The organism is Terrabacter sp. NPDC080008 (assembly GCF_040702505.1).
Classification (GTDB): domain Bacteria; phylum Actinomycetota; class Actinomycetes; order Actinomycetales; family Dermatophilaceae; genus Terrabacter.
The window spans coordinates 55,214-169,219 of record NZ_JBFBLC010000001.1; the positions used below are offsets into that span (position 1 = coordinate 55,214).

A 114,006-nucleotide genomic window follows, 5' to 3' on the forward strand; every position below is an offset into this window, starting at 1 on the left:
CCATGACGACCATCCCGCAGACCGCGATCGGCCGACTGGCCTCGGTCTCCTTCGACTGCCCTGACCCGGCGGTGCTTGCCGACTTCTACGGATCGGTGCTCGGGCTCGCTCGCGCATACGAGAGCCCGGACGGCGGGGTGATCTCGCTCTCGGACGGCCGGTTCGCCGTCACGATGATGCGCACGACTGACCACGTCGCCCCCACCTGGCCGGACTCGCGCCAGCAGCAGCAGGTGCACCTCGACATCCTCGTCGACGACCTCGACGTCGCAGTGGCGCGGACGGTGGCCCTGGGGGCGACCGAGGCCGCACACCAGCCCGCACCGGCCGCCTGGCGCGTGTTGCTGGATCCGGCCGGGCACCCGTTCTGCCTGACCACGGTGACAGGCGACTGACCTCAGCGCCCCGTACCCAGCCCGCCCCCGGCAGGCCCCGACCGTCGGACCGTCCGGACGCCATCCGGCAGCGCGAGGCGACCTTAAGCGCCTCGATCGCCCGCATGCTGCGTCGCAGCCCAAGGGTCAGGGCTGCTGCCGCGGCCCAAGCCGCGTGAGGGTGCTGCCGTAATGCCTTGCCGGTCAGAAGGGCGGTGGCTCGTCGTCCAGCTCGGGCGCCGACGAATGGGCAGTCGGCGCGTCGGAGCCCGGGTCGGCCAGTGCCTCGCGCCAGTCCTTGGGGTAGGTGATGTAGTCGCGACCGGCCGGGGTGGTCCAGCTGATCCCTTGGTCGGCCACCGGCTGCACCTTCCAGATGCCGGCGGTCTTACCGTTGTGGCAGCCGCGGCTCAGCGAGTCGCCGTTGGTGGTGCGGGTCGGGCCGAGCGGCCACGGGACCAGGTGGTCCCAGTCGCAGCGGTCGGCGGGAACCTGGCATCCCGGCGCCCGGCACACCCCGTCGACGGCCCTCACGTGCTCGACCATCTCGCGGGTCGGCGTGTACCGGTCTGTCGAGAGCTCGAGAGCGCGGCCGGAGTCGACATCGACTGCGAGGCGCTGCCATACCGAGCCCGGGGCGGTCATGATCGCGCGGGCGTGGGCGGCCGTGACCCAGCCATGCCCGGGCAGCTCGCAGGCGGCATCCGACAAGCCCACTGCCACCTCGAAGGGCACGACGATGCGCACGACGGCGGGTGGCGCGCCGGACAGGCGCCGGGCGTCGGGATGCGCCATGGAGCCGCGGCTCGTCGACGCTTCGCCGTGGGGACCAGCAGCTGTGGCAGCGCGAGCGGGCGGGTCGCCCCTCCCGCCACCTGACCGCCCGGAACGTGCCGCGTCGGTCATGGGCTGTGCGGGAGAGAACGAATCACTCGCTCCAGCACCTGCCCCAGACGCTCCGCCTCCGTTGAGGCCACCGTCGAACGGGCTGCGAGAGGACGGGCGGCACGCTCCCCCATCCGCACGAGACAGGCCGTCGTCGTACAGGTCGGGAGAGGAGGGGCCGCTCGCGCCCGCGCCCGCACCAGACGCACTGTCGTCGAATGGGCCCGGAGTGGACGGACCACGAGCCTCCGCGCCCGCACCAGTGGCCCCGCCGCCGTAGAGGCCGGAGGCGAACGAACCAGGAGAGCACGAATCACTCGCCCCCGCGCCCGCACCAGACGGGCCGCTGCCGAGCGGGCCGGCAGAGCACGGACCACCCGCTGCCGCGCCCGCGCCAGAGGCGCAGCCGTCGGGGACGGGTCCAGAGGGTCCACTGCCGGAGCAATGACAGCGTCCCGCCCCATCCCCGCATGCACCGAAGAAGGCGGCGCCAGCGCCTGACGACGCACCGGAGTCACAGGCAGCACCCGGGAGCACCCCGAAGAGCGCGAGCTGGCACAGGAAGTCGCTGCGGAGCTGGTCAAGACTGCGCTCGTCACCGGCGGCGCGGGCGGACCGGGCGAGGGCGTCGACGCGGTCGAGGACGCCCACCACCTGCTCGGCCGGGGCCACGACGGTGAAGGTGCCCATGCCGTCATCGATGATGCGGCCGTGGACACTCCGACGCCTGGTGGCGGCTCGGCGACGCTCCTCCTGGGAGCGACCGTCGGCAGAGCGGACGCATCGCTGGAGCCGGGAGGCGAAGAGGCGCTGGGAGGCGACGGAACCGTCCGGGGCGGGCGCCAGCACCGTGGACTCCAGGTCGGGGATGACGTCGTCGTCGAGGTTGCGGGTCTCGGCGACGATGCGCAGCGCGCGGTAGAGGCTGACACCACCGCTGCGAAGTCGCTCGCGAAGCACTCGATGACGCCGGAGCCCGGTGGCGAGCTCGAGGCGCCGACTGACCTCAGCGGCACCGACACCGGTGGCCCAGCTGATCTCGTGCGCGGTCACCTGGTCGGCACTGAGTGGAACGGGCGAGCGCGGCGCGGTGCGCTCGAGGTGCTGCTCCTCGATGGTGTGGAGGGCCGCATACGCGTCGATCAGCCGTCCCTCGAGCTGCGCCTTCTGAACCTCCAGCCGCTCGATCTGCGACACCACCCGCTCTGCCGCGTCGCTCAGCGACCGTGGGTCGTCATCCTGGGCGGCCTGGGCGGCCTGGGCGGCCTCGGCGCTCCGGGCCCTCGCCTGCGCCTGGGCCCGCGCTGATTGCAGGATCCACAGGACCCGCTCCCGTGCCCGGTCGCTGGAACCGCCGTCGGGTTCTGGACGCCCGGTGTCGAGGAATGGCACGAACTCACTCCTCCCACCCGGGCTACCTACCCTCAATTAGAACACATGTTCGAACGATTGAGAAGGTTTCCACGTCCCAAAGTGCTCAGGCTCTGGTTCGAGCAGCGAGCCACTGCATCTCCGCTGCAGCATGGTCGCGCCACCAGCCGTCCTCGTGGCCGCCGGGCTCGAAGTGCGTCTCGACGCCCGGGACCTGCCCTGCCAGCGCCCGGTTCGCCCGGATGAAGGGGTCGGACTCCCCGCAGTCCAGTCGCACCGGGATGCCGGCCAGCAGCTTCACCCGTCCGAACACCGAGTGGCGCTCGAAGTCGGCGCGGCCGTCGAAGGCCACAGCCGGAGTCTCTCCAGCCGTCTTCCACAGTGCTGCGCTCGCGGCGACCACCCCGTCCACCCGCGCAGCTCCCAGCTCGCCGGCGAGCAGGAGCGCCCCGAAGCCACCCATCGACCAGCCGAGCAGGCCGACGCGCGAGCCCGCGGGCAGTCCGCACCGGCTCAACACGAGCGGGATGAGCTCGTCGCGGACCATCGCGCCACTGTCGGCGCCGTCGCGTCGGGCGTGCCAGTAGGTGTTGCCGCCGTCGACCGAGGCGAGGGCCAGACCCGTCGCGGCGACCGCGTCGCCGTAGCCGAGGTCGAAGGCGGAGTCAGCATCGCCACCGAACCCGTGCAGGGCCACCACGAGGCCCCGGGGCGACCTGCCCTCCGGGACGGCAAGGCGCCAGCGCGGGCGACTGCCGTCTGGACGAGGCCCGAGCACTCCGTCATCGAGGACCGCGCCGTCCGGTCCACGGCTGCAGCCGGAGGCGCCCACCCCCGCAACCGCGAGCGCGCCGAGCGCAACGGCAGCGCGCAGCACCGACCGACGAGACGTCCTGCCGGCAGGAGACATGCACCGGAGCGTACGGTCAGCTCATGGCGAACAGCCGTCACCGGCGACCGCGGCGGGGCATGTCCGCGCTTGTCCGCCCCGGCGCTCCAGCCGCCCCCTGTCGCCGCAGTCGCTCCCAGCCGCTCCCGTAGTCGCCCCGGACGCTCCCGCAGTCGCTCCCAGCCGCGGGGTTGGTCGCTCCCAGCCGCCCCCTACCGTTCCGCGCAGCGGCTCAGTCCACGAGGTCGACCCTGCGCCGGGGCTTTCGCCGCGTCAGCAGGACGCCTGCGATGCACAGGCCTCCTCCGACATAGGTCAGCGCCGGCGGCACCTCCGACAACAGGGCCCACGCGATGAGCGTCGCGATGAACGGGACGAGGAAGGTCGTCAGCGTCAGGGTGCCGGCATCGCTGCGGGCGAGGACGTACGCCCACGTGGAGAAGGCGATCGCGGTCGGGAAGATGCCGAGGTAGGCGATCCACCCGAGAGTCGCAGCATCGGACTGGCGCACCACCGTGACCAGCTCGCCGGTCCACGGCAGGCACACGACGGCGCCGATGATGCAGGCCAGCCACGTCACCTCCGGCCCGGGCAGCCTCCCCAGGAGCGGCTTCTGCGCGAGGACGCCCACGGCATACGTCACCGCGGCGAGGATGGCGAGCCACACCCCGACCACGTCCCCGGACCCACCAGAGGACGACCCGCGGGCGATGACGACGACCCCGGCGAAACCGACCGCCATGCCGATGAGCAGCCAACGCGTCATCCTCTCGCCGAGGAAGACGGTCGCGAGCAGCGCGACGATGATCGGTCCGACCTGGACGACGAGCGCCGACGTGCCGGCGTCGATGCGGCGCTCAGCCGCGTTGAGGGCGAGGTTGTAGACGCCGAACCAGCCCACGCCGCACAGCAGCAGGAGCGGCCAGTCACGCCTGGCTGGCCACGTGCGCGGACGCCGGAAGACAAGGACGCCCAGGGCGATCGAGGCGACGAGGAGCCTCCCGAGCGAGAGCGCTCCCGGCGGCACGTCGTGGCCGAGGTGCCGGATGGCCACGAACGCCGACGCCCAGAGCAGCAGCGTCACAGCAACGGCGGCGAGGACGAGCAGCTGCGTCCGCCGAGGGGAGTCCGTCGACGAGCTGCGGGAGTGGTCGGTCACCCGGTGACCGTAGTCCCCGCTCCCGACAGTCGCTCGACGGGGCGGGTGCCTGCCGAGACCACCTTGGCGAACGGCAACGCCATAAGCTAACGTTTTCCTCATGCAAATCCGTGCTTATGCATCGATCGCCGCAGAGGCCTGTCCTCCGCTCGGGAGCCGTTCGGCGTCCTGAGCCGCGAGGCGGACGTCCGAGGGTCCCGAGCGCCCCGCCCCCGCCACCCGATCGAGAAAGGCACGACCCATGTCCCGCGGCGCCCCGCGCACCTCAGTCCACCTCGCCGACACTGCCCGACGACTCGCTCGGCAACGAGCTGTCTGGCAGGGCCTCGTCGACTTCGACCCCGTGACCCGCTACTACGCCCGGCTGCTCGCCGACCACGACCACGAGGCCTGGCTGCTGACCTGGCTGCCCGGTCAGGGCACCCCGTGGCACGACCACGGCGGCAGCGCAGGATCCTTCGTCGTCCTGCAGGGCATCCTCACCGAGGAGGTCGCCGGCTACCGGGATGCCGACCTCCTGGGGGACGTCCGGCGCACGGCCGGCCCCGGGGTCCTGCTCAGTCCGGGCGACCAGCGCACCTTCGGCACCCGTCACCTGCACCGGGTCACCAATGCCGGCTCCGACCCGGCCGTGAGCCTGCACGTCTATGCCCCGAGACTGACTGCCATGACGAACTACCGTGCCGTCGACGGGCTGCTCGAGGTCGACGAGCGCGCCGAGGCGGGGGTCGACTGGTGACCCGGCCCCGCCCGCGCACCATCGACGAGGTGCTCGCCGAGGCACGCAGCCGCCTCCACCGCCTCACTCCCGAGCAGGCGCAGGCGGCGCACGAGTCCGGGGCCCTGGTCGTCGACATCCGCCCCGAGGCCCAGCGCAAGGCCGAGGGAGAGCTCGCCATCGCGACGCCCATCGAGCGCAACGTCCTCGAGTGGCGCCTCGACCCGTCGAGCGACGCGGCCCTGCCGATCGCCGGCCACGACCTCGAGGTCGTCGTGCTCTGCCAGGAGGGCTACACCTCGAGCCTCGCGGCCGCGGCCCTGAAGGAGCTCGGCATCCACCGCGCCACGGACGTCATCGGCGGGTATGCCGCGTGGCGCGCCTGGCGGGACGGGCGCACCTAGGCGCCTCCACGGCATACGACATACGGCGCGGCAGCGCTGCTCAGTGGCCCGAGCCGGTCTTCATCTTGGCCCGCTCGGACTCGTGCGCGCCGCCCTTGGCATCGAGGGTCTTGCACGCCTCCTCGATGTCGCGGGCCAGGGTGTCGACGTGCTCGCGGCTCATCGTCTCCTTGACGAGCGCCCGCATGATCGTGACGTCCTGCGCGTCGGGCGGCAGCGTGTACGCCGGCACCATCCAGCCGCGCTCGGCCGAGAGCTGCCAGGCGACGTCGAACTCGTTGTAGTCCTGCACGCCCGTGAGCCGGAACGCGACGAGCGGGAGCTGCTCCTCGTCGCGGCCGATGAGCTCGAAGCGCCCCATCTTCTCGAGCAGGTCACCGAGCATCCGGGCGTTCTCCTCCATGTTGCGCATGATGTAGGTGTAGCCCTGCCGGCCGAACCGCACGAAGTTGTAGTACTGCGCGAGCACCATCGACGAGCCCGTGGAGAAGTTGAGGGTGAAGGTCGCGTCGGTCTTGCCGAGGTAGTTCTCCTCGAACACCAGGTCGGGCGCGAGGTCGCTCTTCTCCCGGAAGACGAGCCAGCCGATCCCCGGGTAGACGAGGCCGAACTTGTGGCCCGAGACGTTGATGGAGCGCACCTGCTCGAGCCGGAAGTCCCACGGCGAGTCGGGGTAGAGGAACGGCCACACGAAACCGCCGCTCGCGCCGTCGATGTGCAGCGGCACGTCGAGGCCGCGCTCCTGCTTGATCCGCAGGAGCAGGTCGTTGATCCCGACGATGTCGTCCTTGTGGCCGGTGAAGGTCGTGCCGAGGACGGCAGCCACCCCGATCGTGTTCTCGTCGATGTGCGCCTCGACGTCCTCGGGGCCGATCGTGTACTTGCCGGGTTGCAGCGGCACGATGCGCGGCTCGACGTCGAAGTAGCGGCAGAACTTCTCCCACACGACGTGCACGTCGCCGCCGAAGACGAGGTTCGGGCTCTCGACCGAGCCCCCCTCCTGCTGTCGGCGGGTCCGCCAGTTCCACTTCAGCGACAGGGCGCCCAGCATGATCGCCTCCGACGAGCCCTGGGTGCGCGCCCCCGTGGTCGGGCCCGGTGCGTGGAAGAGGTCGGCGAGCATCCGGATGCAGCGCTGCTCGATCTCGGCCGTGCGCGGGTACTCCGCGTGGTCGATGAAGTTGCGGTGCAGGTTGGTCGCGATGATCCGCTGCGCCTCCGGCTCCATCCACGTGGTGACGAAGGTCGCGAGGTTGCGCGCCGGATCACCCTCGATCGCGAGGTCCTCGGCCACGAGCCGCATCGCGTCGACGGCGCTCATCCCCGTCGTCGGGAACTCCCGGCTCGGCACCTCCTGGGTGATGAAACGGTTGCCGTAGAGCGCGGCGGCGGCGTCGAGCTCGTGGGGTGTGGTCGGTGTGGCCATGCTTCTTCTTCTCCTTGCTGGGTGCTGCTGATGGGCTGCGGGGCTCTCCGGGCTGCCGGTCACGGAGGTGCGGTGCTGCGGGCGGGCCGGAGGGCCCGGCGCCAGGCCGGCAGCATGAGGGCGGCGCCGACGAGGAAGCACGCGGCGCCGAAGAAGGTCCCCGCCACGGCGAGGCGAGCGTTCAGCGCGGCGTCGGTGCTCGGAGAGACGTAGCTGGCGAGCGCCGAGGCCATGAAGAGGATCGAGCCGACCATGTTGACCCAGGCGATCCGCCAGGGGAGCGAGCGCGGCTCCCAGGTCAGGAAGCGTGCGGACACGGCGAGGACGGCATACGTGCTCGACGCCAGGAAAAGCACGGAGCCGTAGAGGTCGGGGCGCCACACGTAGCGGTTCGACTCGGCGGCCGTCGCGTTGTGCGTCAGGGCGGCGACGGTGCTGACGTTGAAGCACAGGGTCCCCGGGAACTGCAGCGCCGCGGCGAGCCAGTTGCGGTCGTGCGGGGCCCAGTCGACCAGCCGGACAGGTGCGCGCCGGTGCTGGCTCTCCTCGTCCACGGTGGTCATGGCGGGGGTCTGGGCCTGCAGCAGCTGCCCGAAGGAGGCACTCGTGAAGAAGACCGACCCGATGACGTAGGTGACACCGTCGACCGGGCCGCCCACCGCGTCGAGGTAGGCGGGCACCGAGCCGAGCACGAAGCAGGCGGACCCGACCATGAAGAGCCAGGCGACGGCTGCGTTGAGCCGCTCGGGTCGCGCCTTCACGTGCGCCTCCTCCCTGGGGACCGCCTGTCCCCACTCTCGGCCGGGGGCCGGTGGCCGCGACTCGCCCTATCCGGGTGACTGCCGGCGCCTCGCCGGCTCGGGGCTGTGCGCGAGCCGGGTCGCGTGCGGCGTCGGGAGCACGGCCGTGACGACGAAGGAGACGACGACCGCCACCACCACCTGCGGTATGCCGGGAAGCCCGTCCGCGCCCATGAGCAGCGTCGCGAGCAGCACCGACGTGAGCGGCAGCCGCAGCATGGCGCAGCACATGGCGCCGATCCCGGTCCCGATGGCGGGGGCGAGCTGCATGCCGGGAAGGCTGCTGAGCGCGATGCCCAGCACGGCGCCGACGAACATGGAGGGGAAGACCGGGCCTCCGCGGAAGGCCGCCAGGGACAGGCCGTAGGCGAGCGCCTTGAGGACGCCGAGGAGCACGAGCACGCCGAGGGAGTAGGTGGCCGCGTTGGCGACGAGACCCGGCAGGGCGCTCTGCCCGGAGAAGAGCACCTCGGGGAACCCCCGCCCGGTGGCGAGCTGGTAGACCGTGGCGCACAGCCCGACCAGCAGGCCCAGGCCCACCGTCACCGGCACCCGGGAGCGGTGCACCATCGGCCGCAGGCCGAGCCCCACCCAGCGGACCCCCCACCCGAGGAGGGCAGCGACAGCCCCGATCGGCACCGCCCAGAGCAGCGACGCGACCGTGGGCGACACGCCGGGGGGCACCGAGGTCAGCGCGAGCGAGAACGTGCCCAGGCCGGTCCAGGCGTCCAGCCCGACGAAGACGAGGGCGCCGATGCCGGAGGCGAGCAGGCCCGGGAGGGCCACGAGGCTGAGGGTCGCACCCGCGATGCCGGCCGCCTCCATGATGAGGAAGGCGCCGAGCAGCGGCGAGCCGAGGAGCGTGCTGATGGCGGCGAAGCTGCCGGCGGACGCCATCATCGTGGCGGCCATGGGCGGCGCGTCGCGCTTCGCGAGCCTCACGGTCAGGGCCCCGAGACCGCCACCGATCGCGATGAGCGGGGCCTCGGGTCCCAGGACGGCTCCGAGCCCCAGAGTGGCGAGCGCGGCCAGCACGATGCCGGGGAGGTCACGACCGGCCGCCGGGCCTCCGGCCGCGTTGAAGCCGAGCGCCGGCGAGTGGCCGGCGTTGCCGGGCAGGTAGCGGATCGTGAGGCCCACGAGCAGACCGCAGAGCATCAGCCAGGGCACCGGCCACCAGGCGGGCGCGCTGCCGCCGAAGAGGTCGGAGGGCAGCGTGGTGAAGAGGTACGCCTGCAGCTTGGCCACGAGCGCGAGGAAGCCGTAGGCGATGGCGGACACCGGGATACCGAGCAGCGCGGCCAGCACCAGGGCGGACAGGTAGGGCCTCGAGCGCACGGTCTGCGCGACGTCGGGCGGGGCCGCGGCCCCGGTCGGAGCGACTGGGTCGGTCACCTCGGTGCCTCCTCAGGAGGGCGAGGGCATTCGCGCTCCGAGCGGAGATGCTTGCCTGCCCAACGTAGCCGCGAGCCCCGGGGTCCCGCGGGCGGATCCGCGAGGGCGTACGCCTTGTCGTGAATGTCGCCGGGAGGCTCCCGGAATGTCTGCCGAGACCGACGGGTATGCCGTCGGCGCACCGTCTCGAGCCGCGTCCCGGCCGCCGCGTCCGCTCCCACTTCTCCTACGGTCGGGCTGTGACCTCGTTGCTGCCCGGCTTCCTCACCATGGCCTCGCTCATCGTGGCGATCGGCGCGCAGAACGCCTACGTGCTGCGCACCGGCCTCGCGCGTCACCACGTCGGGCTGGTCGTCGCGGTGTGCGCGCTGAGCGACGCGGTCCTCATGCTCGCCGGGGTGCTCGGCGTCGGTGGTCTCGTCACGGCCCACCCGGGACTGCTGACGGTCGTGCGGTGGGTCGGGGCGGCATACCTCGTCGGTTTCGGCGTGCTCAGCCTGCGCAACGCCCGCCACCCGAAGGCCCTCGACACGGGCGGGACCACGCCGTCGCGCAGCGGCGTGCTCGCGACCGTCCTGGCGCTCACCTGGCTCAACCCGCACGTCTACCTCGACACGGTGCTGCTCATCGGGTCGCTCGCCAACCAGCACGGGCCCGAGGGGCGCTGGTGGTTCGCCGCGGGCGCCGCGGTGGCAAGCCTTGCGTGGTTCACGGCGCTCGGGTACGGAGCCCGTCTGCTCGCGCCGCTCTTCGCGCGGCCCGCGACGTGGCGGGTCCTCGACGTCGCGATCGCGTTGGTCATGTTCACTATCGCCGCCACGCTCCTTCTCGGCTGAAACCCCCTCGGCGACCACGCCGGAGACCTAGCCTCGAGCGCGTGGAGACAGGGGAGGTCGCCGGCGTCGCCGACGAGAAACGGATGAGGCTTCGGTATGCCGGCACGTGCCGCCTGTGCGGCACCGACCTCCCACAGGGGACACGGGCCGTCTATGAGCGCGCGAGCCGGACGGTCCGTTGCCTCGAGTGCCCGACTGGGGATGCACCGGTGAGCGAGCAGCCTTGTGCGGCTGCCGAACCCGCGCCTGTGGAGGACGACCGGAACCCTGGGACGGCGGGCGCGTCGGCACGGCGGGAGTTCGAGCGGCGTCGCGATGCGCGGGAGCAACGGGTGCGGGAGCGGTTCCCGCGCATCGGCGTCTTCCTCCTGGCCGTCACCGACGAGCCGCAGAGCACCCGCGCCTGGGACACCGGGGCCGCGGGCGAGCAGGTCGTCGGCGCGCGGCTCGACTCCCTCGTCGGCGACGGACTCGCGGTGCTGCACGACCGGCGGATCCCGCGCACGCGCGCCAACATCGACCACCTCGTCGTGTGCCACCAGGGCGTCTTCGTCGTCGACGCGAAGAAGTACAAGGGCCGCCCGGCCCTGCGCGTCGAGGGCGGGCTCTTCCGCCCCCGGACCGAGACCCTCGTGGTCGGGGGACGCACCTGCACAGGGCTGGTCGACGGCGTGCTCAAGCAGGTCGACCTCGTCCGTGCCGCGCTCGACGACCCGCACGTCCCGGTCGTCGGCGTCCTCTGCTTCGTCGACGCCGAGTGGCCGCTCTTCGGTGGCGCCTTCCAGACCCGAGGGGTGCACGTGCTCTGGCCCAGACGCCTGGGCCAGCTGGTGGCCGGGACGGGCACCAGCACGGGTGACACGACTGCCGTCGACGTGCCGTCGGTCCACGCCCGGCTGGCGAAGGCCTTCCCGCCCGCCTGACGCCGGCACCACGCGGCTACCTCAGACGCGCCACCCGGCATACGCCCTCGGATCTGAGGTAGCGCGCGGGACGGGATAGGGAAGTCGTCCGATGTGGGGGCCTACCTCAGCCGCCGAGTCTGGAGATGTCCAGAACGGCACCAGCAGAGGAAAGACCATGAACACCCAGTACGTCGACTCCCGCACCATCCGGTTCGAGATCGAGGCCCGCTACCCGCAGCCCCGCCGCGCCCGCAGGGACTCCTCGCTCGAGGTCGTCCGCCGCACGATGGCACGGCACTTCCGCGAGGAGAACAACCCGGTCCGCGACCGGTGACGACGGCGACCCGCGCCGTCTCCGCAACGGCGCTCCCGCTGTCGGCGGAGTACGCGATGATGCCGCGTATGCCGCTGCGCACCGGCCCGCTGATCGGGCGGGACACCGACCTGACCCGGCTCGCCGACGCCGTCGGGCTGCACCCCGCCGCGGGTGCGCGGCCCGGTGGCGTCGTCGTGCTGTCCGGCGACGCGGGCATCGGCAAGTCACGCATCGTCGGCCGCCTGGTCGCCGACGCGAGCGACGCCGGCTGGTTCACCGCGGTCGGCCACTGCGTGGGCCAGGCCGGCAGCAACCTCGCCTACCTGCCCTTCGTCGAGCTCGCCGGCGTCGCCGACGCCGAGCGCCCCGACGTCGTGGAGCGCGTGGTGGCCGCGCACCCCAGCCTCTCCCACCTGTTGCCCGGCCGGGCCGACACGGCCGGGGCTGCGGCAGCAGCCCGCACCACCGACCCCGGCCAGGTGGCCGAGGCCGTCCACGCGCTCCTCACCGCGCTCGGCGAGGAGCAGCCCACGCTCGTCGTCGTCGAGGACGTGCACTGGGCCGACCACTCCTCACGGGACCTCATCACCCTCCTGTTGACGCGCGGATTCCCCACGGCCGTGGGCCTGCTCGTCACCTACCGCTCCGACGACCTCCACCGCCGCCACCCCCTGCACGAGACACTCGCCGTGTGGGCGCGCATCGCGGGGCTCGAGCACGTCGAGCTCGCCCCGCTCCCCGACGACGCGGTGCGCGAGCTCGTCGCTGCCCTCGGCGGCACAGCCCCTCACGGCACGTCGCTGGACGCGGACACCGCCCTCGAGATCGCCCGGCGGGCGGAGGGCAACCCGTTCTTCGTCGAGGAGCTCGTCGCGAGCGCCGCCGCCGGCCAGTCGCTGACGGGCGGCCTGGGCCGGGTGCTCCGGGCCCGGGTCGAGCAGCTCGACGACACCGCCCAGCGCGTGCTCCACGCCGTCGCCCTCAAGGGCGGCCAGCAGATCGGCCACGAACTGCTCTCACGCGTCGTCGACCTGCCCGACGAGCAGCTCGAGAACGCCGTCGCCGCGGCCGTCGAGCACCACGTCCTCGAGGCCTGCTGGCCGCCCGCCTACACCTTCCGCCACGCCCTGCTCGGCGAGGCCGTCGCCGACGGGCTGCTCCCCGGGGAGCGGCTGCGCCTCCACCGGGCGTATGCCGCCGTGCTGGCCGAGCACCCCGCCCTCGCCCCCGCCTCGGAGCTAGCCCGCCACGCCGCCGCCGTGGGGGACCTGCCGACCGCGATCCGCGCGAGCCGGACGGCCGCCGAGGCCGCCATGGCGGTCGGCGGCCCGCAGGAGGCCCTCCTGCTGCTCGAGCGGGCCCTGTCGTGGCTCGCCGAGGACGACCCCGAACGCGACGAGGTCACCCTGCTCGCCTCCCGCGCCGCGATGGTCGCCGGCGAGCCGATCCGCGCCGTCGACCTGCTGCGCGACCGGCTCGACCATCCCGGCGCCGCCCAGCAGCCGTGGGCCCGCGCCGACCTGCTCGCGACCCTCGTCATCCGCTCGCGGGTGCTCGACCTGCCCGTCGACTCGATCGCGCTCACCGACGAGGCGCTCTCGCTGCTCGGCGAGGAGGCCGACGAGCGCCGCGTCCGGGTGCTCGTCGCCCGGGTGCAGGCCCTCGTCGACACCGGCTCGTTCGTCGAGGCCGCGGTGGTCGGCAACGAGGCCTCACTGCTCGCCGAACGCCTCGGCCTCACCGCCACCCTGGCCGAGCTGCGCACCATCCTGGCCCGCGTCCTCGAGGCCCAGCAGGACCTCGACTCGGTCGATGCGCACCTGAAGGCGGTCGTGCGCGACCTGGCGCCCGACGACCCGCTGCTGCTGAGGGCCCTGCACCAGCGGGCGTCGCTCGCGCACCGCCGCGGCAACCTGCCGGCCTCGCTCGCCCTCTACGACGAGGGGGCCGCCGTCGCGCGCCGCCTGCACCGCGAATGGGCACCGTGGGGCCAGGAGTGCCGCCTGCTCGGCGGCCTCACGGCATACGAGCTCGGCGACTGGGACGGGTCGCTGCGCCGTCTCGACCTCACCGGCCGACCGGCGCCCCAGCCCGGGCGCGCGATCTTCACGGCCGCGGCCCTCTCCGTCCACGTCGGGCGCGGCGAGCAAGTCGAGCGCACCGTCCTCGACGAGCTGCGGCAGTGGTGGCCCGTCGACAGCCTGTGCGTCGTCCAGACCGTCATGCCGGCCGTCGACCTGCTCGGCCACGCCGGTGACCTCGAGGGCGTGATCGACCTCGTCGAGGACGCCGTGCGCATCCTGGACGCCGCCTGGGGCGACTACCACGCGGTGGCGCGGCTCGCGGCTGTCGTCGCCGGCCAGGCCACGACGCTCGCGCCCCGGGCGGAGCCGCGCCGGCGCGACCGCGCCCTGGCCCTCGTCGACGAGCTCGCCGACCGAGCCCGCGGCATCGGCCGGCCGCGGCCGGCCCTGGAGAAGGCGAGCCAGCCGATGTTCGAGCGGTCCGCGCCGGGGCCGCTCGAGGAGACCAGCACGGAGACGTGGGCCTGGATCGCCCGCCTCGAGGCGGAGCTGCTGCGGCTGCAGCGGGTGGCGGGCCGGGACGACCCGCCACCGGTGGCCGATCTCGTGGACGCCTGGCGCGCGAGCGTCGCGGCGTTCGAGCGCTACGGCCACGTCTTCGAAATCGCGCGGTCCCGCGCGGGGCTGGCGGTGAGCCTGCGGACTGCCGGCGACGACGCGGCCGCGCGGCAGGAGGCGGGTCGCGCCCGCGAGGTCGCCGAGCGGCTCGGAGCCCGGCCGCTGCTCGACGAGCTCGACGCCTTCGACGGCGTGCGCCGCGGCAGGGGCGGCCCCGACGTCCCCGCCCCCGGATCCCCGGCCGCTGCTGCCCCGGGCGAGCTGACGCCTCGCGAGCTCGAGGTGCTCGCCCTGCTCGCCGAGGGGCTCACCAACGGCCAGATCGGCAGGCAGCTCTACATCAGCACCAAGACGGTCAGCGTCCACGTGTCCAACCTGCTCGCCAAGCTCGGCGCCTCTGGACGCACCGAGGCCGCGGCGATCGCCCGCCGCCGAGGACTGGCGTGACCTTGACCTCGCTGCGCCGGAAGCGATCCCGCGACGAACGCCGAGGAGCACGATGATCGGGTGACCTCCGGCGTACTGGCGCCCACCGCCTCGACGGCGACAACACGCGCCGCCGCCGGCCGACCCGCACCCGAGGTCCTCGACTCCCTGGTCGTCGACCTGACCGTGGGCCTGACCCAGGACGAGGTGCGACGCCGCCGGGAGGCCCACGGCCCGAACGCCGTCGCCACGCACCAGGCCCGCGTGTGGCCGGTGCTGTGGCACCAGCTCAACTCCCCCCTGCTCGGGCTGCTGCTCGTGGCGGCGACCGCCTCCTACTTCGTCGGCGAGCGCAGCGACGCGGTCATCATCGGGGTCATCGTGCTCGTGTCGGTGGGTCTCGGCTTCGTCAACGAGTACCGCGCCGAGAAGACCGCCGCGTCGCTGCACTCGCAGGTCAGCCACGAGGCCGTGGTGCTGCGCGACGGCGCCTTCACCCGGGTGCCCGTGACGACGCTCGTGCCCGGCGACGTCGTCGAGCTGGGCCGCGGCGACGTCGTGCCTGCTGACCTGCGCCTCATCTCGGTCGTGGGGCTCGAGTGCGACGAGTCGGTCCTCACCGGCGAGTCGCAGCCGGTCGACAAGGACACCGAGCCCGTCGCGCCGGACGCCGCCCTCGCCGACCTCTCCGGGTGTGCCCTGATGGGCACGATCGTGCACGCCGGCCACGGCATGGGCGTCGTCGTGGCCACCGGGCCGCGCACCGAGTTCGGCGCCATCGCGGCCGGACTGCACACGCACCAGCTCGACACCGAGTTCCAGGTGGGGCTGCGGCGGTTCTCGATGCTGCTCGTCGAGGTGGCCGGCGTGCTGACCGGCTCCGTCTTCGTGATCAACGTGCTGATGCACAAGCCGTTCCTCGACTCGCTGCTCTTCTCCCTGGCCATCGCCGTCGGCATCACCCCACAGCTGCTGCCCGCCGTCGTGTCGACCAGCCTGGCCGCGGGCTCACGGCAGCTGAGCCGGCGCAAGGTCCTCGTCAAGCGGCTCGTCTGCATCGAGGACCTCGGCGACATCGACCTGCTCTTCACCGACAAGACCGGCACCCTGACCGCCGGCCGGATCGACTACGCGCGTGCCGTGCCGGTCTCCGGCCAACGCTCCGACGACGTCGTGCACTGGGGCCTGCTGTGCACCGAGCGGGTGACGAGCGGGGCGGAGACCGTGCTCGCCAACCCGCTCGACCAGGCGCTGTGGGAGTCGCCGGCGACCCGAGCCGTACGCGTCTCGCTCGCCGACGAGACCGTGCTCGGCGTGCTGCCCTTCGACCACGACCGTCGCATGGTCTCGGTCGTCGTCCGCGAGCCCGGCGGAGCCCTGCGGCTCGTCACCAAGGGGGCACCCGAGACGGTGCTGGGACGGTGTGTCGACATCCGGCCCGAGACCCAGGCCGCCCTTGCCGCAGAGTTCGCCGCGGGCAACCGCGTCGTTGCCGTGGCCAGTCGCCCCGTCACGGTGGAGCGGGACCCAACGGCGGCGGACGAGCACGACCTCCGCCTGCACGGCCTGCTCGTCTTCCTCGACCCGCCCAAGCCCGACGCGGAGCAGGCGCTGGGCCGGCTCTCCGCGCTCGGCGTCCAGGTCAAGGTGGTCACCGGAGACAACGCGGTCGTGGCCGCCAAGGTCTGCGACGACCTCGGGCTGCCCGGCCACGCCGTCCTGACGGGCAGCGACCTCGACGCCATCGACGACGAGCACCTCATCGACGCCGTCACCGCGACGACGGTCTTCGCGCGCGTCAGCCCGGAGCACAAGGCCCGGATCGTGCGTGCGCACCGGCACGGCGGCGGCGGTGTCGCCTTCCTCGGCGACGGGGTCAACGACGCGCTGGCGCTGCACGCGGCCGACGTCGGGATCTCCGTCGACTCCGGCACCGACGTCGCCAAGGACGCCGCCGACGTGATCCTGCTCGAGAAGAGCCTCGACGTGCTCGCCGACGGGGTCGTCGAGGGCCGCCGCATCTTCGCCAACACGCTCAAGTACGTGCTGATGGGCACGTCGAGCAACTTCGGCAACATGGCCTCGGCTGCCGGCGCCTCGCTCGTGCTGCCCTTCCTGCCGATGCTGCCCTCGCAGATCCTGCTGGGCAACCTGCTCTACGACACCGGGCAACTGACCATCCCCACCGACGAGGTGGACCGCGAGCAGCTGCTGCGGCCCTCCCACTGGGACATCGCCTTCATCCGTCGCTTCATGCTCGTCTTCGGGCCGCTCAGCTCGGTCTTCGACTTCATCACCCTTCGGGGTCATGCTGTGGGGCTTCCATGCCGGGCCCGAGCTCTTCCGGTCCGGCTGGTTCGTCGAGTCGCTCGCCACGCAGACGCTCGTCGTCTTCGCCATCCGTACGCGCAAGGTGCCCTTCTTCCGCAGCCGGCCGAGCCTGCCGCTGGCCCTCGCCGCGATCGGCGTCGTCGTCGTGGCCGCCCTCATCCCGGCCACCCCGCTGGCCGCGCCGCTCGGCTTCGCCCCGCTGCCCGGCGACTTCTTCGCGGCGCTCGTCGTCATGGTCGTGGCCTACCTCGGGCTCGTCGAGCTCGGGAAGCTGTGGTTCTACCGACCGGCCGCGCCAGCACGCGCCGGCGTCCCGACGAGCCTCACCAGGCGCTTCCTGCGCCGGCGGGCCGCCCGCTTCAGCGTCGGGCGGCAACGCCCGCGAGGACCTCGGCCCCCGGACGCGACCGGCGCAGCCCGGGTGTGAGGGCCACCGAGACGAGCACCGAGGCGACGGCCATCACGCCCATCGCCTGCGCCGCAGCGGCGGGCCCCACCCCGAGGGCGCCGGCGACCGTGCCACCGAGCAGGGCGCCCACCGCCTGCCCGACCATCAGGCCGGTGCCCTGGAGGCCGAACACCTGACCGCGCGCCGCACCGTCGGTGTGGGTGACGAGCCGTTCCTGCAGGGGCAGGCTCGCCGAGTAGCCCGCCGAGGCCACGAAGGCCAGCGCCGCGGCATACGGCAGCGACGGGACGGCGAAGAAGCCCAGGTAGGGCACGGCGAGCAGCAGGCGCAGCGGGCCGATGAGCCGGTCGCGCACCGCAACGGGGAGGAAGCGCCCGACGACGACGTCACCGACGAGCATCCCGGCCGCGGTCACGGCGAAGAGGTAGCCGGCCCGCTCGCCGGCGAACGGCACGAAGAGGGCCTCGCAGCCGACGATGAGGCCGTTGGGCACCCACAGCGTCAGGTAGATCGGCCGGAGGACGCGCGACCCGAGCAGCGCCCGGTTGACCTCGCGGGTGCGGCGGACGACGGACGCACCGGAGTGCCGCGGCGGGTGGTCGGACAGGCCGAGCCGCAGGAGCAGCACCGCGACGAGCAGGGCGGCGGCCGAGCCGAGGAAGAGCTGCGTGGTGGTGAACCGGATCAGCAGCAGGCCGCCGACGCCGTAGCCGACGATCTGCATGCCGCCGACGGCGATGTTCATCGTGGCCCGGCCGAGGATGAAGCCGTCGGGCGGCAGGATGTCCGAGACCAGGGCGATCATGCTGCCGCCCAAGGCCGACGTGACGAGCGGGCCGACCGCCAGCAGCACGAAGCGCCAGCCCCAGGCGAGTCCGGGCAGCGCCTGCAGCAGGTCGGTGACGAGGGTCGTCGTCGCGACCACCACCAGGGCGGTGCGCGGCCGCACCAGGTCCGAGCCCGAGCCGAAGAGCGTCTGCCCGACGATGCGCATCAGCGGCGCCCCGAACATCGCGAGCGCCGTCAGCACCGGGGACCCGGTGGCCGTGAAGGTGATCGTCCCGAGCGCGAGGGACGCGACGGCATACGACCCGATGTTGAGGCACTGCACCAGGAAGAGGACCCGGAACTCGGGGACGGCGAAGAGCTGGCGGTAGGTCGTCACGCTGCTCACCCTGACCGTCGGCGGCCGGCGACGCTAATGTTTCGGGCGGAGGCGAAACATGGGGACCTGGCAGATCTCGGCGGACCTGCTCGCGCGCAGCCGCTTCGTCGTCTCGCCGCGCATCGAGGCCGCCGGAGCCCTCAACGACCTCGTGCGCCCGTCCGACCCGGAGGGCCGCGCCCTCGCCGCGGCGCACGGCGAGGCCTTCCGGGCGATGCTCGAGGCCCACCCGGTGCGGCGCGCGGTGCTCGACCACAGCTGGCGGAAGGGCTGGATCTCCGACTGGCTGTCGCTGCCGCCCGCCGCGGGCGGACGCGGCTTCGCGGAGGAGCTGGACGACGTGCGCGCGCTCGGGGACGACCTCGTGCGCGAGCAGCTCGCCGAGAGCTCGGCCACCGGGCGCCTCCCCGACGTGCTTCAGGGCGACGGCGTGGCCGAGCAGGCCGCGCAGCTGCTCGACTGGGTGTGGACGCACGTGCTGGCGACCGACTGGGCGCGGCGCGAGCGCATCCTGCGCGCCGACGTCGTGTCGCGCACCTCCCGGCTCGCCACGCACGGGTGGGCAGCCGTGCTGCGCGACCTCGGCCGCGACCGCGAGTGGGTCGGCGCGGGCCACCTGCGCATCAATCACTACGACCTGCCCTCCCGCGTGCTGCCCGACGACGCCGACCTGCTCTTCGTGCCCGTCAACCACCGGGCCCACTGGGTGGGCTGGCTGCTCCCGAGCCGGTATGCCGTCTACTACCCCGTCGCAGGAGCGCTGGCGCCCGTGGCGGGTGAGACCTCCGACGGGCTCGAGCGCCTCGTCGGCCGGGCCCGGGCCTGCCTCCTCATCGCCCTCGAGAGCCCTTGCAGCACAACGGGTCTCGTCGCCAGCACCGGCATGCCGCTGGGCTCGGTGGGCGACCACCTGAAGGTCCTGCTCGCAGCCGGCGTGGTGCTGCGGCGCCGGTCGGGACGGGAGGTGCTCTACTGGCGCACCGCCGCGGGAGACGCCCTCGTCGCGTCCGGCACGGCTCCGTCGCCACGGTGAGCTGAGTCGTGGGCGGGGAGTTCTCCCCATGTACGGCAAGGGAACCCGCCCCTAGCGTCGGCGCTGCCGGCGCGCCCGCGCCCGCGCACCGACCAACTCACGATCTGGGGTCGACTTGTGTGAGCTGCACGAAACCGAGAGTCCCGCCGTCGCCCGCCGCACCCTGCTCCGCGGCGCCGGCGGCCTGGTGGTCGGCGGTGGCATCCTCGCGGCGACGGCGACGGCGACGGCGACGGCGGCATAGGCCGCCACCTCGCAGAACGGCTGGCCGGCCGGCTCGTCGTCGGCGATCCCGCTCGGCAGCCTGGCAGTCGGGGCCGCGACGTTCCCGGCGGGAGTGCGGCGCGGGGACGTGCACGTGGTCCTCGGCTACGTCGGCCGCCGCTTCGACCGCGAGGTGGAGGCGCTCGTCAAGGGCTGGTGCTGGGGCCACAGCTACCGCGCGATCTCCGGCAGCACGTCGCTGTCGAACCACTCGAGCGGCACCGCCATCGACCTCAACGCCCCTCGTCACCCCCTCGGCAAGGCAGGCACGTTCACGGCCACACAGCGCTCCCACATCCGCTCGATCCTCGATGCCTGCGACGGGGTGGTCCGCTGGGGCGGTGACTACTCCGGCCGCAAGGACGAGATGCACTTCGAGATCAACGTGCGCCCCGGCGACGCCCGGCTCGCGGCCCTGGCCGCGCGCCTCGGCGGGAGCGGCGGGAGCGACGGGAGCGGCGGGGGCGGCACCCCGGCGCCCGCGACCGTCACCTGGACGACGGTGCGGCGCGGCGCCAGCGGCTTCCGCGTCACGGCGGTCCAGCACCTGCTGCGCCAGCGGGGCCAGAGCCTCACGGTCGACGGTGCGTTCGGTCCGACGACCCAGAGTCGCGTCCAGTCCTTCCAGCGGTCCCGGGGGCTCACCGCGGACGGCGTCGTCGGGCCGAAGACGTGGTCGGCGCTCGTCGTGTCGGTCAGGCGGGGCTCCACCGGGCAGGCCGTCGTGGCCACCCAGAAGCTGTTGACGCTCCACGGCTACCGGCTCACCGCCGACGGCGTCCTCGGCGCGGCCACTGCCTCGAAGGTGCAGGCCTTCCAGCAGTCACGCACGCTCAGCGCGGACGGCATCGTCGGGGTCCGCACCTGGGCGAAGCTCACCGCCTGACGGCGAGGGACCTCCGCGCGGGTACGTCCGTCCTGTTCCGTTCCACTGATGCAAAGGAGCTCGGCGCATGGCAGAAGACTGGGCAGCAGACGTCCGCAAGTACTCCCCCGACGCCGACGATGCCGCGATCAAGGGCATCGTCCGCCACTGCGGCATCGCGCTGCAGAAGCGCGACTCGGCGCTCGTGTCGTTCAGCGACAAGAGCGAGCTCGACCGCGTGCGTGACGGTTTCATGAAGAAGAAGCTCGGGCTCACCGAGTCCGACGCCGAGCTGGACGCCTCGCTGGCCGAGGTGGGACAGAAGCTGAAGGACGACCGGACCAAGAACCGCGTCACCGTCTACTACCTGCTGGCGGAGAAGTACGGCAAGCTCGACCTCTTCCGCTGACCGACGACCCGACGACGTCCACGTCACTGACCCGGAACCCGGGTCAGTGACGTGGCGTCTTCCGCCCCTGCCGGCCACGGCTGCAGCCAGACCGATCTCGCACTGAGGTAGGGCGCCGCGAGCGCGACGAGAGCCGGGTCGGCGTCGCCGGCGAGGACCTCGGAGGCGACGCGCCGCACGGCTCCCGCCAGGAAGTCGGCGAGCTGCACCCGCGGGTCGGCGTGCGACTCCACGAAACGCAGGCCCGTGAAGGCCCCTGAGGCGCCCGTGCCGCTGGCGGTGACAGCGGTGCGGACCGCTGCCTCGGTCAGCGCCCCCTGGACGTCGTGCACGACGAGGAACGGCCGACCGACGGATCCCCAGTGGCGCAGCGTCTCCGCGAGCGCCGGCACGATGGGGTCGAGCGCGCCGCGGCCCCGCGCGACGAGCCGCAGCAGCCCCTCGGGGTCGAGCGGCACGGACCAGCCGGCGACCGGGCTCGCGCCGTCCAGCTGGCCGCCGACCTCCCGAAGGAGGCGCGTCAGGACCGACGCGCCTGCTGTCGCCTCCTCGAGGGACCGGGCCCGGACCACGTCGTTGAAGGTGCCGAGGACCGCCAGCCAGGCCGCGCGCCCGAGGACGCGGACCGCACGGCGGTGCAGCTCGCGCGCGGCCCCGTCCACGCCTCCGCCTGCTGTGTCCCCGTCTGCTGTGTCCCCGTCTGCCGTGTCACCGAGCAGCCAGAGCATCCGCCCCGTCAGGTGCAGCGCCTTGTCGGTCAGGTGGACGTGCGAGTGCCCGAGCAGCGGCCCTCCGTCGCCGAGCAGCCACTCAAGGACCCGCTGGTTCTGCGGGCGCAGCACGACCCCGGCCTTCACCTCCGTCGCCGGCGACCGCGCCTCGACGCGGACCCGGGCGATCGTCTCCTCGGCCACCGCCGTGCTCACCGCGACGCTCGCGTGCGCGAAGGTGTCGGTGCTGCCCCCGACCAGCCGCTCACCCTCGGAACCCGACTCGTCGCACGCCACCACGAGCCCCGGGGCGGCGGGCACAGGGTTGGCGGACGGCATACGACCATCCTTTCGGCGACGCGCCCTCCCGCAACCGACTTTGCGCCCCAAGGGCACGGTTCGGTCACGGGCGTGGCTGACCGGGAGCGGGTGGGTACGTAGCGTCGGTTCGGGCCCGGACGTTCCCGGGCCACCTGAGCAGACGTGAGGAGCCCGCCCATGACCACCCCCGGCCGCACCACTCCTGCCGAGTGGCGCGCGCGCCTTCAGGGGACCCTCGAGGCCTTCGACGAGACGGGCGGTCACCGCGTGCTCGGCGAGGTCCTCGACGAGCTCGGCGTCGAGGACGCGCTGACGCTGGTCGTGCTGCCCTACCTGCACGACGTCGGCGAGCGCTGGTCCAGCGGCGCCATCGGGGTCGGCCAGGAGCACTTCGCCAGCAACGTCATCCGGCTTCGGCTCTCGGTGCTCATGGGCACCGACGAGCCCGCCGGCGGCCCCCTGGCCGTCCTCGCGTGCATGCCCGGCGAGCGCCACGAGTTCGGCCTGATGGCCACGACCATCGCCCTCGGGCGCCTCGGCTGGCGCACCTGCTACCTCGGCGCCAGCACCCCGACGGCCGAGCTCGTGCACTCCTGCCGCACCCTCGAGCCCGACGTCGTCATCCTCTCCGCCCACCGGACCACGGCCTTCGCGGCGCAGGCCCCGGCGCTGCGGCGCATGGCCGAGACGACCCCCGTCCTGCTGGCCGCGCGCGGGGCGACGGAGGAGGTCGCCGGGCTGTGCCACGCCTCCGTCCTCTCGGGCGACCCCTGCGAGGCGGCCCGCTCGGTCCACGCCGAGCTCGGCCGCACGGGTGGCCCGTTCGACGACCTGGACGACCTGGACGACCTGGACGACCTGGACGACCTCGACGAGCCGACCGCCGTCTGACGCAGATGAGCTGGGACGGACACCTGCCGGCGAGCCGGGAGTACCGCCGCATCCTCGTGGGGCTCGGCGCCGCCGGCGTCGTGACCTTCGCGCAGCTCTACTCCCCGCAGGGCCTGCTGCCCACCCTCGCCCGCGGGCTGCACGTCAGCCCGGCCGACGCCGCGCTCTCCGTCTCCCTCGCCACCCTCGGCGTGGCACTCGCGGTGCTGCCGTGGTCGTGGGTCGCCGACCGGGTGGGGCGCCTGCGCGCCATGCAGGTCGCGATCGTCGCCTCCACCGTGCTCGGCGTCCTCGTCGCCCTCTCGCCGAACCTCGGGGTGCTGCTCGGGCTGCGGCTCGTCGAGGGCATGGCGCTCGGCGGCATCCCGGCCCTGGCCGTGACCTACCTTCACGACGAGGTGCACGAGGGGTCCACCGCCGCGGCGGCCGCGGCCTACATCTCGGGCACGACGATCGGCGGCGCGGCCGGGCGCCTCATCGCCGGGCCGCTCGCGGGACTCGTCGGCTGGCGGCCCGCGCTGCTCACGGTCGCCGGCGTCTGCGCCCTCGCGTCGGTCGTCTTCCTGCGCCTGATGCCGCGTCCTCGGGGCTACCGACCCACGAGCGCGGCGAGCGCGCGGACCGTCGCGGACGGCATACGCACCAGCCTGCGCGACCCGGCACTGCTGGCGCTCTACGCCCAGGGCGCCCTGCTCATGGGCGGCTTCGTCGCCGTCTACAACTACCTCGCCTTCCGGCTCGAGGGGACCGAGTTCGCGCTGCCCCCGACGGTCGGGTCGCTGATCTTCGCCGCGTATGCCGCCGGGACCGTCAGCTCGCGCCTGACCGGCCAGTGGGTGCCGCGCTTCGGCCGGCGGCGGGTGCTGCTGGCCGGGACGCTGACCATGGTCGTCGGGGCATTGGTCACGCTGGCCGGCTCGCTGGCGCTCGTCGTCGTGGGGCTGCTCGTGCTCACGGCCGGCTTCTTCGCCGCACACGCCACCGCGTCGGCCTGGGTGGGTGCGCGCGCCACGACGGGACGGGCGCAGGCGACGGCGCTCTACAACGTGGCGTACTACAGCGGCTCGGCCCTCGTCGGCTGGGTGCTCGGGTATGCGTTCTCCGGCCCGGGGTGGGCCGCGGTCGTCGGCGCGGTGGTGGCGCTCGCCGTCGTCGCGCTCGGGCTCGCGCTCGTCGTCCTGCCCGGTGGGCGACCGGATCCGACCCCGGCCCCGGCCTCGGACTCGGACTCGGACCCGAACCCGGCATCGCTGACCGAACGCAGCGTTCGGTCGCGAAAGCTGCGTTAGAACGCTGAGTTCGGCACCGAACGCAGCGTTCGGTGCGCCGAAACGGACCTACGTCCGGGGTCGTGTGGGACGTCGTCGTGGGCGGCGTCGGTCATGATGAGCGGGTCATGACGCGATGGACCCCAGCCCAGGTGGCCGGCCTGGCCCCCGATGCCTCCTCGCTGGCCGCTGCCCGGAGGCTGGCACGGCCGGGCCCGTGGTCCGACACCGGCTCGACCGAGACGCTGCTGTGGGGCAAGTGCCAGGGCTCGGGCAAGACCCCCTATCAGGTCAGCATCGACCTGACGGGGCCGGCGTTCCGGTGCACGTGCCCGAGCCGGAAGTTCCCGTGCAAGCACGGCCTGGCGCTGCTGATGCTGTGGGTCGAGGGATCCGGATCGGTGGCCGATGCCGCCGAGGCGGCTGGTTTCGCCCGGGAGTGGGCGGCCGAGCGGTCGGCGCGCGCGGAGGCGAGGGCAGCCGGCGACGCGGCCCGCTCGACGCGTACCCCAGACCCCGCCGCGGCGGCCAGGCGGCTCGAGGAGCGACTCGCCCTCATGGACGGCGGGATGGACGACTTCGCCCGCTGGCTCACCGACCTCGTCCGTAGCGGCACGGCGTCCGCGCGGCAGCAGTCCTATGCGTGGTGGGACGGCACGGCGGCGCGGCTCGTCGACGCCCAGCTGCCCGGACTGGCCGACGACGTGCGCTCGGTCGGCGGGTCCGTGGCCGGCGGCGCCGACTGGGCCGAACGACTGCTCGTCGCGCTCGGGCGGTGGTGGACGGCGACGCGCGCCTGGGCCCGGCGAGACGCCCTGTCGCAGGCCCAGGTCGGCGACCTGCGGGCCTACCTCGGCTGGGCCACGAGCAGCGAGTCGGTCCGGCGCGCCGACGCGGTCACCGACCGTTGGCTCGTCCTCGGCGCCCACCGCAGCGACGACGGGCGGTTGCAGCAGCAGCGCACGTGGCTGCGCGGCGTCGCCACCGGCGAGACGGTGCAGGTCCTCGACTTCGCCGCCGGCGGGCAGGTGCTGCCCGTCGCTCGCGCCGTCGGGTCGGCGCTCGATGCGACGCTGGCCCGCTACCCCGGCGCCGCGGTGCGGCGGGCGCTCTTCGTCGACGAGCCCTTCGTCGCCGAGGACCGCGTGCGTATGCCGTCCGGCTCGACCCTCGAGGACGCGCAGTCCGCGGCCGCTGCGGCGTGGGGGCTCAACCCCTGGGCGCGGCGGGTGCCGGTCGTCCTGGCCGACGCGCGGGCCGGCGTGGACCACGTGGTCGACGCGGACGGCGCCAGCGTGCGCCTCACCGACGACGCCGCGGTGTGGCCGCTGCTCGCGCTGACCGGTGGCCGTCCGGCGCGACTCTTCGGTGAACTCGAGGAGTCACGTCTGCGTCCGCTGTCGGTGGTCGTCGACGACGAGGTGATGGCGCTGTGACCGCTGCACACCCGGTCACCGGGCCGGGCCCCGGCGCCCGTGCCGGCGACGTCGACAGCTGGTGGCGCGAGGTAGGCAACGCCGCTCTCGTGGGCACCGCCCGACGGCCGGTCCCGCCGCTGCCCGACCTCGGACCGGCGGGGGTGCGAGCCCACGCGGAGGCCACGCCCCGCGAGGAGCTGCTGCTCGACGCGGCGGCGCTCGGCAGTGCGGCACTGCGAGCCGGCCGTCGTCTCGACCGCGCCGAGGCGTCCCAGGCCGCCCTCGAGGACCGCAGTCCGGTCGCGCCGCGGCGGGCCGTCCAGCTGCTCGAGCTCGTCATGACCCAGCCGCCCGCCGGGGCGGCCCAGCGCACCGGCCTGCTCGTCCACTGGCTCCGCGCAGCCGACGACGCCGGCTGCCGTGTGCCGCACGCCCTGCTGCCGACGCTGCTCGAGCTCGCCACGGGCATACGCGAGCTGCGCCGGCCCGTGGCCGGCGTCGTCGACGAGCGCGGCCGGTGGCTGGCCGGGCTGCGTCCCGACTGGTCGTGGGTGGCGGAAGCGGCCGCAGGGGCCGAGGCCCGCACGGCCTCACGCAGCACCGAGGCGGTCCCCGGTCACGGGGAGTGGGCGCGTCTGCCGTCCGCCGACCGCGTCACCGTGCTGGCCGCCGTACGGGCACACCACCCCGGCGAGGGCCGGGAGCTGGTGGCCTCGACGTGGGCGACCGACTCGGCGCGCGACCGCCGCGCGCACCTCGAGGTGCTGCGCATCGGCCTCGGACCCGAGGACGAGCCGCTCCTCGAGTCGGCCCTCGACGACCGCGCCGGCACGGTGCGGGAGGTGGCGACCGAGCTCCTCGACGCCCTGCCCACCTCCGCCCGAGCCGCGCGCATGGCCGAGCGGCTGCGGCCCCTCGTGCGCCGCACCGGGATGCTCGGTCGGGGCCTCGAGGTCCTGCTGCCCGACGAGCCCGACGCCGCCGGCGTGCGCGACGGCCTCGGCAAGCCGCCGCCGCGCCGGTCCGCGCGCGGCTGGTGGCTCGAGCAGCTCTGCGCGGGCGCACCGCTCGAGATCTGGCCGGAACTCACCGGCGCGGACCCGCCTGCGACGGTCAAGCGGCTCACCGACGCGCAGACGGCGGACGCACTGGCCGGCATACGGCGTGCGGCTGCAGTGAGGCGCGACCCGGAGTGGGCGGCGGCCCTGCTCGAGCGGGGCTGGGACCCTACGCTCGTGCCCGCCCTGCCCCGTGAGCGCCGCGAGCGGGTCGTGCTGACCCGCGTCGATGCGACCAACCAGCGGCCGCACGAGATCGCTGCCGTCGTCGGAGCCGTCGACCCGCCGTGGTCGCCGGACTTCAGCGTCGCGCTCGTCTCGCGGCTGCGTGCCTCGAAGTTCGGTTCGGCGATGGTGGTCGCGACGATGCCGCAGCTGCTCGCCGGGCTGCACCCTGCGGCGCTCGACCCCCTCGAGCGCTGGCTCGCCTCCACCGGCGCCGACCAGACGCTGACCACCAACCTGCGCAACCTGCTCCAGTTCCACTCCGTCAAGCGATCGATCACCGAGGCCTTCAGATGAGCGAATCCACCACTGCCACCACGGTTCTGCGGGCTCACGCCGAGGACGCGTATGCCGCCGAGCTCGGCGCGCTCGAGGCCACCGACGACCGTCCCCGGCCTCCCCGGTGGCGACTGTCGCCGTGGGCCGTGACGACCTACCTGCTCGGTGGCACGCTCGAGGACGGCACCGAGATCACGCCGAAGTACCTCGGGTCGCGCCGGCTCGTGGAGGTCGCGGTCGCCTCGCTCGCCACCGACCGGGCCCTGCTTCTGCTCGGGGTGCCGGGCACGGCGAAGACCTGGGTGAGCGAGCACCTCGCCGCGGCCATCAGCGGCTCGTCGACCCTCGTCGTCCAGGGCACGGCCGGCACCCCGGAGGAGTCGCTGCGCTACGGCTGGAACTACGCCCGCCTGCTCGCCGAGGGACCGACCCGCGCCGCACTCGTGCCGAGCCCCGTCATGCGGGCGATGGAGACGGGCACGCTGGTTCGCGTGGAGGAGCTGACCCGCATCCCCGCCGACGTGCAGGACGCGCTCATCACGATCCTCTCCGAGAAGCACCTGCCGATCCCGGAGCTCGACTCGGAGGTTCAGGCGCAGCAGGGGTTCAACGTCATCGCCACGGCCAACAACCGCGACAAGGGCGTCAACGACCTGTCATCGGCCCTCAAGCGCCGGTTCAACACCGTCGTGCTGCCGCTCCCCGACTCGCTCGAGCAGGAGGTCGAGATCGTCCGCTCCCGCGTCGACTCGCTCGGCAAGTCGCTCGAGCTGCCCCCGGGTCTCGAGTCGCTGGCCGAGATCGAGCGCGTCGTCACGATCTTCCGCGAGCTGCGCTCGGGTGTCACGGCCGACCAGCGCACGACGGTGAAGTCGCCGTCGTCGACGCTCTCGACGGCCGAGGCGATCTCCGTCATGACGAACGGGCTGTCGCTGGCCGCCCACTTCGGCGACGGCGTGGTCCGGGCCGACGACGTCGCTGCGGGCCTGGTCGGTGCGATCGTCAAGGAGCCGGTGCAGGACCGGATCGTGTGGCAGGAGTACCTCGAGACTGTCGTCAAGGACCGCTCGGAGTGGACCGACCTCTACCGCGCGTGCCGCGAGCTGGGCTGACATGACGTCGGCGCAGGCGCAGGTCGAGGTCCTCGGGGTCCGCCACCACGGTCCGGGCTCGGCGCGATCCGTGGAGCGCGCCCTCGAGGAGCTGCTGCCCGACGTCGTCGTCATCGAGGGACCGCCCGAGCTCGACGCGCTCGTCCCCCTCGCCGCCGACCCCGACCTCGTGCCACCCGTGGCCGGGCTCGTCTACGTCGTCGACGAGCCGCGACGAGCAGCCTTCTACCCCTTCGCGTCCTTCTCCCCCGAGTGGGTCGCGCTGCGGTGGGCCCTCGCCCACGGCGTCGAGGTCCGCTTCGCCGACCTGCCGGCCGCCCACTCCCTCGCCGGCGCGGACTCAGACGATGCGCCGCGGCGTCCGAGGGAGCGGGTCGACCCTCTGACCGCGCTTGCCCGGGCCGCCGGCTACGACGACCCGGAGCGCTGGTGGGAGGACGCCGTCGAGCACCGTCGCACCTCCTCCCTCACGCACTTCGCGCAGCTGCGCGAGGCGATGGAGGGCGTCCGCGGCACCCTCGAGGGCGACGAAGACGAACGACGGGAAGCCTTCATGCGCAGGGTCATCCGCGCCGAGATGCGCGCCGGCCGCGAGCGCATCGCGGTCGTCTGCGGGGCCTACCACGCGCCCGTGCTCGACCCGGCGTCCTTCCCACCGGCGAGCCACGACAACGCCCTCCTGAGCAGGCTGCCCAAGGTCAAGGTCGCCGCCACGTGGGCACCGTGGAGCTCGGAGCGGCTGTCGTATGCCAGTGGCTACGGCGCCGGGGTCCGTTCGCCGGGGTGGTACCACCACCTCTTCGTCACCCCGGACGACGAGGTCGTGCCGTCGTGGTTCGTCCGGGTCGCGCGCACCCTGCGCGGCGAGAACCTCGAGACGTCGACCGCCGCGGTCGTGGAGGCGACGCGCCTGGCCGGGGCGCTCGCGACCGTCCGGGGACGGCCGTCGGTGGGGCTCGCCGAGCTGACCGACGCGGCCCGGGCCGTCCTGACCGAGGGGTCCGACCAGCCGCTGCGGCTCATCGACCGGGCCCTCGTCATCGGGGACGAGCTGGGCCGCGTCCCCGACTCGACGCCGATGGTGCCGCTCGCGAGCGACCTCGCCAGGCAGCAGAAGTCGTTGCGGCTCAAGCCCTCCGCCTCCTCCACGGTCGTGCAGCTCGACCTGCGCCGCGAGTCCCAGCTCGCGCGCTCGGTGCTGCTGCACCGGCTCCGCGTGCTCGACGTGCCGTGGGGCACCCCGGTCGAGACGGGCCGCACGCTCGGCACCTTCAAGGAGGCCTGGGAGCTCGAGTGGACCCCCGAGCTGGCGGTAGCCGTCATCGAGGCCAGCCTGTACGGCACGACCGTCGGCAGCGCGGCCGAGTCCCGCATCACGGAGCAGGCGCGCGATGCGCCCGACCTCGGTGCCCTGGGCCGGCTCATCGAGGAGTGCCTGCTCGCCGACCTGCCCGAGGGGCTGCGGGCGGTCGTGGCGGCCTTGGCCGAGCGCACGGCCCGGCAGCACGACACACGCGCCCTCCTCGAGACGGTCGAGCCCCTCGCCCGCACCTGCCGTTACGGCGACGTGCGCGGGTTGGACGTCGCGGACGTCAGCCACGTGCTCCAGACCGTCGTCGTGCGTGCCTCGGTCGGGCTGCGGGCCGCCTGCTCGAGCCTCGACGACGACAGCGCGGCCGCCATGCGTGCGGCCGTAGAGGCGGCGCACCGCGGTATCGCCCTCGTCGACCGCGACGATCTCCGCAGCCCGTGGACCGAGGCGCTCGTGACCGTCGGCCGCGACGAGGCGATCCACGGGTCCGTCGCCGGACGGGTCAACCGGCTGCTGCTCGACGGCGCGCTGCTCACCCCCGAGGAAGCGGCCGCTCGCCTGAGCCGTCGGCTGTCTCCCGGCACGCCCGCCCCGGCGGCTGCGGCCTGGGTCGACGGGTTCCTGACCGGCGAGGCCCTGCTGCTCGTTCACGGCGACGACCTGCTGTCCATCCTCGACGAGTGGCTGGCCGACGCCTCCGAGGAGACGTTCGAGGACCTCCTTCCGCTCGTGCGCCGCACCTTCTCGCGCTACCAGCCGGCGGAGCGTCGCCTCATCGGGACGCACCTGCGCGACCTCGCGAGCGGACGGCCCTCCACAGCGACGCCCACTCAGTCGATCGACCTGGACCGCGCCGCGCCCGCCGTCGCAGCGGTCGCGCGCCTGCTGGGACTGGAGGTGGCGTCGTGACGGAGCCGACGGCATACGACGGCATCGACCCCGAGTCCGCCCCGGAGCCGGCGCTCGAGACGGCGCCCGAGCGCCAGCAGCGGCGGGACCGGCTGACCCGCTGGCGGCTCGTCCTCGGCGGCGAGCAGTCCGACGGCATCGGCGACCTCGCAGACCTCGACGCCGACGACCTCAAGCGCGACGAGGCGCTGCGCGAGCTCTATGACGGCGAGCGCCGCAGCGGCCTCGGCGCCTCCGCCCCGCGCGTGGCGCGGTGGCTCGGCGACATCCGCGGCTACTTCCCGTCGTCGGTGGTGCAGGTCATGCAGCACGACGCGATGGACCGCCTCGGCCTCACCCAGCTGCTGCTCGAGCCGGAGCTCATGGAGGCGGTGCAACCGGACGTGGGTCTCGTCGCGACCCTCGTCGGCCTGAACCGCGTGATCCCCGAGCGGTCGCGCGCGACGGCACGGGCCGTGGTCCGGACGGTCACCGACGAGCTCGAGGAGCGAGTCCGGAGCGAGACCGTGCAGGCCGTCACCGGCGCGCTCAACCGGGCCGCCCGGACGCGCCGGCCCAAGGCGGCCGACATCGACTGGCAGCGCACCATCGCCGCGAACCTCAAGCACTACCAGCCCGAGCACCGCACGGTGGTGCCCGAGCGGCTCGTCGGCTACGCCCGCCGCGCGCACCGGGTGGAGCGGCGGATCATCCTGTGCATCGACCAGTCCGGCTCGATGGCCGAGTCCGTCGTCTACTCCAGCGTCTTCGGGGCGGTGCTCGCCTCGCTCCGGTCGGTCGACACGCGGCTCGTGGTCTTCGACACCTCGGTCGTGGACCTCACCGACGAGCTGGACGACCCGGTCGACCTGCTCTTCGGGGTGCAGCTCGGCGGCGGCACCGACATCAACTCGGCACTCGCCTACTGCGAGAGCCTCATCGAGCAGCCCGGCGAGACGATCCTCGTGCTCATCAGCGACCTCTACGAGGGCGGCATCGCCGAGGAGATGGTGCGCCGTGCCTCGTCCATCGTCGCGTCCGGCGCGACGATGGTCGCACTGCTCGCGCTGAGCGACTCCGGCCGGCCCAGCTTCGACTCCGACCACGCGGCCGCGCTCGCGGCCGTCGGTGTGCCGGCCTTCGCGTGCACCCCCGACCGCTTCCCCGACCTGATGGCGACCGCGATCGAGAAGCGCGACATCACCGCCTGGGCCGCCGCGAACGACATCGTCACGACACACGAGAGCGAGCCCGCCGGGTGAGCCCGGCACCCGCGAAAGTCGGGCGCCTCCGATCACGACGCGACGGCATACTCGCGCCATGCGACTGCACCCCGGGGGGACCGAGGCCGGGCCATGGCGGCACGTCGACGACGCCGAGCTGGCCTCCCTGCTGACCGAGCTGCTCGGGGACGGCCGCGGGGTGCTGCTCGTCGACGGGCGGTCCGGCAGCGGCAAGACCATCTTCGCCGAGCGTGCAGCGCGCCTGCTCGACGGCGCCGTCGTGCACAGCGAGGACCTGTCCTGGAACCACGACGCCGTCGCGTGGGACGACCTCGCGCTGAAGTACGTCCTCGGCCCATGGCGTCGCGGCGAGGGCGTCAGCTTCCGTCCACCTGCGTGGGTCAGGCACCGGCGCGACGGTGCCGTGTCGGTGCCAGAGGGCGTGCGCGTCCTCGTCCTCGAGGGGGTCGGTGCGGGACGCGAGTCTTTGGCTCCGCACGCCGACGCAGTCGTGTGGGTGCAGTCGGACCGGGTGGAGGCGCGCGAGCGTGGCCTGCGGCGGGATGTCGAGCTGGGTCGCACGACGGAGGAGGCGGAGCGCTTCTGGGACGACTGGATGGGGGCGGAGGAGCCGTTCCTGGCGGCCGAGCGCCCGTGGGAGCGAGCCAGCCTCGTCGTCCGCACCCTCGAGGCCGACCGCAGCCCGGGACGCACGACCGCGGCACCGGGCGCCGCGGTCAGAAGGTGAACTCCTCCGGGGCACCCTCACCCGTGCGGCCGTCGACGGCCTCACGCAGGATGTCCGCGTGACCCGTGTGGCGGGCGTACTCCTCGATCATGTCGAGGAGCATCGCCCGCACCGACGGCGTGCGCCCGTTCGGCCAGGTGAATGAAGCCAAGCCGTCCAGACCCCGCTCCTCGATGACGGCCCCGACGACGCGTCGTGACCGCTCGACGGCGTCGCGCCACAGCGCGTAGACGTCGTCGGGTGCTTCCGTGGCGCCGGTGCGCCAGTCCCAGTCAGGGTCGGTGTCGAAGTCGACCGCGTCCCAGGGCGATCCGTAGTCCTGGCCCGCGAGCTTGACCGCGAGCCAGTCCGCCTCGACGAGTGCCACGTGCTTGACGAGGCCGCCGAGCGTCATCGAGCTCGCCGCGGTGGTGGCGCGCAGGCCGTCGCCACCGAGGCCGGCGGTCTTCCAGGCGAAGGTCCGACGGTTGCGCTCGAGGACCCGCAGCAGGTCCTCCGCCTCTGGACTCGTCGGGGAGGGGGCGGATGCGCTCTCGAGGTCGCTCATGGCGGGAGCGTAGCCATCCGGCACGTGCCCACTCGGGGGAAACGTGGGGCAACCCCGGGCACTGACTCGGAATGCGATCTGTCAGGACCTGGCGGGCCTGACGAAGCAGGAGCGGCAGCGCGCCTCGTAGCTGAAGGTGCCGTCGTCGGGCAGCGCCTCCGAGCCACCGAGGTGCTCGAGGAACGGCTCACCGGAGCGGAGCACCTGCGTGTGCGTCGCGCTGAAGTCGCGGCACCGGTCGCAGACCGCCCGGCGGTAGGCGACGGTGTCGGGACCGAGCTCGAGCAGGGCGCGCACCGTGGCGAACAGCTCGCCGCGGTGGTCGAGGTCGATCCCGGCCACCACGACGCGGGTGCCACGGGCGAGGAGCTGCTCGATGACGGCGACGTCGCTCGCACCGAACATGTGCACCTCGTCGACCGCCACCACCTCGAGCGGCTCGGCGAGCGCCTCCCGCAACGTCGCGACCTTCGTCGTCACGAGCTCCCCACCGCTGCGTGAGGTGACACCGGTGTCGCGCACGTGCCGCTCGGACTGGTAGACGCGGTGGCGCACCCGGGTGAACTGCAGCGGCGACAGCATCGAGATCAGCGACAGGCTCTTGCCCGACTTCATCGGCCCGAGCACGACGTCGAGCGACACCCCGGGCACGGTGCGGACGGGCTGGCTCACGGCGTCGATCGTGGTCACGGGCGAGAACGCTATCTGCCGCCCACGACAGCCCGGACCAGGGGCTGGACCACGGTGTTCCGGTCAGGGACCCTCGCCGTCGACGCCCCGGATCGCGGACTGGCTGCAGTCGTCGAGGACGCCCGAGGCCGACAGCTGCCCGGCCAGCGCCGAGCCGTGCCCGCCCGCACGTGCCGAGGCCCCGATGAGCCAGCACAGGGTCGGGTCGGTGCTCGGCGTCGGCACCACGGCGTCCGCCTGGGAGATGTCCGACCGCAGCATCTCGAGCTGGTCGTCCTGGTGCTGCACGAACCAGGCCCACATGACGAGGTTGAGGACGATGAGCAACGCGACCAGGCCGGTAGCCGCCGGCCGGCGCATCGCGCGCTCCGCTGCAGCGAGCGGGGACTCCGGACCCGTGTCGGCGTACTGCGCCGGCGCCGGAGCCCGGTGGTCCACCCGAGGCCGCTGGCCACCGTTCGACTCCTCGTCCATGGCGACTCCCCTGTCGTCCGGCGCCACTGCGCGCCGGTGCGCCGACCGTACTGAACCGGCAAAGGGTTCGCGCGCGGAACGCGCCGACGCCTAGCGTGACCGGGTGCCGATGCATGCCGACGAGGTCCGTGCCACACCCGAGCTGGTGCGCCGGCTCGTCGCCGAGCAGTGCCCGCAGTGGGCGGCCCTGCCTGTGGCCGTGCTGCCCGGCGACGTCGAGGGCACCGACAACGTGCTCTTCCGGCTCGGCGAGGAGCTCGTCGTCCGTATGCCGAAGGTCGGGTGGGCTGCCGGCCAGGCCGAGTCCGACGCCCGGTGGCTTCCCCGCCTCGCTCCGCACCTGCCGGCGATGGTCCCGGTGCCCGCCCATGTCGGGGAGGCGTCAACCGATTACCCGTGGCGCTGGTCGGTCGTGCCGTGGGTCGAGGGCACGACGCCTCCCCGGATGGGCTCCGACGACGTGTCCCTGGCCCGCGACCTCGCGGCGTTCACGCTCGCCCTGCAGTCGCTCGACCCGGACGGTGGTCCCACGAAGCCCCCGGGATCCCGGGGCACGCCGCTGCGCCACGTCGACCCCGACGTCCGCGAAGCGCTCGAGGACCTGCGCGCCCATGACGACGGCCTGGACCTCGACGCCGCCGGGCGGGCCTGGGAGGCCTGCCTGGCCGCACCGGAGTGGGACCGCGCCCCGGTGTGGATCCACGGCGACCTGCAGCCGGGCAACCTCGTCGTCGGCCATCGCGCAGGCCACGACCCGGGCCGCCTCACGGGCGTCATCGACTGGGGCGCCATCGGCGTCGGGGACCCGGCTCCCGACCTCGCACCGGCTCTCTGGACCTTCACGGGCAGGGCGCGGGAGGTCTACCGCGAGGCCGTCGCGCCCGACGACGCGACGTGGCTGCGCGCCTGCGGCTGGGCACTCGCGCCGTCGCTCACCGGCATCGGCTACTACCGGCACACCTTCCCCCGGATGGCCGAGCACGGCCGCCGGATGGTGCGCGCCGTCGTGGCAGAGCTGGCCTGACGCGCCTCACGTGAGTGCTTCGGGAGTGGTGTGGGCCCGACGTGGGGGTGACGTGGGCCCGCTGTGGCTGGGACCGCGCCCGCGGCCGGCCGACGCTGGACGGGACCACCATTCCTCGTCGAAAGGCACCACCGTGAGCACCACGACCTACAGCACCACACCGACCACCGACCGACCCTGGGTCCACGAGATGGTCATCGTCCACCGAGCCTTCCGGCGCGAGACGCGCCTGCTGCCCGCACTCGTCCGCGAGGTCGCCGACGGCGACGTGGAGCGGGCCGCGACCCTCGCGAAGGTGCTGCGCCTCGTCCTCTCCGGCCTCGAGATGCACCACACCGGTGAGGACGCCGTCCTCTGGCCGGCCCTGCTCGAACGAGCCGCGCCGTCCACCGGTCTCGTCGAGACGATGCAGGCTCAGCACCACGTGATCGAGGACCACCTCGAGCGCGTCGCGCACCTGCTGCCGGCCTGGCAGTCGGCACCGACCCGTGCGCGCAGCGTCGAGCTGGCCGACGTCCTCGACCGGTTCGCCGTCGACCTCGCCGAGCACCTCGACCTCGAGGAGCGCGAGATCCTGCCGCTGTGCCTTCGCTACGTCACCGTCGCCGAGTGGGACAGCCTCGGGCAGCACGGGACGGAGGCGATGACCCGCGCGCAGCTGCCGCTGCTCTTCGGGGCGATCCTCGAGGAGTGCTCGCCCGAGGAGCGTCGGGCGATGCTCGGCAAGCTCCCCCTGCCGGCCCGCGTCTTCGTGCGCACCGTCGGGGCGAGGCAGTACCGACGCCTCGTCACCCTCGTCCGCGAGGGCTGAGGCGTGTCCCGCCCGGGGCTGCGAGGTCGGCGACGACCTCGGCGGCGAAGCCGGCCACCTCCTCCTGCGTCGCCGTCCGTCCGGCGTCCCACGCGGCGGTGAACTCGTCCGAGCCCAGCTGCGCCCGCGCGACGTCGAGCCCGGCGTTCGCGCTGGCGCGCGACGGCGGGTAGTGGGGGTCCACCGCGGTCGTGTCACCGAGCGTCGCCGCTGCGCCGAAGAGGTATGCCGCGGCCGCCGGGCGACCCGACCGCGCGACCACCCCGGCGAGCTCGGGAACCGCGTAGCCGAGCGTCCAGCCGAGCCGCAGCGGGAACGACACGGCGAGGGACTCGCCGAGCAGGGCCGCGGCCGTGGCGTCGTCGCCGGCGACCTGGCGCGCCGTGGCGAGGGTGTTGAGCGAGGTGGCCAGGCCGAACTCGTTGCCCAGCGCCCTCGCCTCCGTGACGGCATCCTCGAGCAGTCGGCTCGCAGCCTCGGCGTCGCCCCCGAGCAGGAGCGCCTGTCCGCGCCCCACCTGCACGTGCAGCCTCGCCCAGGACCGCGGGTCGGGCCCGCCGGCCTCGCCGGCGCCCAGCACCTCCGCCCTGGCCTCGGCCACGGCCAGGAGCCGCTCCCCGGCCGCGAGGTCGCCGGCGAACAGCGCACCGAGCCCGCCGAGCAGGGCGGCCTCCACGACGAGGTGGGTGTCTCCGGCCCGGTCCGACAGCCGGATCGCCGGGTCACTGAGTAGGCGCAGGCCTCGGACATCGCCGACGACGAGCATCAGGCCCATCCGGCCGACCGCCGCCCACGCCACGGCCGTCGCAGTGCCGGTGCCGTGCACGCGCTGGAGCCACTCGTGCCCCTCGCGCACCCGCCCGCGGATGGCGAAGTAGGGCCACAGGCCTCCGACGAGGTCGGCGGCGTCAGACACCCGACCGAGCTCGAGGAGCCGGAGCAGGCCCGACCTCAGGTTGCCCCGCTCGGCCTCGACGCGGTCGAGCACCGGTCCGATGCCGGCCGACCACAGTCGCCGGTGCGCGTCCAGCGCCAGCTCACGGGCGCGTGCGGCGTGGGCGTCGGCGGCCGGGAGCGCCAGGCCCGCACTGTGCGCATGCGTGATCGCGTACTGCCGCACCGGCTCGAGGAGCCGGAAGCGGGGCACGCCGTCGGGCGAGGGCACCGGCAGCACGAGCGCCTGCTCGACGAGAGCGGCGACGCGGGGCAGCACGTCGTCGGCGTCGCCGGTGAGCGACGGCTCCACCGGCGGTAGCTCCCCCGGCGGCACCGCATGCTCGACCGCGCGCTCCACGGCTGCGAGCCAGTCGAGCGAGAAGCCGCCGGAGAAGACGGCCGCCCGTAGGAAGAGGTCGCGCTGGCGGGGCTCGAGCAGGCCGACGCTGCCGTCGAGCACGGCCGCGATGCTGCGCTGCCGATTGGGCAGGTCTCGCGGGCCCGCCACGCCCACGTCGGCGGCGCCCGCCTGCAGCCGTGACAGCAGCGCCTGGGGCGGCAGGACGCGCGCCGCGGCCGCGGCCAGCTCGATCGCGAGTGGGAGCCCGTCGAGGCGTCGCGCGATGGCAGCCAGGGTCGCGGCCGAGGCTGCGCCGGCATGCACCTGACCTCCCGCCGCCAAGGCGCGGTCGAGGAACATCGCGACGGCGGGCGACGCGGCAACAGCGGTCATGGCATCGGACCCGTCGTCGGGGTCACCGTCAAGCGCCCCGTCGAGCCCACGGTCGAGGCAACCGTCGGTGGGAGGCAGCGCCAGCGGCGCCACCGGCACCTCGTGCTCGGCGCGCACCCGCAGCGGTGCGCGGCTCGTGGCGAGCACCGTGAGCCCCGGCGCGTGTGCGAGGAGCTCGGCCAGGCGCGGCCCGCAGGCGACCACCTGCTCGAGGTTGTCGAGGACGAGCAGCACCTGGCGATCAGCGAGGTGGGCCGCGATCCGCTCGACGACGTGCACGGTCCCGGTCGGTTCCTCGACCACGCCCAGCGCCGCAGCGACCTGGGGCAGGACCTCGTCCGGCTCGCGGACGGCCGAGAGGTCGAGCAGGCGTAGGCCGGCGGGGAAGGCGTCGCGGGCGCGCGCCGAGATCTCCTGCGCGAGGCGCGTCTTGCCGACGCCGCCCGGCCCGGTCAGGGTCACGAGCCGGGCGCGGTGCGTGGTCAGCAGGTCCGCGAGACGCGCGAGGTCCTCGTCGCGGCCGAAAAGCGGCGCCAGCCCCGACGCCGCCAGCCCGGACTCCGCCACCCCTGACGCGGCGGAACCTCCACCCGTTGGGTCTGAACGGCCCTCGAGCCCGCGCTCCGGCTCCGGCTCGTCGGTGCCGGGTGACCCACCTCGGCGCGGGGGCACGGAGGCGACGAGCGCCGCCCGCTCCGCGTCGGCCAGGAGGAGCGCGTCGGCCAGGGCCCGGACGGTGTGCGGGTGCGGACGCTGCCGCTCGCCGCGCTCGAGGGCACCGATGGCCTTGACGCTGAGGCCGGAGAGCGCCCCCAGCTCCTCCTGCGTCAGTGACCTCGCCTCGCGCAGGGCGCGGAGCCGCGCACCGAAGGCGCCGACGGACGAGGTCCCCACCACGAGCCGACGGTAGCGTGCTGGCCGGCCTCCCAAGGCTGAACCGCTGGCCTGTCTACTCGCCGGTCACCTCGGCGGCGTGGAAGGCTGCGGGTGACACCACCCCTCGTCGACAGGAGCCCCGATGATCTCTCGCATCGCCATCGTGAACCGCGGCGAGGCCGCCATGCGGCTCATCCACGCGGTGCGGGACCTCAACGCGGCGGCAGGACCGGACGGTCACCGCATCGAGACGATCGCCCTGCACACCGAGGGTGAGCGGCGGGCGATGTTCGTCCGGGAGTCCGACCACGCATACGACCTCGGGCCGGCATCGGCACGTCCCTACCTCGACTACGCCGTCCTCGAGCGCGCGCTGCTCGAGACGGGCGCCGACGCGGCGTGGGTCGGCTGGGGCTTCGTCGCCGAGCACCCGGCGTTCGCCGAGCTGTGCGACCGCATCGGCGTCACCTTCATCGGCCCGAGCGCCGAGGCGATGACCAAGCTCGGCGACAAGATCGGCAGCAAGCTGATCGCCGAGGAGGTCGGCGTCCCGGTCGCACCGTGGAGCCGCGGCGGCGTCGACACGCTCGAGGACGCCAAGGCCGCAGCCGCGCGCATCGGCTACCCCTTGATGCTCAAGGCGACCGCCGGCGGTGGCGGCCGCGGCATCCGCCGGGTCGACTCCGACGCCGACCTCACCGACGCCTACGAGCGCACCCGCGACGAGGCGCTGCGGGCCTTCGGCTCCGGCGTCGTCTTCCTCGAGAAGCTCGTCACCGGCGCCCGCCACATCGAGGTGCAGGTCATCGCCGACACCCACGGCACCGCTTGGGCCGTCGGCGTGCGCGACTGCTCGGTGCAGCGCCGCAACCAGAAGGTCATCGAGGAGTCCTCCTCCCCGGTCCTGACCACCGAGCAGGCTGACGAGGTGCGCGCCAGCGCCGAGCGGCTCGCCGTGGCGGTCGGCTACGCCGGCGCCGGCACGGTCGAGTTCCTCTACCACCCGGGCGAGAGGTTCTTCGCCTTCCTCGAGGTCAACACCCGCCTGCAGGTGGAGCACCCGATCACCGAGGCGGTCACCGACACCGACCTCGTCAAGCTGCAGATCTACGTCGCCAACGGTGGCCGGCTCGACGACCTGCCGCAGGGCCGCCCCACCCAGCGCGGCCACGCCGTCGAGGCCCGCCTCAACGCCGAGGACCCCGACCGCGACTTCGCCCCGAGCCCCGGCCGCATCAGCCTGCTCGACTTCCCCGCCGGCCCCGGCATTCGGGTGGACACCGGTGTGGGAGAAGGCGACTCGATCCCCGCGGACTTCGACTCGATGATCGCCAAGATCATCGCCTACGGCCGCGACCGCGACGAGGCCCTTGCCCGACTGCGCCGCGCCATGTCCGAGACGACCGTCGTCATCGACGGCGGCGCCACCAACAAGAGCTTCATCCTCGAGCTGCTCGACCAGCCGGAGGTCATCGACGGCTCGGCCGACACGGGCTGGATCGACCGCGTGCGCGCCGAGGGGCGCCTCGTCACGCACCGCCACTCCGGCATCGCCCTGGTCGCCGCCGGCATCGAGGCCTACGAGGACGCCGAGGCGATCGAGCGCGTCCGCCTGCTCGAGTCCGCCCGCGGCGGCCGCCCGCAGGTCCAGCACGCGGTCGGCCGCGCCATCGACCTCAAGCTGCGCGGGACGGCACACAAGGTCATGGTGCTGCGCACCGCCTCGCACCGCTACCGCGTCTCCATCGCCAACGGTGGCGCCGAGCACGTCGTCGACGCCACGCTCGACCGGATCGACGAGTATGCCGGCCGCATCGTCGTAGAGGGACGCGCGCACCGCCTCGTCACCGCCACCCACGGCCCCGTGCACCTCGTCGAGGTCGACGGCGTCACGCACCGCGTCACCCGCGACGAGGGCGGCGTCGTGCGCTCCCCCGCGCCCGCGCTCGTCGTCGCCACGCCGCTGCAGCCCGGCGACGAGGTCGCCGCCGGTGCGCCGGTGCTCGTCCTCGAGTCGATGAAGATGGAGACGGTGCTGCCGGCGCCGTTCAACGCCCGCGTCCGTGAGCTGCTCGTCTCGGTCGGCAGCCAGGTCGAGACGGGCGCGCCGCTCGTGCGGCTCGAGCCGACCGGTGACGAGGCGGAGGTGGCCGAGACCGGCGGTACCGACATCGACCTCGACCTTCCCGACTCGAGCGCCGGGCAGGCCAGCGCGCGCGAGCGCGTCGACCGCGGCATCGAGGACCTCTCCGCGAGCGTCCTCGGCTTCGACGTCGAGCCCAACGGCGACAGCCGCACGCTCGGCGACTACCTCGCGGCCCGTGAGGACCTGGCCGCCACGGGGACGCTCCCGCTGCCCGAGGAGATCGCCCTGCTCGAGCTCGTGACCGACGTCGCGGAGCTGAGCCGCAACCGGCCGGCTGCCGAGGAGAGGCACACCGAGCTGCGCGTCCACAGCCCGCGCGAGCACTTCCACTCCTACCTGCAGAGCCTCGACGTCGAACGCGCCGGCCTCCCGGCGGACTTCCGCGACAAGCTCGCCCGCGTCCTGCGCCACTACGGCGTGCCCGACTTCGAGCGCACCCCCGACCTCGAGGAGGCGGTCTTCCGCATCTTCCTCGCGCAGCAGCGGTCGGCCCCCGAGGTCCACCTGGCCGCCTCGATCCTGCAGCGCTGGCTCGGCGAGCCGATCCCCGAGCCGCCGCTCGACGTCGCCGTCCGCGAGGCCCTCGACCGCCTCGTCGTGGCGACCCAGCTGCGCTTCCCGGTCATCGGCGACCTGGCCCGCAGCGTCCGCTTCCGCTGGTTCGACCAGCCGCTCGTCGACGAGGAGCGCGCGAGCGTCCTCTCCGGAGTCCGCGACAAGCTGGCCGTCCTTGCCGCAGAGCCGGACTCGCCGGACCACACGGCCCGCATCGACGAGCTGGCGGCGATCCCCGAGCAGATCGTGCGCTTCCTCGCCGAGCGGCTGCACGACGGCGGCAGCTCTGCCCTCCCCGAGCACGAGCCGATGCTCGAGGTGCTCATCAAGCGGCACTACCGCGAGCACGAGCTGCACGGCCTGCACACCTTCACCGAGGGCGGCCGGCCCTTCGCCACCGCCGAGTACACCCTCGACGACCGCCCGACGCACCTCACGTCGACCATCGGTGGCGTCGACGAGCTCGCGCCCGACAGTGCCCTCGACGCCGCGATCTCCAACGACGTGTGGGCGCGTCCGGAGGGCCACCAGTCGGTCGTCGACCTCTACCTGCGCTGGGCCGACGAGCCGGAGTCGCCCGACGAGGCCAGCAACCAGCTGGCCGAGCGCCTCCAGCGCCTGCCCTTCGCCCAGGACGTACGCCGCGTGGCCGTCGCCGTGAGCGCCGGGCACGGGCGTGCCGTCGACTACTTCACCTTCCGTCCCGTCGAGGGCCGGCTCGTGGAGGACCGCCTCGTCCGCGGCGTGCACCCGATGGTGGGGCGCCGCCTCAACCTGTGGCGCCTCACCGCCTTCGACGTGACACGGCTCGACGCCCCCGAGGACGTGCTGCTCTACGAGTGCGTCGCCAAGGACAACCCCGACGACCGCCGCCTCGTGGCGCTGGCCCAGGTGCGCCAGATCGTCGTCGTCCGCGACGAGTCCGGCCAGGTGACCGGGCTGCCGCACGTCGAGCGCGCCATCACCAACTGCCTCGAGGCGATCCGCCGAGTCCGCACGAGCCGCGGCGCCAAGGGTTCGCGCCTCGACATGAACCACGTGTGGGTGCAGATCTGGCCGACCATCGACGCCGACCCCGGGCAGCTGACGGCGCTGCAGTCGAAGATCGCCCCCGTGACGGCCGGAGCCGGCATCGAGGAGGTCCTCATCCAGGCGACCGTCGCCGGCGCCCCCGGAGAGGCGCCGCAGCCGATGGCGGGCCGCTTCTACTTCCAGCCCGGGTCCGGCGTCACCGGCACCCTCGGGGCACCGGCCACCGAGCCGCTCAAGCCGCTCGACGACTACGCCTCCAAGGTGGTCCGCGCCCGCCGCCGCGGCCTCGTCTACCCCTACGAGCTGCAGTCGATGATCGCCGGTGACGGTGGGACGGTCGTCGAGCACGACCTCGACGACACCGGCGCCCTCGTCCCGGTCGATCGCCCGGTCGGCCTCAACAAGGCCGGGATCATCGTGGCCGTCGTCAGCTCCCCGACCGTCCGCCACCCCGAGGGTGTGACCCGCGTCGTGCTCTCCGGCGACCCGCTCCGCTCGCTCGGCTCGGTCGCCGAGGCCGAGTGCGCGCGCATCATCGCCGCCATCGACCTCGCCGAGTCGATGCGGGTCCCGGTCGAGTGGTACTCCCTCTCCGCCGGCGCCCGCATCTCGATGGACTCCGGCACCGAGAACATGGACTGGGTGGCCCGCGCGCTCAAGCGGATCATCGAGTTCACCCAGGCGGGCGGCGAGATCAACATCGTCGTCGCCGGCATCAACGTCGGCGCCCAGCCCTACTGGAACGCCGAGGCGACGATGCTCATGCACACCAAGGGCATCCTCGTCATGACGCCGGACAGCGCCATGGTCCTCACCGGCAAGCAGTCGCTCGACTTCTCCGGTGGCGTCAGCGCCGAGGACAACTTCGGCATCGGCGGCTACGACCGCGTCATGGGTCCCAACGGCCAGGCGCAGTACTGGGCCAAGGACCTCGCCGGCGCCCGCGACATCCTCATGGCGCACTACGACCACGCCTACGTCAGCCCGGGCGAGTCCGGGCCGCGGCGCGTGTCGACGACCGACCCGGTCGACCGCGACGTCACCCCCTACCCGCACGACCTGCCCGAGTCCGGCTTCACGACGGTCGGCGACATCTTCAGCCCGGCGACCAACCCGGACCGCAAGAAGCCCTTCGACATCCGCACCGTGATGCGCGCGGTCTCCGACCAGGACCACGAGCCGCTCGAGCGCTGGGCCGGCATGGCCGACGCCGAGACGGCCGTCGTCCAGGACGCGCACCTCGGCGGGATCCCCGTGTGCCTCATCGGGATCGAGTCGAAGTCGGTGCCGCGCCGGGGCTTCCCGCCCACCGACGGCCCCGACACCTACACGGCCGGCACGCTCTTCCCCCGGTCGAGCAAGAAGGTGGCGCGCGCCATCAACGCCGCCAGCGGCAACCGACCCGTCGTGGTGCTGGCCAACCTGTCGGGCTTCGACGGCTCACCGGAGTCGATGCGCAGCCTGCAGCTCGAGTACGGCGCCGAGATCGGCCGGGCCATCGTCAACTTCGACGGCCCGATCGTCTTCACCGTCGTCTCCCGCTACCACGGCGGCGCGTTCGTCGTCTTCTCCAAGACGCTCAACCCGCGCATGACCGTGCTGGCCATCGAAGGCTCGTTCGCGTCGGTGCTCGGTGGCGCCCCGGCGGCGGCTGTCGTCTTCGCCCGCGACGTCGACGCCCGCACCGCCTCCGACCCCCGCATCACCGAGCTCGAGGCACGCCTCACCGCAGCCTCCGGTGTCGAGCGCGCCCGCCTCGCAACGGAGCTCGCCGATCTCCGAACGTCGGTGCGTGCCGAGAAGCTCGGCCAGGTCGCCTCGGAGTTCGACACCGTGCACAGCATCCACCGCGCCGTCTCGGTCGGCTCGGTCGACGCCGTCATCGACCCGCACGAAATGCGCCCGCGCATCATCGCCGCCCTCGAGGAGGGCCTGACCTCCGACTGAGCCCACACGAGAGGGCGTATGCCGCCGGGCCGGGCCCGCGGCATACGCCCCCTGGGTGGTGGATATGGGTGGTGGATCAGGGTGGTGGCTCAGGGGATGGTCGTCGGGCTCGGGAAGCTCGGGGTGGCCCCGGGCGGAACCGGGGTTCCGGTCCGGCTGTGCGGGGTGGCACCGGTCCGGGCCGTGCCTGGCGTCGGTGACGAGTCCTCGGTGCCCGCGCCGTCCGGCTGCCCGCTCTCGGTCTCACGTGGCTCCGCACTCGAGTCGCCACCCCGCGTGCCCGTCGGCTCCCCGGCCTTGGAGTTCCCCGGCTTGCCCGGCTTGGCCGACTTGTCGGTCCGCTTGCCGGTGCCCTTGCCGGAGGGCTTGCCGACGCCGTGCCGGCCCTTGTCGCCGGACGCTCCCGGTGTGGCGACGTCGGCGCAGAAGGCCGCGAGCCGGTCGGCGCCGCCGGCTGCCTTGACGAGGTTCTGGTAGGCGACCGAGTGCTCGGCCCCGGCCGACTGGTTGCCGTGCTTCGTCCTGGCCTTCCAGGCCGTGCACAGCCCGTGCTTCGCCGGCCCGTTCGCATCGGGGCCCTGCGCCGTCGCCGACGGGTGTGGCGTGGTGCCGGGGGTGGTCGCGCCGACCGCCGCCGGGCGCGCCTGCCCCGGGCCGGGGATGCCGTGGGCCGCCGGCGGGCTGCCCGCCACGTGGGTCGACACGAGCACCACCGTGGTGACTCCGGCGAGCCCGGCCGCCACTCCACCGAGGGTGGCGCCCAGCTTGGCGCCCAGGGCTGTCGCGATCATCGTCCGCCTCCTCGCTGCCGTCCGCCGCTCGACGACGTGGGCGCGGAACGCGGCGAGAGGGGGTCCCGCCCCGTCGAGCTCCCGCCGAGTCGGTGCGGCCCGTAGCGCCGCGACCACCGGGGCGAGGGAGGGGTCGCGCATCGGGTCGCTCCCCGGCTCGCCCCGGTGGGTGCGACGAGTGGACCCGAGGGCGGCGTGACCGCGTCCTCGGCTGCTCTCGTCCCGCCGGTTCGTTCCCATGTCATCCCCGAAGCGCTGCAGCTCCGGCAGGCGTTACACCGCCGGCGACGAAGCGGGCGTATGCCGCCGGCGGACCCGGCGGCATACGCCCTCGTTCGCTGCCCTTCGTCGGCAGACGTCCGGGCACCCGGTGGGGTCAGTGACGACCGGTGCCGTGCGAGCCGCCGTGCGAGCCGCCGTGCGAGCCGTGCGAACCCCCGTGCGAGTCGTGCGACCCGCCGTGCGACGTGCCGTGCGACGTGTGGGTGGGCACGGCCGTGGGCCTGCCCGCCGGGGCGGTCTGCGGCCGCCCGGTCTGTGCGGTCGACGGCTTGTGACCGGCCGAGGAGGGCTTGCCGGTCGCGTGGTGGGCGGAGCCGCCCGGAGCCGGCACCGTCGCGCAGTACGCCGCGACCTTGTCGGCCCCTCCCGCGGCCTTGGCGAGGTTGGTGAAGGCGATGGAGTCCAAGGCCTTGCCGTGTCCGGTGCCGTGGCTCGTCAGGTGCTTCCATGCGGTGCAGAGGCCGTGGGCGGCGGGACCGGTCGCATCGGGACCGACGGCGGTCGCGGTCGCGTCAGGGGTCTCGGGCGCACCAGGAGTGTCGGTGGCGTCGGGGGTCTCGGTCTCGGTGGCCGTCTCGGTGGCGTCCGGAGTCTCGGAGGCGTCGGGGGTCTCCGTCTCGGTGGCCGTCTCGGTCGGGTCCGCGGTCTCGGTCTCGGTCTCGGTCGGGTCCGCGGTCTCCGTCTCGGTCGGGTCTGCTGCGTCACGGCTGGCCGACGTGGTCGGGATCGCGGTGGCGTGCGTGCTCGACAGCGGGACGTCCGTTGCTTCGTAGACGACCGTGGCGGTGCCGCCGAGTCCTACGGCGATGCCGGCGATGGTGGCGCCGAGCTTGGCGCCTGCGAGGGTCATGATCATGGATGGTCTCCGTCGGGGTGCTGATGATGGATCGGACGTGACCTGAGCCGTGCGCAGGGCCACCAACGTCGGCGCGATCCCGTCCAGCTCCGAAGCGGTCGGCGGCGCTGTCAGCGCCGTCAGGAGCGGGGCGATCTCGGCCTGGTCGGCCGGCGACGGCTCTGCCGGTTGTCTGCTCATGTCACCTCCCTAAGCGTCCGAAATGTCCGTTGCGTTACACCCGTCCCACCGACCATTGCCGCCAGCGTCTTGAGGCCGCGATGGCCGGCGACGCGGACCGCACCCGGAGAGCGCCCGACCAGGCCGGCCACCTCCTCGACGGAGAGCTCCGCGACCACGCGAAGCAGCACCACCTCGGCCTGCAGTGGCGGCAGGCGCCGCACCAGCGCGATCGCCTCGGCCGTGGTGAGCAGCTGCTCGACCTCCTCGGCACAGTCGGGCACCACCGGGGCGACCCAGGTCGTGCCGCGCCGGGCGAAACGCGACTCGCGCGCGCGCTTGCGCGCCGCGTCGATGGCACGACGACGGGCGGTGGTGAAGACCCATGCCCGCCAGGCCATCTCGTCGCCCGTGAACGTGCGAAGCCCTTTGACGACGACCAGCCACGTCTCGGCGGCCACCTCCTCAGGCGCCTGCTCTCCCAGGGCGAGGTAGCGCAACAGCGCCGGGTTGAGGTCGCGCCACAGGCGCGCGAACGCCGCCTCGTTGCCGTCGCGCGCGTCGGCCAGGAGCGTCTCGAACTCCTGGCCGATCACGGCTCCAGTGTGGGCTCGGGATCGGCGTCGTGTCCGGGTTTCGGCCGGATGTCAGGTTGGTCGGGAGGATGCCCCCGAGGTCGGCGCCTCGGGAACGGGCGCCGGGACCCGTAGGGAGGCGGCTCCGCCGAGGTCGAGCCAGATCTCGTCGCGGGTCCGGACCACTCGGAGCAGCACGTCGTCGCAGCCGGGGCAGCGTCCGACGAGGCCCGGTTGCGGACCGTAGACCCGGAGCCGGGCCACCTCGTTGGCGGCCCCGCAACCGCGGCAGCGCACGACGGCCGTCATGAGGTCGAGGGCAAAGAGCTCCGAGAGCGGGCCGGCCATCAGGTTGCCGTCCCAGTCGGCCGGCCGGCCAGAGCCCGTCGGGACCTGCGGCTGATGAGTCATGGCTGCCTCCTCACGGGCCGCTGGGCCCGAATCTCTCCGTGCGGATGCGGTCGGGTGCGTGGCCCAGGTCGACGAGCAGGTTCGCGGCGGCTTCGACGAAGCCGGTCGGTCCGCAGACGTAGCAGGTGGGCTCCTCGACGAGCGGCACCGGGGACCTGTCGGCGCCCTCCCCGGACGGCGCGCCCAGGTCCTCGGCGCCCAGCCGGCCGGCCGGGCGATCCTCACCCTCGGGGGCCTTGCGGGTGTGCACGAGCCGCACGTCGATCCCGGGCACAGCGGCGAGCGCCGTGAGCCGCTCACGGTAGAGCACGTCCTCGGCGCTCCGGACCGAGTAGACGAGCCGGAAGGGCGGGCCACCGACCGCCGCCCGGGCGCGCAGCATCGCCATCAGCGGGACGACCCCGGAGCCCCCGGCGACCAGGAGCACCGGCTCGGGTTGCGCCGGCCGCCAGACGAACCAGCCGCCCACCGGGCCGCGCAGCCGGACGGTGTCCCCGACCGCGAGGCCGTCGGCGAGGAAGGGCGAGACCTCCCCGTCGGGCACGCGCTGGACGGTCAGCTCGATCCGGTCGCCGTCCTGCGGTGCGGCGAGGGAGTAGCTGCGGGTCGCGGTGTAGCCGTCCGCGGCAGTGAGCCGGACGTCCACGTGCTGTCCCGGGAGGTGGCCGGGCCAGCCGTCGACCCCGAGGACGAGGGTCACGGCCGACAGACTCTCAGGGCGGCGGGCGACGAGCGTGGCCTCGCGCCAGGCGCGCCGGGCGCTCAGTCCCCCTGGTACCGCTGCTCGCGCCATGGGTCGCCGTAGTCGTGGTAGCCGAGCGCCTCCCAGAAGCCGGGCGAGTCCTCGAGCATGAGCTCGATGCCGCGGACCCATTTCGCGGACTTCCAGAAGTAGAGGTGGGGGACGAGTAGCCTTGCGGGCCCCCCGTGCTCGGCGGGAAGGTCGTCGCCGTCGTAGCCGAAGGCCACCCACGCCTGCCCGTCGAGCAGGTCCTGGAGCGGCAGGTTGGTCGTGTAGCCGCCGTAGCTGTGCACCATCGCGAAGTCGGCGCCCGTCTCGACGTCGGCAAGGAGGGTGTCGAGGGAAACCCCGCGCCACTCGGTGTCGAGCTTGGACCAGCTCGTCACGCAGTGGATGTCGGTGGTCACCGACTCGGCAGGCAGCGCCATGAGCTCCTCCCACGACCAGGTGTGGCGGGTGCCGTCCTCGGTGGCGACCCACAGCTCGTACTCGTCGTGGTCGATGAGCGGGGTCGGCCCTGCCGACAGGACCGGGAAGTCACCGGTGAGGTACTGCCCGGGCGGCAGCCGCTCGTCACTGCTCCTGCGCCGGCCCTCGAAACCTCGCGTGACGAAGTCCATGACGAGTCACTGTACGGCTCCCGCGCTCAGGGGGCCATGACGGCAAAGGCGAGGGCGGCGGTCGAGGCGGCCCACACGGTCAGGCCGGTGAGGTTCGTGCGGGGGCGGAGCGTCAGCGCGGCGACGTACTCGCGCAGGAACGCGCCGGGCAGGAAGTCCCACGCCGTCGGGGCGCCGGTGACATCGGCGTCGATGCCGAGCCGCCGGCTGAGCAGGGCGGCGCGGCCGACGTGGAAGTTGCTCGTCACGACGCGCAGGTGCCGGTCGGCGACCCCCCGGGCCCGCAGGATCTCCCGCGAGAGCAGGAGGTTCTCGTCGGTCGTGGTGGCGCGGTCCTCCGTGGCGACGCACTCCGGCGGCACGCCGTGCGCAACGAGGTATGCCGTCATGGCCAGTCCCTCGGACATCGGCTCGTCCTCGCCCTGGCCGCCGGTCGGGACGAGGAGCGGGTCGTGCCCGCGCCCGCGCTCCTCGCGCCAGGCGGCGGCGCCGGCGTCGAGCCGGTGGGCGAGCAGGCGTGGCACGGTGCCGTCGACGAGTCCGGAGCCGAGCACCACCACGGCGGCGGGCGATTCGCGTGGGCACCGGCGCAGGTAGGTGAGGCAGTAGAGCCCGTACGCGAGCAGCGCCAGGCCCGCATAGCCCGGGAGCAGCAGCACGACGACCGCCACCACCGCCGGCAGGCCCGAACCCGAGAGGTAGAGCGGGATGCCGGCCGCGGTTGCCGCGAGCACGGCGAGCCCCACCACGAGCGAGACCAGGGCCACCCGGCTGCGCTCGGCAGGCCGGAGCACGCGGCTGCCGTAGCCGACGAGCAGCAGCCCGAGCAGCACCGCCCCGAGCCAGGGCAGCAGGAGGAGCGGCACGAGTCGGTCGTCGGGGACGCCCGTCCAGTTCTCGACCGCTAACCCGAGACCGGCCACGGCCGCCCAGAGCGCCCCGAGGAGGTGGACCCCGACCCGCCACCGTCTGGGCTCGACCCGACCGGCCCTCAGGTGGAGGACGAGGAACGCCGCGGCGAGGACGAGTGCGGCGAGCGGGAGCATGCGACGAGCATGCCCTGCCGGCTCGAACGCCACGAAACCGGCTGGTGGTCCTCGGCGTCGGGGTGTCGAATCGATGCATGGATGCCGACCAGATCCGCAGCGCGTTCCTCGACCACCTGGCCGCCCGTGGCCACACGGTGGTGCCGCGCGCCTCCCTGGTCCCCGAGGACGACCCGACCACCCTCTTCACCGGCAGCGGGATGCAGCCGCTGCTCCCCTACCTGCTCGGCGAGGACCACCCGGACGGGCGGCGGCTCGTCGACAGCCAGACCTGCCTGCGCGTGCAGGACATCGAGGAGGTCGGCGACAACCGGCACACCACCTTCTTCGAGATGCTCGGCAGCTGGAGCCTCGGCGACTACTTCAAGGACGAGCAGCTGCCGCAGTTCTGGGCGTTCCTCACCGAGACGGTCGGCCTGGACCCCGCCCGGCTCTACGTGTCGTGCTTCGTCGGGGACGAGGCACACGGCATACCCAAGGACGAGGAGTCGGCGCGGATCTGGACGCAGCTGTTCGCGCAGTCGGGGATCGACGCCGACCAGGTCGAGGTGGGCAGCGAGGAGCGCGCGTCCCGGGTCGGCACCGGCGGTGCGCGGATCGCCTTCTACGGCGAGAAGAACTGGTGGTGCCGCGAGGGCACCGGCGACCGTATGCCGGTCGGCGAGCCGGGCGGGCCCGACACCGAGGTCTTCTACCTCTTCCCGCACGTCGAGCACGACCCGGCGTACGGCGTGCACTGCCACCAGAACTGCGACTGCGGCCGGTTCATCGAGCTCGGCAACTCGGTCTTCATGGAGTACCGCCGCACCGAGACCGGCTTCGAGCCGCTGCCGCGACGCAACGTCGACTACGGCGGGGGCCTGGAGCGGATCGCGGCCGCGGCGCTCGACACCTCCGACGTCTTCCGGATCAGCCTGCTGTGGCCCGTGGTCGAGCGGCTGCAGGAGCTGTCGGGACGCACGTACGAGCAGGAGCGGCTCGCGATGCGTGTGATCGCCGACCACCTGCGCGGCGCGACGTTCCTGGCCGTGGACGGGGTGCGGCCGAGCAACAAGGCGCAGGGCTACGTGCTGCGGCGGCTGGTCCGGCGCGCGGTGCGCTTCGCCCTGGACCTCGGCATCGAGGAGAGCTTCTTCCCGCACGTCGTGCCGACCGTCGCGAGCATGTACGGGCGGGCCTACCCCGAGGTGGCGGCAGCCGCGGACCAGGTCGTCGCGGTGCTCTCGCGGGAGGAGGACGTCTTCCGCCGGACGCTGCGCCGCGGCCTCCAGCGGCTGGAGAGCCACCGGGGCACGGTGGTGACCGGCGCCGACCTCTTCGTGCTCTACGACACCTACGGCTTCCCGGTCGAGCTCTCCACGGAGGTGGCGGTCGGGGACGGGATCGCGGTCAGCCCCGAGTGGCGGCGAGAGTTCGACGACCACATGGCGGCACAACGGGCGCGGTCGAGGTCTGCGATCTCGCCTCGGGCGACGGGCCCCGTCCCGTAGTCTGAGGCCGGGAGGGCCGGAATCGACTGCCACACCAAACCCTCCCTCACGGCTTGGCAGTCGGGTGGGGACCGGCCCTTCCGCCAGCCCGCTCAGGCTCAGCGCCGCGTTGAGTGTTGCGGCCGTCCGGCCAGGAGCCACAGCAGCCCGCCGGCCACGCTGCCGAAGACCAGCACCACGAGCCACACAGGCCGGGTGAAGCCGCGCATGTCGCGCTCGTCGGTGCGCGCGAAGTCGTAGAGGCAGTACGCCCAGAAGGCAAGGAACACCCCGATGGTGACCAGCATGGATGTCGGCGGGGTCCGCATGGCTCCATGATCCCTCCGGTGCACGCAGGAGGCGCCCCGGCAGTCGCCGGGGCGCCTTCTTCTCGAGCGTGTTCAGTCGGTCGGTCAGTCCGTCAGCCGGTCAGGGCTGCTCGTCGATCGTGCCCTGGAGGCAGCCGCCGCCCGTCTTGGCGAAGTCGATGTTGCTGAACTCCTCCTGGGTCAGGTAGTGACGCCCGTTGATGACCTGGTTCCAGAGCTGCCCGGGGGTGCCCTGCATCGTGCCGTACGTGTAGGCGCACTCGTCGCCGTTCTCGAAGCCGGCCGCGTCGTACCAGCCGGTGCTCACGTCGGGGTCGGTCGCGGCCTCCATGATCTCGTGGCTGGTGGGGCTGACCTCGGTGTCGGCGTCGGGGTTGCCGTTGGGCGTCTCGATCACCTTGTGGCCGCGGGCCTCGCTGCCGCACGTGTAGTGCGTGCCGGAGTGGTAGACCGGGAAGGGCATGTTCGCGTAGACCATGCCGTTCGAGTCCTGGCTGTGGTACGCGCAGAAGGCCGCCGTCGGCTGGTTGTTGATCGTGCACGCGTTCGTCGCGCCGTCCGTCGTCGACCCCGGAGCGAAGCAGGACTCGACATGCTTGGGCAGGAACGTCACATAGATGTGGCCGTAGTCCCGCGGCAGGTGCCGGGTCGTCACGATCTGCTCGGTCTCGGCGATCACCTGCGCGTCGTCGATGCAGGCGTCGTAGCCGGAGCCGTCGGCGTAGATCCCGCTCGCGTCGGTGCTCGCGACCTGGCAGCCGTCGGCCGGGAGCGCGTGGGTGTCGATCACCGGCTGGCGCACGTCGACTGCATAACGCGCCTTGCCGTTGCTGCCGAAGTACTCGTTCAGTGTCGAGAAGACGTTCGTGCGCGCGCCGCTGGCCTCGGCCACGTCCTTGAGGTAGCGGTCGATGATGCCGCCGTACGCGATGTCCATGGTGTGCCCACGGGGCGTCCAGAAGATCGGGGTGACGACGAGGGGGCCGGTCGACCGGGTCGCCATCACCGGGCCACCGTGGTAGATCAGCGGCGGCTGGCCCACGGCGGGGTCGCTGGCCACGTTGACCATGCTCGAGTGGCCTGCCGCGCAGCCGGTGCTCGCCGACACCGCGTGGTCGATGCCGCCGATGCGGCCGACCTTCGAGGCGCCGGCGCTGGCGCAGCCGCTCGGTGCGGACGTCGGCGCGTGCGCCGAGGCGCTCGTCGCCGTCAGGCTGAGGCTGGTCAGCAGGCCGGCAGCGCTGACGGCCAGCACCGCCACGAAGCGGCGGCGCAGTGGTAGAGCTCTTCTCACGTTCTTGATCCCCTTAGGACACAGGTGCGCTCGGCTCGGGTGGGCCGCGCTGCGCCCGCACGTGGTTCGCGGGCGCCGAGCACACGCTCGCCCGGCCGCAGAACCGTGTCAATGAGGACAGAAATATGCTTAGAGGATCTTTAACGACCTTTCAGGACTTTCTCGCGAAAGCGACCATTTCTCCCCGAGACTGGGATTTCGCGCAGCGAACGGTGAGAATTCCATGAAGCCTCCTAGCCGCAGGTGCCGAGGACCCGGGAGATGACCGCCCGCTCGGCAGGGGTGACCCACAGTCCGTAGCGCGCCTTGACGGCGACCTGGCGGGCGACGTAGGCGCAGCGGAACGCCTTGTTCGGGGGCAGCCAGCTCGCCGCGTCGGCGTCGCGCTTGGCGCTGTTGGCCCGGCCGTCGACCGCCAGCAGCTCGAGCGGGTCGTTGGCGAGCGCCACCCGCCGGTCGGCCGACAGCTGCTGGGCGCCGGTGACCCAGGCGTCGCCGAGGGCGACGACGTGGTCGATCTGCACCTGGGAGGAGGTGGACCTGCCACGCACGAAGGCCAGGGTGCGGCCGGTGTAGGGGTCCGCGAGAGCCCCGGACAGGACGACGCAGCCGTGGGTGCCCGGCTTGACGCGGATGGCGGTGAGGTCGCGTCGCAGCACGTCGTTGCGGGTGTCGCACCCGTTGTGGCCGCCGGCGACGTCGACGTCGTCGGTCCACGACGCCCCGAAGGCACTGCGGGCATAGCCGGTCTTGGCGGCGCGGCCCTTCACCGGGAGCCGGGCAAGGGCCGCCGACGCCTCACGCACCTGCGCCGGGCTCACGTTCCACGACGCCGGTGGCACACCGCCCGCCGCCGGAGCGCCCGTCCCGGTTGATGTGGTCGGGTCGACCCGCGTGGCACCGTGGCCGGCACGCGCACCGGGCGACGACGACGGAAGGCCGCAGCCGCCGACGAGGGTGGCGACGAGGGCCGTTGCGGCGGCCGCGAGCGCGACGGCACGGTGAGCTTGCACGGGGTCTGCCTTCCGGGGGCGGCCGAGGGGTCGGGAGCGTCCTCAGCCGTGACGTCTCGTCGTTCCACCAGGCGCTGTCCGGGAGGACACGCTAGCGACCGCGGTGTGGCTTGGCAGACTGGGGCCCATGAGCACCGACGTCGTCGACCTGGGCGAGAAGTTCGACCTCTTTCGCGAGCACTGGTCGCCGAAGCTGGTGGCCCGGCTCAACGACTACGAGGTCAAGCTCGTGAAGGTCCAGGGCGAGTTCGTCTGGCACTCCCACGAGGAGACCGACGAGCTCTTCCTCGTCATCGAGGGCACGCTCACGATCCAGCTGCGCGACCGGGACGTCACCCTCGAACCCGGTCAGCTCTTCGTCGTGCCCCGCGGCGTGGAGCACTGCCCCCGCGCCGACGTCGAGGTCAAGGCGCTGCTGCTCGAGCCGGCCGGCGTCGTCAACACCGGGAACGCCGGCGGCGAGCTGACCGCGCGCGTCGAGCCGATCTGAGCGGACGCGTCAGTCGCGGTCCGGCGTCTGCGTCGACTCGTGTCGGGTCCGCTCCGGGTGCTCGGTGCGCTCGTCGGACTCGCCGAGGATCGCCTCCGCCTGGGCCTCGGGGTCGTCGCTGCCGGCCGCACGCTCCTCGGGCAGCAGCTCGGCGCGTGTCTCGACGCGGTCCTCGGTGGGGTCCTCGGTGGGGTCCTGCGGGTTGACGGTCATGCCGTGGTCGTACCCCGAGGCACCCCACTCAGGACTCCCGTGCGCCGGCAGCGCCCGGAGCGCGGCATCGCCCAGGCGCGGCTCCTAGAACTCGTTGACCGGACGGATCTCGACGACGGGGTGGACCTTGACGAGCACCTCTGCCGCCTCGACCAGGGCGTCGTAGTCGTCACAGGTGACGAGAAAGAAGCCCGTCAGCTGCTCCGCTCCCGGCCGGAACGGGCCCTCCGTGACCAGCGCGTCGGAGTCGGCTCCGGGGCGGAGGGTCCGGGCGTGCTTGCTGTCCGTGAGCCCGGCACCACCGGTGACCTTCCCACCGCGTGCGGCGAGCCGCTGACCGAACTCGAAGTCGGTGTCGAAGGTGACCTGGCGTTCGGCCTCGGTGGCGGCCTCCCACTCGGGCTCGTTGTCGGCGGGGAACAGGACGACGTAGTGCGGCACGGCGGTTCCTTTCGAGAACGGGAGTCACCACAGGGTGTCAGTCGGGGCAGTCCGTCAGGGACATAGCGCCGTGACGTCTTCTGCCGCTCCGGCTCGGCTCTCAGCGCTCGGCCGCGGGCGGGTAGTGGTGCCAGGTGCCCTCGGACACCACCTCGACGGCCCCGTCGTCGACGACGATGGCCGTCTGGCCGTCGGTCAGGTAGGCCGGGCCGGTGATGCCGGTGAGCCAGCTCTCCGCTTCGGCCATGGTGTTGCCGGGCAGCCCGTCGGGAGCCAGGTGCGGGAACATCGAGAAGTCGACGAGGCCCAGGGTGCTGAGGTCACCGCTCGGCGGCCGCCACTGCATGAAGTCCTCGCCGACCTCGGGCGTCATCACCATGCTGCCGGCGCTCAACCCGACCCACACGGTCTCGTGCAGGGACGGCAGCAGGTCCGCCAGCCCCGACTCCCGCATCCAGTGCGCGAGGTAGAGCACGTCACCGCCTGCCGCCAGCAGCACGTCCGCCTGCTCGACGGCCGGGACCCAGCGCTCGGCGGCGATGCTGGGCAGCGCGGTGAGCTCGAGCACGCCGACCGACTTCCAGCCGAGGTCGACCATCGGGTTCTCGGAGCGTCCGCTGATGAACTGCCACGTCCTCTCGCCGGGCCCGACCATCGGGTGTCCGTACATCGCGGTGGGGATGCACAGCGCGCTCGACTCCTCGATCGGTTTGCCGAGCAGCCTCACCAGGGCCGCCTTGATGCTCGGGTTCGTGACGCCGCCGTCGGTCAGCAGGAGCTTCACTGCTCTGGTCCTCCCCTGTCGGTGCCACCGCACGTCGCGCGGCACGGGCTCTCAGTATTGCGCTCCCCCGCGCCACGCCATCTCCTGGAGCTCCCACGAGTTGCCGTCCGGGTCGGCGAAGTCCGCCCCGCGCACCCCACCGCCGAAGTCGTGGATCTCCCCCACGTCGACGCCGCGCCCGACGAGCTCGGCCCGAGTCGCCTCGATGTCCTCGACGACGAGGTGCAGGCCGCGGATCGTGCCCGGCTCCCCGCGGTAGACGTCGAGCCCCGTGCCGAACCCGATGGAGCAGCCGGATCCCGGCGGCGTCAGCTGCACCACGCGTACGCCGTCGGCGGGCTGCACGTCGTGGTCCTTGGTGAAGCCGAGCCGGCCCTCGTAGAACTCGAGAGCCCGGTCGACGTCCGACACGGGGAGCGGAACCAGCTCGAGCTTCATCTGCATCACGTCCTCCTCAGGACCGGATCAGGACTGGGTGCGCAGGTAGCGGCCGAAGTGCGGCACGGTGAAGGCGATGAGTCCCCGCTCGCCGGAGTAGATCAGCCCCTTCTTGATCAGTGCATCACGAGCCGGCGACAGCGACTGCGGCTTGCGCCCCAGCACCTCGGCCACTGCCGAGGTCGGCACGGCCTCGCGCTCGGTCACCCCGTCGCGGACGTATGCCGGCCGGTCCCCTGGGTCCTCCCCCGCACCGTCACCGTCGGCTCCCGACTCAGGCGCCTCGCCGGGCGCGTCCCCGGGCACACCCACGGTGGCACCGACGAGCGCCGCGTCGGCCATGGCCCGGAGGTACTCCCGCTCGGCCGGCGTGGCGCGCTCGAAGCGGGACCCGAAGAAGCCGACGGCGAGCTCGGCCTCGGCCTCGGGCACCGCCACCCGGATGTCCTCTGCGGTGATCGGTGAGGTCGGGGCGACGTCCCAGACCACCTTTCCGTAGGCCTGGATGAAGTACGGGTATCCGGCCGTGACGGCATACATCTCGTCGAGCGCCTCGGGCGTGAACTCGCACCCCTCCTCGGAGGCCGGGCCGACGAGCGCGCGGTCGGCGGAGTCGCGCGGGAGTCGGTCGATGCGGGAGTAGCGGAAGAGCCGCTCCGAGTATGACTTCGACGCGGACAGCACGGCGGGCAGGTGCGGCAGGCCGGCGCCGACGACGATCACCGGCAGCCCCGACTGCGAGATCTCGTGGCAGGCCGCGCACAGGGCCGAGACGTCGTCGGGGTCGAGGTCCTGCATCTCGTCGATGAAGAAGGCGACGCCCTTGCCGACGTCGGCGGCGAGCCCGCCGATGTCGGTGAAGAGCTCGACGAGGTCGATCTCGATGTCACCGGAGTCGGCGCGGCCGGTGGAGGCCGGGACGTCGATGCCCGGCTGCCACCGGTCGCGCAGCTTCGCGCCGGTGGGTGCGTCGCGCAGCACGAACGCCTTGATGATGCCGAGGACCTGGTCGACCTCCTCGCTGCGCGGGTGGCCGAGCTCCCGCACGGCCTGGTGCGCAGCAGCCGCGAGGGGGCGGCGCAGCCGCTGGTCCGGTCGGGCCTCGAACTTGCCGGTGCCCCAGTCGGCCCGGACCGCCGAGCTGCGCAGCGCGTTGAGCAGGACGGTCTTGCCGACACCCCGGAGGCCCGTCAGGACGATGGAGCGCTCCGAGCGCCCGCGGGCGATCCGCTCGAGCACGACGTCGAAGGTGCGCAGCTGCTCGTCGCGACCGGCGAGCTCGGGCGGGCGCTGGCCGGCACCGGGGGCGTACGGGTTCGTGATCGGGTCCACGATCGGAGGCTATACGCGTGTCTACCGCAGACCCGAGATGTCGCCATAAGACCCGATCGGCGCGTCGTGGAGCGACCGTTCACGGCGCCGCGTGCCCGCCCGAATCCCGGCGGTTTCGCTCGGTGACAGAGTCATTGGATTCGGATTCCAGCGAATGCAGGCATGAAAGAGCGCCGTTCCGCACGGTCAGGGGTGGTCATGCGGAACGGCGCGTTGCGACTATAACGCCCCCCGGGGTACCGAGGTCAAGCAATCGCCGCGATTTCGAAGATTTCGTCGGGGCTGGCGATGGCGTCCTGCTCGGACACGAGCAGCATCTCCTCGGAGCCGCTGGCGTGCGTGCGCTCGAGCACGGCATACATGGTCGCCGCCGTGCGACTGAGCGCCACCTGCGGGCCGTCGGTCAGGTAGTGCGCGAGGAAGAGCGCGGCCGTGACGTCGCCGCCGCCGCGGACGGTCATCGGGAGCATCGGGGTGGTCACGACCCACGCGTCGTCGGCGGTGACGCACGCCATCTGGATGGTGCCCTCGGGCGTGTCGGAGGTGACGGCGCTCGTGACGAGCACGACGGAGGGGCCCTGTGCGATGAGCTCACGCGCGGCCGCGACGAGGTCGGACTGCGTGCCCACCTGGCGTCCGACGAGGAACTCGAGCTCGAACTGGTTGGGGGTGACGATGTCGGCCTTGGGCACGACGTGGTCGCGCATGTACTCGGGGATGCCCTCGCGCACGAAGAAGCCGCGGCCGACGTCGCCCATGACGGGGTCGCAGCAGTAGACGGCGGCGCGGTTGGCCTCCTTGATGCGGGCGACGGCGTCGAGGACGACCTCGCCGACGGCCTCGGCGCCCTGGTAGCCCGAGAGCACGGCGTCGATCGTGGGGAACGCGCCGCGCTCCTCCACCCCGTCGATGACGGCGGCGACGTCGGACGGCGCGATGAGCGGCCCGCGGGTGGAGCCGTAGCCGGTGTGGTTGGAGAAGGTGACCGTGAGCACGGGATAGACCTCGTGGCCGAGCCGCTGCAGGGGGAAGACCGCTGCGGAGTTGCCGGCGTGGCCGTACGCGACGTGGGACTGGATCGACAGGATCTTCACCTTCGTCACGATAACGGCCTTCTGGCGCTCCGCCCGGGCGGCCGCGTACCGTCCAGGGCCCCGGCTCGGGTGCGCGCGCGTGTCAGGATGGGAGGCATGAGCGCCATCCCCACGACGACCGTGTCCGAGCTGCCCGACGACGCCGTGCTCGTCGACGTCCGCGAGCCGCACGAGTGGGAGGCCGGTCACGCACCCGGCGCCATCCACATCCCGCTCGGCGACCTGCCGGCCCGCATGGGCGACCTTCCCGAGACCGACGACGCCGTCGCCATCGTCTGCCGCTCCGGCGGTCGCTCCGCCCGCGCCGTGCAGTGGCTGGCCGCGCAGGGCTACGACGTCGTCAACGTCGAGGGCGGCATGCTCGAGTGGCAGCGCGCCGGCAAGCAGCTGGCGGCCGGCGGCGAGCCGACCATCCTCTGACCGCCATGGACGACAGGCGCCGCGACCCGGATGCGGGACAGCCCGACCCGACGCAGGACTCCTGGTCGGCGTGGTTGCCGCAGCTCGACTCGCCCTCGGCGCCGCCGCAGGAGCAGCCGGCGCCGGACCCGCCCGTCGCACGAGCCACGCCGGCTCGCCCCGGCCCGCCAGTGCCTCCGGCCGTCCCGCGCCTGCCGCAGGCCTCGCTGCGGCAGGCGTCCCTGCCCCACGCGGCGCCCGCGCCGACGTGGGTCCCGGTCAGCCCACCGAGGGCGTATGCCGGCCGCTCCGCCGCACCGCCCCAGCCCGGGTCGCAGCCCTTCGGGCCACCGCCGAACCGGCTCGGCGCGGCGATCCTCTGCACGATCCTGTGCTTCATGCCCTTCGGCATCGTCGCCCTCGTCAAGGCCGCGTCGGTCAACACCCTGTGGGCCAGGGGACGGTTCGAGGAGGCGCACCGCGCCTCGCGCTCGGCGCGGACCTGGTGCATGCTCGCCGCCCTCGTCTCACCGGTGCTGCCCGTGCTCACGTTCGGCCTCGTCTTCGTCTTCACCCTGGCCCACATGCTCACCTGACGAACGCCCGCGACCGGGGGCTTCCTCAGGGGGCCGGGATCGGCGCCGGCTGGGTGCACACGAGCTGGTCACCCTGCGGCGCAGCCACCGGCACCTGCATGACCCCGGCCACCGCGGAGGGGCGCGCCTGCGCCGCGCGCCCGTCGACCTGCACGCAGAACTGCCACGTCCCCACGGACGGGTCGACACGCTGCCGTGGAGCCGAGAAGGACTCCCCCGGCACGTCGAGCACGAGCGGCCACACGGCATACGCCCTGCCCGTGAGGGTCTTCCCAGGGGCGACGGTGTGCGCGCCGATCACGGGGGCCGCGGCGAAGCGGACGTTCGGCGCGGGAGCGAAGCCCTGCTTGCTGAGGCGCAGCACACCCGACTGCTCGTAGACCCACGTGTGCTGCACGTCGACGCCCGCGGGGAGGGTGGCGCTGCCGAGGTCCTGGGGCACCACGTCGTAGGCGAGGACGGGCTTCGCGCCGGTGTTGGCCAGCCGGTACTCGACGACGAGGCCGGGTCGCACCGACATCCCGGCCACCGTGGCGCCGCCCTGCACCTTGCCCTCGCGCCCCATCGTCGCCTCGAGGCGCACGCTGCCCACCGTCACGGTCCGGGTGCTCGACGAGCCCGTCGACGCGGTCGCTGTCGGCGCCCCGGTCGGCTGGCCGACGGGGGACGGGGTGGATCCGCACGCCCCGGCCGCGAGGACGGCCCCGACAGCGAGCGTGAGCAACGGCCGGGCCGGGGCGACGCGGGGGTTTCGGCGATTTCGGGTCTGCGGGTCCATGTCGATGAAGACAACCACGCCGCCCGGATCGTTGCACCCTGAGGCAGATTCGGCCGTTTCTGGACGTCACCTGCGTGAACCCGTGGTGCCGGCTGGGTGAACGGCGACCATGCGGCACATCTTCGGCAAACAGTGCTTAAAGCGGTGGTCCGAACCTCCCCTGCCACCCCGTCACGGGCGTACGTTCGGCCCGGCCCTGCAGGCGGCGCGCTCGGCTCCGCCCCGGCCTGACCAGCCGTTCCAGAGGAGATCCCATGAAACGCTCCGTCCGCCTCGCGCTCGCCGGCGTCGGCGCCGCCGCGCTCGTCGTGCCCGCGGTCACCGCCGCCAGTGCCGGCGCCGCCGGTGCCCACCCCGCGCCGACGAGCAGGCACGCGTCGTCCGCCACCAGCACGCCCATCAAGCACGTCGTCGTCATCTTCGGCGAGAACGTGTCGTTCGACCACTACTTCGCCACCTACCCCGAGGCCGCGAACCTGCCCGGCGAGACCCAGCAGGGCACCGGGGTCCCGGCTCCGGCGTTCCGCGCGGCGCCCGGCACGCCCCGCGGCATAGCGACACTGGCGCACGACCGGCTGCTCGCACCGAACAACCCCAACTCGGTGCAGCCGCAGCGCCTCACGCCCGGCCAGGCCGTCACGTGCGACCAGGACCACACGTACACCAACGAGCAGAAGGCCTACGACGCCGGCGCGATGGACAAGTTCGTGGAGTTCACGAGCAAGGACGCGTGCGCCGCCCCCACGTTCGGGCGCGAGGGCCTGACGATGGACTACTACGACGGCAACACCGTCACCGCGATGTGGAACTACGCGCAGCACTACGCGATGAGCGACCACGCCTTCAGCACCACCTTCGGGCCGTCGTCCCCCGGCGCGATCAACCTCGTCTCGGGCAACACGCACGGCGTCAAGGAGTTCAACGCCGACGGCACCCCGGCGACGACCCCGGCAGGCGGCGACTACACGGTGCGCTTCCCCGACGCGAACGGCGTCGGCACGATGACCGGTGACCCCGACCCCGTCTACGACGACTGCTCCAACAACAGCCACACCAAGAGCTACACGCTCGCCGGCATGACGGGCCGCAACATCGGCGACCTGCTGAACGCCAAGAAGGTGTCGTGGGGCTGGTTCCAGGGCGGCTTCACGCCGACCACCACGGCGGCCGGCAGCGCGCCCGCCGCGTGCCTGACCACGCACACCAACGTCGCAGGCGTCTCCTCCACCGACTACAACCCGCACCACGAGCCGTTCCAGTACTACGCGTCGACGGCCAACCCGCACCACCTGCCGCCGGCGAGCACCGCCGAGATCGGCCACGACGGCCAGGCCAACCACCAGTACGACATCTCCTCCTTCGACCAGGTCGTCGGCACCGACAACCTCCCGGCCGTCAGCTTCCTCAAGGCGCCGAACTACCAGGACGGGCACGCCGGCTACTCCGACCCCCTCGACGAGCAGCACTTCATCGTCAAGGAGGTCAACGCCATCCAGAAGTCGAAGAACTGGAAGGACACCGCGATCGTCCTGGCCTACGACGACTCCGACGGCTGGTACGACCACGTCGCCGCGCAGGTCAAGAACGCCTCGAACACCACGGACGACGCCGCCTTCTGCACCAACGCGGCCGCGTCCGGCGTGCCGATCGCGCAGGGCTACCAGGACCGCTGCGGCCCCGGCCCGCGCCAGCCGCTCGTGGTCATCTCGCCCTTCTCGAAGACGAACTTCGTCGACCACCACCAGACCGACCAGGCCTCGATCCTGCGCCTCATCGAGGACAACTGGAACGTCGGCCGCATCGGTGACGGCTCGGCCGACGCCTGGGCCGGCTCGATGCGCGGGCTCTTCTCGTTCGACGAGTCGAAGGCCCCGCAGGTGATCCTCGACGACACCACCGGCACCGTGGTCTCGGTCAAGCGGTCCCACGGTGAGGACCACGGGCGTGGCGAGCACTCGGACCACTCCTCGCGTATGCCGGCCCGCCGCGGCTGACGCGAGCGTGACCAGCCGTCACGGCTGAGCAGTCAAAGCACAGCAGAGAGGGCGCGCCGGATCCCCCGGCGCGCCCTCTCCGCGTCCCCGGACCCCACCACGTCGAGTGGGCACTTTCCGACATCGAGTGGGCACTTTGCGACAGCACGCGTGACGGCGTCCACGACGTCGCGCCGGGGTGGGCTCGCGTCGAGCCCCGACCTACTTGAGCAGCCGCGACATCCGCCGGTCGGCGAGTGGCTTGCCGCCCGTCTGGCAGGTCGGGCAGTACTGCAGCGACGTGTCGGCGAAGGACACCTCGCGCACGGTGTCGCCGCACACGGGGCACGGCTCGCCGGTGCGTGCGTGGACCCGCATACCCGCCCGCTTCGCGTCCTTCAGTTCCTTGGCCGGCTTGCCCGACGCCGTCGCGACGGCACCCTGGAGCGTCTCGCGCAGGGCCGCATACAACCGGTCGACGACCTCGGGCGCGAGCGAGCCGGCGATCGCGAAGGGGCTGAGCTTCGCGACGTGGAGGATCTCGTCGGAGTAGGCGTTGCCGACCCCGGCGATGAACTCCTGGTCGCGCAGCAGCCCCTTGATCTGGGTGCGGCGGCCCTCGAGCATCGAGCGGAAGCGCTCGAGCGTGAAGTCGTCGGCGAGCGGGTCGGGGCCGAGGCGCGCGATGCCCGGCACCTCGGCGGGGTCCTTGACGATGTAGGCGGCGAGCGACTTCTTCGTGCCGGCCTCGGTCAGGTCGAACCCGGAGCCGTCGGACAGGCGGACGCGCAGGGCGATCGTCGACTTGCCGGGGCGCACCACCGTCGTGGGCAGCTGGTCGGACCAGCGCAGCCAGCCGGCGCGGGCGAGGTGGAAGACGAGGTGCGTGCCGTCGGCGTCGATGTCGAGGAACTTGCCGTGGCGGTGCACGCCGTCGACCGGCACGCCTTCGAGCGCCTGCGGCGGCGGGTTGAAGGTCTTGAGCACGCTGAACGACGCCAGCTCGACCCCGGTGATGGCGAGGCCGGCCGTCCGCTCGGCGAGGAAGTCGACGAGCGCCTGCACCTCCGGCAGCTCAGGCATGGGGCCAGTGTGTCATCTCGCGCGCACGGAACGGCCCGGACGCGAGGGCTGTTCGTCGGCGGCGACGGGCTCGCCGACCTTGCCGACCGAGTCGAGGACACGCAGCAGGCCGTGGCCGTCGGGAGCCGAGAAGGTCGGCACCGACCGCGAGACCCAGGGCCGGGTCGGCGAGTCGATCTTGATCGGGTTGGCGAGCACCTGCTCCTTGGGCGACAGGTGCCGGATGCAGATGGCGTCGACCCGCTCGGGCCGGGCCTCGGCGAAGTCGGCATAGAGCTGCGGGTCGTGCTGGCCGTCGTCGCCGACGAGCAGCCACTTGATGTCGGGGAAGTCGCGCGCGAGCCGGTCGAGGGAGGTGCGCTTGTGCGCCTGGCCGCTGCGGAACCACCCGGTGTTGGTCGGACCCCAGTCGGTGAGCATGAGCGGCCCGAGCGGGAAGCCGTTCTCGACGAGGAACCGGTTGAGCGTCGCCGCGGTGTTCCACGCGCCCGTCGAGACGTAGACGATCGGCGCGCCGGGGTGGGCGGCGAGCAGCCGGCGGTACATCGGCGCCATCCCCGAGACGGCGTGCCGCGCCTTGCCCTTGCGCACGAACGTGTTGAACGCGGCGATCATCGGCCGCGGGAGCATCGTGGTGATGACCGTGTCGTCGATGTCGCTGACGATGCCGAAGGTCACGTCGTCGGCCACGATGAAGACGTCGGCGGCCACCGGGTCGGTGCCCTGCACCTCGACGACCACCTGCTGCCAGCCGGGAGCCAAGCCGTGGTCGCGGGCGACGATGTCGACGTGACCACCCCGGTCGGAGCGGCCGTAGACCTCGCGGTCGCCGGCCGTCACCTTGACGGGTACGCCGGTGGCGGGCGAGGTGATGAAGGCGCGCCACCCGCGGTCGTAGTGCGCGGGGCTCAGCGCCCCGGTCGCGTCCTGCCGCGCCTCGGGACCCTCGGTCTGCTCACGCCCCTTGCGGCCCAGCAGGATCCGCGCATACACGCGTACGAAGGAGGACGAGCCGTAGCCGACGTGGGTGATCACGCGGTTGCCCCAGCCGCGGCTGCGGAGCACGCGTTCGACCTGCTCGTGGACGGCGTCCTCGACGATGGCGGCCGCGTGCGGTCGTGACATGGCCTCAACCTACCTGCGCGGACCGTCATCCGCGCCGTCCGCCGGGTTACCGTCAGGTACCACCAGATGGACCTCGCCGGGCGTCCCGGCGACGCGGCAGGTTTGATGGACGACGTGCACCCCATCGGCGAAGTACTCAGCAGGGCCGCCGGCGGCGACTTCCCCGCCGTCGACGGCGGTTGGCGACGCGTGGAGCCGTGGCGCCCCGGCGTCGAGGGCGTCGTCGCGTTCACCGGCCACGCCTACCTGGCGGTCGACGACGAGATCTCCGACGGGACGCTGAGCGCCCTCGGCCCCGACGGCTTCGGCGGCGCGAGCAACCCGCGCCTCGTCTCCCGGCTCGCCGGCAGCGGGTGGATCGACGCGCTCGACATCGTCCTCGTGGCGCGAGGGATCGGGGGCGAGCCGGCTCTCGTGCCGCGCAGCGACCTGCGCAACCACCCGCGCGCCGAGCACGCGACGTCCGTGCGCAGCGACGTCGCGACGTACGGGTATGCCGCCCCCGACGACCACACGCTCGTGACCCTCTCGACGGGGCTCGGCGGGCTGCTCGAGCTGGGCCTCGAGACCGACCCCGCCAAGGAGCACGCGGGCGCCGATGTCGTGCGCGACGCCCTCACCCTCGTCGCCCAGGACGAGGTCGTCGTCGCGGCGTGCGCCCCGGGCAACGCCCGAGCGCTGCGCGCCTTCCTCTCCGCCGGCTTCGAGCCCGTGGCCTCGGTCCAGCTCTGGCGCCCGGAGCGCTGAACGCGCTGCACCCGTCCGCCCGCAGCCTCGCCGAACCTCCACACGTCCTCCACGCAGGGCACACGGAAGGCACACGGAAGGGTGCCGCCGCACGCCGTACGGTGTAGCCATGCTCAGGGCATCTCGGGTCAAACCCCTCGTCGTCGCACTGACGGGCCTCGTCGTCGCCACCTCCAGCGCGGGCTGCTCGCTCTTCTCCTCGCCCCCGGAGCCGGACGACACCGCGCGCGCCCTGGCGGCCGGCCTCGCGAGCGGCAACCTCGGCGCCGTGGCGTTCGGGAACACGACAGGGGCCAAGGCGACCGCGTTCGTCGCGACGGCATACAAGGGCGTGGGCACGCTGCGCCCGCAGGTGTCGGTGAGCAAGGTGACCCACAACGAGGGCTCCGACAAGGCCACCGCCACTCTCGCCACCCGCTGGGACGTCTCCGCGTCGCCGACCGACTGGACCTACCAGACCCAGGTTCCCCTGACCCTCGTCGACGACCAGTGGAAGGTGACGTGGAGCACCGACGTCGTCGCACCGGACCTCGGGCCCGACGAGAGCCTCTCGATCACCCGCAAGTGGCCGCGGCGCGCCGACATCCTCGACGCCTCGGGCGGCAAGATCATGACCGAGCGCGAGGTCGCCGTCGTCGGCATCGACAAGACCAAGGTCTCTGGAGCGGAGGCGACGGCCTCGGCGAAGAGGCTCGCCGCGCTGCTCGGGATCGACGCCGGCCGGTTCGCCGCCAAGGTCTCGGCCGCCGGCGCCAAGGCGTTCGTCCAGGGCCTCACCCTCCGCGGCACCGACCCGGTGCTCGAGAAGAACGGCCCCGCCATCGAGAAGGTCAAGGGGGCCCTGACCGTCCCCGCCATGCAGGTACTCGGGCCGAGCCGCACGTGGGCCGCCCCGATCCTCGGCAGCGTGGGCGAGGCCACCGCGGAGCAGATCGCCCAGTCCAAGGGGACGCTCGAGGCCGGTGACACGGTCGGCGTCAGCGGGCTGCAGTACCGCTACGACTCGCAGCTGCGCGGCACTCCGGGACTCGCCGTGGTCGCGGTCAAGCGCGGGGCCGACGGCAGCATCCTGGACAAGCGCGAGCTCTTCGCCGAGGCCTCCAAGGACGGCGAGCCGCTCAAGATCAGCCTCGACCAGAAGGCCCAGAGCGCGGCCGAGGCGGCGCTCGCCACCCAGACGACACGCCCCACCGCCCTTGTCGCCGTACGCGTGTCCACCGGCGAGGTGCTCGCCGCGGCCGTCGGTCCGGGAGCGGCTGGGGCACCCCTCGCCCTGGCCGGCAAGGAGGCGCCCGGGTCGACCTTCAAGATCGCCAGCTCGCTCGCGCTCGTGCGCAAGGGGGCGAACGCGTCCACCAAGCTGCCGTGCACCGACACCCTGACGGTGGACGGGCGGCAGTTCGGCAACTACACCGGCTACCCCAAGGACAAGCTCGGTGACATCCCGATGCAGACGGCGCTCGCCTTCTCGTGCAACACCGCCTTCATCAGCCAGCACACGAAGGTCAGCCAGGACGACCTGACCCTGGCCGCGCAGTCGCTCGGCATGGGAGAGACGCTCGACCTGCCGTTCACCGGCTTCCTCGGGTCGGTCCCGGCGACCGACAACGTCGTCGAGCACGCCGCCTCGTTCATCGGGCAGGGCCGCGTCGAGGCGTCCCCGCTGACGATGGCGCTGGTCGTCGCCTCGGTGATGAAGGGCCAGACCGTGCGGCCGGTCCTCGTCGAGGGGGCCCCGGCGCTGCCGCAGCCGGCCAAGCCGCTTGCCCCGGCCGAGGCCGCGGTCCTGCGCCAGGAGATGAGCGCCGTCGTCAAGGAGGGCTCGGGCAAGGTGCTGGCTCCGCTCGGGGTGCAGTACGCCAAGACCGGCACGGCCGAGTTCGGCACGAAGAACCCGCCGGACACGCACGCGTGGATGGTCGCGGGCCGCGGCGACATCGCGATCGCTGCCTACAACGAGGTCGGTGACAACGGTGTGACCGGCGCGGCGCCCTTCATCGTCAGCTTCCTCAAGGCCTGCGACCTCCACTGACCCCCTCCCCCAAAGTCGAGTGGGCACTGTGCGTCACGCGGAAGCGTCGGAAAGTGCCCACTCGACGTGGAGGGGGCGACGCACAGTGCCCACTCGACGTCACACGTCGAGTGGGCACTGTGCGTCAGGCGGTCGGGCGGCTTACCGGGCCGGGACGACGTCGACGTCCGCGGCGCGCACGAACGCGAAGCGGTGGCCGAGCGAGATCTGGTAGTAGCGGTCCTTGCCGACGACGTCGATGTGGTCGTTCGGCGTGTCGGGCGAGAACGTCGTGGCCCGGTAGTAGTCCGTGGGCACCGTGAGGTCGCCGACGGCATACCGCTGGCCTGCGGCGAAGGTGTACTGCAGCGGCGCGAGGGCCTGGACCGGGATGCCGGCCGGGTAGGCGGACGCCTCGGGGTAGGCACGGCCGTAGACCGGCGCCTTGGCCAGCCCCGCCTTGGGCACGACGTAGAAGCCCTTGACCGGGACGGCCGTGGGCGCGGACGCCGGGTTGAGGAACCAGCCCTTGACGCCGTTGAACCAGATGGCCGTCCAGTCACCCTGGCGCTCGGCCACCGCAAAGGTCAGTCCGGCCTGGGCGCGGGCGCCGATGTCGGAGACGGACGTCGTCGACGGGGCGCCGTTGGCCTTGCGGCCGATGTCGTTGACGAGCGGCGCCGACTCGGACGGGGCGGTGTGCAGGTAGACGAAGTTCGTCGGCTGCGAGCCGCAGCTGTCAGCGGTCTTGTCGTCGCAGTACGTCACCGTCTGCCAATTGTCCTCGAAGCCCGGCAGGATGCGGACGAGGTCCTTGGCGTTGCCGGAGGTGTGCGACTGCAGCGGCGCGCCGAGCAGCTGGAAGTAGTGCTCCCAGTTCCAGTAGGGGCCCGGGTCCCAGTGCATTCCGGCGACGTTGGCGGGCGTGACACCCGGGATCTGGTCGTGGCCGAAGATGTGCTGCATGTCGAGCGGGATGTCGTACTCCTTCGCCAGGTAGCGAACGAGACGCGCGGAGGCGCGGTACATCGGCTCGCTGAACCACTGGGCGCCGGTGGCGGCGAAGCCCTCGTGCTCGAGGCCGATGGAGTGGCCGTTGATGTACCAGTTGCCGGCGTGCCAGCCGACGTCCTTCGGGTCGAGGTGCTGCGCGATGTGGCCGTCGGAGCTACGCAGGGTGTAGTTCCACGCGAGGTAGTTCGGGTCGGACACGAGCTTGAGCGTCGTGTCGTAGGTCGCCTCCGTGTTGTGAATGACGATGTTCGTGATCTTCGGCGCGACGGGGCGGTTGGCGAGGTCGTGGTTGCCGTAGTCACCGGCTCCGGGCCCGGTCTGGGCGTATGGCGCCGGCAGCCACTCGCAGTCGAGCCCGGGCGGGCAGTCCACCGGCCCCTTGTTCGACTTCTTGTGCAGGCCGAGCTTGGCGACGAGCGCGGACTGCGGCTTGACCTTCGCGGGCAGCAGCGAGACCTGCTTGCCGTCGATGGTGCGGCGCGAGGCGCCGGAGGCGATGACGGAGTACGCGTCGTCGGCGAAGGCCTGCGCGACGTCCTGCTCGGCGGAGCCCGAGGCGTCGGCGACGGCGGCATACCACTCACCCGCGTCGGTGCCCTCGCCCGTCGGCAGACCGAGGCGCTTCTGCGTGGCGGCGAGAAGGGCAGCGCCGCCACGGATGTTGGCCAGCTCGTCGGTGCGCAGCGCGTCCTTGGACAGCCCGGTCAGCGCGGCGGCGCGCCCGAGGGTGTCGGCCACGGGTGCCGGGGCCGCGGCCGGCGCCTCGCCGAGACCGCGGGCCTGGGCCGGCGACTCGAGGTCGGCGTCGACGAGGTGCATGGGGCCGTAGCCGCCGGAGCTGCTGTGGCCGGGGTTGAAGTCCCAGCGGGTCTGCGCGTAGGACACGGCCTCGAGGACCGTGCGGGGCACACCGTACTCGGACGACGCCGCCGCGAAGGCGCGCTCGCGGCTGGCGGAGTCGCTGCCCACGGCGCTGGCCGCGGGGTCTGCCGCCTGCGCTGTCGGGGAGGCCAGGGCCATGCCCGCCGAGACGGCCGCGACCGCACCGAGCGCGACCAGGGACTGGCGCACCTTGCGCGCCCCCGGTGTTCGGTGTGTTGGGGAGTTGGGTATCACTCGATCGTCCCTTTCGTGTCTTGACTTCAGGACGCCGGACGTCGGTGTGGGTCCATCGGCGGCGGGTCCGTAGATAAGTGGCGAGTCCGCCCGAGCGCGCGGGACAAACCTCCAACACCGAGCATTCCCGTGCACCCCGAGGCCCGCCACTTGAAACTGCGCCAGAGCAGTCCTGCCCTTACCGCCGCGTTGTGCGGGCGCCGGCACCCGAGAGGGCGCACCATGGGATCCATGGGTCGCGCGGGCCTGCGTGTGGGCTTGGCCGTTGCAGCACTGCTCCTCGGGGGATGTGGTGGTGGCTCCTCGTCGGGCGCCGCCGGACCTCCCGCCGCGCAGACCAACGGGACCCGCGGAGCCACCGGGCCACCCTCGGCGACCGCCTTCACCTCACCGCCCCCGCGGTTCGGCGCCGGCGGGGACAGCGGGAGCGAGGCGTCCTACGGGCCGCAGTTCCCGCTGACGCTGCGGCGCACGGGTGGCAGCGCCGGCTTCGACGACCGCATCGTGCTGGAGGCCAACGGCCGCCTGCGCGTCGAGACCAGGGCGGTCCACGGCCGGGTGTGCCGGCTCGAGCCCACCCTGCAGACCCAGCTGCTCTCGCTCCTGGCCACCCTGCGCCTGGGCACAGGTGCCGGTGCGGGCTCTGCCGGCGGGGCCGGCGTCGGGTCCGGCGGCGTGGCCGGGTCCGACGTGCCGAGCGGCGGCCTCACTCCCGTCGACGACCCCGAGAGCGCACCGATCACGATCTCCGTCACCGACGACCGGGCCCGCGTCGTCGACCTCTCCGACCCCTCGCTCGGCGAGATCGCCGGGCTGGTCAGCACGCTCGTCAGCGACGTGACCCTCTCGGTCCCTGCGGTGACGCGCTGCACGACCCCGAGCGGCACCGCGACCGTGCCGCCGCCGTCGGCCACGCTCGCCCCCTGAGCGGCGGGTCCGCCAAGGGCCACCACGCACGGAGGCCGGTATGCCGCCGGGGGGAACCGGACGGCATACCGACTTCTCGTCGTGGTGCGTCTCAGGCGAGCGCGCTGGTGGGACTCAGAAGTTCGTCGAGACGTCGTCGACGACCCAGCTGGTCTGGAGCGACGAGTCCTCGGTGTCGGCGAACTTGAGCGTGACGTTGGTGCCCTTGTAGGCCGTGAGGTCGATCGTCTTCTGCGACCACGTGGCCTTGGGCGTGGAGAGGTTGGAGTAGCTGTGCTTGGTCACGCCGTTGATCGAGACGGTGGCGGTGTCGTAGGCCGAGGTCGTCGACGTCTCGGACGTGTCGATGCGGATCCAGTAGGTCAGCGTCGGCGAGGTGGCGGTGGACGGGACGGCGAAGGTCTGCGACACGCTCTCGGAGCCGGAGGCACCGTTGCCGCCGAGCCACAGCTTCCAGCTGCCGCTGTGTGCCGGGCGGCCCGTGTTGTTGGTGATCGGGCCGCTGGTGCCGGTCCAGCCGGTCTGGCCGGACTCGAAGCCGCCGTTCGTCAGGGCCGCGCCGGTGCCGCCACCGCCACCGCCGCTCGTGCCGCACGTCTCGGTGCTGGCCGGGGCCGCGATGGCGCCCATGGCCTTGTCGACCGCGGTGCACTCGGCGGAGCCGGCTCCGTAGAGGTCCTTGGCGGCCTTGATGACGCCGGTGCGCGCGGCCGCGTAGTTGCTCGAGGAAGTGAGGTACGTCGAGAGGGTGCGGTACCAGATCTTCTCGGCCTTGACGTGGCCGATGCCGGTCACCGTCGAGCCGTCGCACGTGGGGCTGTTGTAGCTGACGCCGTTGACCGTCTTGGCGCCGGAGCCCTCCGAGGCGAGGTAGTACCAGTGGTTCAGCGGCCCGGACGAGTAGTGCGGGTCGAGGCTGCCGAGGCTGCTGCTCCAGCAGTCCTTCGAGGCGCCGTCCTTGCTCGGCTTGTCCATGTAGCGCAGCGGGGTGCCGTTGCCGTTGAGGTTGAGCTTCTCACCGATGAGGTAGTCAGGGGTGTCGTTGGGGTTGTTGGCGTACCACTCGACGGCCGTGCCGAAGATGTCGGAGGTCGACTCGTTGAGGCCGCCCGCGTCGCCGGAGTAGGCCAGGCCCGCGGTGTTCTCGGTGACGCCGTGGCTCATCTCGTGGCCGGCGACGTCGATCTCGACGAGCGGGGCAGCGTTGTTGGCGCCGTCGCCGTACGTCATCTGCGTGCCGTCCCAGAACGCGTTCTGGTAGTTCTGACCGTAGTGAACGCGGCTGCGGGCAACGGTGCCGTTGTTCCAGATGCCGGCGCGGCCGAGCTGGGTGTTGTAGTAGTCGTAGGTCTTGCCGGCGCCGTAGTGCGCGTCGACGGCGGCGGACTGGCGGTTGCTCTGCGAACCGGTGCCCCACACGTCGTCGGCGTCGGTGAACGTCGTCCCGGTGCCGCTCGTGGCCTGGTTGAGGTCGGTCGTGTAGTTGCCGTGGGAGTCCTGCAGCTTGTACGCGCCGGAGCTGCCCGAGGTGGCGAGGGAGACGCTGCCGACGAAGATGCCGTTGCCGGTGCCCTCCTTGACGTCGTCCCAGCTGGTGAGGGTCTTGCCGGTGTCGGCGTCGACGATGGTGTGCAGGCGCGTCGGCGTCTGGTCGGCCTTGATGCCCTCGGTGACGACCTCGTAGGCCAGCTTCGGGCCGGTGGCCGCCTGGAAGACGACGAGCTCCCCGGGAGAGGCCTTCTCGTTCTTGGCCTTCGAGGCGGCGAGGCCGGCGGACTGGGCCGTCGCCCGGCTGACCTTGGGCGTGAAGGAGGCGGGGGTCGCGTCCTTGCGGACGTTCCACGTCACGCTCTTCACCTTGCCGGAGGCGTCCTTGTGGCTGACGAAGTCGCCGCCGACGACGCGCAGGCCGTTGATCGAGCGCTCGTAGCGCACGTGGGTGGAGCCATCGGGGTCGGCGATGACGGACTTGACGGTGAGCGTCTCGCCGGGCAGGCCGAGGGCGTTCGCCGAGGCGGCCGCGCGGGACTGCTCCGTCGCCTTGAGGCTCTGCGACTCGTGGGCAGGGGACGAGTCACGTCCCGCCGCTGCCGCTCCACCTGACGCCGCACCTGCCGCCGCACCTGTTGCTGCGCCTGCCGGGATCGCCGGCGAGATGGCGAGGGCGAGGGCGAGCAGCCCTCCGGTCGCCAGCCCAGACTTCAGTCGATTCACTGTTGACTCCTTGTGGGGATGCGGCACGCGGGCCGCCTCTGAGGTGCCGCCACCTCCCGGGAGAGCGGGAGCGGGCCGGCGACGCGACGCTGGCAGCCGGCTGAAAGTGCGGTCAACGCCAGATACGAAGTCTTTGCGAAGTCCCCGACAACTCCTGAGTCGCGCTTGGCGGCAGTCCCATCGGCGCGATAGTGCGCCTTGGGCTAGCTCCCAGACTTCTCCGAGCCACCGGCAGCACCGGCCGCACCGTCGGCGCGGCCGCGTGCCCGGTCGAGGTCGGCCGGGGTGTCGACGTCGAGGGCGACCTCGTCGGGGTCGTCGACGAAGGCCGTCGGCACGTCGGCGCAGAGCTGCCGCATGCTCCTGCCGTATGCGTCGCCGACCTCCACGAGACGGTCTCGCAGGACGTCGAGCCGCCAGGCGGCGCAGAGCCAGTTGGTGCGCCCGTCAGCGGTCACCGTGACGGCGAGGTCGGCGCGCTCGGGGAGGGTCCCGGCGGCATACGTGCTCGGGCGTGCGTCGAGTCCGCCCACGAGGCGCCGGAGGTGCTCGTGGGTCACGAACGGGAGGTCGGCGGCGAGCACGACGAGCTTCTCGGGTGCGGTGTCCGGCAGGGCCGCGACGGCGGCCGCGAGACCGGCCACGGGACCGCCACCGGGCACCGGCTCGAGCACGGAGCGTATGCCGTCCGGCACGCCCTGCGTCGGGCCGACCACGAGCGCGGGCCAGTCAGCCGCGGCGTCGAGCACGCGGGCGACGAGGGGCCGGCCGGCCACCTCGAGCAGCGGCTTGTGCGAGCCCATCCGGCGGGACGCACCCCCGGTCAGCACGACGACCACGGGGTCGGCCGGCCCGGCGCCGGCGAGGGCGCTGGGAGGTTCGGAGGGCGGCACCCTCGGAGTCTGGCACGGACACGTGGCAGGCTGGCCCCATGGGACGGGTCACCGTGCGGCGCAAGGTCACGACGATCGATCTCGCGACGCCCGCGACGAACACCCGTCCCGACACGCTCTCGGTCGAGGAGCCGCTCGAGCTGCGGGTCAACGGCTCGCCGCTCACGGTGACGATGCGCACGCCGGGCCACGACATCGAGCTGGTCCACGGCTTCCTCATGTCCGAGGGCCTGATCCGCTCAGCGGACGACATCGCCCTGGCCCGCTACTGCGAGGGTGCGGTCGTCTCCGGCGAGAGCGGCTTCGACGAGAACACCTACAACGTCATCGACGTGACGCTGGCCCCCGGGGTGGCGGCGCCGGACGCGTCGGCCACGCGCTCGTTCTTCACCAACTCCTCGTGCGGGGTGTGCGGCAAGGCGAGCATCGAGCAGCTGCGCGCGCAGTCGGCCTTCGACGTGCGGTCGGACTCGACGGAGTTCGCGGCCAAGGTCATCGCAGAGCTGCCGAACGCCCTGCGGGCCGAGCAGAAGTCGTTCGACAAGACCGGTGGCCTGCACGCCGCGGGCCTGGCGACCGCCGACGGCGAGCTGCTCGTCGTGCGCGAGGACGTGGGTCGGCACAACGCCGTCGACAAGGTCGTCGGGTGGGCGCTGCAGAACGGTCGGGTGCCCGGTGCGGGGTGCGTGCTCGTGGTGTCGGGGCGCGCGTCGTTCGAGCTGACGCAGAAGGCGATCATGGCCGGGATCCCCTGTCTGGCAGCGGTTTCGGCTCCGTCGTCGCTCGCGGTCGAGTGCGCCGAGGACGCGGGCATGAGCCTGCTCGGCTTCGTGCGCGGCTCCCGCCTCAACGTGTATGCCGGGGCGCACCGGATCACCACCACCTGACCGTCGCGGCGCCGGCGTCGCGCCCTTGTCCCCTCTTCCCTGACCCCCACCCGAGTGACTGGAGGCCCACCGTGGCGATCTTCGCGATCCACTACACGTATGCCGACGACGTCAGCGAGATGCTGACGATCCGGCCCGAGCACCGCGAGTGGCTCACTGGGCTGCCGGGCCTGCTCGTGGCGGGGATGTACGCCGACGGCATCGACGAGGTGAGCGAGGCCGAGCCCACCGACCAGGAGCCGGCCAACGCCGCGCTCATCGTCTACTCCGCCGAGTCGCTGGAAGCGGTCACCGCCACGTTCGACCAGGACCCGTACTGGCTCGGTGGCCACATCCTGCGGCGCGTCGTCCGCCGGTGGGACCCGCCGCTGGGTCCCTGGGTCGCCGACGCCACCCAGTCCCCCGCCTGACCCGTCTCAGCGCCCGGGCAAGGCTCGGAGCGGCGGCACCTGGAGCCTCGACAAGCCGCCATCTGGCGAGTTGTTGGGGCCAGTCGCCGTCGGTCCCCGCAACAACCCGCCTCCTGGCGCCCACCCGCGCGGCCCGACTCCCTCCCACGTCGAGTGGGCACTTTGCGTCACTTGTCCACAGGACGGCGTCGCCTCGCCTGTGGACCACTGCAGCAAAGTGCCCACTCGATGTCGGAAAGTGCCCACTCGATGTCGGAAAGTGCCCACTCGACTGGGGGAGGGAAGTGCGCGTGCGCTCTCGAGTGGGGCGGGGTGCGCTTTGGCGTGGGGCGGGGTGCGCTCTCGAGGGGGGTCAGTGGCGGGTGACCTGGCCGGCGTCGACGTGCCAGCGCTCGTCGAGCCGGACGTTCTCGAGCAGGCGACGGTCGTGGGAGACGAGCAGCAGCGCGCCGTCGTAGGACTCGAGCGCCTGCTCGAGCTGCTCGATGGCGGGCAGGTCGAGGTGGTTGGTCGGCTCGTCGAGCACGAGTAGGTTGACGCCACGAGCCTGCAGCAGCGCCATCGCCGCGCGCGTCCGCTCGCCGGGTGAGAGCCGACCGACCGTGCTGCCGACCTGGTCGGCCTTGAGCCCGAGCTTCGCGAGCAGCGTGCGCCGCTCGGCCGGGTTCAAGTCCGGCACGGCCTCGCCGAACGCATCGCCGAGCGTCAGGTCCTCACGCAGCCCCGTCCGGGCCTGGTCGATCTCGCCGACGTCGACGCTCGCCCCGAGCGACGCGCCGCCTTCGTCAGGCGAAACCCGACCCAGCAGCAACGACAGCAGCGTCGTCTTGCCGGCGCCGTTGGGTCCCGTGATGCCGATCCGACGTCGCGCCTCGACCTGCAGCGAGGCCGGCCCGAACGTCCAGTCGCCGCGGCGCACGACGGCCTCGTTCAGCGTCGCCACCACCGAGCTGGACCGCGGCGCCGCAGCGATCGAGAACTGCAGCACCCACTCCTTGCGCGGCTCCGCGACCTCGTCGAGCCGGGCGATCCGCGACTCCATCTGGCGCACCTTACGCGCCTGCTTCTCCGAGGAGTCGATGGCGGCGGCCCGGCGGTTCTTGTCGTTGTCGGGACTCTTCTTCATCGCGTTGCGCACGCCCTTGGACGACCATTCGCGCTGCGTGCGGGCCCGCGCCTCGAGGTCGGCCTTCGTGCCGGCATACGCCTCGTACGCCTCGCGCGCGTGCCGCCGGGCGACCTCGCGCTCCTCGAGGTAGGACTCGTAGCCGCCGTCGTGGACGGCGACGGAGTTCTGCGACAGGTCGAGCTCGACGACGCGGGTGACGCAGCGGGCGAGGAACTCGCGGTCGTGCGAGACGAGCACGACGCCGCCGCGCTGGCCGTGGACGAAGCCCTCGAGCCGTTCCAGCCCCGCGAGGTCGAGGTCGTTCGTCGGCTCGTCGAGGAGCACGAGGTCGAAGCGGCTGAGCAGCAGCGCCGCGAGCGCCGCCCGAGCCGCCTGGCCGCCGGAGAGTGAGGTCATGAGGGCGTCGGGGCCCACGTCGAGGCCGAGCTCGGCGAGCATCGGCGGGATGCGCTCGTCCAGGTCGGCGGCGCCGCTCGCGAGCCAGTGCTCGAGGGCGACGGCATACGTCTCGTCAGCCCTCGGGTCGTCCCCGCCCAACGCGCCGGCGGCCTCCTCCATCGCGAGCGTGGCGGCCGTGGCGCCGGTGCGCCGTCCGATGTGGTCGGCGACAGTCTCCCCCGGCACGCGCTCGTGCTCTTGCGGCAGCCACCCGACGAACGCGTCGGAGGGGGCCGTCGTCACCGTCCCGGCGAGCGGCTGGTCCTCGCCGGCGAGCAGGCGCAGCAGCGTCGACTTGCCCGCGCCGTTGGCGCCGACGACGCCCACGACGTCACCGGGCGCGACCGTGAGGTCGAGGTGCTCGAAGAGGGTCCGGTGGGCGTGGCCCCCGGCGAGGTCCTTGGCCACCAGGGTCGCGCTCACGCCCCACAGCCTAGGGGTGGTGCGGCGAGGCTCCCGTCAGAGCGGGTGGACGACGACGAGGTCGCCCTCGACGAGCTCGTCGACGGCCTCGGGCACCTCGATGAGGCAGTTGGCGGCGGCGAGCGCGGTGAGGTGGCGCGCGTCCGGGGCCGTCACCGTGCCGTCGTCGTGGAGCACGCTCGTGACGAACTGGACGCGCCCGGCGCGGGTGTGCCGGGTCTTGCCGACGTATGCCGCCCGCCCGGCTCGCGCTGCCGGCGCACCGTGGCGCCGGTCGAGGCCCGGGCGTACCAGCACGTGGAACGCGACGAAGGCGCCGACCGGGGTGCCGGGCAGGCAGACCACGGGGGTCGAGCCGTAGCAGCCGAGACCCTGCGGGCCGCCGGGCTGCATGGCGAGGTGGACGAAGTCGAAGGTCGGCAGGGGCGAGCACACCTGGCGCACGACCTCGTAGGCGCCGGCGCTGACGCCGCCGGTCGTCACGACGAGGTCGACGCCCGGATCACCGTCGAGCCCGTCGAGCAGCGCACGCAACCGGTCGGGCTCGTCGGGGCAGATCTCGACCCGGGCAAGGACGCAGCCCGCGGCCTCGACGAGCGCGGCGACCATGCCGGAGTTGGACTCATGGATGCCGCCGGGGCCCGGGTCGAGCCCCGGGCCGGTCAGCTCGGCGCCGGTGGCGACCACGGCCACACTGGTGCGCGCCCGCAGCTCCGCCTCGACGCAGCCGGCGGACCGGGCGAGCGCGAGCACCCCTGCGGTGACACGGGTTCCGGCGGCAGCGACGAGATCGCCGGCGCGCAGGTCCTCGCCACGCAAGCGCACGTGCCGCCCCGGGTCGACGCGCCCGGTGACCGTGACCGACCCCGGCGCGGGACCGGTGCGGGCGGCGTCGGTGCGCTCGACCGGGACGACGGACTGCGTCCCTTCGGGCAGGCGGGCGCCGGTCATGACCCGGACGGCCTCGCCGGGGCCGACCGCCACCTTGGGCGCGTCGCCGGCCGCGACGTCGCCGACCACGGCGAAGGTCTGCGTCGGCGTGACGGTGTCCCCCACGGTGTCACCCGCGGTGTCACCCGCGGCGTCGCCCGCGGTGTCGTCGGTGGCGGAGGGAGCGGCGCTTCGGTCGCCCCGCGCGGGAGCCAGGCGGACGGCATACCCGTCCATGGCGCTGTTGTCGAAGCGCGGGAGATCGTCGCGGGCCACGAGGTCAGCGGCCAGGTGGCGGCCGCAGGCACGGTGGTCGAGGGGGACGCGCTCGACCGGGGCCACCCCGAGCAGCTCCTCGATCGCGGCGCGGTGGGCGGCCACGGAGACGTGGGCGGGGTGGTGGCTCGACACCCGGCAAGTCTGCCCCACGGCCCTTCCGCCGTGCGGCTCGGGAAGCGCCTCCCCGACAGGGCAGCCCGTGCGGGCTAGGGTCTCGGGGTGCCGAGCTCACCCATCCGTCGCCACGTCGGCCAGGTCTTCGTTCCCGTCCGCGACCTCGCGCGCTCAGCCGGCTGGTATGCCGCCGTGCTGGGTTTCGAGCCCGAGGCCGCCTCCCACGAGGGCACCATCCTGGACATCCCCATGGAGGACGGTCCGCGCCTGTGCCTCGACGCGAACCGCGCCGACTTCACGCCCGACGGTCCGCCACGGTTCTTCCTGTGGACCGACGACATGCCCGCCACGGTCGCGCACCTGCGGGGCCTCGGCGTGCGCATCACGAGCGACGTCGAGGACATCGGCAGCGTCTTCTTCGTCCAGTTCGAGGACCCCGACGGCAACCCGCTCATGGTCTGCCAGCGCGCCGGCGTCGGCGCACCGGCTCGATGAGCGACCGGCCCGGGCGGGCGCGCGTCGTCGTCGTGCTCGCCGTGATCGCCGTGGTCGTCTGCGTCGGGGTGTGGGCGCTCGTGGCCGCCGTGCACCCCGAAGTGGCCGGGGTCACCACGTGCGACTCTCGCTACGTGCCCGGCCAGGGGCCGCGCTTCTCGTGCGAGGACTCCTCGGGCGCGCAAGCCCGCTTCGTCGCTCTGCTGGGGCTCACGGACGGGTCGTTCACCGTCACCTCGCCGAGCCTGCTCTGGCTCGCCCGGGTGCTGCTGCTCGGGCCGGTGCTGGCGTTCGTGATCGCGGCGCTGGTCCAGGGGACGCTGCGCCCGGGGAGCGCGCGGGGTCAGCTGCGCAACGCGCGGATCCGCCGCGCCCTGCGGCGCCGCCGCTGACGAACCGGGCAGGCCCTCAGCACTCGATGACGTTGACGGCGAGGCCGCCGCGCGCGGTCTCCTTGTACTTCACCTTCATGTCGCGGCCGGTCTCGCGCATCGTCTTGATCACCTTGTCGAGGGAGACGACGTGCGAGCCGTCGCCGCGCAGGGCGGTGCGTGCCGCGGTGATGGCCTTGACCGAGGCAATGGCGTTGCGCTCGATGCACGGGATCTGCACGAGGCCACCGACCGGGTCGCAGGTCAGGCCGAGGTTGTGCTCCATGCCGATCTCCGCGGCGTTCTCGACCTGCTCGGGGGTGCCACCCATGACCGCGGCCATGGCGCCGGCCGCCATCGAGCACGCCGAGCCGACCTCGCCCTGGCAGCCGACCTCGGCGCCGGAGATCGAGGCGGTCTCCTTGTAGATGACGCCGATGGCACCGGCGGTGAGCAGGAAGCGGACGATGCCGTCGCGGTCGGCACCGCGCACGAAGTTGGCGTAGTAGTGCAGGACGGCCGGGATGATGCCAGCGGCGCCGTTGGTCGGCGCGGTGACGACGCGGCCACCCGAGGCGTTCTCCTCGTTGACGGCCAACGCATACAGGGTGATCCAGTCCATGCCCCGCAGCGGGTCGTCGCTGCTGCCCTCGAGCCGGAGCCGGCGGGCCAGCTCGGGGGCGCGCCGGCGCACCCGAAGCCCGCCGGGCAGGATGCCCTCGGTGTCGATGCCGTTGCTGACGCACTCCTTCATGACGCGCCAGATGTCGAGGAGGCCGTCGCGCACCTCCTGCTCGGTGCGCCAGGACAGCTCGTTCTCGAGCATGATGCGCGCGATCGACTTTCCGGTCTCGCGGCAGTGGGCGAGCAGCTCGTCACCGGTGCGGAACGGGTGCGCCACCGGCGTCGAGTCCTCGACGATCCGGGTCTCCCCGTCGGCGTCGCCACCGACCACGAAGCCGCCGCCGACCGAGTAGTAGGTGCGCTGGGAGACGGTGGCACCCGTCGCGTCGAGTGCGGTGAAGGTCATGCCGTTCGGGTGGAGCGGGAGCGTCTTGCGGCGGTGCAGCACGAGGTCCTCGGCCTCGACGAAGTCGATCTCGTGCTCACCCAGGACGGGCAGCCGCTTCGAGGCGCGGATCTCGGCGAGGCGCCCCTCGACCGCGCGGGGGTCGCACAGCTCGGGACGCTCGCCGGTCAGCCCGAGGATGACGGCCTTGTCGCTACCGTGCCCGTGGCCGGTGGCCCCGAGAGAGCCGAAGAGCTCCGAGCGCACGCGTGCCACCTGCTTCAGGGCGCCGTCCTCACGAAGGCGTTCGGCGAAGAGCACGGCGGCGCGCATGGGGCCGACCGTGTGCGAGCTCGAGGGCCCGATGCCGATGGAGAAGAGGTCGAAAACGCTGAGCGCCATGGTGTCCTGACTGTGTGTCGTCGCTGACGGCTGCCGCCCGGGGTGAGGGCGACCGGACGAGCGTACGTCGCGTGGCCTTCGTCGTGCACACGCACACCGAAGCGGGCCCCGACCGCCGCCAACTCGGTATGCCGGGAGCAAACGGGCGCACCCGACGGCACCGGTCGGCATACGGCTGGGGACATTCCACCCATACCTCACTTATGCCCTGAATCTGTTTGAGGCGCAAGCGAATTCGCTCGAAAGTCGTTTCGCAAAAGCCGGGAGCGTCTGCGTCTAGGGGGGTATGTCCGCCGCACTCGGGGTTCGAGGCGCCCGGGGGAAACAGGCGCCGCCCACGACAAAAAGGGGAACACAATATGACACAGCTGACCGTTCGCGTCCCGCGCCGGGCCGTGACACTCATCGCCGCCAGCGGCCTGGCCCTCAGCGGGGCCGCGGCACTGGCCTCCGGATGGAGCGCCTCGGCCACGCCCGGCACCAATGGGCCACACAAGGTCTGGGTGTGCAAGTACGTCCAGAAGCCGGGGACGAACGAGGTGCTCAAGCGCGGCAAGAACCCGATCTACGTCGACTGGGCGTCCCTCACCGGCAAGGCAACCGCGCCTCACGTCGGTGACACGTTCTCCGATGGCCAGCTCAAGTCGGTGGTCGTGCAGATCGGCGGGAAGGACCCGGGCGTAGGGGCCTGCCCTCCGGCGACGCCGCCGACCACGACGACCATGCCGCCGACCACGACGACGATGCCGCCCACGACCACCACGACGGCGCCGCCGACCACGACGACCACGGTCCCGCCGACCACGACGACGACCGTGCCGCCCACCAGCACGACCACGGTCCCGCCGACCACGACCACCACGACCACCACGGTCCCGCCGACCACGACGACCACCGTGCCGCCGACCACGACGACGACCGTGCCGCCCACCACCACGACGACCGTCCCGCCCACCACGACCACGATGCCGCCGACCACGACGACGTCTGGTGGCGGCGGAGGTAACGGCGGTGGCGGCGGCAACGGCGGTGGCGGCGGCGGTAACGGTGGTGGCGGCGGCATGGTCAGCAACGAGGGCGCCGGCATGACGCCGGGCGTCGGTGCACCGCACACCGGTGGTGACGGCGATGCCTCCCCGACCAACGGGCTGCTCGGCGGCGGACTACTCGCCAGCGGTCTCGCCCTCGCGGCCGGCGAGGCGGTCCGTCGTCGGCGGGAGAACGCCACCCGCTGACCGTTCGACGGGCCCCGGCCGCCGAGCACGCTCGGTGGTCGGGGCTCGTGACCCACCACGGGAGGAGGTCTGTCCCATGGGTCGCCACGCAGCGCCGCGCGAACGGCGGGCGGCGCGTTGGCTCGTCCTGCTGCTGGCCGCAGCGCTCGTCGGCACCGGACTGTGGCTCGTGCTGCCACGCCTGCGACCAGGTGCCGCGGTGGCTGCGTCCACGGTGCCAACCCTGCCGGACCCGGCGCTCAGTGCCGGGCCGACCGGCACTGCCCCCAGCACCCGGGCTGCCGCCACGGCCGCGACAACGCGGCGGTCAGCCTCGAGTCCGCCGACCAGCGCTGCGCCTGGGGCGACGACCTCTTCGGCCAGGGGAACGTGCCGCGTCGGTGAGCCCGCGCGACTGGTCATCCCCACCCTCGGCGTCGACGCCCCCTTCGAACACATCGGCCTGGACCCCAACGGCCGCCGCGACGCCACCGGCCAAGCCCCCCTCGGCACCCCCACCGACCGCACCAAAGCCGGCTGGTACGCCGCCGGCCCCCGACCCGGATCCGGCACCGGCACCGTCCTCATCGACGGACACACCTACCGCAACGGCTCAGCCATCTTCAAAGACGACTTCGCCCACCGCATCGCCACCGGCCAGCTCATCCAGCTCCGCCAGGACAACGGCTCCACCTGCTCCTACCGCATCACCAACGTCTGGCCCACCATCAACTCCGCCACCGACTACCCCAAGCTCGTCGCCAGCCAGCACCTCTACGACTTCACCGGCCCCGAACGCCTCCTGCTCGCCACCTGCGGCGGCACCTGGAACCCCACCATCGACAACTACGACGACATCAACGTCGTCCTCGCCATCCCGGTGGTCCAGTCACACTGAACAATTCGGGCATTCGTCGCAAGCATGCCCAAAACTTACGGACACTTGGGGATTCTTTTAACTTTCTTCGCGCTTAGGCCATTCCGGTTTACCAAAACGAGATACAAAGGCGCTGTTCGGGTTTCAGGCGCGGGGGGAAACGATGCGCCGCCACGACTTCGTAGGGGACAGCTACATCATGAATCAGAGGACCGTGCGACTTCCGCGTCGCATCATCACCTTCGTCGCCGCCGGGGGGCTCGCGACGGCCGGGGCTGCAGCACTCACCACCGGCTGGACCGCGTCGGCCACCCAAGGGAGCAACCACCAGGTGTGGGTCTGCGCCTATGTCGGACCGAAGAGCGACAGGGTGCTCAAGCCCGGCAAGAACCCGCTCCTCATCGACAAGGCGGCGATCAAGAACGGTCAGTACCACGGAGGCGACGCCGTCGTCGTGGACAGCGCCGACGTCACGTGCCCTGGGGCACCGGCACAGACGACCAAGCCGACGACCACCGTTCCGCCAACGACGGTCCCGACGACCACCGTCCCGACCACGACGGTCCCGACGACGACCGTCCCGACCACGACGGTCCCGACGACCACCGTCCCGACCACCACGGTCCCGACCACCACGGTCCCGACCACCACGGTCCCGACCACCACGGTCCCGACCACCACGGTCCCGACCACCACGGTCCCGACCACGACCGTCCCGACCACTACGGTCCCGACCACGACGGTCCCGACGACCACCGTCCCGACCACCACGGTCCCGACGACCACGGTCCCGACGACCACGACGCCCGGAGGCAATGGGGGCGGTGGCGGGGGTGGTGACGGCACTCCGACGACCCCGGCAACGACAACGACTGCCGCGCCGACGACGCCCGTCCCGACGACGCCCGTCCCGACGACGCCCGTCCCGACGACGCCCGTCCCGACGACGCCCGTCCCGACGACCACCGAGCCGACGGTCCCGGCGGTCGTCTCGGGCGGCAACAGCAACGGTGGCGGGAACGGCACCGGCAACGGAGCCGGCGTCGTGCCCGGCGTCGGCGCTCCGCACACCGGCGGCGACGGCGAGCTGGCGCCCACCAACTGTGCGCTCGGGTCGGCCCTGCTCGCCGGCGGCCTTGCACTCGCCGGCGGCGAGGCGCTCCGCCGACGCCGCGAGAACGCCACCCGCTGACACCTGACGGCACCCGGCCGCGACGACCTGTCGTCGGCCGGGTGCCGCACACCCAGATCCGGGAGGGGGATCTGTCTGATGGGTCGTCAACCACTGTCCGGGCGCAGCCCGGACCGACGTTGGCTCTTCGCCCTGCTGTCGGTGGGGCTGGTCGCCGCCGGGCTCTGGCTCCTGCTGCCGCGACCAGGAGGGAACGCTGCGGCCGCCACCACCGTCGCGGCCCTGCCCGACCCGGCCCTCAGCGCCGGGCCGACCGCCGGCTCCCCCAGCGGCTCGAGCACCCCGGGCACCACGACGCCGTCGAGTCCCGCGCAGACGAGCGCCCCCGCGCGGCAGACCTTACACGCGGATCCGCGCGGAACGTGCCGGGTCGGTGAGCCCTCGCGGCTGGTCATCCCCACCCTCGGCGTCGACGCCCCCTTCGAACACATCGGCCTGGACCCCAACGGCCGCCGCGACGCCACCGGCCAAGCCCCCCTCGGCACCCCCACCGACCGCACCAAAGCCGGCTGGTACGCCGCCGGCCCCCGACCCGGATCCGGCACCGGCACCGTCCTCATCGACGGACACACCTACCGCAACGGCTCAGCCATCTTCAAAGACGACTTCGCCCACCGCATCGCCACCGGCCAGCTCATCCAGCTCCGCCAGGACAACGGCTCCACCTGCTCCTACCGCATCACCAACGTCTGGCCCACCATCAACTCCGCCACCGACTACCCCAAGCTCATCGCCAGCCAGCACCTCTACGACTTCACCGGCCCCGAACGCCTCCTCCTCGCCACCTGCGGCGGCACCTGGAACCCCACCATCGACAACTACGACGACATCAACGTCGTCCTCGCCGTCCCTGTCACGCACCGCTGAACCCACTCGAGCGAGCGCTCCGTCACCTTGCGCCTTGAAACGCTTGGGGCGGAGCGCTCGCTCGCGGGGAAGGCGGGTCAGCTTGCGGCGACGACCTCTTCGATGGGCTGGGCGCCGTCGTTGAAGGCGATGATCCGGCGGGTCGCGGGCTCGGGGTGCTCGACGACGGCACGGATCACGTGCGCCACGTTGTCGCGCGACACGTGCCCGGCCACGACGCCCTCACCGCTCTCGATGTGTCCCGTGGCGGCGTCGGTGGTCAGGCCGCTCGGCCGCAGGATCGTCCACGCGAGCTCGCTGCCCTGCAGGTGCTCGTCGGCGGCGGCCTTCGCCTCGGCGTACGGGTAGAAGGAGCTGTCCTCGGGGGTGCCGTGGTCGGGTCCGGCACCGAAGTAGGACACCATCACGTAGTGCCCGACGCCTGCCTGGGCGGCCGCGTCCATCGAGCGGATCGCAGCGTCGCGGTCGACGGCATACGTCCGCTCCGGGCTGCCGCCGCCGGCGCCCGCGGACCACACGACGACGTCGCTGCCGCGCAGCACGTCGGCGATCTCCTCGGTCGAGGAGCTCTCGACGTCGAGCACCGTTGCCGTGGCGCCGGTCTGCTCGACGTCGGCGACGTGGTCCGGGTTGCGCACGACCGACGTGACGTCGTGGCCGTCGGCGACGAGGAGTGGGGCTGCGAGCAGGGCGACCTTGCCGTGACCGCCGATGATCGTGACGCGGGACATGACTCTCCTGAAGGCTCGGGAACAGCTGTCCCCAGGTCCAACGTCACCGCCGCGCCCGCCTCTTCCCGTCACCGAGGACGTATGCCGGAAGGCCCGGTCCGCGAGGGACCGGGCCTTCCTTGGGTGGTGCGTCCAGGACGAGTCAGCGGGCTGGAACCGCTCAGTCGCCTCGGCGACCCATCAGCCAGCCGATGACGAGGCCGACGAGGGCCGCGACGCCGTAGCCGGCATACCGCTGGATGAGCACGGGCATGACGGCCGACCCGAGGTCGAGCGCCTCCTCCTCGACCTCGCTGGTGACGCGCCGTGGCGCGACCTGCGGCGCGGACGCCGCCGAGGCTGCCGACGCCGCTGCCCCCGCGGGGACGGTGGCGGCCGGTGCGGCTGCCGGCGACGGGATGCCCTCGGGTGCCGGGCTGGTGTCGGCGGCGAGCACGTCGGATCCCGTCTCTACGAAGCCGCCTCCGCCGGCCGCGGAGGCGGGCTGGCTCGCAGGGGCGGCTGCCGGCTGCTCGGCCTGCGCCTCTGCGGCCGCAGGTGGGCCGGCGAGCTGCTTCTCGATGCAGGCGACGAACTGCTGGAGCAGCTTGTCGGAGACGTCCTGCATGACGCCGCGGCCGAACTGCGCCGGCTTGCCGGTGACCGCGAGGTCGGTGACGACGTCGGCCTTGGCGCCGCCCCCCTCGCCGTCGGGGCTCAGGGTGATCGAGACGGTGGCCCCGGCCGTGCCGTTGCCCCGCTTGTCCTTGCCCTTGGCCTCGATGACGGCGTGGTGGGCGGCGTCGTCGCGCTGCACGAACGAGCCGGATCCCGTGTAGAGCAGCGCGATCGGGCCGAGCTTGACCTTGACCGTGCCGGAGAAGCCGTCGTCGTTCACGTCCGTGACGGTCGCGCCGGGGAAGCAGCCGCCGACGCGCTCGAGGTCCATGAACAGGTCCCACGCGTCGTCGACCGAGGTCGGCACGGTGAAGGAGTGGGTCAGCTCCATCCGGCGATCACGCTCCTGCCGCGGCGAGCACCGCGCGTCGGGTCAGCACCGTGGCCAGGTGCTTGCGGTAGTCGGAGTCGCCGTTGAGGTCGGACGGCGGGTTGGTGCCCTCGGCCACCGACGCCACGGCCGCCCGGACGGCCTCGTCGGTCGCGGGCTGCCCGACGAGGGCCTCCTCGACCGAGCGGGCCCGCAGCGGAGTCGAACCCATGTTGGTCAGCCCGACCCGCGCCTCGGTGATCGAGCCGCCCTCGCTGCGCACCGTGGCGGCGACGCCGACGATCGACCACTGGTGGCTGACGCGCACGAACTTCTCGTAGTGCGCACCCCACCCGGTGTGCTTGGGGATGCGGATCTGCGTCAGCAGCTCGCCCTCCCCCACCGCCGTGGTGAAGAGGTCCTCGAAGAAGTCCTCCGCCGCGACCGTGCGGGTGGCCCCGTCGGCACCGGCGATGACCAGCTGCCCCTCGAGGGCGAGCACCGGCGCGCCCACGTCACCGGCAGGGTCGGCGTGCACGAGCGCGCCCCCGACCGTGCCCCGGTGCCGGATCTGCGGGTCGGCCACCGTGTGGATCGCCTTGGACAGCAGGGCCGCATGGGTCGACACGGCCTCGGAGGCCAGCACGGCGGCATACGTGGTCATGGCGCCGATGACGAGGTGGTCACCCTCCTCCGAGATGCCCTGCAGCTCGGGGATGCGCCCTAGGTCGATGACGACGCTCGGCGCGTTGAGCCGCATCCGCAGGATCGGCAGGAGCGACTGGCCGCCGGCGAGCACCTTGGCGTCGTCGCCGTGCTCGGCGAGCGCCGAGACGGCCTCCTGGACGGAGGTCGGTGCGACGTAGTCGAACTGGGCGGGGATCACGACTGGCTCCCTTCGCTCGCGGAGCTGGTACTCGAGCCGGGGCTCGCGTCGGTGCCCGACGTCCCGGCGTCCTGGTTGGCCGTGCCCTGGTCGAAGTGCGCCTGCGCGTCGCGCTCGCCCTCCGGGTTGACCGCACGACCGGCGTTGATCGCCTTCCACACCCGCTCGGGCGTGCACGGCATCGCGACGTCCTCGACCCCCAGGGGGCGCAGGGCGTCGACGACCGCGTTGACGACCGCCGGCGTCGAGGCGATGGTGCCCGCCTCGCCGACTCCCTTGGCGCCCAAGGAGTTGTAGGTCGACGGTGAGGTCGTGTGGTCGGTGACGAAGCTGATCGTGTCGGCCGCCGTGGGCAGCGTGTAGTCGACGAACGAGCCGGTCACGAGCGTGCCCTGCTCGTCGTACTCGGCGCCCTCCCACAGGGCCTGCGCGATGCCCTGGACGAGGCCGCCGTGCACCTGCCCCTCGACGATGAGCGGGTTGATGATCGTGCCGATGTCGTCGACGCACACGTACTTGCGCATCGTCGTCGCCCCGGTCTCGGTGTCGACCTCGACGGCGCACAGGTGCGTGCCGTGCGGGAACGAGAAGTTGTCCGGGTCGAACGTCGCGTCGGCGTCGAGCCCCGGCTCCACGCCGTCGGGCAGGTTGTGGGCGGCGAAGCTGGCGAGCGCGAGCTCGCCCATCGAGATGCCCTTGTCGGTGCCGCGGACGCCGAACCGGCCCTCCTTGAACTCGAGGTCGTCGACGCTGGCCTCGAGCAGGTGCGCCGCGATGGGCTTGGCCCTCTCGATGACCTTGTTCGCCGCGCGCACGACCGCCTCGCCGCCGACGACCAGCGAGCGGGAGCCGTAGGTGTCGAGTCCCTTGTGGGCGATCTGGGTGTCGCCGTGGAGCACCTCGACGTCCTCGAAGGGCACGCCCAGCTTGTCCGCGACGATCTGGCTCCACGCCGTCTCGTGGCCCTGACCGTGCGGCGAGGTGCCGGTGACCACCTCGACCTTGCCGGTCGGGAGCATGCGGATGCTGGCCGCCTCCCAGCCGCCGGCGCCGTAGCTCAGCTGGCCGAGGATGCGGGACGGCGCAAGACCGCACATCTCGGTGAACGTCGAGACGCCGATGCCGAGTTGGACGGGGTCGTTGCTCTCGCGGCGCCGCTGCTGCTCGGCGCGCAGCTCGTCGTAGCCGAAGAGCTCCTTCGCCTTCGCCGTGGCGGCCTCGTAGTTGCCGGAGTCGTAGGTCATGCCGGCCACGGTCGTGAACGGGAACTCGTCGTGCTTGATCCAGTTCTTCTCGCGGACCTCGAGCGGGTCGACGCCGAGCTCGGCGGCGAGCTCGTCCATCATCCGCTCGATGCCGAACGTCGCCTCCGGGCGACCGGCCCCGCGGTATGCGTCGACCCACGTCTTGTTCGTCAGGATCGTCTGCACGTTGAAGCGGTAGGCGGGGAACTTGTAGATGGAGTTGAACATCCACGCGCCGAGCACCGGCACCCCGCCGCCCATGATCGCGACGTAGGCGCCGAGGTCGGCGAGCAGCTCGACCTTGAAGCCGGTGACGGTGCCGTCCTTCTCGGCCGAGAGGGTGAGCTTCTGCCACTGGTCGCGGCCGTGGTGGCCGGAGACGAGCGACTCGGAGCGGGTCTCGGTGTACTTCACCGGCTTGGCCAGGCGGCGGGCCACCGCGAAGGCGATGAACTCCTCCGGCGTCGTCTGCAGCTTGCCGCCGAAACCGCCGCCCACGTCCGGGGCGATGACGCGGATCTTCGACTCGGCCACCCCGGTGGTCGCCGCCAGCAGGAACCGCAGGATGTGCGGGATCTGCGTGGCGGTCCACATCGTGATCTGCTCACCGGTCGGATCGACGACGACCGAGCGCGGCTCCATGAAGGCGGGGATGAGCCGCTGCTGGCGGTACTCGCGCTCGATGACGATCCCGCCCTCGCGGGCCTTCGCGATGGCCTCGTCGACGTCTCCGCCGGTGCCGGCCTCCTTGGAGTCCAGCTGCCAGAAGGCGGACTTGTTGGTCTTCAGGTGCGGGTGCGCGAGCACCTCGTCCTTGATCGCCTCCTTCATGTCGAGGACTGCCGGCAGCTCCTCGTAGTCCACGTCGACGAGCTCGGCCGCGTCGCGGGCCTCGGCGGCGGACCGGGCCACGACGCAGGCGACGATCTCGCCGGCGCAGGCGATGCGGTCGACCGCCATCGGCAGGTGGTCCGGGGTGACCTGGTCGGGCGTGATGGGCCACGCGTTGGCGTTGGCGCCCTGCGTGTCGGCGAGGTCCTTGCCGGTGAGGACGGCGACGACGTTGCGGGCGGCCTTGGCCTCCTCGACGTCGATGCTCTTGACGTTGGCGTGCGCGAAGGGGCTGCGCACCATCGCGATGTGCAGCATGCCGGGCAGGGTGATGTTGTCGGTCCAGCGCGTGCGGCCGGTGATGAGGCGCTGGTCCTCCTTGCGGCGGCGGGCCTTGCCGATCTCGCCGGCGGCCTCTGCGGGGCGGTCCTCGGTGATGGTCATGCCCGGTTCCCCTCTCCCGTCGAGCCAGCAGTCAAGTCGCCACTCGGCCCTCCGCTCGAGCCGTCTCCGAGGCGGCCGCCCGCACCGGGCGGGATGTCCGGTCCGGCTGCACCGACGCCGGCCGGCACGGGCTCGGGCGCCTCGGGTCCCCCGGCCGGGACGGCGCTGTCGGCGGGAGCCTGCTGCTCCTCGCGGAGGGCGCCTGCCGCCTGCTGAACCGCCCGCACGATGTTGTGGTAGCCGGTGCAGCGGCAGAGGTTGCCCTCGAGACCCTCGCGGATCTCCTGCTCGCTCGGGTCGGGGTTGCTCTTGAGCAGGTCACAGGCCTGCATGATCATGCCCGGGGTGCAGTAGCCGCACTGGAGGGCATGGCACTCGTGGAACGCCTGCTGCATGGGGTGCAGTCGGCCGTCGGTCGCGAGGCCCTCGATGGTGGTCACCTCGTGTCCGTCGGCCTGGACGGCCAGCATGTTGCACGACTTCACGCTCACGCCGTCGAGGTGGACGGTGCAGGCACCACAGTTGCTGGTGTCGCAGCCGATGACGGTGCCTGTCTTGCCGAGGGTCTCGCGAAGGTACTGGACCAGTAGGGTCCTGGGCTCGACCTCGTCGGAGTAGCTCACCCCGTCGACGGTCACATTGATTCGGGTCATGCTTGTCGGTCCTCCTGCCACGCTGCAGTTGAGTTCTCGGATGTCCCGAGCCGAGTGTTACTCGGAGTCAGAGAGTCCACAAGGGCAACTGCGTGAACGTGCGGCACGGACCGGCGCTCGGGCCCGCCGTTGGGTCGGCGCCGGTAACGGGCAAGACTGTCGGCATGACACTTCACGCCGACGACTACCAGGCCTCGCGCAGCCGCTACGACTCGATGACCTACCGCCGCACCGGCCGCTCCGGGCTCGACCTGCCGGCCGTGTCGCTCGGGCTGTGGCACAACTTCGGCGACGACGTGCCGCTGGAGCGCCAGCGCGCGACGCTGCGCCGCGCGTTCGACCTCGGCGTCACCCACTTCGACCTGGCCAACAACTACGGCCCGCCCTACGGCAGCGCCGAGCGCAACTTCGGCGCCATCTACGCGCAGGACTTCAAGCGCTACCGCGACGAGCTGGTCCTGTCGACGAAGGCGGGCTACGACATGTGGCCGGGCCCGTACGGCCAGGGCGGCGGCAGCCGCAAGTACCTCTTGTCCTCGCTCGACCAGTCGCTGCAGCGTATGGGCGTCGACTACGTCGACATCTTCTACAGTCACCGCTTCGACGAGACGACGCCGCTCGAGGAGACGATGGGCGCCCTCGACACCGCGGTCCGCTCGGGCAAGGCGCTGTATGCCGGCATCTCCAGCTACTCGGGCCCGCGCACTCGCGAGGCGGTCGAGATCCTTCGCTCGATGGGCACGCCGCTGCTCATCCACCAGCCGAGCTACTCGATGCTCAACCGCTGGGTCGAGGAGGACCTGCTCGACGTGCTCGGCGAGGAGGGCGTCGGCTGCATCGCCTTCTCGCCGCTCGCCCAGGGCATGCTGACCGACAAGTACCTCGACGGCGTGCCGGAGGGCTCGCGGGCCTCGCAGGGCAAGTCGCTCTCGCCCGACCTGCTGACCGACCAGAACCTCAAGCACGTCCGAGCCCTCAACGAGATGGCGAAGCAGCGCGGGCAGTCGCTGGCGCAGATGGCGTTGGCTTGGGTGCTGCGCGACTCGCGCGTCACCTCGGTCCTCATCGGCGCCTCGTCGGTCGGCCAGCTCGAGGACAGCCTCGGCTCGCTCGACAACCTCGACTTCACCGACGAGGAGCTCGAGCAGATCGACCAGCACGCCGTCGAGGGCGGCATCAACCTCTGGAAGACCTCGAGCGCGCACTGATCTTCCGAGCGTCCGACCGGGGCCGTATGCCGTGTGGTGGCCCCGGTCGACGCTTGTAGGTTGGGCGCATGGCGCAGACCCCCACCGACGCCGACGTCGCGCTCAGCATCCAGGAGCGGCTCTATCCCGAGCTGCCGTGCTTCGGGTGCGGGCAGGGCAACCCGAAGGGGCTCCAGCTCAGGAGCTACCCGCTCGCGCAGGGTGAAGGGGTCGTCGCGTCGTTCACGCCGTGGCCCGAGCACGACAACGGCCTCGGCTACCTCAACGGCGGCATCATCGGCACGGTCCTCGACTGCCACAGCGCGGCGGCCGTGATGCTCGAGGCGGAGCGGCAGGGCTGGCCGCCGCTGCCCGGCGCCGACCTCTCCTACGTCACGGCCGGCCTCGACGTGCGCTACCTGCGGCCGGCGCCGCTGCACGAGACGGTCGAGCTGCACGCCGTCGTGACCGAGGCCGATGAGCCCCAGATGACGGTCGCGGTCGAGCTGCGCTTCGACGGCAAGGTGCGCGCCGAGGCCACGGCGATCTGGAAGCGCTGGCGCCCGCGCCCCTGACCCTTGCCGTCGGGCACCCCACGTCCTCGGATCCTGCTCCCGGAAGCGGAGCAGGATCCAACGGCACGGTCCACTCCCTGTCAGACGGGCTCGGACTCGTGGGCCGGGTGATGGTGGTGGATCGGGCCCTCCGTGGTGGCGAGCCGCTCTCCGGCGCCGCCCCACCGCAGCGCGATGATCTCGGCGGCGATCGAGACGGCCGTCTCCTCGGGCGTGCGCGCACCGAGGTCGAGGCCGATCGGCGAGCTCATCCGGGCCAGCTCGGCCTCGGTCAGGCCGGCCTCGCGCAGCCGGGCGAGCCGGTCCTCGTGGGTGCGGCGCGAGCCCATGGCGCCGATGTAGGCGACCTCGGGCAGCCGCAGGGCCACCTCGAGCAGGGGCACGTCGAACTTCGGGTCGTGGGTCAGCACGGCCAGGACGGTGCGGCTGTCGATGCGGCCGGCGTCGACCTCGCCCTGGAGGTAGTCATGCGGCCACTTGACGACAACCTCGTCGGCGCCGGGGAAGCGGGTCTTCGTGGCGAAGACGGGCCGGGCGTCGCAGACCGTCACGTGGTAGCCGAGGAAGCTGCCGACGCGGGCGACGGCGGCGGCGAAGTCGATGGCGCCGAAGACGAGCATCCGCGGCTTCGGGGCGTGCGCGGCGACGAAGACGCGCATTCCCTCCCCTCGACGCTCCCCGTCGGGGCCGTAGGTGAGGATCGCCGAGCGGCCTTGCGCGAGAAGCCCTCTCGCGTCATCGCGTACAGCATCGTCGGCCCGTGGGCTGCCCAGCGAGCCGTATGCCGTGTCGTGGCCGTCGGTCTCGTCGTCGTCCTCCGGGTGGACGACGACGCGGCGGCCGACCCACGACGGCTCGGGGTGCTCGATGACGGTGACGACGGCGACGGGCCGGCCGGCCTCGATGTCGGCGGCGACGTCGCCGAGCTCGGGGAACGTTTCCCGTGAAACCTTCTCGACGAAGACGTCGAGGATGCCCCCACAGGTCAGCCCGACGGCATACGCGTCGTCGTCGCTGACACCGTAGCGCTGGAGCGCCGGCGTGCCGGACTCCACGACCTCCTGCGCCAGCTCGTAGACGGCGCCTTCGACGCACCCGCCGGAGACGGAGCCGACGGCCTCGCCGCCGGGGCCGACCAGCATCGACGCACCGGGTTGACGCGGCGCCGAGCGCCACGTGCCGACGACGGTGCCGACACCGACGGTCTCGCCGGCCGACCACCACCGCATCAGCTCATCCATCACCTCACGCATGGGCGACCACCTCGATCAGCTCCTCGAACGTCGCGAGCGAGTGCCCGGCGACGAAGTCGTCAACGTGCGGCAGGGCCGCGACGATGCCCTGCTGGACGGGCTCGTAGCCGGCCTTGCCGCGGTGCGGGTTGACCCACACGACCCGGTGCGAGAGCGCGGCAAGTCGGCGCATCTGCTCGCCGAGCAGCTCGGGGCCCTCGCGCTCCCAGCCGTCGGAGAAGACGACGACGACCGAGCCCCGGGCCATCCCGCGCCGCCCCCAGCGGTCGAGGAACGCGCCGATGGCCTCGCCGAGGCGGGTGCCGCCCGACCAGTCGGGGACGACGCGTCCGGCGGCGGCGAGCGCCCGGTCGGGGTCGCGCTCGGTGAGGGCGCGGGTCACGTGGGTCAGGCGGGTGCCCATGGTGAAGACCTCGACGTGGGGCACCGTGCGCACGAAGACGTGGGCGAGACGGAGGAGGCTGTCGGCATACGGGCTCATCGATCCGGAGACGTCGATGAGCAGCACGACGCGGCGCGGGCGGGTGGCGCGGCGGCGGTGGTGGATGCGGCCGGGCTCGCCGACCCAGCGCAGCTGCTCGCGCAGGGTGGCGGGGCCGTCGATGGTGCCGGAGGTCGCGCGGACGTGCCGGCGGGCGCGGCGCTTCGGGGCGCGTGGGTCAAGTCGGGCGAACATCTTTGCGGCAGCGGCGCGCTCGGCGGGGCTCAGGGTCGCGACGTCGCGGTGGCGCAGGACCTCCTGGGCGCTGGCGCGGGCCTGGATGCTGTCGCCCTCGGCCTCGCCGGCCTCGCCCTCGCCGCTGTCGAGCGGGGCCTGCTGGACCGGCGGGCGCTGGATGTCGACCTGTCGCCCCTTGGGGATCGACTCGCCGCCGAACCAGCGCTCGAAGATCTCGTCGTAGACGGGGAAGTCGGCGGGGACGCTCGTCAGGGTGGCGCGGCCGGCCCAGTAGACGCCGGCGCGCTGCCCCATGCCGACGGTGGCGGCGGCGAGCAGGAAGGTGCGCTCGCGGTCGGCGGTGACGTGGACGCCCGCGGCGCGCAGGGCGCGGGCGAAGCCCAGGAGCAGCTCGTCGACGTCGGGCTCGGGCGGGAGCTCGGACGGTGGGAGCGCGGCGGTCAGGGTCATGCGGTGAGCAGCCTGTCGAGGGAGGCGCGGATCCGCTCGGAGTCCTCGCGGTACTTCAGGGCGGCGCCGAGGGTGGCGGCGGCGACCTCGGGGTCGAGGCGGCTGGCGCCGACGGTCTCGAGGGCGCGGGCCCAGTCGAGGGTCTCGGCGACACCGGGGGGCTTGATCAGCTCGCCGGTGCTGCGGAGGCGCTGGACGAGGGTGACGACCTGCTCGGCGAGCGCCTCGCTGACCTGGGGCAGGCGGGTGCGGACGATCTCGAGCTCGCGGCCCAGGCCGGGGTGGTCGATCCAGTGGTAGAGGCAGCGGCGCTTGAGCGCGTCGTGCAGTTCGCGGGTGCGGTTGGAGGTGAGCACGACGATGGGCGGGGTGGCGGCGCTGACGGTGCCGAGCTCGGGGATCGTGACCTGCCAGGTGGAGAGGACCTCGAGGAGGAAGGCCTCGAACTCGTCATCGGCGCGGTCGATCTCGTCGATGAGCAGCACGCAGGGAGCTTCCCGTAGAGCTTGGAGGACCGGGCGGGCGAGGAGGAAGCGCTCGTCGAAGAGCTCGGCCTCGAGGGCCTTCGGGTCGTGGTGGTCCTCGCGGCTGAGCGCCTCGACGGTGCGCAGGTGCAGGATCTGGCGCGGGAAGTCCCAGTCGTAGAGTGCCTGGGTGGCGTCGATGCCCTCATAGCACTGGAGGCGGATGAGCTTGAGGTCGAGCGCCTGGGCGAGGCCCTCGGCGAGAGCGGTCTTGCCGGTGCCGGGCTCGCCCTCGAGCAGGATCGGCCGGTTCAGCCGGGTCGCGAGGAACGTCACGGTGGCGAGCGCCTCGTCGGCGAGGTAGCCCGTGCGCCCGAGGGCAGTCGTGACGTCGGCGGCACTGTCGAACACGTGGTGCATCCCCCGAGCATCACTCATACGCGTCTCGTTCGGAAGCAGAGGGGGTCGCGCGTCGGCATTCGTCTCTTGGGTTGCGGCGCTAGCGGGAGCGCTCGAGCTCCTCGCGGGTATCGGTGTCGCGGCCGGTGGCGAGGTCGCCGCACTCGACGAGCTGGTGCGGCGTGGTGCGGTAGTACTCGCGGGCGCCGTGGTCGCCGACGGCCATCGCGATGACGGCGTCCCAGTGGTCACGCCCGATGAGTGCCGGGTGCCCGGGCATCCCGTCGTATGCGGCCCGCCGGAGGACCGCTCGCAGCTCCTTGACCGTGGGGCCGGTCGGTTCGTGCAGGTCGACGGCGTGCTCGTCGGGCTCGGGGTGGGGCGAGTGGGCGTTGTCGACGTGCCCGGGGGCGTCGAGCACTCTGGCGACGACCTCCGGCGTGAGGTCTGGGAGGTCGACGAGGGTGACGAGCGCGGCGTCGACGCAGCCCTCTCCCTCGTAGGTCGAGCGCATGAGGGCGGAGAGGCCGGCGCGGAGCGAGGCACCCATGCCCTCGTCCCAGTCGGGGCAGCGGACGACGTCGATGTCGCGGCCCATGGCGGTGACGATGGCGGTGACCTCCTCGGCGGCGGCCCCCACGACGACGGTGATGCCGGCGCAGCCACCGGCGTGCAGCAGAGTGACGGCTCGCTCGACGAGGGTCGGCTCGTCAGGGCGGTGGCGCAGGAGCGCCTTGGGGCCCCCCATCCGCCGGCCGGCGCCGGCGGCCAGGACCAGGCCGCGGACGTGCGCGGCCCGGCCGTGCACCGCGGCTGGGTGAGGCGCGTTCTCGTTCTCACTCACAGCCGAAACGTACCCGGCCCACCCCTGGGGAGGGGGCAACAACGGCGCCCCTTCTATTTGCTGCGCTGCCTTCCGATGCATGCGCTGGCGCGCGACACACCGCCGCGAAGCGGCCACGTCACTTCGCGGAGTGTGCGGTCCTGCCGTGAGACGCAGCTGCAAGCGCGCCGGACTGTGAAGTTCGCACCCAGTTCGTTAGTCAGGTAACACGACTTCGAGGAGCCGCTTGAGATCGATGAGGGCGTCCTCCGCGCGGTAGTGGAGCTTCGCGCCGGCAGGAACCTTTGGATTGACCCGCCGCAAGTAGTTGATTGTCTTTTTCTCACCGAGCACGAGGTCGCAGTAGGCAGCCGCGTAGCTCAGATGGAGGAAGTCGTTGAGGTCGTTGGCCTCCCACTTCTCGGTCGCGTTAGCGATCCGCAGATGGAGAACCTCACGCATCCGACCCAACCCGGGTGTCAGTGCAAGATCTTCCTCAGATCGATCGCTCAGCCACGTCCCGAACTCCTCAGAGCTCAAGCCTGCTTCCTTGGCGGCGCCCGGGAGATCGGTGCCGAGATCCGAGATGAAACGGGTTCTCGTGAGGTCACGGATGCGCGCCTTGGCCTTGCCGTTGCCAGGAATAGCAGTGGCGAGGGGGAGGAACGACTGAGACCACTTCTCGACAACCTCTTTCCCCTCGTCTGGCATCGGGTCCGGGTCGATCAGTAGATCGGTTAGGACAGTGGCCCACACCTGCCGCTCGATCAGGTCGGAAATCTCCGGGTCGAGATCGGGCGCGGCGGGTTCTGGACGCTCCATGTCGAAGACCGCCCGCGGGGCGAGTGTCACAACGTCGCTGATGGTCAGCGGGGCTCCCCCAAAGAGCGCGCGAAGTTCCGCTCGCCGTAGAGCCAAGACTGAACGCATCTGCCAGCCCCGCGAGTAGCGCAGCATTGTGGCTGCGAGTTGGACTCGTGAGGCACCTCCTCGTTTCGAGGTTTCCTTCAGGTGAGCGCCTGACAGCGGGATCACTACCCGCTCTTCGTTAGCAGACGAGGCCAACAGCTCGAAGAACTCGCGCTTGGCAGGAGTCACAGTCTGCGGATCCTTCGCCCAACGGGCGAAATCGATCCAGTCCCGCTGGTCCAAGTACACCGTTGGAAGTTCGCATCGGTCTTGTCCGGTACTTAGCTTCACGCTCAGCGTGTGATCGGAGGCGACAAACTCCATCCGTGATTGTTGAGGAAAAAGCGTGGAGCTTGCCACGGTGGCGCCAACTCCCTGGGGTCTAGACAGCGGGGCAGTGGCCACCATCAAGTCGTCTCGCACGAACGTCACGATCCCGGCGTCGTAGGCAAGCTTGATCGCAAGAATCCGGCTCAGCGGGTGCGCCCCGGACGACTCGAAGTCACCCATCTTTCCCCCCACGTCTCGATCAACAACGAACGGTACTGAGGGTCTCACGACCCAAAGACCGACCAGGGAGCAGAGGCCCCGTGCATCCCGACCCGCGCGAAGACTAGTTCGCGCCCCATAGGCGTTGCGGGACTAGAGACCGCGTGCGTCCTATCGCCGCTGCCGCTTATGGCGCCCAGACAGATGGTGCTTCTCGCGCGCAGTCCACCAGTACGACAGTGGCTATCGAGTGTCGGCGCTGCTCTGCACGTAGACGTCGGCAACTACCTCGTGGCTTACCGCGCGAGCCGGCACCACCATGCCGTACGTCCAAATGCTTTGGGTTGCGGCATGACTGAATGAATTTCGTAGCAGGCGCGCGGCCTCGAGCTGCTCAGCGAATCGCTGCGCCACCAGACCTTCCTGCAGGGCGCGGTTGACGAGTTGCTTGAGGCTGGCGCTTGTTCCTGCTGCAAGCTTCACCCGGAGGGCCGCCTCGACCGCGAAGAGGGACCAGGCCACGGCCACCGTGGCGAACTCATAGGCATGGAAGCTATGAACGAAGAGTCGTCGTGAAACGGTGAGTTGATCAGCGACCCCGGTGGGGACCCTCGAGTGGGTTTCCCAAGAGTCGGCGAGCTCTTGCAGCAACTCTTGGGTGAAGGGCAGCGGCTCGCCCCTCGGGTCGCGCCCACCGATGAAAAGTCTCATACGAGGGTCTGGTTCCAGATTCACAGGCGAAGGTCTCACCCTGGCCCCACGTCCCAGAGGTGGCCCGCCGTAGGGGGCGGCGAGTCGAGGGGCAAGGCTTTCGCACGGGGACCCGCGTCTTAACCGCCGCTACCATGAAATACAGCTCAGCCTTGCCGCCACAGACTACCGACCTTTCAAATGGGGATACTCTTCCCAGGCCTCGTCGAGTTCACGCTCCAACTCGGACTTGATGTCCGTAAGTGCCGTCAGGAAGTGCTGCTCCTGCTGAGTCAGCCTCTTGCCCGACCTGTTCCTTTGGTGGAGTTCCTCGATGCGCTTTGCAAGGAGGCTGGTGGACACATGAGCGGCGGTGTCGTACCCCTCCTTGGCCCAGTTACTTACCAGACGGGTGCCCATCTCCCTTGCGAAGCCCTTGAGCGTCGCACCCAACTTCTCGCCCCTGCTCTCGGTGTATGACATGGGCAGCACGATAGGGCCTCCGCTCGGACTGTTCCCCGGCGTCGCCAATAGCCCACGCGGCACTTCGCCGCCGGACGGGCGGGTTCGCCGCGCCCGGCTGTGTACGGACCTATTGGGCGCGCCGTACCGGAGACTGTCGGCCGCTGGAAGCGAGTTTCAATCCGAGCGCATAGGGGTCCTACGACCGAGGCGACTACTTCGACGTGGGACGCCGCACATGCGCGGAGTGGGTGCATCGACGGTGACGACGGGCCGCCCAGCGAGCTACTTCGTTGGCGGCGGTCGCCGCAGCGACGGTCAGGGTCAGTGCCGTAAGGGCAAGGTCTCCCTTGTTGTGATCCCGTAAACGCATACCCCCCAACGTGCCCCCTGTTGCGAGTTCCAGAACGCGTTTGGGGGCGTTGGATTGAACCCGGCACGACTGCCGCAATCCGCCAGGTCCGCGGTGGTCGTGCAAGGTGCGTCTAACCGCCGCGATGCGCCCACCGTCTGACGGTCGTCCATATCGCTTGGCCCGTCGCGGAGCGTGCCACACTGCACCACATGACCTGACCTGCGATTATCCGGGTTATGGCTCCTTGGGCACCCGTGATTCAGACTTTGGCGTGGATCGCCTTCCTCTCCGTGCTGCTATATGTGGGGCGGTCATCAGTCACTGCCATGGCGGATGCGGTCCGGACTCGAATTTCCGAGGGAAGCGCAGTGAAGGCGACAGGACCCGGAGGACTCTCCCTTGAGCTCAGCGAACGCAACGCTGCCCTGACGGCGGTTCCGCCTGCCGACACTGATGATGCCCGCACTGACGCAACTCCACATCCGGACTGGACCAAGGAACGAACCGAAGTCGCCGCGCGTCAGCGCGGTGTTCACATCGCACATACGGTGGCGCCGAGCAACAAGCGCGGCCAGGAGTTTGACCTGTACGTGTACCTCGTGGGTTGGCGCCGTGACCGCTTCGGTAACCCAAACGACCTCAGCGACATCGCCTTCGCGGAGTTTTATATGGGACCAGCCTGGGGAGACACCGTGATCCGAGTGGAGGGGCGTAAGTCCAAGATCGGTTTTCGGACGGCCTCGCACGCGCCCGCCCTTTGCCTGTGCCGTGTAACGTTCACGGATGGCTATCAAGCGGTAATGAGCCGCTATCTAGATTTCGAAATGGGCAAGGCGATCTCGATTACTGAGTGACTGCCGCAACGTTCTACGACGACACGTCCCGGGTCTTTCCGCCGCGTTAGCGCTACGTGCCAGGAAAACATCTCTGCCACCAGCTATGCCGGTTTCGGTCTTCTGGGTCCGTCTGCCGAGGGCGGTAGGGTCGGAGCCGAAAGCGACCTGAATGCTCCGACGGGGGTCCGGTCTACCGTGCCGCCGGCTACCAAGTCGCGTCCGCCATCTGTCGGGTCCTGCTCAGCGGACCGTTTCAGAGGCGCTGAGCGACACGGTCTCGCTCGTGTGGTGGCACACCGCCTGGTGTTCCGGGGCGACGGTGACGCCGGGCGGCACCTCGACGCTGCAGACCTCGGTTGCGAACCGGCACCTCGTGTGAAAACTGCAGCCGGACGGCGGGTTGATCGGCGATGGCGGATCTCCCTGCAGCACGATGCGTTTGGCGCGGCGCGCCGAGCGCTCGCGGTCGATCGTTGGCGAGGCGGAGAGCAGGGCCTGGCTGTAGGGGTGCGCTGGAGTGGCGAAGAGGTCCGCGGTGGCGGCGGTCTCGACGACGCTGCCGAGATACATGACGGCTGTGCGGTCGCTGATGTGGCGGACGACACCGAGGTCGTGGGCGATGAAGATGACCGCGATCCCGAGCCGCAGCTGCAGGTCGCGCAGGAGGTTCACCACCTGGGCCTGCACGGAGACGTCGAGCGCCGAGACCGGCTCGTCGCAGACGAGCACCTTCGGCTCGAGCGCGATGGCCCGGGCGATGCCGATGCGCTGGCGCTGGCCGCCCGAGAACTGGTGCGGGTAACGGCCCATCATGTCGGGCGAGAGGTTGACCAGGTCGAGCAGCTCGGCCACTCGCTCCCGCACGGCCGCGCCACCGTGGTGGGTGCGGTGCACGCGCAACGGCTCGGCGATGAGGTCGAGCACGCTCATCCTCGGGTTGAGCGAGGTGTAGGGGTCTTGGAAGACCATCTGGATGTCGCGTGTGAGGGCGCGCCGCCGACTGCCGGTGGCTCTGGTCACGTCCTCACCGGCGATCTCGATGGTGCCACTGTCGGGCTGTTCCAGCCCGACGAGCATCCGTGCGAGCGTCGTCTTGCCACACCCGGACTCGCCGACGATGCCGAGCGACTCGCCGCGGTGGACGACGAGGCTGACGTCCCGGACGGCCTTCACGTGTTGGCGGCCACGCCCGGCGGACCCGGTGGTGAACGTCTTGCTGACGTGTGTGGCCCGCAGGGCCGGCTCGGCCACTGGGATCGCGAGGGGGGCCGCGGCGGACTCAGTCGTTGACATCGATGACCTCCAGGGTGCGGAAGCAGGCCGACTCTCGGCCGGGCGCGACCTCCTCGAGCGGTGGGCGACCGGTGCGGCACGTGTCGACCGCCCAGCTGCACCTCGGGTGGAACGGGCACCCCGACGGTTGGGCCGCCGGTCGCGGTGGGCTGCCGGGGATGACTGGCAGGCTGGCACCGATCCGTCCGGCCTGGGGCACCGAGTTGAGCAGCGCCTCGGTGTAGGGGTGGGCCGGACGGTCGAAGAGCGCGTCGGCGGTGGCGCGCTCGACGATGCGGCCGGCATACATGACCGCCACGCTGTCGGCCACCTGGCAGACGACGCCGAGGTCGTGCGTGATGAGCATGATGCCCATGTCCAGTTCGGTCCGAAGCCGGTCGAGCAGCTCGAGGATCTGCGCCTGGACCGTGACGTCCAGGGCCGTCGTGGGCTCGTCGGCGATGAGCAGCTCCGGCTGCAGAGCGATGGCCATCGCGATGAGCAGTCGCTGGCGCATGCCGCCGGAGAACTGGTGGGGGTAGTCGTCGATGCGCGAGCTCGCGCCGGGGATGCCCACGAGCGACAGCATCTCCCCGGCCTGCTTGCGGGCCTCCTTGCGCGAAGCGCCGCGGTGCTGGCGGTACATGTCGCCGATCTGCTCACCGATGGTCAGGACGGGGTTGAGCGCGGACAAGGCGTCTTGGAAGACGAGGCTGACGGTGCTGCCACGCAGCCGGCGCAGCTCCTCCGGCGAGCAGCGCAGCATGTCGGTGCCCGCCACGATGAGCTCGTCGGCGCTGACGTCAGCACCGCTCCCCGAGGTGAGACCCATGATGGCGCGGGCTGTCACCGACTTGCCGGATCCGGACTCGCCGAGTAGGGCGAGGAACTCGCCACGGCGCACGTCCAGGCTGACGTCTCGCACGGCGGGAACCAGCCCGTTGCGGGTGCGGAAGCTGACGTCGAGGCCCCTCAGACGCAGCGCGGCGGTGGACGAGGCATCGCGAGAGCGGACCGCGGAAGCGGGTTCGGCAGACATGTGACCTCCAGACGGGATGCATCCGAGTGTGCCGAAAATTCTCACCCTTGACTAGCCTCTGCCGAATTTCATCGAATCCGTTGACTTTGTCGCCGCATAGTGGTGAGACTTCCAAGAGTCCGGAGCGGCAACGCCGGGACGCCCACCCGTCACAGCGCCCAGGAGGCCCACCGTGCTCGAACCGTCAGAGCAGTACAAGCAGTACCGCTCCTACAGCTATCTCGAAGCGGGTGTCGACTACCCCGACATCCCCATGGCCAAGGAGATCGGCCGCGTCCCCGCGTATGCCGGACTCGACCTCAGCGATGAGCAGCGCGCCCGCACCGAGCGCCTCCTCACCGAGAACGTCGTGATCTCCCTGCACGACCACCCGTCCGTGTTCCCCGAGAACCTCGAGGGCGACCTGCGCGAGTACATCCGCAGCGGCCGCGAGCTGACCGGCTACGAGGGCCTCGCCCGCTCCGGCATGACCGCAGTCTTCGACAACGTCATGGACGGCACCTGCTGCATCAGCAGCGACGGCGGCTGGAAGTGGACCGACGTCCTGCACGACCTCGGCATGCGCATGTCCGACCTCGCCCACCAGGACTACCTCGTCAAGGGCGAGTCCCTCGCGGACATCCGCCAGGCTCACGCGGACGGCACGATGGCGCTCGTCTTCGCCCTCGAGGCCGCCACGATGATCGAGAACGAGGTCGACCGCCTCGACATCCTCTACGGCTTCGGCGTGCGCCAGATCGGCATCGCCTACTCCGAGGCGAACTACCTCGGCAGCGGCCTCAAGGAGCGCGGCGACGGTGGCCTGACCTACTTCGGCGAGCGCGCAGTGACCCGGATGAACAAGCTCGGCCTCACCATCGACCTGTCCCACTCCGGAGACCAGACCTCCCTCGACGTGATCAAGCACTCGAAGAAGCCCGTCTTCATGACCCACTGCGGCTCCCGTGAGGTTTGGCCGACCAACCGGATGAAGCCCGACGCCGTCATCAAGGCGATGGCCGAGCGCGGCGGCGTCATTGGTCTCGAGGCGGCGCCCCACACGACGCTCTCACCGGACCACCCGAAGCACTCGCTCGAGTCGGTCATGGACCACTTCACGCACCTCGTCGACGTCGTCGGCATCGACCACGTCGCCTTCGGGCCCGACACGCTCTTCGGGGACCACGTCGGCCTCCACGACACCTTCAGCAAGAACCTGTCCATCGGCCAGGCCCACGGCCACGTCGAGTACGAGAAGCAGCCCTACGTCGACGGCCTGGAGAACCCCGCCGAGTGCTTCTACAACATCATCGGGTGGCTCGTATCCCACGGCTACTCCGACGACGAGATCGCCGCCGTCGTCAGCGGCAACATCATCCGTGTTCTCGAGGAGGTCTGGTTCTGATGCGTCCTGCACACCTGCTCAAGCGCGGGGTCCTCGCGCTGGCGATCGGCGCCACCACCGTGGCCCTCGCCGCCTGCGCGCCCAGCGCGCCCGGCGAAGCCGCGTCCGGCGGCTCGGGCGGCACCGGCGGCTCGGGCACCGACGTGCTCAACATCGCGACGACGACCGACGTCGTCAACCTCAACCCGATGCTCGGCAACTCCCGCACCGACAGCTGGGTCACGGACCTGATGTACCCCCGGCTGCTCACCATCAACGCGGACGGCTCCAAGCAGCCCTACCTCGCCACGAAGTGGGGCTACAGCAAGGACGGCAAGACCGGCTTCTTCGAGCTGCGTGACGACTTCATGTGGAGCGACGGCACGAAGCTCACGGCCAAGGACGTGGCGTACACCATCAACACGATCAAGACGCAGCAGCCCAAGGGCAACGTCGTCGCCGGCTTCATGACCAACCTCGTCAAGGCGACCGCAGTGTCGGACACCCGGGTCGAGGTGCAGCTGAAGCGCCCCGACAGTGTCGTCATCCCGGAAGTGGGCTTCTGGATGACCGTCGTGCCCGAGCACGTCTTCGGCAAGCAGCCGAAGATGGACGACTTCGCCAACAACTCCGACTGGGTCAGCGCCGGCCCCTACCGACTCTCGAGCATCGCCAAGGGCCAGAGCTACACCCTCGAACGAGTGCCCTCCTACCCCATGGCCCCGGGCGGCAAGCCGACCCTCTCGAAGGTCGTCTTCAAGGTCTACCCCGACGTCAACACCGAGATCCTCGCCCTCCAGAAGGGCGACGTCGACGTCATCGCCAACGCGCTGCCGCCGGCGCAGGTCAAGGGGCTCTCGACGACCATGGGCCTCGAGGTGGCCGACATCCCGGGTCTCGGCTTCACACACATGACCTACAACATGAAGCGCCCGCCGATGAACGACGTCCGGGTCCGCCAGGCGCTCGCACACGCCGTCGACTATGAGGCGATCCGCCAGGTCGCCGTCCAGGGCCAGGCGGTCACGGCCAACAACAGCCCGATCACCGACTCGCTCAAGGAGTGGGCCGACCCCTCGCTCAAGGAGTATGCGTTCGACCCGGAGAAGTCCAAGGCGCTCCTCGCCGAGGCGGGCGTCTCCAACCTCAAGCTCTCGATGATCTACTCCCTCCAGGACCCAGTTGTCGCCGCCTGGGCGACCATGGTCAAGGAGAGCGCGGCCAAGGCCGGCATCACCATCGACCTGCGCGGCCTCGACCGCAACACCTACCTCGCCAAGACCGTCGAGGGTGACTACGACATCTACGCCGGGTCGTTCGCGATCATGGACGAGCCGATCTCCAACATGTCGCTGCAGTACCTGCCGAAGGGCGCCATCAACTACTCCCAGGTCGACGACCCCAAGCTCACCACGCTCATCGAGCAGGCCCAGGGCACCGTCGACGTCAACGAGCAGAAGTCCTTGGTGCAGCAGGCCGCCCGCTACGTCCACGACAACATGATCGACAACATCATTTACGTCCAGAACCTCAAGGTCGCACACAGCGACAAGTGGACCGGGTTCGAGACCAAGCCGAGCGAGCTGCTGTCGATCATCGACCCGCAGTCCCTCGCGAAGGTCACGCGCAAGTAGCCCGTGCCCCCGGCGCGTCCAGCGCGCCGGGGGCTATCCCCCACCCCGCGATCGGAGAGGATCAAGATGCCACCGCTGGTCTGGTTCGTGGCCCGCCGGATCTTCCACGGCGTCGTCACGGTGCTATTCGCCATCACCATCACATTCCTGCTGCTGCGGCTGCTGCCGGGTGACCCCGCCTCGGCGATCGCCAGCACCAACATGGACGCGCAGATGCGCCAAGAGCTCTTGACGAAGTACGGGCTGACCGAGCCGCTTCCGGTGCAGTACTTCAAGTACCTCGGGGAGCTGCTGCAGGGCAACCTCGGCACATCGTTCAGCCAGTCAGAGCCGGTGTCAGACGTCCTGCTGGCCCGGCTGCCCTGGACGCTGCTGCTCACCGGCTCGGCCCTGGTCCTCACGGTGGCGATCGGTGTGCCCTTGGGCGTGCTGGCCGCCACCCACGCTGGCCGCTTCACCGACCGGGCGGTACAGGTGCTCGGAGTCACCGGACAGTCGCTCTTCGTCCCGAGCGTCGGCATCTTCCTGCTCTTCGTCTTCGGCCTCAAGCTGCAGTGGCTGCCCATCGGCGGCGCCTACGACGCGAACGCCTACGGGGGCGCGTGGTACGTCAGCGTCCTTCAGCACCTGGCGCTGCCCTGCCTCAGCCTCGTCCTGGTCTCGCTCGGGTCCTACGTGCTGACGCTGCGCTCAACCCTCATCGACGCCCTCGGCGAGGACTACTGCGAGCTCGCGCGGGCCAAAGGCACGCCCGAGCGGCTCGTCGTCTGGAAGCACGGGCTGCGCAACGCCCTGCTGCCGACCACGACGCTGCTCGGGCTACAGCTCGGCTTCATGGTGGGCGGCGCGGTCCTCACCGAGACGATCTTCGCCTACCCCGGCGTGGGCCGCGCCATCTACGAGTCAGTCATCCGCCTGGACTTCCCAGTCCTGCAGGGCGCCTTCGTCCTGTTGGCGGCGACGGTCGTGCTCGCCAACCTCCTCACCGACCTGGCCTATGGCCTCCTCGACCCACGGGTGCGTACCTCATGACCAGTGTTCTCATCCCCGGTGGTGACGTGGAGAGTCTCGACGAGCCGGTCGGCGACGACGAGCGGGCAGCAGCCGCGACGTGGCGGTCCTTCCGCCACAACCCGATGGGCCTGGCGGCGACGGTGATCCTGGCCCTCCTGGTCGTCGTGGCGGTGTGCGCCCCTCTCATCGCGGACTATCCGGACGGATTCAGCAGCGACGTGCTCGCCCCACCGTCGGGCGCACACTGGTTCGGCACCGACAACCTGGGGCGGGACCTCTTCGCCGAGGTCGTGTGGGGCACCCGCGTCTCGCTCACCGTCGGCTTCTGCGCATCTTTCCTCGCCATCGCCATCGGTGTGGCTGTCGGCCTGCTCGGCGCCTACGTGCCCCGCATCGACACGGTGCTGCGGATGATCGTCGACCTGTCGCTCTCGCTGCCGGTACTGCCGCTCATGATCCTCGTCGCGGCGCTCGCCGGTCCGTCGCTCGGCACGATCATCCTCGTCATCTCCTTCTTCTCCTGGCCGGAGGTGGCCCGCGTCGTGCGCTCTCAGGCGCTCTCCGTGGTCAACCTCCCCTACATGGACGCTGCCCGTGTGCTTGGTGGGCGGCACGGGTGGATCGTGCGGCGGCACCTGCTGCCCGCCGTCGCGCCGGTCATCACCGTCACCGTCGTGCTGACGGCGTCGCGGGCCGTGCTGTCCGAGGCCGGGCTCTCCTTCCTCGGGCTCGGCGACCCGAGCAGCTGGTCGTGGGGACGCATCCTCTACGAGTCGCAGCAGTCTGGATCGATGACGTCGGCATGGTGGACGACCTTCTTCCCGTCCGTCGCCATCCTGCTGCTCGTGGTCGCGGCCACCCTCATCGCCATCGCCTACAACGACGCGCGCAACCTGCGCGGACGGGATTCCTGACATGGCCTTCCGCCAACGCCTCGACGCCGCGGTCCTGCTCCGCATCCAGGAGCGCGTCCGCCGCTCTCTCGCGGCCGAGCAGCTCGACGCCCTGCTCACCGACGACCCGGAAGACGTCGCCTACCTCACGGGCTTCTTCCACCACCCGTGCGAACGTCCCGTAGTCGCCTACCTTCCGGTCGAGGGCGAGACACTCCTGCTGGTCCCGCGCCTCGAAACCGACCACGCCGAGTGGCAACGGGTCCAGGCCAAGGTCGTGGACTACCCCGAGTTCCCGGGCACCGTCGAGCCGATCAGCCACCTCGCCCGCGTGGCGGCGCCACCCGGACGCCTGGGGATCTCGCCCTCGACCTCGATCGAGCGGCTGGCGCTCATCGAGTCCTCCTTCCACGGCGCCCAGGTCACCCCGTCGTATGCCGTCACGCGGGCTCGGTGGGTCAAGGAGCCCGAGGAGCTCACCCTCCACCGCGAGGCCGGGCGGATCACCGACGTCATGCTGCGCCGCGGGGTCGACCTCGTGGTCGACGCCGTCACCCAGGGTTCTCCTCTGCCCACCGAAGCCGAGCTCGCTGCCTTCCTCGGGTCGGTAGGGTCCGGGATCATGGACGCCGAGCACGAGGACGTCGTGGTGATCGGCTTCCGTGCCGGCGGCCTGGTCTACTCGGGGCCCAACAGCGCCCGCCCCCACGGCCTGCCGTCCACCCATCGGCTGCGACCCGGGGAGACCTTCATGCTCTCGCTGGGCTGCGCCGTTGGCGGACGCTACATCGAAGGCGAGCGCACCTTCATCCTCGGTGAGCCGTCGGCCGACCAGCAGCGCTACTACGAGGCCGTCCGCGCTGCCCAGGCCGTCGGTGCGGGCGCTCTACGGCCGGGCCGGACGTGCGCCGAGGCCAACGATGCGTGTCTCCAAGTCATCCGCGACAGCGGTCTCGGTCACTACCTGCAGCACCGGATGGGCCACGGCATCGGCGTCGGCATGCACGAGTCGCCCTGGCTCGAGGACGGCGACCCGACCGTCCTGCAGGAGGGCTTCGTCGTGTCCAACGAGCCCGGCATCTACATCCCCGGGCACGCCGGCTACCGCATCTCCGACTCCATGCAGATCACCGCCGAGGGCGCCCAGCCGCTCACGGCATTCCCCCGCTCGCTCGACGACATCGTCGTGGCCGCCTGAGGCGGCCACCCACCCTGGGAGGTCATGTGTTTCTCGACATCAACGGCAACCGGCTCAACGTCGAGGTGATGGGCCGCGACGACGCGCCGCTGCTCATCGCCCTGCACGGCGCGCCCGGGCTCGGCTCGCTCGCTGAGCCGCGCGCCACGTTCGGCCCGCTCGCCGACGACTTTCGCGTCCTCGTCTTCGACGCCCGCGGGTCCGGACAGAGCGAGGGCAAGGGACCACTGACGCACGAGCAGTGGGCGGCCGACGTCGAGGCACTGCGCGAGTGGGCCGGCGCCGAGCGCTTCGTCATCGCCGGCGGCTCGTACGGCGGGTTCATCTCGATGGAGTACGCCATCCGCCACCCCGAGCGCCTGCTCGCGATGGTGCTGCGCGACACCTCGCCCGACCACGCGAACGAGGAACTGGCCCGAGCCAATGCACTCGCCAGTGCTCGCGTCGAGCTCGACCTCGGCAAGTTCGAGCGGATCATGGACGGCAAGACCCGCGACGACGACGACCTGCGTGCCTGCTGGGCCGAGATCCTCCCTCTCTACGACCACGTTTACGACCCTGCAAGCGTGCAGCGCAAGGTGGAGGCGACCCCGTACCGCTTCGAGACGCACAACTGGGCGTTCACCGAGAACATGCCCACGTACGACATCAAGGACCGGCTTCCCGACGTCACCTGCCCCACCCTCGTCGTCGTCGGTCGGGACGACTGGATCACGCCGGTGGCCTGTAGCGAGACCATCGTTTGCTTGATCCCCAATGCCCGGCTCGAGATCTTCGAGAAGTCGGGGCACTCGCCCCAGGTCGAGGAGGCCGATCGGTTCCAGGCCGTCGTGCGTGAGTTCCTGGCGAGTGTCGCGACACGAGGTGCGGTGCTCTAGGTGTCGACTCCCACCCGTCCGTTCGACGCCCTCGACCGGCAGATCGTCGCCGCGCTCCAGAAGGACGGCCGGGCCAGCTGGACCGAGATCGCCGAGGAGTGCGGCGCGACCCTGCCCACGGTGACGCGACGGGGCCAGAGCCTGCTCGCATCGAGCGCGCTCCGGGTCGGCGTCAGCAGCAACATCAACTCCCCGGGCGAGACCGACCTCTTCATGCTGCGGATCGCCGTCCGGGCGGGGTCACAGGTCACGGTCGCCAGGGCGCTGGCGCGCCGGACCGATCTGCGCTTCCTGTGCCTCGTGACCGGCGGCAGCGACCTGCTCGCCGAGCTCGTCTGCCGCCGCACCGACTCGCTTCACGTCCGGCAGATCAACGAGATCCTCGCGATCGACGGGGTCGAGGCCTGCGAGAGCGACCTCGTGCTGCACGCCTACAAGGTCTCGCAGCACTGGGCCCAGGGTGCGACCTCGTCGCGCGAGTCCGCGAGCGACGAGATCCAGCCGCCGCACGTGTGCGACCCGTCGCACTTCGACGAGACCGACCTGGCGATCCTGCACGAGCTGCGTACCGACGGTCGCGCCAGCTTCCGCTCCGTCGCCGACTCCATCGGCGTCAACGAGAGCACTGTGCGGCGCCGCTTCGAGGCGATGCGCGACCGGGGCTGCGCGTGGGTGCTCACCCTCGTCGCGGCGTCGGTGCTCGGCTTCGAGTCGGAGATCGTCCTGAACATCTCGGTGCAGCCGAAGCGAATCGACGACATCGCCCACGAGCTGTCCTCCTACGTCGGCGTGCGCTATCTCGCCGCGACGCTGAACGGCAATCTCATGTGCGAGCTGATCATGCCGTCGAGCAAGGACGTCTTTGAGTTCATGACTCAAGGGCTCGGTCGCATCGACGGCGTCCTCGGCTGGACCGCGAGCGTTGAACTACTCACTGTCAAGCGCGGTTTCCTCGAAACGCCATGGTGGCTCGAGACCGTGGGTGGGTCCCCGTTGACGCCATGACGAGCGGGGACGCTCGCGGGGAGGTTTGAGGGCGCGACGTTCAATGCGAGGGGGTGCCAACAGCGAATCCCCCGACCGTACGGTCGGGGGATTCGTTGAGAACCGGGCTCAGCCGGTGCGGGTCTCTGTGGTTCAGATGCCCTTGACCTTCTCGGCCTGCGGGCCCTTCGGACCCTGCGTCACATCGAACTCGACCTTCTGGCCCTCCTGCAGCTCGCGGTAGCCGCCGCTCTCGATGGCCGAGTAGTGAACGAAGACATCGGCGCCGCCGCCGTCCTGCTCAATGAAGCCGAAGCCCTTTTCGCTGTTGAACCACTTGACGGTGCCTGTTGCCACTGGTGTTGCCTCTTCTGGTCTGCGAGGTCTCCCGTGTGGAGACCTCAGAATGCCGATGGATCACCACGAGCGCCGCAGGCGAGAGCTCGCGCGCCGGCGCGTGGTGCCCGATCCGAACTTCGAGGACCGGGACGACATCCGTGAACGACGCTAGCAGCACCCGTGCCCGGCCGCCTGCCCAGCACAGCGGCGAGCAGCCGTGCTGGCGCCCCAATTAGCAGCCGGAGCGCCGCCCGTCGTGGTTGTGCATGCGGTGACTCGAGCAGAACAGTCGAGTCCCTCGTTCCAGCGCAGACACCGAGCAGGGCCTGGAGATGTCGGCTGCCAGAGTGGGCCCGTGACGACGAGACTGCGCGCCATCCCTGTCGACCGGATGCACCTGTGGCTCATGCTGGCCCTCACCTTCACCACCGGCATCAACGACGCCGTGGGCTACCTGGGCCTCAACAAGGTCTTCACCGGCAACATGACCGGCAATGTCGTCGTCCTCGGCATGGCCCTCGCTGGCGGCACAGGCCTGCCGGTGCTCGGCCCGGCACTGGCGCTCGTGGGCTTCGTGGCCGGCGCCGCCGTGGGCGGGCGGGCGCTGAGAGGCGAGCAGGCGCCGTGGAGCGGACGCGTCACGCTTCTGCTCGGCCTCGTCTCGGTCATCATGCTCGCGCTGGCCACGGCGCTCCTCGCGCTGGGAGGCACTCCGGGCGAGTCGGTCATGGTCGGCGCGACCACGGCGGCCGCGGTCGCCATGGGTGTGCAGGCAGCGACCGCGCGACACCTGGCCGTCAAGGACGTCACGACCGTCGTCGTCACGAGCACCCTGACCGGCCTGGCCGCCGACAGTGTCCTCGGCTCGGGCAAGGCCTCGTGGCGCGGGGCCGGCACCGCGCGGCGCGGCCTCGCCGTCGTCCTCATCCTGCTCGGGGCGCTCGTCGGCGCGCTGCTGCTCCAGGCGCAGCTGGGCCTGGGCCTGCTCGTCACCGGCGTGCTCATCGGCGCCGCCACGCTCGTCGGCGCGTGGCACGACCGCGCCCACCGGCCGACGCTGCCGGCTGTGACCGACTGACCCACTGCCGGTGCGGCCGTAGGCCCGCGAGCCACACGGCATACCCCTGCTTGTGTTCCCAGCGATTCAGGGCGAGACGCTGGCCTAGATGCCGGCACGCGACACCATGGAGTTGGGACCGGTGAGGTGGTCGATGGACTCCGGAAGGTTGACCACGATGACTCTGGAACGGCTGCGCATCGACGAGCTCGCCAACGCGTGGGTGGGCGATCGGAACACGCCGTTCCAGCTGGGCCTGCTCGGGGTGTTCGACGCTGGGCCGTGGGCCCGACCCGACGGCACCGTCGACGTGGAGGGGCTCCGACACGAGCTCGCGCTCCGTGCGCGGGGCCTGAACGTGCTGAACCGGCGGGTGCTGTGGACCCGGCCCTGGCAGGGACGACCTGTCTGGGTGCGCGACCCGCATTTCGACGCGGCGCAGCACGTGCTGGTCAGCACCCTGCCGGCGGGCGAGGACCTCGCGACGTGGGCCGCCAACCGGTGCGTCAGACCGCTCCCGCTGGACCGGCCGCTGTGGCGGCCCGAGGTCATCGGCGGACTGCCCGCGGGGCGGTATGCCGTCCTGATCGTCGTGCACCACATCCTCGCTGACGGTCTGGCTGGGGTACGTCTGGTCGGCTCGCTGCTCGACCCGACCCCCGACGCGCCGCACCCTGACCAGGACCCCGTCACCGGGCCGCCCACACCATCACCGCGCGCGCTGGTCCGCGACTGGCTGCACGCCGGCGTCCGTCCTCGCGTGCGTGCGCCATCCGCAACTGAGGCTCCTGCCGGGAGCGCCCGCCAGCCGATCGCGGGCCTTCGTCAGGCGTGGGAGGGCTTCCGCGTCCCGCTGCCGGCCACCTCGCTGCCGCGCCGAGTCGGCCCCAGGCGCGTCATGACGGTCGCCACCCAGGACCTCGAAACGGCCCGACGCACCGGACACGCCCTCGGGGTGACCATCAACGACCTGGTCCTGGCCGTGGTCACCGACGGGATGCGCGGCCTGCTGGCGGCGCGTGGGGACGACCTCGACGGGATCTTCCTGCGCGCCACCGTGCCGGTCGCCACGAGTGCCACCGGCCAGGCGATGGGCATGATCGTGGTCGACCTCCCCGTCGGCGAGTCGGACCCGCTGCGACGACTGGCGGAGATCAGCACAGCGACGAGCGAACGCAAAGCGCGGCTTCGGGCCAGCGGCGGCGCGGTCACCGACATCCTCCACGTGCCACTGCCTGTGGCCTGGGCGGTCGTCCGCTGGGGTCGCCGGGTCGGCAGCAGGCGCGTGAACCTGTCCGTCAGCGACCTCCCCGGCCCGTCCACCCCGCTCTGGCTCGCCGGGTCACGCATGCTGCAGGTCGTGCCGGTGGCCCCTCTCGTCCCCTTGGTGCCGATCAGCGTCGCGGCCCTGTCGTATGCCGGGACGCTGACCATCACCGTCAACGCCGACGCCGCCCTGGGCGAGCTCGAGGTGCTCGGTGAGGCGATGCGGGGATCGCTCGTCGGATACGCGCGGCTGTCCAGCCATTCCACGTGATTCGGCCGCCGACGACGAGGCGTGCGGTCACAATGCCGTTCGTGACGACTGACCCATTTTGGGCGACTGCGCGCCGTGACCTCTCCGGCGCGGGTAGCCCGATGAGCCGACGCAGGAGAAGGGGCAGCGCCATCGGCAGCGTGACGCTCCTCGTCGTCGGCCTGCTGCTCTCGTGGGTCATCGGGTCGAACCTGCACTCAGCCGACCCGTATCCCGACGGGCAGACCCTGCACGGGACCGTCGTCGCGCTCGACCACAGCTCGCGCCTCACGAAACGCGGGAAGGTCACGGCGTGCACGGTCGAAGTCGAGTTCGTGTTCCGGGGAGCGACCGCCCGGGCCCGTGCCGGCCATGCGAGTGGCGAGGAGTGCGCCCTGATGGGCCAGCCGCTCGACGTGTCCGTCCGCGCCTCAGACCCCCGCACCGCCCGCGTCCTTATCTCCGGGGACCGGCCGACGCTGGTCGTGGCCGAGTACTTCGCGTGGCTGATCCTCGCCGTCGGAGCCTGGAGGTGCCTGGTCCTGCTCGCCTACGCCATCACCGGCGGTGCTGGGGCCCCGAAGAGACGCCGGTTGCCGACCACCGGCTCCGAGGTTCGCGTCGTTGCGCTCACCGAGGATCCCCGAGACGGGTGAGTCGGGCGCCGGCCCGCCGACGTGGACGCGTTCGTGGCGATGCTGCGCCGGTTCAACACCGACCTGGAGATTCTCGACGACCGCCCCTGGCCCCACAGCTGACCCACGCAGCTGACCCACGCAGCTGACCCGGCGCCGCTGAGCAACAACGACGCCACACGCGTACGCCAAGCCCAACCCATCCAACGAGAGGCAAGATGGGGGCACGGTCCCGCCCCAGGGAGGTCAGCCTGATCCAGCCCACCCCCACGCCGATGGCCCGCGCCGCCCTGCGCTGGTCGCTGGGCCACGCCCTGCC

At 72.0% G+C, this 114,006-nt stretch carries 105 protein-coding genes and 2 pseudogenes (2 of these 107 only partly in view); 55 read left to right on the forward strand and 52 right to left on the reverse strand.

Going from position 1 to position 114,006, the window contains the following annotated elements; genetic code table 11:
* Positions 1–64: the final stretch of a hypothetical protein gene (locus AB0316_RS00275; RefSeq protein ID WP_366269464.1), read on the forward strand. 251 nt of this gene lie to the left of the window's left edge; the window shows 64 of its 315 coding nt (coding positions 252–315); its start codon lies beyond the left edge, outside the window; its stop codon occupies positions 62–64.
* The gene (locus tag AB0316_RS00280) at positions 3–395 is read left to right on the forward strand and encodes a VOC family protein (protein WP_366269466.1); all 393 of its coding nucleotides are present in this window, start codon (positions 3–5) and stop codon (positions 393–395) included. The genes AB0316_RS00275 and AB0316_RS00280 overlap by 62 nt, the downstream gene beginning before the upstream one ends.
* 183 nt (positions 396–578) lie before the next feature.
* Here the strand turns inward: AB0316_RS00280 and AB0316_RS00285 are convergent, their stop codons facing one another.
* The gene (locus AB0316_RS00285) at positions 579–1,169 is read right to left on the reverse strand and encodes a hypothetical protein (protein ID WP_366269467.1); all 591 of its coding nucleotides are present in this window, start codon (positions 1,167–1,169) and stop codon (positions 579–581) included.
* A gap of 801 nt (positions 1,170–1,970) precedes the next feature.
* Here AB0316_RS00285 and AB0316_RS00290 point away from each other — a divergent pair.
* Entirely contained in the window at positions 1,971–2,567 is a 597-nt protein-coding gene (locus AB0316_RS00290) for a hypothetical protein (protein ID WP_366269468.1), read from the forward strand.
* A gap of 169 nt (positions 2,568–2,736) precedes the next feature.
* Here the strand turns inward: AB0316_RS00290 and AB0316_RS00295 are convergent, their stop codons facing one another.
* Positions 2,737–3,540: an alpha/beta hydrolase-fold protein gene (locus AB0316_RS00295; RefSeq protein ID WP_366269470.1), complete on the reverse strand. Its 804-nt coding sequence runs from the start codon at positions 3,538–3,540 to the stop codon at positions 2,737–2,739.
* Positions 3,541–3,751: 211 nt separating this feature from the next.
* Positions 3,752–4,678 carry a DMT family transporter gene (locus AB0316_RS00300; protein ID WP_366269471.1) on the reverse strand — a complete coding sequence of 309 codons (927 nt, stop codon included), beginning with the start codon at positions 4,676–4,678 and terminating at the stop codon, positions 3,752–3,754.
* A 241-nt stretch (positions 4,679–4,919) separates the two neighbouring features.
* Here AB0316_RS00300 and AB0316_RS00305 point away from each other — a divergent pair, with 241 nt between their 5' ends.
* The gene (locus AB0316_RS00305; RefSeq protein WP_366269473.1) at positions 4,920–5,417 is read left to right on the forward strand and encodes a cysteine dioxygenase family protein; all 498 of its coding nucleotides are present in this window, start codon (positions 4,920–4,922) and stop codon (positions 5,415–5,417) included.
* Positions 5,414–5,800, forward strand: a complete 387-nt coding sequence (locus AB0316_RS00310; RefSeq protein WP_366269474.1) for a rhodanese-like domain-containing protein — start codon at positions 5,414–5,416, stop codon at positions 5,798–5,800. The genes AB0316_RS00305 and AB0316_RS00310 overlap by 4 nt, the downstream gene beginning before the upstream one ends.
* 40 nt (positions 5,801–5,840) lie before the next feature.
* Here the strand turns inward: AB0316_RS00310 and AB0316_RS00315 are convergent, their stop codons facing one another.
* From AB0316_RS00315 to AB0316_RS00325, 3 genes are all read right to left on the reverse strand, one after another.
* Complete coding sequence (locus tag AB0316_RS00315; RefSeq protein WP_366269476.1) at positions 5,841–7,226, reverse strand: glutamate decarboxylase; 1,386 nt, start codon at positions 7,224–7,226, stop codon at positions 5,841–5,843.
* Positions 7,227–7,285: 59 nt separating this feature from the next.
* On the reverse strand, positions 7,286–7,987 hold the full coding sequence (locus AB0316_RS00320) for a hypothetical protein (RefSeq protein ID WP_366269477.1): 702 nt from the start codon (positions 7,985–7,987) through the stop codon (positions 7,286–7,288).
* Positions 7,988–8,053: 66 nt separating this feature from the next.
* Positions 8,054–9,421, reverse strand: a complete 1,368-nt coding sequence (locus tag AB0316_RS00325) for a chloride channel protein (protein WP_366269478.1) — start codon at positions 9,419–9,421, stop codon at positions 8,054–8,056.
* 239 nt (positions 9,422–9,660) lie between these two features.
* On the opposite strand from AB0316_RS00325, the gene AB0316_RS00330 reads away from it, so the two are divergent.
* The 6 genes and pseudogenes from AB0316_RS00330 to AB0316_RS00355 all read left to right on the forward strand — a co-directional run bounded on the left by AB0316_RS00330 (position 9,661) and on the right by AB0316_RS00355 (position 17,304).
* Positions 9,661–10,257 carry a LysE/ArgO family amino acid transporter gene (locus AB0316_RS00330; protein ID WP_366269480.1) on the forward strand — a complete coding sequence of 199 codons (597 nt, stop codon included), beginning with the start codon at positions 9,661–9,663 and terminating at the stop codon, positions 10,255–10,257.
* Between the two features lie 332 nt (positions 10,258–10,589).
* Complete coding sequence (locus AB0316_RS00335; RefSeq protein ID WP_366269481.1) at positions 10,590–11,180, forward strand: nuclease-related domain-containing protein; 591 nt, start codon at positions 10,590–10,592, stop codon at positions 11,178–11,180.
* Positions 11,181–11,337: 157 nt separating this feature from the next.
* Positions 11,338–11,496, forward strand: a complete 159-nt coding sequence (locus AB0316_RS00340; RefSeq protein WP_366269482.1) for a hypothetical protein — start codon at positions 11,338–11,340, stop codon at positions 11,494–11,496.
* Positions 11,493–14,567, forward strand: a complete 3,075-nt coding sequence (locus AB0316_RS00345; protein WP_366269484.1) for an AAA family ATPase — start codon at positions 11,493–11,495, stop codon at positions 14,565–14,567. Before AB0316_RS00340 ends, AB0316_RS00345 begins: the two co-directional genes overlap by 4 nt.
* A 165-nt stretch (positions 14,568–14,732) precedes the next feature.
* Positions 14,733–16,787: pseudogene (gene mgtA / locus AB0316_RS00350) on the forward strand (magnesium-translocating P-type ATPase); the annotation flags it as partial.
* 67 nt (positions 16,788–16,854) lie between these two features.
* Positions 16,855–17,304: a cation transporting ATPase C-terminal domain-containing protein gene (locus tag AB0316_RS00355; protein ID WP_366271260.1), complete on the forward strand. Its 450-nt coding sequence runs from the start codon at positions 16,855–16,857 to the stop codon at positions 17,302–17,304.
* Here AB0316_RS00355 and AB0316_RS00360 read toward each other — a convergent pair.
* On the reverse strand, positions 17,237–18,451 hold the full coding sequence (locus tag AB0316_RS00360) for a hypothetical protein (RefSeq protein ID WP_366269485.1): 1,215 nt from the start codon (positions 18,449–18,451) through the stop codon (positions 17,237–17,239). The two genes, AB0316_RS00355 and AB0316_RS00360, sit on opposite strands and share 68 nt — an antisense overlap.
* A gap of 58 nt (positions 18,452–18,509) precedes the next feature.
* Between AB0316_RS00360 and AB0316_RS00365 the strand changes: the two genes are divergently transcribed.
* From AB0316_RS00365 to AB0316_RS00375, 3 genes are all read left to right on the forward strand, one after another.
* Positions 18,510–19,484 carry a helix-turn-helix domain-containing protein gene (locus tag AB0316_RS00365; RefSeq protein WP_366269487.1) on the forward strand — a complete coding sequence of 325 codons (975 nt, stop codon included), beginning with the start codon at positions 18,510–18,512 and terminating at the stop codon, positions 19,482–19,484.
* Between the two features lie 352 nt (positions 19,485–19,836).
* Entirely contained in the window at positions 19,837–20,634 is a 798-nt protein-coding gene (locus AB0316_RS00370) for a peptidoglycan-binding protein (RefSeq protein WP_366269488.1), read from the forward strand.
* Positions 20,635–20,701: 67 nt separating this feature from the next.
* The gene (locus AB0316_RS00375) at positions 20,702–21,022 is read left to right on the forward strand and encodes a DUF2853 family protein (protein WP_366269490.1); all 321 of its coding nucleotides are present in this window, start codon (positions 20,702–20,704) and stop codon (positions 21,020–21,022) included.
* 23 nt (positions 21,023–21,045) lie between these two features.
* Here AB0316_RS00375 and AB0316_RS00380 read toward each other — a convergent pair whose 3' ends face one another.
* Positions 21,046–22,071: a hypothetical protein gene (locus AB0316_RS00380; protein ID WP_366269492.1), complete on the reverse strand. Its 1,026-nt coding sequence runs from the start codon at positions 22,069–22,071 to the stop codon at positions 21,046–21,048.
* Between the two features lie 159 nt (positions 22,072–22,230).
* On the opposite strand from AB0316_RS00380, the gene AB0316_RS00385 reads away from it, so the two are divergent.
* The 8 genes from AB0316_RS00385 to AB0316_RS00420 all read left to right on the forward strand — a co-directional run bounded on the left by AB0316_RS00385 (position 22,231) and on the right by AB0316_RS00420 (position 32,475).
* Positions 22,231–22,944, forward strand: a complete 714-nt coding sequence (locus tag AB0316_RS00385) for a B12-binding domain-containing protein (RefSeq protein WP_366269494.1) — start codon at positions 22,231–22,233, stop codon at positions 22,942–22,944.
* Positions 22,945–22,949: 5 nt separating this feature from the next.
* A complete protein-coding gene (locus AB0316_RS00390; RefSeq protein ID WP_366269495.1) occupies positions 22,950–24,233 on the forward strand; it encodes an MFS transporter in 1,284 nt (427 codons plus the stop codon).
* A gap of 107 nt (positions 24,234–24,340) precedes the next feature.
* A complete protein-coding gene (locus AB0316_RS00395; protein WP_366269496.1) occupies positions 24,341–25,648 on the forward strand; it encodes an SWIM zinc finger family protein in 1,308 nt (435 codons plus the stop codon).
* Positions 25,645–27,210, forward strand: a complete 1,566-nt coding sequence (locus AB0316_RS00400; RefSeq protein WP_366269498.1) for a DUF5691 domain-containing protein — start codon at positions 25,645–25,647, stop codon at positions 27,208–27,210. The genes AB0316_RS00395 and AB0316_RS00400 overlap by 4 nt, the downstream gene beginning before the upstream one ends.
* Positions 27,207–28,304 (forward strand): AAA family ATPase, encoded by a 1,098-nt coding sequence (locus tag AB0316_RS00405; protein ID WP_366269499.1) that lies wholly within the window; start codon positions 27,207–27,209, stop codon positions 28,302–28,304. The genes AB0316_RS00400 and AB0316_RS00405 overlap by 4 nt, the downstream gene beginning before the upstream one ends.
* A gap of 1 nt (position 28,305) precedes the next feature.
* Positions 28,306–30,525, forward strand: coding sequence for a DUF5682 family protein (locus tag AB0316_RS00410; protein ID WP_366269500.1), 2,220 nt, complete (start codon positions 28,306–28,308; stop codon positions 30,523–30,525).
* Complete coding sequence (locus AB0316_RS00415; protein WP_366269501.1) at positions 30,522–31,766, forward strand: VWA domain-containing protein; 1,245 nt, start codon at positions 30,522–30,524, stop codon at positions 31,764–31,766. The genes AB0316_RS00410 and AB0316_RS00415 overlap by 4 nt, the downstream gene beginning before the upstream one ends.
* A 58-nt stretch (positions 31,767–31,824) precedes the next feature.
* Positions 31,825–32,475 carry a hypothetical protein gene (locus tag AB0316_RS00420; RefSeq protein ID WP_366269503.1) on the forward strand — a complete coding sequence of 217 codons (651 nt, stop codon included), beginning with the start codon at positions 31,825–31,827 and terminating at the stop codon, positions 32,473–32,475.
* Here the strand turns inward: AB0316_RS00420 and AB0316_RS00425 are convergent.
* The 3 genes from AB0316_RS00425 to AB0316_RS00435 form a co-directional block, all read right to left on the reverse strand.
* Positions 32,465–33,022, reverse strand: a complete 558-nt coding sequence (locus AB0316_RS00425) for a DinB family protein (protein ID WP_366269504.1) — start codon at positions 33,020–33,022, stop codon at positions 32,465–32,467. The two genes, AB0316_RS00420 and AB0316_RS00425, sit on opposite strands and share 11 nt — an antisense overlap.
* A gap of 81 nt (positions 33,023–33,103) precedes the next feature.
* Entirely contained in the window at positions 33,104–33,712 is a 609-nt protein-coding gene (locus tag AB0316_RS00430) for a thymidine kinase (protein ID WP_366269505.1), read from the reverse strand.
* Between the two features lie 63 nt (positions 33,713–33,775).
* Positions 33,776–34,186 carry a hypothetical protein gene (locus tag AB0316_RS00435; protein WP_366269506.1) on the reverse strand — a complete coding sequence of 137 codons (411 nt, stop codon included), beginning with the start codon at positions 34,184–34,186 and terminating at the stop codon, positions 33,776–33,778.
* 109 nt (positions 34,187–34,295) lie between these two features.
* Here AB0316_RS00435 and AB0316_RS00440 point away from each other — a divergent pair, with 109 nt between their 5' ends.
* Together AB0316_RS00440 and AB0316_RS00445 are read left to right on the forward strand one after the other, a co-directional pair.
* Entirely contained in the window at positions 34,296–35,210 is a 915-nt protein-coding gene (locus AB0316_RS00440; RefSeq protein WP_366271262.1) for an aminoglycoside phosphotransferase family protein, read from the forward strand.
* 133 nt (positions 35,211–35,343) lie between these two features.
* Complete coding sequence (locus AB0316_RS00445) at positions 35,344–36,021, forward strand: hemerythrin domain-containing protein (RefSeq protein WP_366269507.1); 678 nt, start codon at positions 35,344–35,346, stop codon at positions 36,019–36,021.
* Here the strand turns inward: AB0316_RS00445 and AB0316_RS00450 are convergent.
* Complete coding sequence (locus AB0316_RS00450; RefSeq protein WP_366269509.1) at positions 35,999–38,587, reverse strand: helix-turn-helix domain-containing protein; 2,589 nt, start codon at positions 38,585–38,587, stop codon at positions 35,999–36,001. The two genes, AB0316_RS00445 and AB0316_RS00450, sit on opposite strands and share 23 nt — an antisense overlap.
* A gap of 121 nt (positions 38,588–38,708) precedes the next feature.
* Here AB0316_RS00450 and AB0316_RS00455 point away from each other — a divergent pair, with 121 nt between their 5' ends.
* Complete coding sequence (locus AB0316_RS00455; protein ID WP_366269510.1) at positions 38,709–44,246, forward strand: carboxyl transferase domain-containing protein; 5,538 nt, start codon at positions 38,709–38,711, stop codon at positions 44,244–44,246.
* 89 nt (positions 44,247–44,335) lie between these two features.
* On the opposite strand, the gene AB0316_RS00460 is transcribed toward AB0316_RS00455, so the two are convergent.
* The 7 genes from AB0316_RS00460 to AB0316_RS00490 all read right to left on the reverse strand — a co-directional run bounded on the left by AB0316_RS00460 (position 44,336) and on the right by AB0316_RS00490 (position 49,728).
* Positions 44,336–45,037 carry a hypothetical protein gene (locus AB0316_RS00460; RefSeq protein ID WP_366269512.1) on the reverse strand — a complete coding sequence of 234 codons (702 nt, stop codon included), beginning with the start codon at positions 45,035–45,037 and terminating at the stop codon, positions 44,336–44,338.
* Between the two features lie 376 nt (positions 45,038–45,413).
* Positions 45,414–46,355, reverse strand: coding sequence for a hypothetical protein (locus AB0316_RS00465; protein ID WP_366269513.1), 942 nt, complete (start codon positions 46,353–46,355; stop codon positions 45,414–45,416).
* Positions 46,352–46,930: a sigma-70 family RNA polymerase sigma factor gene (locus tag AB0316_RS00470; RefSeq protein WP_366269515.1), complete on the reverse strand. Its 579-nt coding sequence runs from the start codon at positions 46,928–46,930 to the stop codon at positions 46,352–46,354. The genes AB0316_RS00465 and AB0316_RS00470 overlap by 4 nt, the downstream gene beginning before the upstream one ends.
* Before the next feature lie 51 nt (positions 46,931–46,981).
* Positions 46,982–47,320: a DUF6510 family protein gene (locus AB0316_RS00475; RefSeq protein ID WP_366269516.1), complete on the reverse strand. Its 339-nt coding sequence runs from the start codon at positions 47,318–47,320 to the stop codon at positions 46,982–46,984.
* 10 nt (positions 47,321–47,330) lie between these two features.
* Positions 47,331–48,020 (reverse strand): ferredoxin reductase, encoded by a 690-nt coding sequence (locus AB0316_RS00480; protein ID WP_366269517.1) that lies wholly within the window; start codon positions 48,018–48,020, stop codon positions 47,331–47,333.
* Between the two features lie 62 nt (positions 48,021–48,082).
* Positions 48,083–48,682: a sulfite oxidase-like oxidoreductase gene (locus AB0316_RS00485; RefSeq protein ID WP_366269519.1), complete on the reverse strand. Its 600-nt coding sequence runs from the start codon at positions 48,680–48,682 to the stop codon at positions 48,083–48,085.
* A gap of 26 nt (positions 48,683–48,708) precedes the next feature.
* On the reverse strand, positions 48,709–49,728 hold the full coding sequence (locus tag AB0316_RS00490) for a YdcF family protein (protein WP_366269520.1): 1,020 nt from the start codon (positions 49,726–49,728) through the stop codon (positions 48,709–48,711).
* A gap of 77 nt (positions 49,729–49,805) precedes the next feature.
* On the opposite strand from AB0316_RS00490, the gene AB0316_RS00495 reads away from it, so the two are divergent.
* Positions 49,806–51,218, forward strand: coding sequence for an alanine--tRNA ligase-related protein (locus tag AB0316_RS00495; RefSeq protein ID WP_366269522.1), 1,413 nt, complete (start codon positions 49,806–49,808; stop codon positions 51,216–51,218).
* A 98-nt stretch (positions 51,219–51,316) separates the two neighbouring features.
* Here AB0316_RS00495 and AB0316_RS00500 read toward each other — a convergent pair whose 3' ends face one another.
* From AB0316_RS00500 to AB0316_RS00510, 3 genes are all read right to left on the reverse strand, one after another.
* Positions 51,317–51,526, reverse strand: coding sequence for a PLDc N-terminal domain-containing protein (locus tag AB0316_RS00500; RefSeq protein ID WP_366269523.1), 210 nt, complete (start codon positions 51,524–51,526; stop codon positions 51,317–51,319).
* Between the two features lie 100 nt (positions 51,527–51,626).
* On the reverse strand, positions 51,627–52,820 hold the full coding sequence (locus tag AB0316_RS00505; RefSeq protein ID WP_366269524.1) for a hypothetical protein: 1,194 nt from the start codon (positions 52,818–52,820) through the stop codon (positions 51,627–51,629).
* A gap of 233 nt (positions 52,821–53,053) precedes the next feature.
* The gene (locus AB0316_RS00510; protein WP_366269525.1) at positions 53,054–53,833 is read right to left on the reverse strand and encodes an HNH endonuclease family protein; all 780 of its coding nucleotides are present in this window, start codon (positions 53,831–53,833) and stop codon (positions 53,054–53,056) included.
* Positions 53,834–53,960: 127 nt separating this feature from the next.
* Between AB0316_RS00510 and AB0316_RS00515 the strand changes: the two genes are divergently transcribed.
* A complete protein-coding gene (locus AB0316_RS00515; protein ID WP_366269527.1) occupies positions 53,961–54,323 on the forward strand; it encodes a cupin domain-containing protein in 363 nt (120 codons plus the stop codon).
* A gap of 9 nt (positions 54,324–54,332) precedes the next feature.
* Here AB0316_RS00515 and AB0316_RS00520 read toward each other — a convergent pair whose 3' ends face one another.
* The 6 genes from AB0316_RS00520 to pdxY form a co-directional block, all read right to left on the reverse strand.
* Positions 54,333–54,536, reverse strand: coding sequence for a hypothetical protein (locus AB0316_RS00520; protein WP_366269528.1), 204 nt, complete (start codon positions 54,534–54,536; stop codon positions 54,333–54,335).
* A gap of 84 nt (positions 54,537–54,620) precedes the next feature.
* The gene (locus tag AB0316_RS00525; protein ID WP_366269529.1) at positions 54,621–54,977 is read right to left on the reverse strand and encodes a transcription initiation protein; all 357 of its coding nucleotides are present in this window, start codon (positions 54,975–54,977) and stop codon (positions 54,621–54,623) included.
* Positions 54,978–55,077: 100 nt separating this feature from the next.
* Positions 55,078–55,761, reverse strand: a complete 684-nt coding sequence (locus AB0316_RS00530; RefSeq protein WP_366269531.1) for a Type 1 glutamine amidotransferase-like domain-containing protein — start codon at positions 55,759–55,761, stop codon at positions 55,078–55,080.
* A gap of 51 nt (positions 55,762–55,812) precedes the next feature.
* Entirely contained in the window at positions 55,813–56,205 is a 393-nt protein-coding gene (locus tag AB0316_RS00535; RefSeq protein WP_366269532.1) for a VOC family protein, read from the reverse strand.
* A 21-nt stretch (positions 56,206–56,226) separates the two neighbouring features.
* The gene (locus AB0316_RS00540) at positions 56,227–57,531 is read right to left on the reverse strand and encodes an ATP-binding protein (RefSeq protein ID WP_366269534.1); all 1,305 of its coding nucleotides are present in this window, start codon (positions 57,529–57,531) and stop codon (positions 56,227–56,229) included.
* A 245-nt stretch (positions 57,532–57,776) separates the two neighbouring features.
* Positions 57,777–58,625 (reverse strand): pyridoxal kinase PdxY, encoded by an 849-nt coding sequence (gene pdxY / locus AB0316_RS00545; protein ID WP_366271264.1) that lies wholly within the window; start codon positions 58,623–58,625, stop codon positions 57,777–57,779.
* A gap of 96 nt (positions 58,626–58,721) precedes the next feature.
* On the opposite strand from pdxY, the gene AB0316_RS00550 reads away from it, so the two are divergent.
* Both AB0316_RS00550 and AB0316_RS00555 read left to right on the forward strand, forming a co-directional pair.
* The gene (locus AB0316_RS00550; protein WP_366269536.1) at positions 58,722–59,045 is read left to right on the forward strand and encodes a rhodanese-like domain-containing protein; all 324 of its coding nucleotides are present in this window, start codon (positions 58,722–58,724) and stop codon (positions 59,043–59,045) included.
* Between the two features lie 5 nt (positions 59,046–59,050).
* Positions 59,051–59,620: a CD225/dispanin family protein gene (locus AB0316_RS00555; protein ID WP_366269538.1), complete on the forward strand. Its 570-nt coding sequence runs from the start codon at positions 59,051–59,053 to the stop codon at positions 59,618–59,620.
* Between the two features lie 25 nt (positions 59,621–59,645).
* Here AB0316_RS00555 and AB0316_RS00560 read toward each other — a convergent pair whose 3' ends face one another.
* Positions 59,646–60,416, reverse strand: coding sequence for a hypothetical protein (locus tag AB0316_RS00560; RefSeq protein ID WP_366269539.1), 771 nt, complete (start codon positions 60,414–60,416; stop codon positions 59,646–59,648).
* Between the two features lie 236 nt (positions 60,417–60,652).
* Here AB0316_RS00560 and AB0316_RS00565 point away from each other — a divergent pair, with 236 nt between their 5' ends.
* Positions 60,653–62,392, forward strand: coding sequence for an alkaline phosphatase family protein (locus AB0316_RS00565; RefSeq protein ID WP_366269540.1), 1,740 nt, complete (start codon positions 60,653–60,655; stop codon positions 62,390–62,392).
* 201 nt (positions 62,393–62,593) lie between these two features.
* On the opposite strand, the gene AB0316_RS00570 is transcribed toward AB0316_RS00565, so the two are convergent.
* Both AB0316_RS00570 and AB0316_RS00575 read right to left on the reverse strand, forming a co-directional pair.
* Positions 62,594–63,454, reverse strand: a complete 861-nt coding sequence (locus AB0316_RS00570; protein ID WP_366269542.1) for a DNA-formamidopyrimidine glycosylase family protein — start codon at positions 63,452–63,454, stop codon at positions 62,594–62,596.
* Positions 63,455–63,466: 12 nt separating this feature from the next.
* Positions 63,467–64,579, reverse strand: coding sequence for a phosphatase domain-containing protein (locus tag AB0316_RS00575; RefSeq protein WP_366269544.1), 1,113 nt, complete (start codon positions 64,577–64,579; stop codon positions 63,467–63,469).
* Positions 64,580–64,645: 66 nt separating this feature from the next.
* Here AB0316_RS00575 and AB0316_RS00580 point away from each other — a divergent pair, with 66 nt between their 5' ends.
* Together AB0316_RS00580 and AB0316_RS00585 are read left to right on the forward strand one after the other, a co-directional pair.
* Positions 64,646–65,326 carry an N-acetyltransferase gene (locus AB0316_RS00580; RefSeq protein WP_366269546.1) on the forward strand — a complete coding sequence of 227 codons (681 nt, stop codon included), beginning with the start codon at positions 64,646–64,648 and terminating at the stop codon, positions 65,324–65,326.
* 109 nt (positions 65,327–65,435) lie between these two features.
* A complete protein-coding gene (locus AB0316_RS00585) occupies positions 65,436–67,358 on the forward strand; it encodes a penicillin-binding transpeptidase domain-containing protein (RefSeq protein ID WP_366269548.1) in 1,923 nt (640 codons plus the stop codon).
* Positions 67,359–67,499: 141 nt separating this feature from the next.
* Here the strand turns inward: AB0316_RS00585 and AB0316_RS00590 are convergent, their stop codons facing one another.
* Positions 67,500–69,422 carry an N-acetylmuramoyl-L-alanine amidase gene (locus AB0316_RS00590; RefSeq protein WP_366269549.1) on the reverse strand — a complete coding sequence of 641 codons (1,923 nt, stop codon included), beginning with the start codon at positions 69,420–69,422 and terminating at the stop codon, positions 67,500–67,502.
* 276 nt (positions 69,423–69,698) lie between these two features.
* Between AB0316_RS00590 and AB0316_RS00595 the strand changes: the two genes are divergently transcribed.
* Entirely contained in the window at positions 69,699–70,394 is a 696-nt protein-coding gene (locus AB0316_RS00595) for a hypothetical protein (protein WP_366269550.1), read from the forward strand.
* A gap of 114 nt (positions 70,395–70,508) precedes the next feature.
* On the opposite strand, the gene AB0316_RS00600 is transcribed toward AB0316_RS00595, so the two are convergent.
* Both AB0316_RS00600 and AB0316_RS00605 read right to left on the reverse strand, forming a co-directional pair.
* Positions 70,509–72,608: a M4 family metallopeptidase gene (locus tag AB0316_RS00600; RefSeq protein ID WP_366269551.1), complete on the reverse strand. Its 2,100-nt coding sequence runs from the start codon at positions 72,606–72,608 to the stop codon at positions 70,509–70,511.
* A 203-nt stretch (positions 72,609–72,811) separates the two neighbouring features.
* Entirely contained in the window at positions 72,812–73,501 is a 690-nt protein-coding gene (locus tag AB0316_RS00605) for an NTP transferase domain-containing protein (protein WP_366269553.1), read from the reverse strand.
* 38 nt (positions 73,502–73,539) lie between these two features.
* On the opposite strand from AB0316_RS00605, the gene fdhD reads away from it, so the two are divergent.
* Together fdhD and AB0316_RS00615 are read left to right on the forward strand one after the other, a co-directional pair.
* The gene (fdhD, locus tag AB0316_RS00610) at positions 73,540–74,388 is read left to right on the forward strand and encodes a formate dehydrogenase accessory sulfurtransferase FdhD (protein WP_366269554.1); all 849 of its coding nucleotides are present in this window, start codon (positions 73,540–73,542) and stop codon (positions 74,386–74,388) included.
* Between the two features lie 71 nt (positions 74,389–74,459).
* Positions 74,460–74,798 carry a YciI family protein gene (locus tag AB0316_RS00615; protein WP_366269555.1) on the forward strand — a complete coding sequence of 113 codons (339 nt, stop codon included), beginning with the start codon at positions 74,460–74,462 and terminating at the stop codon, positions 74,796–74,798.
* A 352-nt stretch (positions 74,799–75,150) separates the two neighbouring features.
* On the opposite strand, the gene AB0316_RS00620 is transcribed toward AB0316_RS00615, so the two are convergent.
* Complete coding sequence (locus AB0316_RS00620) at positions 75,151–76,788, reverse strand: ABC-F family ATP-binding cassette domain-containing protein (RefSeq protein WP_366269556.1); 1,638 nt, start codon at positions 76,786–76,788, stop codon at positions 75,151–75,153.
* 36 nt (positions 76,789–76,824) lie between these two features.
* Positions 76,825–78,129 carry a gephyrin-like molybdotransferase Glp gene (glp, locus tag AB0316_RS00625; RefSeq protein ID WP_366269558.1) on the reverse strand — a complete coding sequence of 435 codons (1,305 nt, stop codon included), beginning with the start codon at positions 78,127–78,129 and terminating at the stop codon, positions 76,825–76,827.
* 87 nt (positions 78,130–78,216) lie between these two features.
* Here glp and AB0316_RS00630 point away from each other — a divergent pair, with 87 nt between their 5' ends.
* Complete coding sequence (locus AB0316_RS00630) at positions 78,217–78,606, forward strand: VOC family protein (RefSeq protein WP_366269560.1); 390 nt, start codon at positions 78,217–78,219, stop codon at positions 78,604–78,606.
* Positions 78,603–78,998, forward strand: coding sequence for a hypothetical protein (locus AB0316_RS00635; RefSeq protein ID WP_366269562.1), 396 nt, complete (start codon positions 78,603–78,605; stop codon positions 78,996–78,998). The genes AB0316_RS00630 and AB0316_RS00635 overlap by 4 nt, the downstream gene beginning before the upstream one ends.
* A gap of 16 nt (positions 78,999–79,014) precedes the next feature.
* On the opposite strand, the gene AB0316_RS00640 is transcribed toward AB0316_RS00635, so the two are convergent.
* Complete coding sequence (locus tag AB0316_RS00640; RefSeq protein WP_366269563.1) at positions 79,015–80,388, reverse strand: L-serine ammonia-lyase; 1,374 nt, start codon at positions 80,386–80,388, stop codon at positions 79,015–79,017.
* Positions 80,389–80,747: 359 nt separating this feature from the next.
* On the opposite strand from AB0316_RS00640, the gene AB0316_RS00645 reads away from it, so the two are divergent.
* The 4 genes from AB0316_RS00645 (at position 80,748) to AB0316_RS00660 (ending at position 84,538) form a co-directional block, all read left to right on the forward strand.
* The gene (locus tag AB0316_RS00645) at positions 80,748–81,623 is read left to right on the forward strand and encodes a hypothetical protein (RefSeq protein WP_366269564.1); all 876 of its coding nucleotides are present in this window, start codon (positions 80,748–80,750) and stop codon (positions 81,621–81,623) included.
* A 76-nt stretch (positions 81,624–81,699) separates the two neighbouring features.
* Entirely contained in the window at positions 81,700–82,500 is an 801-nt protein-coding gene (locus AB0316_RS00650) for a class F sortase (RefSeq protein WP_366269566.1), read from the forward strand.
* Between the two features lie 178 nt (positions 82,501–82,678).
* Positions 82,679–83,671, forward strand: coding sequence for a hypothetical protein (locus AB0316_RS00655; RefSeq protein ID WP_366269568.1), 993 nt, complete (start codon positions 82,679–82,681; stop codon positions 83,669–83,671).
* Positions 83,672–83,749: 78 nt separating this feature from the next.
* Entirely contained in the window at positions 83,750–84,538 is a 789-nt protein-coding gene (locus tag AB0316_RS00660; RefSeq protein WP_366269570.1) for a class F sortase, read from the forward strand.
* Between the two features lie 77 nt (positions 84,539–84,615).
* On the opposite strand, the gene AB0316_RS00665 is transcribed toward AB0316_RS00660, so the two are convergent.
* The 5 genes and pseudogenes from AB0316_RS00665 to AB0316_RS00685 all read right to left on the reverse strand — a co-directional run.
* Positions 84,616–85,269 (reverse strand): NAD(P)-binding oxidoreductase, encoded by a 654-nt coding sequence (locus AB0316_RS00665; protein ID WP_366269572.1) that lies wholly within the window; start codon positions 85,267–85,269, stop codon positions 84,616–84,618.
* Between the two features lie 160 nt (positions 85,270–85,429).
* Positions 85,430–86,257 carry an SRPBCC family protein gene (locus tag AB0316_RS00670; protein WP_366269573.1) on the reverse strand — a complete coding sequence of 276 codons (828 nt, stop codon included), beginning with the start codon at positions 86,255–86,257 and terminating at the stop codon, positions 85,430–85,432.
* A gap of 7 nt (positions 86,258–86,264) precedes the next feature.
* Positions 86,265–87,122: a xanthine dehydrogenase family protein subunit M gene (locus AB0316_RS00675; protein WP_366269575.1), complete on the reverse strand. Its 858-nt coding sequence runs from the start codon at positions 87,120–87,122 to the stop codon at positions 86,265–86,267.
* A complete protein-coding gene (locus AB0316_RS00680) occupies positions 87,119–89,641 on the reverse strand; it encodes a xanthine dehydrogenase family protein molybdopterin-binding subunit (RefSeq protein ID WP_366269576.1) in 2,523 nt (840 codons plus the stop codon). Before AB0316_RS00680 ends, AB0316_RS00675 begins: the two co-directional genes overlap by 4 nt.
* A 200-nt stretch (positions 89,642–89,841) precedes the next feature.
* Positions 89,842–90,294, reverse strand: a pseudogene (locus tag AB0316_RS00685) ((2Fe-2S)-binding protein); the annotation flags it as partial.
* A gap of 164 nt (positions 90,295–90,458) precedes the next feature.
* Between AB0316_RS00685 and mgrA the strand changes: the two are divergent.
* Both mgrA and AB0316_RS00695 read left to right on the forward strand, forming a co-directional pair.
* Complete coding sequence (gene mgrA, locus AB0316_RS00690) at positions 90,459–91,502, forward strand: L-glyceraldehyde 3-phosphate reductase (RefSeq protein WP_366269577.1); 1,044 nt, start codon at positions 90,459–90,461, stop codon at positions 91,500–91,502.
* 68 nt (positions 91,503–91,570) lie between these two features.
* Positions 91,571–92,056 (forward strand): PaaI family thioesterase, encoded by a 486-nt coding sequence (locus AB0316_RS00695; protein WP_366269578.1) that lies wholly within the window; start codon positions 91,571–91,573, stop codon positions 92,054–92,056.
* 80 nt (positions 92,057–92,136) lie between these two features.
* Here the strand turns inward: AB0316_RS00695 and AB0316_RS00700 are convergent, their stop codons facing one another.
* The 7 genes from AB0316_RS00700 to AB0316_RS00730 all read right to left on the reverse strand — a co-directional run bounded on the left by AB0316_RS00700 (position 92,137) and on the right by AB0316_RS00730 (position 98,695).
* Positions 92,137–93,309 carry an XdhC/CoxI family protein gene (locus AB0316_RS00700; protein ID WP_366269579.1) on the reverse strand — a complete coding sequence of 391 codons (1,173 nt, stop codon included), beginning with the start codon at positions 93,307–93,309 and terminating at the stop codon, positions 92,137–92,139.
* Positions 93,302–94,438, reverse strand: a complete 1,137-nt coding sequence (locus tag AB0316_RS00705) for a VWA domain-containing protein (protein ID WP_366269580.1) — start codon at positions 94,436–94,438, stop codon at positions 93,302–93,304. Before AB0316_RS00705 ends, AB0316_RS00700 begins: the two co-directional genes overlap by 8 nt.
* Positions 94,435–95,340, reverse strand: a complete 906-nt coding sequence (locus tag AB0316_RS00710; RefSeq protein WP_366269582.1) for a MoxR family ATPase — start codon at positions 95,338–95,340, stop codon at positions 94,435–94,437. The genes AB0316_RS00705 and AB0316_RS00710 overlap by 4 nt, the downstream gene beginning before the upstream one ends.
* 61 nt (positions 95,341–95,401) lie before the next feature.
* Entirely contained in the window at positions 95,402–96,145 is a 744-nt protein-coding gene (locus AB0316_RS00715) for a nucleotidyltransferase family protein (protein ID WP_366269584.1), read from the reverse strand.
* A gap of 195 nt (positions 96,146–96,340) precedes the next feature.
* Positions 96,341–97,543, reverse strand: a complete 1,203-nt coding sequence (locus tag AB0316_RS00720; protein WP_366269585.1) for a hypothetical protein — start codon at positions 97,541–97,543, stop codon at positions 96,341–96,343.
* A gap of 222 nt (positions 97,544–97,765) precedes the next feature.
* Complete coding sequence (locus tag AB0316_RS00725) at positions 97,766–98,233, reverse strand: hypothetical protein (RefSeq protein ID WP_366269587.1); 468 nt, start codon at positions 98,231–98,233, stop codon at positions 97,766–97,768.
* Between the two features lie 165 nt (positions 98,234–98,398).
* Positions 98,399–98,695, reverse strand: coding sequence for a hypothetical protein (locus tag AB0316_RS00730; RefSeq protein WP_366269589.1), 297 nt, complete (start codon positions 98,693–98,695; stop codon positions 98,399–98,401).
* A 702-nt stretch (positions 98,696–99,397) separates the two neighbouring features.
* On the opposite strand from AB0316_RS00730, the gene AB0316_RS00735 reads away from it, so the two are divergent.
* Entirely contained in the window at positions 99,398–99,883 is a 486-nt protein-coding gene (locus AB0316_RS00735; RefSeq protein ID WP_366269591.1) for a pYEATS domain-containing protein, read from the forward strand.
* Positions 99,884–100,105: 222 nt separating this feature from the next.
* On the opposite strand, the gene AB0316_RS00740 is transcribed toward AB0316_RS00735, so the two are convergent.
* Both AB0316_RS00740 and AB0316_RS00745 read right to left on the reverse strand, forming a co-directional pair.
* Positions 100,106–101,158 carry an oligopeptide/dipeptide ABC transporter ATP-binding protein gene (locus tag AB0316_RS00740; RefSeq protein ID WP_366269593.1) on the reverse strand — a complete coding sequence of 351 codons (1,053 nt, stop codon included), beginning with the start codon at positions 101,156–101,158 and terminating at the stop codon, positions 100,106–100,108.
* Positions 101,145–102,176, reverse strand: coding sequence for an ABC transporter ATP-binding protein (locus AB0316_RS00745; protein WP_366269594.1), 1,032 nt, complete (start codon positions 102,174–102,176; stop codon positions 101,145–101,147). Before AB0316_RS00745 ends, AB0316_RS00740 begins: the two co-directional genes overlap by 14 nt.
* A 172-nt stretch (positions 102,177–102,348) precedes the next feature.
* Between AB0316_RS00745 and AB0316_RS00750 the strand changes: the two genes are divergently transcribed.
* The 7 genes from AB0316_RS00750 to AB0316_RS00780 all read left to right on the forward strand — a co-directional run bounded on the left by AB0316_RS00750 (position 102,349) and on the right by AB0316_RS00780 (position 110,161).
* Complete coding sequence (locus AB0316_RS00750) at positions 102,349–103,560, forward strand: membrane dipeptidase (RefSeq protein WP_366269596.1); 1,212 nt, start codon at positions 102,349–102,351, stop codon at positions 103,558–103,560.
* Positions 103,560–105,173, forward strand: coding sequence for an ABC transporter substrate-binding protein (locus tag AB0316_RS00755; RefSeq protein ID WP_366269598.1), 1,614 nt, complete (start codon positions 103,560–103,562; stop codon positions 105,171–105,173). Before AB0316_RS00750 ends, AB0316_RS00755 begins: the two co-directional genes overlap by 1 nt.
* Before the next feature lie 66 nt (positions 105,174–105,239).
* Complete coding sequence (locus AB0316_RS00760; protein WP_366269599.1) at positions 105,240–106,205, forward strand: ABC transporter permease; 966 nt, start codon at positions 105,240–105,242, stop codon at positions 106,203–106,205.
* A complete protein-coding gene (locus tag AB0316_RS00765; RefSeq protein ID WP_366269601.1) occupies positions 106,202–107,101 on the forward strand; it encodes an ABC transporter permease in 900 nt (299 codons plus the stop codon). Before AB0316_RS00760 ends, AB0316_RS00765 begins: the two co-directional genes overlap by 4 nt.
* 1 nt (position 107,102) lies before the next feature.
* Entirely contained in the window at positions 107,103–108,278 is a 1,176-nt protein-coding gene (locus AB0316_RS00770) for a Xaa-Pro peptidase family protein (protein ID WP_366269603.1), read from the forward strand.
* Between the two features lie 26 nt (positions 108,279–108,304).
* Positions 108,305–109,156 carry an alpha/beta hydrolase gene (locus AB0316_RS00775; protein WP_366269605.1) on the forward strand — a complete coding sequence of 284 codons (852 nt, stop codon included), beginning with the start codon at positions 108,305–108,307 and terminating at the stop codon, positions 109,154–109,156.
* Complete coding sequence (locus AB0316_RS00780; RefSeq protein ID WP_366269607.1) at positions 109,157–110,161, forward strand: Lrp/AsnC family transcriptional regulator; 1,005 nt, start codon at positions 109,157–109,159, stop codon at positions 110,159–110,161.
* Between the two features lie 132 nt (positions 110,162–110,293).
* On the opposite strand, the gene AB0316_RS00785 is transcribed toward AB0316_RS00780, so the two are convergent.
* Positions 110,294–110,497, reverse strand: coding sequence for a cold-shock protein (locus AB0316_RS00785; protein WP_009777120.1), 204 nt, complete (start codon positions 110,495–110,497; stop codon positions 110,294–110,296).
* A 337-nt stretch (positions 110,498–110,834) separates the two neighbouring features.
* Between AB0316_RS00785 and AB0316_RS00790 the strand changes: the two genes are divergently transcribed.
* The 4 genes from AB0316_RS00790 to AB0316_RS00805 all read left to right on the forward strand — a co-directional run.
* Positions 110,835–111,557, forward strand: coding sequence for a YoaK family protein (locus AB0316_RS00790; protein WP_366269609.1), 723 nt, complete (start codon positions 110,835–110,837; stop codon positions 111,555–111,557).
* Between the two features lie 157 nt (positions 111,558–111,714).
* Positions 111,715–113,073, forward strand: a complete 1,359-nt coding sequence (locus AB0316_RS00795; RefSeq protein ID WP_366269610.1) for a wax ester/triacylglycerol synthase domain-containing protein — start codon at positions 111,715–111,717, stop codon at positions 113,071–113,073.
* A gap of 41 nt (positions 113,074–113,114) precedes the next feature.
* On the forward strand, positions 113,115–113,708 hold the full coding sequence (locus AB0316_RS00800; RefSeq protein WP_366269612.1) for a hypothetical protein: 594 nt from the start codon (positions 113,115–113,117) through the stop codon (positions 113,706–113,708).
* 197 nt (positions 113,709–113,905) lie between these two features.
* Positions 113,906–114,006 carry the beginning of a cytochrome P450 gene (locus AB0316_RS00805; RefSeq protein ID WP_366269614.1) on the forward strand. The gene runs 1,249 nt beyond the window's last position, so the window shows 101 of its 1,350 coding nt (coding positions 1–101); its start codon is at positions 113,906–113,908; the stop codon falls past the right edge of the window.

Bases quoted from the DNA above. Each gene is read 5' to 3' on its own strand.
- AB0316_RS00680 (WP_366269576.1), bottom strand. From the start codon at position 89,641: ATGACCATCACCGAGGACCGCCCCGCAGAGGCCGCCGGCGAGATCGGC.
- AB0316_RS00425 (WP_366269504.1), bottom strand. From the start codon at position 33,022: ATGAGCGACCTCGAGAGCGCATCCGCCCCCTCCCCGACGAGTCCAGAG.
- AB0316_RS00660 (WP_366269570.1), top strand. From the start codon at position 83,750: ATGGGTCGTCAACCACTGTCCGGGCGCAGCCCGGACCGACGTTGGCTC.
- AB0316_RS00700 (WP_366269579.1), bottom strand. From the start codon at position 93,309: ATGCGTGAGGTGATGGATGAGCTGATGCGGTGGTGGTCGGCCGGCGAG.
- AB0316_RS00655 (WP_366269568.1), top strand. From the start codon at position 82,679: ATGAATCAGAGGACCGTGCGACTTCCGCGTCGCATCATCACCTTCGTC.
- AB0316_RS00520 (WP_366269528.1), bottom strand. From the start codon at position 54,536: ATGACCGTCAACCCGCAGGACCCCACCGAGGACCCCACCGAGGACCGC.
- AB0316_RS00410 (WP_366269500.1), top strand. From the start codon at position 28,306: ATGACGTCGGCGCAGGCGCAGGTCGAGGTCCTCGGGGTCCGCCACCAC.
- AB0316_RS00340 (WP_366269482.1), top strand. From the start codon at position 11,338: ATGAACACCCAGTACGTCGACTCCCGCACCATCCGGTTCGAGATCGAG.
- AB0316_RS00795 (WP_366269610.1), top strand. From the start codon at position 111,715: ATGACTCTGGAACGGCTGCGCATCGACGAGCTCGCCAACGCGTGGGTG.
- AB0316_RS00565 (WP_366269540.1), top strand. From the start codon at position 60,653: ATGAAACGCTCCGTCCGCCTCGCGCTCGCCGGCGTCGGCGCCGCCGCG.
- AB0316_RS00485 (WP_366269519.1), bottom strand. From the start codon at position 48,682: ATGGACTTCGTCACGCGAGGTTTCGAGGGCCGGCGCAGGAGCAGTGAC.
- AB0316_RS00365 (WP_366269487.1), top strand. From the start codon at position 18,510: ATGGGGACCTGGCAGATCTCGGCGGACCTGCTCGCGCGCAGCCGCTTC.
- AB0316_RS00440 (WP_366271262.1), top strand. From the start codon at position 34,296: ATGCATGCCGACGAGGTCCGTGCCACACCCGAGCTGGTGCGCCGGCTC.
- AB0316_RS00640 (WP_366269563.1), bottom strand. From the start codon at position 80,388: ATGGCGCTCAGCGTTTTCGACCTCTTCTCCATCGGCATCGGGCCCTCG.
- AB0316_RS00550 (WP_366269536.1), top strand. From the start codon at position 58,722: ATGAGCGCCATCCCCACGACGACCGTGTCCGAGCTGCCCGACGACGCC.
- AB0316_RS00380 (WP_366269492.1), bottom strand. From the start codon at position 22,071: ATGCCGTCCGCCAACCCTGTGCCCGCCGCCCCGGGGCTCGTGGTGGCG.
- AB0316_RS00765 (WP_366269601.1), top strand. From the start codon at position 106,202: ATGACCAGTGTTCTCATCCCCGGTGGTGACGTGGAGAGTCTCGACGAG.
- AB0316_RS00595 (WP_366269550.1), top strand. From the start codon at position 69,699: ATGGGTCGCGCGGGCCTGCGTGTGGGCTTGGCCGTTGCAGCACTGCTC.
- AB0316_RS00770 (WP_366269603.1), top strand. From the start codon at position 107,103: ATGGCCTTCCGCCAACGCCTCGACGCCGCGGTCCTGCTCCGCATCCAG.
- AB0316_RS00535 (WP_366269532.1), bottom strand. From the start codon at position 56,205: ATGCAGATGAAGCTCGAGCTGGTTCCGCTCCCCGTGTCGGACGTCGAC.
- AB0316_RS00730 (WP_366269589.1), bottom strand. From the start codon at position 98,695: ATGTCATACACCGAGAGCAGGGGCGAGAAGTTGGGTGCGACGCTCAAG.
- AB0316_RS00475 (WP_366269516.1), bottom strand. From the start codon at position 47,320: ATGACTCATCAGCCGCAGGTCCCGACGGGCTCTGGCCGGCCGGCCGAC.
- fdhD (WP_366269554.1), top strand. From the start codon at position 73,540: ATGGGACGGGTCACCGTGCGGCGCAAGGTCACGACGATCGATCTCGCG.
- AB0316_RS00405 (WP_366269499.1), top strand. From the start codon at position 27,207: ATGAGCGAATCCACCACTGCCACCACGGTTCTGCGGGCTCACGCCGAG.
- AB0316_RS00745 (WP_366269594.1), bottom strand. From the start codon at position 102,176: ATGTCTGCCGAACCCGCTTCCGCGGTCCGCTCTCGCGATGCCTCGTCC.
- AB0316_RS00720 (WP_366269585.1), bottom strand. From the start codon at position 97,543: ATGGGTGACTTCGAGTCGTCCGGGGCGCACCCGCTGAGCCGGATTCTT.
- AB0316_RS00500 (WP_366269523.1), bottom strand. From the start codon at position 51,526: ATGCGGACCCCGCCGACATCCATGCTGGTCACCATCGGGGTGTTCCTT.
- AB0316_RS00495 (WP_366269522.1), top strand. From the start codon at position 49,806: ATGGATGCCGACCAGATCCGCAGCGCGTTCCTCGACCACCTGGCCGCC.
- AB0316_RS00395 (WP_366269496.1), top strand. From the start codon at position 24,341: ATGACGCGATGGACCCCAGCCCAGGTGGCCGGCCTGGCCCCCGATGCC.
- AB0316_RS00645 (WP_366269564.1), top strand. From the start codon at position 80,748: ATGACACAGCTGACCGTTCGCGTCCCGCGCCGGGCCGTGACACTCATC.
- AB0316_RS00585 (WP_366269548.1), top strand. From the start codon at position 65,436: ATGCTCAGGGCATCTCGGGTCAAACCCCTCGTCGTCGCACTGACGGGC.
- AB0316_RS00705 (WP_366269580.1), bottom strand. From the start codon at position 94,438: ATGACCCTGACCGCCGCGCTCCCACCGTCCGAGCTCCCGCCCGAGCCC.
- AB0316_RS00695 (WP_366269578.1), top strand. From the start codon at position 91,571: ATGGCGCAGACCCCCACCGACGCCGACGTCGCGCTCAGCATCCAGGAG.
- AB0316_RS00460 (WP_366269512.1), bottom strand. From the start codon at position 45,037: ATGATCGCGACAGCCCTGGGCGCCAAGCTGGGCGCCACCCTCGGTGGA.
- AB0316_RS00420 (WP_366269503.1), top strand. From the start codon at position 31,825: ATGCGACTGCACCCCGGGGGGACCGAGGCCGGGCCATGGCGGCACGTC.
- AB0316_RS00760 (WP_366269599.1), top strand. From the start codon at position 105,240: ATGCCACCGCTGGTCTGGTTCGTGGCCCGCCGGATCTTCCACGGCGTC.
- AB0316_RS00280 (WP_366269466.1), top strand. From the start codon at position 3: ATGACGACCATCCCGCAGACCGCGATCGGCCGACTGGCCTCGGTCTCC.
- AB0316_RS00575 (WP_366269544.1), bottom strand. From the start codon at position 64,579: ATGTCACGACCGCACGCGGCCGCCATCGTCGAGGACGCCGTCCACGAG.
- AB0316_RS00375 (WP_366269490.1), top strand. From the start codon at position 20,702: ATGGCAGAAGACTGGGCAGCAGACGTCCGCAAGTACTCCCCCGACGCC.
- AB0316_RS00285 (WP_366269467.1), bottom strand. From the start codon at position 1,169: ATGGCGCATCCCGACGCCCGGCGCCTGTCCGGCGCGCCACCCGCCGTC.
- AB0316_RS00455 (WP_366269510.1), top strand. From the start codon at position 38,709: ATGATCTCTCGCATCGCCATCGTGAACCGCGGCGAGGCCGCCATGCGG.
- AB0316_RS00570 (WP_366269542.1), bottom strand. From the start codon at position 63,454: ATGCCTGAGCTGCCGGAGGTGCAGGCGCTCGTCGACTTCCTCGCCGAG.
- AB0316_RS00385 (WP_366269494.1), top strand. From the start codon at position 22,231: ATGACCACCCCCGGCCGCACCACTCCTGCCGAGTGGCGCGCGCGCCTT.
- mgrA (WP_366269577.1), top strand. From the start codon at position 90,459: ATGACACTTCACGCCGACGACTACCAGGCCTCGCGCAGCCGCTACGAC.
- AB0316_RS00580 (WP_366269546.1), top strand. From the start codon at position 64,646: ATGGACCTCGCCGGGCGTCCCGGCGACGCGGCAGGTTTGATGGACGAC.
- AB0316_RS00305 (WP_366269473.1), top strand. From the start codon at position 4,920: ATGTCCCGCGGCGCCCCGCGCACCTCAGTCCACCTCGCCGACACTGCC.
- AB0316_RS00635 (WP_366269562.1), top strand. From the start codon at position 78,603: ATGAGCGACCGGCCCGGGCGGGCGCGCGTCGTCGTCGTGCTCGCCGTG.
- AB0316_RS00670 (WP_366269573.1), bottom strand. From the start codon at position 86,257: ATGGAGCTGACCCACTCCTTCACCGTGCCGACCTCGGTCGACGACGCG.
- AB0316_RS00725 (WP_366269587.1), bottom strand. From the start codon at position 98,233: ATGAGACTTTTCATCGGTGGGCGCGACCCGAGGGGCGAGCCGCTGCCC.
- AB0316_RS00650 (WP_366269566.1), top strand. From the start codon at position 81,700: ATGGGTCGCCACGCAGCGCCGCGCGAACGGCGGGCGGCGCGTTGGCTC.
- AB0316_RS00465 (WP_366269513.1), bottom strand. From the start codon at position 46,355: ATGAGCAGACAACCGGCAGAGCCGTCGCCGGCCGACCAGGCCGAGATC.
- AB0316_RS00435 (WP_366269506.1), bottom strand. From the start codon at position 34,186: ATGGACGAGGAGTCGAACGGTGGCCAGCGGCCTCGGGTGGACCACCGG.
- AB0316_RS00315 (WP_366269476.1), bottom strand. From the start codon at position 7,226: ATGGCCACACCGACCACACCCCACGAGCTCGACGCCGCCGCCGCGCTC.
- AB0316_RS00755 (WP_366269598.1), top strand. From the start codon at position 103,560: ATGCGTCCTGCACACCTGCTCAAGCGCGGGGTCCTCGCGCTGGCGATC.
- AB0316_RS00740 (WP_366269593.1), bottom strand. From the start codon at position 101,158: ATGTCAACGACTGAGTCCGCCGCGGCCCCCCTCGCGATCCCAGTGGCC.
- AB0316_RS00295 (WP_366269470.1), bottom strand. From the start codon at position 3,540: ATGTCTCCTGCCGGCAGGACGTCTCGTCGGTCGGTGCTGCGCGCTGCC.
- AB0316_RS00390 (WP_366269495.1), top strand. From the start codon at position 22,950: ATGAGCTGGGACGGACACCTGCCGGCGAGCCGGGAGTACCGCCGCATC.
- AB0316_RS00515 (WP_366269527.1), top strand. From the start codon at position 53,961: ATGAGCACCGACGTCGTCGACCTGGGCGAGAAGTTCGACCTCTTTCGC.
- AB0316_RS00710 (WP_366269582.1), bottom strand. From the start codon at position 95,340: ATGAGTGATGCTCGGGGGATGCACCACGTGTTCGACAGTGCCGCCGAC.
- AB0316_RS00665 (WP_366269572.1), bottom strand. From the start codon at position 85,269: ATGTCCCGCGTCACGATCATCGGCGGTCACGGCAAGGTCGCCCTGCTC.
- AB0316_RS00490 (WP_366269520.1), bottom strand. From the start codon at position 49,728: ATGCTCCCGCTCGCCGCACTCGTCCTCGCCGCGGCGTTCCTCGTCCTC.
- AB0316_RS00355 (WP_366271260.1), top strand. From the start codon at position 16,855: ATGCTGTGGGGCTTCCATGCCGGGCCCGAGCTCTTCCGGTCCGGCTGG.
- AB0316_RS00555 (WP_366269538.1), top strand. From the start codon at position 59,051: ATGGACGACAGGCGCCGCGACCCGGATGCGGGACAGCCCGACCCGACG.